The sequence below is a fragment of the Clostridium zeae genome, assembly GCF_017312485.1.
In the GTDB taxonomy this organism is placed as follows: Bacteria; Bacillota; Clostridia; order Clostridiales; family Clostridiaceae; genus Clostridium_AR; species Clostridium_AR zeae.
Map to the genome: position 1 here is coordinate 90,318 of NZ_BMBA01000008.1, position 110,249 is coordinate 200,566.

74 protein-coding genes, 1 tRNA gene, 1 rRNA gene and 2 riboswitches are annotated in these 110,249 nt (G+C 30.6%); of the genes, 7 read left to right on the forward strand and 69 right to left on the reverse strand.

The genetic code is table 11. The annotated features are described in order from the left end of the window. Window positions 1-38: 38 nt before the first annotated feature. The 15 genes from J3477_RS22415 to J3477_RS22485 form a co-directional block, all read right to left on the reverse strand. Window positions 39-593 carry an acyltransferase gene (locus J3477_RS22415; RefSeq protein ID WP_206872473.1) on the reverse strand — a complete coding sequence of 185 codons (555 nt, stop codon included), beginning with the start codon at window positions 591-593 and terminating at the stop codon, window positions 39-41. A 32-nt stretch (window positions 594-625) separates the two neighbouring features. Further along, window positions 626-1,717, reverse strand: coding sequence for a DegT/DnrJ/EryC1/StrS family aminotransferase (locus tag J3477_RS22420; RefSeq protein ID WP_206872474.1), 1,092 nt, complete (start codon window positions 1,715-1,717; stop codon window positions 626-628). Window positions 1,718-1,741: 24 nt separating this feature from the next. Further along, complete coding sequence (locus J3477_RS22425; protein ID WP_206872475.1) at window positions 1,742-2,983, reverse strand: flippase; 1,242 nt, start codon at window positions 2,981-2,983, stop codon at window positions 1,742-1,744. A 1-nt stretch (window position 2,984) separates the two neighbouring features. Continuing rightward, on the reverse strand, window positions 2,985-3,881 hold the full coding sequence (locus J3477_RS22430) for a glycosyltransferase (protein WP_206872476.1): 897 nt from the start codon (window positions 3,879-3,881) through the stop codon (window positions 2,985-2,987). Between the two features lie 134 nt (window positions 3,882-4,015). Next, window positions 4,016-5,197: a glycosyltransferase family 4 protein gene (locus tag J3477_RS22435; protein WP_206872477.1), complete on the reverse strand. Its 1,182-nt coding sequence runs from the start codon at window positions 5,195-5,197 to the stop codon at window positions 4,016-4,018. Between the two features lie 186 nt (window positions 5,198-5,383). Continuing rightward, on the reverse strand, window positions 5,384-6,682 hold the full coding sequence (locus J3477_RS22440; RefSeq protein WP_206872478.1) for an O-antigen ligase family protein: 1,299 nt from the start codon (window positions 6,680-6,682) through the stop codon (window positions 5,384-5,386). A gap of 561 nt (window positions 6,683-7,243) precedes the next feature. Then, on the reverse strand, window positions 7,244-9,265 hold the full coding sequence (locus J3477_RS22445) for a heparinase II/III domain-containing protein (protein WP_206872479.1): 2,022 nt from the start codon (window positions 9,263-9,265) through the stop codon (window positions 7,244-7,246). 175 nt (window positions 9,266-9,440) lie between these two features. After that, window positions 9,441-10,637, reverse strand: a complete 1,197-nt coding sequence (locus tag J3477_RS22450) for a glycosyltransferase family protein (protein WP_206872480.1) — start codon at window positions 10,635-10,637, stop codon at window positions 9,441-9,443. Window positions 10,638-10,643: 6 nt separating this feature from the next. Further along, window positions 10,644-11,984, reverse strand: coding sequence for a glycosyltransferase (locus tag J3477_RS22455; RefSeq protein WP_206872481.1), 1,341 nt, complete (start codon window positions 11,982-11,984; stop codon window positions 10,644-10,646). A gap of 18 nt (window positions 11,985-12,002) precedes the next feature. Beyond that, a complete protein-coding gene (cps2T, locus tag J3477_RS22460; RefSeq protein WP_206872482.1) occupies window positions 12,003-13,163 on the reverse strand; it encodes a beta 1-4 rhamnosyltransferase Cps2T in 1,161 nt (386 codons plus the stop codon). 14 nt (window positions 13,164-13,177) lie between these two features. Continuing rightward, window positions 13,178-14,548, reverse strand: a complete 1,371-nt coding sequence (locus tag J3477_RS22465) for a nucleotide sugar dehydrogenase (RefSeq protein ID WP_206872483.1) — start codon at window positions 14,546-14,548, stop codon at window positions 13,178-13,180. A gap of 5 nt (window positions 14,549-14,553) precedes the next feature. Continuing rightward, on the reverse strand, window positions 14,554-15,711 hold the full coding sequence (wecB, locus tag J3477_RS22470) for a non-hydrolyzing UDP-N-acetylglucosamine 2-epimerase (RefSeq protein ID WP_228731345.1): 1,158 nt from the start codon (window positions 15,709-15,711) through the stop codon (window positions 14,554-14,556). Window positions 15,712-15,723: 12 nt separating this feature from the next. Next, on the reverse strand, window positions 15,724-16,449 hold the full coding sequence (locus J3477_RS22475) for a sugar transferase (RefSeq protein WP_228731346.1): 726 nt from the start codon (window positions 16,447-16,449) through the stop codon (window positions 15,724-15,726). 737 nt (window positions 16,450-17,186) lie between these two features. Next, the gene (locus J3477_RS22480) at window positions 17,187-18,998 is read right to left on the reverse strand and encodes an O-antigen ligase family protein (protein WP_206872484.1); all 1,812 of its coding nucleotides are present in this window, start codon (window positions 18,996-18,998) and stop codon (window positions 17,187-17,189) included. Window positions 18,999-19,173: 175 nt separating this feature from the next. Further along, window positions 19,174-21,177 carry an LPXTG cell wall anchor domain-containing protein gene (locus J3477_RS22485; RefSeq protein WP_206872485.1) on the reverse strand — a complete coding sequence of 668 codons (2,004 nt, stop codon included), beginning with the start codon at window positions 21,175-21,177 and terminating at the stop codon, window positions 19,174-19,176. Between the two features lie 189 nt (window positions 21,178-21,366). On the opposite strand from J3477_RS22485, the gene J3477_RS22490 reads away from it, so the two are divergent. Beyond that, the gene (locus J3477_RS22490) at window positions 21,367-22,584 is read left to right on the forward strand and encodes an SH3 domain-containing protein (protein ID WP_206872486.1); all 1,218 of its coding nucleotides are present in this window, start codon (window positions 21,367-21,369) and stop codon (window positions 22,582-22,584) included. Between the two features lie 128 nt (window positions 22,585-22,712). Here the strand turns inward: J3477_RS22490 and J3477_RS22495 are convergent, their stop codons facing one another. From J3477_RS22495 to J3477_RS22580, 18 genes are all read right to left on the reverse strand, one after another. After that, a complete protein-coding gene (locus tag J3477_RS22495) occupies window positions 22,713-22,856 on the reverse strand; it encodes a hypothetical protein (protein WP_206872487.1) in 144 nt (47 codons plus the stop codon). An 83-nt stretch (window positions 22,857-22,939) separates the two neighbouring features. Then, complete coding sequence (locus J3477_RS22500) at window positions 22,940-24,226, reverse strand: CDC27 family protein (protein ID WP_206872488.1); 1,287 nt, start codon at window positions 24,224-24,226, stop codon at window positions 22,940-22,942. A gap of 367 nt (window positions 24,227-24,593) precedes the next feature. After that, window positions 24,594-25,205: a hypothetical protein gene (locus J3477_RS22505; RefSeq protein ID WP_206872489.1), complete on the reverse strand. Its 612-nt coding sequence runs from the start codon at window positions 25,203-25,205 to the stop codon at window positions 24,594-24,596. Window positions 25,206-25,546: 341 nt separating this feature from the next. Beyond that, window positions 25,547-30,460 carry an immunoglobulin-like domain-containing protein gene (locus tag J3477_RS22510; protein ID WP_206872490.1) on the reverse strand — a complete coding sequence of 1,638 codons (4,914 nt, stop codon included), beginning with the start codon at window positions 30,458-30,460 and terminating at the stop codon, window positions 25,547-25,549. A 300-nt stretch (window positions 30,461-30,760) separates the two neighbouring features. Then, a complete protein-coding gene (locus J3477_RS22515) occupies window positions 30,761-31,726 on the reverse strand; it encodes a Gfo/Idh/MocA family protein (protein WP_206872491.1) in 966 nt (321 codons plus the stop codon). Window positions 31,727-31,881: 155 nt separating this feature from the next. Continuing rightward, window positions 31,882-32,616, reverse strand: coding sequence for a Fic family protein (locus tag J3477_RS22520; protein ID WP_206872492.1), 735 nt, complete (start codon window positions 32,614-32,616; stop codon window positions 31,882-31,884). 176 nt (window positions 32,617-32,792) lie between these two features. Further along, window positions 32,793-33,836, reverse strand: coding sequence for a sensor histidine kinase (locus tag J3477_RS22525; protein ID WP_206872493.1), 1,044 nt, complete (start codon window positions 33,834-33,836; stop codon window positions 32,793-32,795). After that, window positions 33,833-34,507 (reverse strand): response regulator transcription factor, encoded by a 675-nt coding sequence (locus tag J3477_RS22530; RefSeq protein ID WP_206872494.1) that lies wholly within the window; start codon window positions 34,505-34,507, stop codon window positions 33,833-33,835. The genes J3477_RS22525 and J3477_RS22530 overlap by 4 nt, the downstream gene beginning before the upstream one ends. 488 nt (window positions 34,508-34,995) lie before the next feature. Further along, window positions 34,996-39,129: an LPXTG cell wall anchor domain-containing protein gene (locus J3477_RS22535; RefSeq protein ID WP_206872495.1), complete on the reverse strand. Its 4,134-nt coding sequence runs from the start codon at window positions 39,127-39,129 to the stop codon at window positions 34,996-34,998. A 134-nt stretch (window positions 39,130-39,263) separates the two neighbouring features. Further along, a riboswitch (cyclic di-GMP riboswitch) is annotated at window positions 39,264-39,347 on the reverse strand. 243 nt (window positions 39,348-39,590) lie between these two features. Beyond that, window positions 39,591-40,685 (reverse strand): radical SAM/SPASM domain-containing protein, encoded by a 1,095-nt coding sequence (locus J3477_RS22540; protein WP_206872496.1) that lies wholly within the window; start codon window positions 40,683-40,685, stop codon window positions 39,591-39,593. 363 nt (window positions 40,686-41,048) lie between these two features. After that, window positions 41,049-42,362 carry a response regulator gene (locus J3477_RS22545; RefSeq protein WP_206872497.1) on the reverse strand — a complete coding sequence of 438 codons (1,314 nt, stop codon included), beginning with the start codon at window positions 42,360-42,362 and terminating at the stop codon, window positions 41,049-41,051. A gap of 11 nt (window positions 42,363-42,373) precedes the next feature. Continuing rightward, on the reverse strand, window positions 42,374-45,454 hold the full coding sequence (locus J3477_RS22550; RefSeq protein ID WP_206872498.1) for a hybrid sensor histidine kinase/response regulator: 3,081 nt from the start codon (window positions 45,452-45,454) through the stop codon (window positions 42,374-42,376). 438 nt (window positions 45,455-45,892) lie between these two features. Beyond that, window positions 45,893-46,873: a GGDEF domain-containing response regulator gene (locus J3477_RS22555; RefSeq protein WP_206872499.1), complete on the reverse strand. Its 981-nt coding sequence runs from the start codon at window positions 46,871-46,873 to the stop codon at window positions 45,893-45,895. 82 nt (window positions 46,874-46,955) lie between these two features. After that, window positions 46,956-47,540 carry a chemotaxis protein CheB gene (locus J3477_RS22560; protein WP_206872500.1) on the reverse strand — a complete coding sequence of 195 codons (585 nt, stop codon included), beginning with the start codon at window positions 47,538-47,540 and terminating at the stop codon, window positions 46,956-46,958. A gap of 29 nt (window positions 47,541-47,569) precedes the next feature. Then, complete coding sequence (locus J3477_RS22565) at window positions 47,570-48,421, reverse strand: CheR family methyltransferase (protein WP_206872501.1); 852 nt, start codon at window positions 48,419-48,421, stop codon at window positions 47,570-47,572. Beyond that, complete coding sequence (locus tag J3477_RS22570; protein WP_206872502.1) at window positions 48,415-52,083, reverse strand: response regulator; 3,669 nt, start codon at window positions 52,081-52,083, stop codon at window positions 48,415-48,417. Before J3477_RS22570 ends, J3477_RS22565 begins: the two co-directional genes overlap by 7 nt. Before the next feature lie 273 nt (window positions 52,084-52,356). Then, window positions 52,357-53,163 carry a sugar-phosphatase gene (gene yidA / locus J3477_RS22575; protein ID WP_206872503.1) on the reverse strand — a complete coding sequence of 269 codons (807 nt, stop codon included), beginning with the start codon at window positions 53,161-53,163 and terminating at the stop codon, window positions 52,357-52,359. A 157-nt stretch (window positions 53,164-53,320) separates the two neighbouring features. After that, window positions 53,321-53,572 (reverse strand): hypothetical protein, encoded by a 252-nt coding sequence (locus J3477_RS22580; protein WP_206872504.1) that lies wholly within the window; start codon window positions 53,570-53,572, stop codon window positions 53,321-53,323. Between the two features lie 386 nt (window positions 53,573-53,958). Between J3477_RS22580 and J3477_RS22585 the strand changes: the two genes are divergently transcribed. Then, window positions 53,959-54,510 (forward strand): AAA family ATPase, encoded by a 552-nt coding sequence (locus J3477_RS22585; protein WP_206872505.1) that lies wholly within the window; start codon window positions 53,959-53,961, stop codon window positions 54,508-54,510. Window positions 54,511-54,602: 92 nt separating this feature from the next. Here J3477_RS22585 and J3477_RS22590 read toward each other — a convergent pair whose 3' ends face one another. From J3477_RS22590 to glcT, 12 genes are all read right to left on the reverse strand, one after another. Continuing rightward, window positions 54,603-56,219, reverse strand: a complete 1,617-nt coding sequence (locus J3477_RS22590) for a mannose/fructose/sorbose PTS transporter subunit IID (RefSeq protein ID WP_206872506.1) — start codon at window positions 56,217-56,219, stop codon at window positions 54,603-54,605. A 2-nt stretch (window positions 56,220-56,221) separates the two neighbouring features. Next, window positions 56,222-56,704, reverse strand: a complete 483-nt coding sequence (locus tag J3477_RS22595; protein ID WP_206872507.1) for a PTS sugar transporter subunit IIB — start codon at window positions 56,702-56,704, stop codon at window positions 56,222-56,224. Window positions 56,705-56,723: 19 nt separating this feature from the next. After that, window positions 56,724-57,125 carry a PTS sugar transporter subunit IIA gene (locus J3477_RS22600; RefSeq protein WP_206872508.1) on the reverse strand — a complete coding sequence of 134 codons (402 nt, stop codon included), beginning with the start codon at window positions 57,123-57,125 and terminating at the stop codon, window positions 56,724-56,726. 381 nt (window positions 57,126-57,506) lie between these two features. Next, window positions 57,507-57,947 (reverse strand): PTS sugar transporter subunit IIA domain-containing protein, encoded by a 441-nt coding sequence (locus J3477_RS22605; protein ID WP_206872509.1) that lies wholly within the window; start codon window positions 57,945-57,947, stop codon window positions 57,507-57,509. Window positions 57,948-57,949: 2 nt separating this feature from the next. After that, the gene (agaD, locus tag J3477_RS22610; RefSeq protein WP_206872510.1) at window positions 57,950-58,747 is read right to left on the reverse strand and encodes a PTS galactosamine transporter subunit IID; all 798 of its coding nucleotides are present in this window, start codon (window positions 58,745-58,747) and stop codon (window positions 57,950-57,952) included. Continuing rightward, window positions 58,737-59,537: a PTS galactosamine transporter subunit IIC gene (gene agaC, locus J3477_RS22615; RefSeq protein WP_206872511.1), complete on the reverse strand. Its 801-nt coding sequence runs from the start codon at window positions 59,535-59,537 to the stop codon at window positions 58,737-58,739. The genes agaD and agaC overlap by 11 nt, the downstream gene beginning before the upstream one ends. 14 nt (window positions 59,538-59,551) lie before the next feature. Further along, a complete protein-coding gene (gene agaB / locus J3477_RS22620; RefSeq protein ID WP_206872512.1) occupies window positions 59,552-60,019 on the reverse strand; it encodes a PTS galactosamine transporter subunit IIB in 468 nt (155 codons plus the stop codon). A gap of 181 nt (window positions 60,020-60,200) precedes the next feature. After that, the gene (locus tag J3477_RS22625) at window positions 60,201-62,951 is read right to left on the reverse strand and encodes a sigma-54-dependent transcriptional regulator (protein ID WP_206872513.1); all 2,751 of its coding nucleotides are present in this window, start codon (window positions 62,949-62,951) and stop codon (window positions 60,201-60,203) included. A 203-nt stretch (window positions 62,952-63,154) separates the two neighbouring features. Continuing rightward, complete coding sequence (locus J3477_RS22630; RefSeq protein ID WP_206872514.1) at window positions 63,155-64,750, reverse strand: peptide chain release factor 3; 1,596 nt, start codon at window positions 64,748-64,750, stop codon at window positions 63,155-63,157. A gap of 675 nt (window positions 64,751-65,425) precedes the next feature. Then, window positions 65,426-66,316 carry an IS1/IS1595 family N-terminal zinc-binding domain-containing protein gene (locus J3477_RS22635; protein WP_206872515.1) on the reverse strand — a complete coding sequence of 297 codons (891 nt, stop codon included), beginning with the start codon at window positions 66,314-66,316 and terminating at the stop codon, window positions 65,426-65,428. A gap of 552 nt (window positions 66,317-66,868) precedes the next feature. Further along, window positions 66,869-68,362: a PTS transporter subunit EIIC gene (locus tag J3477_RS22640; RefSeq protein ID WP_206872516.1), complete on the reverse strand. Its 1,494-nt coding sequence runs from the start codon at window positions 68,360-68,362 to the stop codon at window positions 66,869-66,871. A gap of 294 nt (window positions 68,363-68,656) precedes the next feature. Beyond that, window positions 68,657-69,502 (reverse strand): glucose PTS transporter transcription antiterminator GlcT, encoded by an 846-nt coding sequence (gene glcT, locus J3477_RS22645; RefSeq protein WP_206872517.1) that lies wholly within the window; start codon window positions 69,500-69,502, stop codon window positions 68,657-68,659. Window positions 69,503-69,848: 346 nt separating this feature from the next. Here glcT and J3477_RS22650 point away from each other — a divergent pair, with 346 nt between their 5' ends. Next, the gene (locus J3477_RS22650; protein WP_206872518.1) at window positions 69,849-70,877 is read left to right on the forward strand and encodes an acyltransferase family protein; all 1,029 of its coding nucleotides are present in this window, start codon (window positions 69,849-69,851) and stop codon (window positions 70,875-70,877) included. Window positions 70,878-70,988: 111 nt separating this feature from the next. Here J3477_RS22650 and J3477_RS22655 read toward each other — a convergent pair whose 3' ends face one another. The 7 genes from J3477_RS22655 to J3477_RS22685 form a co-directional block, all read right to left on the reverse strand. Continuing rightward, window positions 70,989-71,663 carry a hypothetical protein gene (locus J3477_RS22655; RefSeq protein ID WP_206872519.1) on the reverse strand — a complete coding sequence of 225 codons (675 nt, stop codon included), beginning with the start codon at window positions 71,661-71,663 and terminating at the stop codon, window positions 70,989-70,991. After that, window positions 71,660-74,161, reverse strand: coding sequence for a glutathionylspermidine synthase family protein (locus J3477_RS22660; RefSeq protein ID WP_206872520.1), 2,502 nt, complete (start codon window positions 74,159-74,161; stop codon window positions 71,660-71,662). The genes J3477_RS22655 and J3477_RS22660 overlap by 4 nt, the downstream gene beginning before the upstream one ends. A 125-nt stretch (window positions 74,162-74,286) precedes the next feature. Next, window positions 74,287-74,619, reverse strand: a complete 333-nt coding sequence (locus J3477_RS22665) for a hypothetical protein (RefSeq protein WP_206872521.1) — start codon at window positions 74,617-74,619, stop codon at window positions 74,287-74,289. Window positions 74,620-74,633: 14 nt separating this feature from the next. After that, window positions 74,634-75,260: a hypothetical protein gene (locus tag J3477_RS22670; RefSeq protein WP_206872522.1), complete on the reverse strand. Its 627-nt coding sequence runs from the start codon at window positions 75,258-75,260 to the stop codon at window positions 74,634-74,636. A gap of 14 nt (window positions 75,261-75,274) precedes the next feature. After that, window positions 75,275-75,478: a hypothetical protein gene (locus tag J3477_RS22675; RefSeq protein WP_206872523.1), complete on the reverse strand. Its 204-nt coding sequence runs from the start codon at window positions 75,476-75,478 to the stop codon at window positions 75,275-75,277. A gap of 333 nt (window positions 75,479-75,811) precedes the next feature. Then, a complete protein-coding gene (locus tag J3477_RS22680; RefSeq protein ID WP_206872524.1) occupies window positions 75,812-76,636 on the reverse strand; it encodes a Cof-type HAD-IIB family hydrolase in 825 nt (274 codons plus the stop codon). Window positions 76,637-76,941: 305 nt separating this feature from the next. Then, window positions 76,942-77,325: a desulfoferrodoxin gene (locus tag J3477_RS22685; protein ID WP_206872525.1), complete on the reverse strand. Its 384-nt coding sequence runs from the start codon at window positions 77,323-77,325 to the stop codon at window positions 76,942-76,944. Window positions 77,326-77,678: 353 nt separating this feature from the next. On the opposite strand from J3477_RS22685, the gene J3477_RS22690 reads away from it, so the two are divergent. Next, window positions 77,679-77,903, forward strand: coding sequence for a hypothetical protein (locus J3477_RS22690; RefSeq protein WP_206872526.1), 225 nt, complete (start codon window positions 77,679-77,681; stop codon window positions 77,901-77,903). Window positions 77,904-78,087: 184 nt separating this feature from the next. Here J3477_RS22690 and J3477_RS22695 read toward each other — a convergent pair whose 3' ends face one another. Next, on the reverse strand, window positions 78,088-86,625 hold the full coding sequence (locus tag J3477_RS22695) for a glycoside hydrolase family 94 protein (protein ID WP_206872527.1): 8,538 nt from the start codon (window positions 86,623-86,625) through the stop codon (window positions 78,088-78,090). Window positions 86,626-87,718: 1,093 nt separating this feature from the next. On the opposite strand from J3477_RS22695, the gene J3477_RS26175 reads away from it, so the two are divergent. From J3477_RS26175 to J3477_RS22710, 3 genes are all read left to right on the forward strand, one after another. Next, the gene (locus J3477_RS26175; protein WP_228731347.1) at window positions 87,719-88,681 is read left to right on the forward strand and encodes a lytic transglycosylase domain-containing protein; all 963 of its coding nucleotides are present in this window, start codon (window positions 87,719-87,721) and stop codon (window positions 88,679-88,681) included. Window positions 88,682-88,958: 277 nt separating this feature from the next. Then, the gene (locus J3477_RS22705) at window positions 88,959-89,432 is read left to right on the forward strand and encodes a hypothetical protein (protein ID WP_206872528.1); all 474 of its coding nucleotides are present in this window, start codon (window positions 88,959-88,961) and stop codon (window positions 89,430-89,432) included. Window positions 89,433-89,465: 33 nt separating this feature from the next. Next, window positions 89,466-90,338: a DUF8837 domain-containing protein gene (locus tag J3477_RS22710; protein ID WP_206872529.1), complete on the forward strand. Its 873-nt coding sequence runs from the start codon at window positions 89,466-89,468 to the stop codon at window positions 90,336-90,338. A 154-nt stretch (window positions 90,339-90,492) separates the two neighbouring features. On the opposite strand, the gene J3477_RS22715 is transcribed toward J3477_RS22710, so the two are convergent. From J3477_RS22715 to rrf, 16 genes are all read right to left on the reverse strand, one after another. Then, window positions 90,493-91,788, reverse strand: a complete 1,296-nt coding sequence (locus tag J3477_RS22715) for a M18 family aminopeptidase (protein WP_206872530.1) — start codon at window positions 91,786-91,788, stop codon at window positions 90,493-90,495. 575 nt (window positions 91,789-92,363) lie between these two features. Beyond that, window positions 92,364-94,139, reverse strand: coding sequence for an N-acetylmuramoyl-L-alanine amidase (locus J3477_RS22720; RefSeq protein ID WP_206872531.1), 1,776 nt, complete (start codon window positions 94,137-94,139; stop codon window positions 92,364-92,366). 255 nt (window positions 94,140-94,394) lie between these two features. Further along, window positions 94,395-96,224 carry an LTA synthase family protein gene (locus J3477_RS22725; RefSeq protein ID WP_371876613.1) on the reverse strand — a complete coding sequence of 610 codons (1,830 nt, stop codon included), beginning with the start codon at window positions 96,222-96,224 and terminating at the stop codon, window positions 94,395-94,397. Between the two features lie 767 nt (window positions 96,225-96,991). After that, a complete protein-coding gene (locus J3477_RS22730; protein ID WP_206872532.1) occupies window positions 96,992-97,714 on the reverse strand; it encodes an amino acid ABC transporter ATP-binding protein in 723 nt (240 codons plus the stop codon). Beyond that, window positions 97,701-98,360 carry an amino acid ABC transporter permease gene (locus J3477_RS22735; RefSeq protein ID WP_206872533.1) on the reverse strand — a complete coding sequence of 220 codons (660 nt, stop codon included), beginning with the start codon at window positions 98,358-98,360 and terminating at the stop codon, window positions 97,701-97,703. Before J3477_RS22735 ends, J3477_RS22730 begins: the two co-directional genes overlap by 14 nt. Before the next feature lie 148 nt (window positions 98,361-98,508). Next, entirely contained in the window at window positions 98,509-99,342 is an 834-nt protein-coding gene (locus tag J3477_RS22740; protein WP_206872534.1) for an ABC transporter substrate-binding protein, read from the reverse strand. A 346-nt stretch (window positions 99,343-99,688) separates the two neighbouring features. Continuing rightward, on the reverse strand, window positions 99,689-101,821 hold the full coding sequence (locus J3477_RS22745; protein ID WP_206872535.1) for a HelD family protein: 2,133 nt from the start codon (window positions 101,819-101,821) through the stop codon (window positions 99,689-99,691). 91 nt (window positions 101,822-101,912) lie between these two features. Next, window positions 101,913-103,901, reverse strand: coding sequence for an ATP-dependent zinc metalloprotease FtsH (gene ftsH, locus J3477_RS22750; protein ID WP_206872536.1), 1,989 nt, complete (start codon window positions 103,899-103,901; stop codon window positions 101,913-101,915). A gap of 124 nt (window positions 103,902-104,025) precedes the next feature. After that, window positions 104,026-104,559, reverse strand: a complete 534-nt coding sequence (gene lepB, locus J3477_RS22755; protein ID WP_371876614.1) for a signal peptidase I — start codon at window positions 104,557-104,559, stop codon at window positions 104,026-104,028. After that, on the reverse strand, window positions 104,546-104,782 hold the full coding sequence (locus J3477_RS22760; protein ID WP_206872537.1) for a DUF3006 domain-containing protein: 237 nt from the start codon (window positions 104,780-104,782) through the stop codon (window positions 104,546-104,548). The genes lepB and J3477_RS22760 overlap by 14 nt, the downstream gene beginning before the upstream one ends. 396 nt (window positions 104,783-105,178) lie before the next feature. Next, on the reverse strand, window positions 105,179-106,471 hold the full coding sequence (gene lysA / locus J3477_RS22765) for a diaminopimelate decarboxylase (protein ID WP_206872538.1): 1,293 nt from the start codon (window positions 106,469-106,471) through the stop codon (window positions 105,179-105,181). A gap of 393 nt (window positions 106,472-106,864) precedes the next feature. Next, window positions 106,865-107,067: riboswitch (Lysine riboswitch) on the reverse strand. A gap of 169 nt (window positions 107,068-107,236) precedes the next feature. Then, a complete protein-coding gene (locus J3477_RS22770; protein WP_183275724.1) occupies window positions 107,237-107,926 on the reverse strand; it encodes a beta/alpha barrel domain-containing protein in 690 nt (229 codons plus the stop codon). A gap of 251 nt (window positions 107,927-108,177) precedes the next feature. Next, window positions 108,178-108,669 (reverse strand): NAD(+) diphosphatase, encoded by a 492-nt coding sequence (locus J3477_RS22775; RefSeq protein WP_206872539.1) that lies wholly within the window; start codon window positions 108,667-108,669, stop codon window positions 108,178-108,180. Window positions 108,670-108,709: 40 nt separating this feature from the next. After that, window positions 108,710-109,417 carry a DNA/RNA nuclease SfsA gene (sfsA, locus tag J3477_RS22780; RefSeq protein ID WP_206872547.1) on the reverse strand — a complete coding sequence of 236 codons (708 nt, stop codon included), beginning with the start codon at window positions 109,415-109,417 and terminating at the stop codon, window positions 108,710-108,712. 513 nt (window positions 109,418-109,930) lie between these two features. Beyond that, window positions 109,931-110,005 (reverse strand) — tRNA-Glu (locus tag J3477_RS22785). A 6-nt stretch (window positions 110,006-110,011) separates the two neighbouring features. Further along, window positions 110,012-110,129: ribosomal RNA gene (gene rrf, locus J3477_RS22790) — 5S ribosomal RNA — on the reverse strand. Window positions 110,130-110,249 lie beyond the last annotated feature (120 nt).

A 110,249-nucleotide genomic window follows, 5' to 3' on the forward strand; every position in this document is an offset into this window, starting at 1 on the left:
AATATGACTCCGTTTTTAATTTGCTTTAAAAGTTTAAATCAATCTAAAAATTGTTTTTCTACTTTAAGTAAATTCTTGCTTCTATCTTTCAATCTTTTAGCAGGCGCACCTATATATACTCCCCACGGCTGCGTACTTTTATTAATTAGACTCATTGCTCCAAAAGAACAACCTTCTTCTATAACAACTCCCGGAAGAACTATACAACCAGCCCCTACAAGTGAATGTTTTCTTAATATTACTTTTTCATCCTGTATATTCTTGAACTGCATTGGAATTGTAGGATTAGTTAAATATTCACCACTATAATCATCTGTAACACTATATATTAAAGATCTAGCAGAAATCCCTACGAAATCTTCAACTTCTATTCCTTCTCTGCCAGCGTAAAGCGCCACATATGATGCTATGTGTACATAATTACCTATAGAGATATTACCTGTTAATATAGAAAAATCGTCGATTCTAACATTATCTCCAATTGATATTTTTTCAGGCGAATATATACTACATTTTCTGCTTATTAAAACATTGTTCCCTATTCTTGAAAAACCTATACCGTTCAACTCTTCTTTACTATAAAAGCTATTCATTTTAAACCTCCTTTTTAATACTTTTGCAAATGTTAATTACATTTGTCATTATCAACAACACTATTTACTATCTCTATTATCTTATCTAAAGTCTCCTTATCTATAGAATCGTAAAACGGTAAACATAATATTCTTTTAGCCAAACTATTAGATTTTTCAACCTTATAAGACTTTTTTATATAATTTAGTGTTTCCAATGATGGATAAAAATATCTTCTAGGATATATTTCTTTAAGATTTAGTTTTTTTCTAACCTCTAATAATTGATTTTCATCCTTAAACTCAACAGGAAAATATGAATAGTTCCATTGTATATTATCATTTATACGTTGGAATGTAAGATTTTTTGAAAGCCCTTCTCTATAATACTCATATACATTCTTCCTATTAAATTTAATGCTCTCAATCTCATCCAATATACAAAGTCCCATTGCTGCTTGGAATTCATTCATCTTTGTGTTTATACCTAATCCATCTATAACATCTGGTCCACTTATCCCGAAATTAATTAATAATCTTACCTTATTATACACTTCATCATCATTTATTATTAGCGCGCCGCCTTCTATTGTATGAAATATCTTTGTACTATGAAAACTTAAAGTTGATATATCGCCGAAATTTAATAAACTTTTATCTTTGTATCTAACATCAAAAGCATGTGCGGCATCATATATAACCTTAAGATTATTACTTTTCGCAATTTCATCAATTTTTTCTACGTCACATGCATTTCCAAAGACATGAACTGGAACTATAGCTGATGTTTTTGTAGTTATTTTTTCTTCAATCTTATTTGAATCCAAACAATAGCTATTAGGATCTATATCAACAAAAACTGGTTCAATTCCCTCCCATACAAGAGAACTGGTTGTAGCAACAAAAGTAAATGGAGTCGTTATAGCCTCTCCACTTAATCCAAGAGCTCTATATGCTATTTGTAGAGCCAAAGTCCCATTTGATACAAGAACAATATGTTTAACCCCCAAATATTCTTCTAATCTGCGCTCTAATTGTTGAGCGAACACCCCATTATTAGTAAGCCACCCACTATCAAGTATTTGATCGACGTATTTCTTGTATTTTTCCTTATTGGGAATGAAAGTTTTAGTAACATTAATCATATTATTGCCTCCTCATTAACTAAATTACGTTTGTTTTATGTTATCAACAAATTCTAACTTTCTATAATATAATGAAAACTGTATTGTATTTATAAATATACTTATTAGCGTTGAAATAGCAGCCCCAACACACAGAAATTTAGGAATTAAAATTAGATTTGACACTATATTTATTGTTGTTCCGATAGCATTCGCTGAAAGAACTTTTTTTTGAAGTCCATTTCCAATTAAACAAGTAGAAATGAATGAGTTTATAAATAGCAATGGAAATCCAAGGCAAAATACTTTTATTATTGCGCTGCTCTCTATATATTCACTTCCAAAAGCAACTTTTATAAAGATATCAGATATACTATATATAAATATAGAAACTACAATCCCAATCAATGTTATCACTCTTAATATTTTTTTACTCTGAACTTTACTTACTTGATTTTTACTGATTCTTGGCAAGATGACCATTGATATTATTGATGGTATCATTAATACTATATCAATTATCTTTTTAGCTGTATTATAATAAGCCGTTTCATTATTACCTGCAAGTTTATTTATCATTATGATATCTATTTGTATACTTAATATAAGTATTATGCCGTTTAAAAAGAATGGAAATGCTTCTCTGATTAGCCTTAAAACATTTTTTAATTTTACCTTAACAAATTTAACATTAAATTTAAATATCATTAGACCATAACTTACTAACATTATAAAAAGACTTGTTGCAAAATAAATTATAGCTACTCCATTTATTCCTTTTTTCAGGAATACAATTATAAAGACACTACCTATCAATAATAGAATAGCTCTCAGAATTTCAAAAAAAGCTACATATTTAATTTTCTGTCTTGATTGAAAAAAGCCATCACTTATCGTCCTAAAACTATCGAAAATTGTAGTAAAGTAAATCATTATTGATACAAAACTAAATGGATATATTTCTGTAATATTATTCACAATAAAAATACATATAGTTACTGTAGATATAAGCACAATTCTATTCATCATGTTTATACTAACAAACATATTTGTTTTTTTTACATGCTTTGATAACTGGACAACAATATATGTATCTGCTCCAAGACTAAAAAGAAGAGCTATTATACTTGTCTGAGATAGGTTGTAAGATATTATTCCGTAATCATTGCTTCCAAGATATCTTGCACAAATAGCTGTAAATATAAACATTAGCCCATATCTAGTAAATCTAGATATGGTCAAATATAAGCTATCTTTTAAAATTAACGCACGTTTTCTTTTTTCCATTCTATTTATATTTCCTTTTTATTAAATTAACAATAAACTTAACTTTATTCTTAAAAGCAACGCTATTGAATATATTTCTAAATAATCCTCTAGCAAACAAATTTGTTGCTATTCTTCTATCAACCTCATATAATGACAAAAAACTATAATAGTAAGCTTTTCTCTTGTTTATTCTTTCATTAAATTTATGGTCTGTGTAAGAATTAAAATCATCTAATATTGATATTAAGTCCTTATACCACCATACTTTATCGGAAGTTCTAGATAAACTTCCATTATGAATTCTATAAACTGCTGTTATTTCATCAAGCAAGCCAATTCTTCCATCTGCAGCTCTTAGTAAATGCATAGGATAATCCAGTATTTTATGTCTCCATAGCCACTCAGGATAACGCTTAATATCAGTATTTCTAAATAAACATGTTAGATGGAATATGAAATTTCCTTTCAATAAATCCTTAACATCATAATAATCTTTTTTTTCTTTTATAACTTGTTCATCATAGCGCCCATCTTCTTCATAGAAAAACTTAGTTTTAGTAAAGCACATGGTATATTCTCTATTACGCTCCAAAAAATCTAACTGTTTTTGTAGCTTATATTCATCTATCCAATAATCATCTCCCTCTAATATTGCAACATAATTTCCTGTGCACATCTCCAAGGTAGACTTGAAATTATTATTTGGTCCTACATTCTTTTCATGAAAATTCAATTTTATTGTATCACTATACCTATTATAGAATTCCATAATTATAGACCTAGTATTATCCAAGGATACATCATCACCTATAACAAGTTCTAATTCAAAATCCCCCTTCTGCGCAATCACACTTTCTATGGCTTTCCTTATATACCTTTCATGATTATATGTTATCATATGGACACTAATCTTCATAAAAAACTCCTATTAAATATATTCTGTAAATTATTTAATACTTCCTAATAACCTATTTGCTCCCAAAATAACTGAATTAACTAGAATTTTCATATTACATAAACAAATATCGATACTAATAATATTTTATCTCTCTATTTATTTACTATAGTAGTCATAACACGTTCCCATTCCTGTAATATATTGTCCACTAAAAAGTCACAAGATCTTTCTATAGAGCGACCAGAATAATGCAGTTTCAAACTATCATCTTCAATTATCTTAGCTATACTATTAGATAAATTCTCAACATCGCCAGACCTAACCAAAATACCATATTGATTATCTCCCAATAGTTCTTTTGCTGACGGTATATCAAATGATATAAGTGGCAATCCAACCTTCATAGCTTCCACCGGAGTTAAAGGGAACCCTTCCCATCTAGAAGAACATACATACGCACATGAACTTAAATAGTAACTCGTTACATCATTGGTAAAGCCAGTTATTTCTACTTTACCGCATAAATTCAAGCTAATAATCAGTTTATTTAGTTCATTTCGTTCCTCTCCATCTCCTACTATTATGAGCCTCACATCATCAAACCTACCAGCAATACTACTAAAAGCCTTTATTAGTAAATCAAATCCTTTACTTTTATCTAATCTTCCAACAGAAATTATTGTTCTTGTATTTAATTTTGCTACTTCACTAGATTCAATTGTAACTGGATTATAAATTTGAAATGTGTTTTTACTTAAATACTTATTATATAATTCTAAATCTTGTTTAGTTAAAACTATATTTCCATCTAAATTATTTAGAGTATATTTAAATAACTCTTTTTTATTATAAGCATACCTTCCTCTTACTGTAAAATAAGCTTCAAACATATTATGTTGCCAGCCAACTGTTTTAGATTTTAAATAAGGCGCAATTATACCTAAAAAAATAGTAAAATATGCATGACATCCAATTACGATATCATATTCTTGCTTATTTATAAATTCAATAAATTCTTCCTGTATATCCTTAGGATATAAAACTTCACTATTAAATCTTATCATTGAATCTTTATCAAATATATTAATATAGCTACTAATTGTTTCAATAATTTTTCTTCTAACCTTTTTTACAAAAGAATAATTCATTCTCTTGTATATAACTTCAACTTTTTCGTTATTTAAATTATAGAACCCATAATTTTTAGTTATATCAGTTCTAGTACAAATTATATTCACTTCATGGCTTTTTGATAATTCATTTGCCAATGTCGTTACTACCCTAGCAACTCCACCATGCATAAATACTGAATCTGTTAAAAAGCAAATTTTCATTAACATCACACCTTAATAAATAATTATAATAAACTTAACAAGTACATTAAATTAAGTTATATTTCAACTTCTTATATTTAACTAAAGAAATTCAATCAATATCTTAGATTGAATATATTAATTTACCCATATATACTATTTAAGCATCTACATGATATTTGATTCTATATTTATAATCACCAGAATTTATGTAACAATGTGCTGTGATTCAGATGCTATAATTCCGCAAACTATCCAATTTATAGGATTTGTAAAATACCCTCCACCAATTTGATAATAAATTATAAACATTAATAAAGGTAATTTAAGTAATATATTTTGTTTATTAATTCCTCTTAAAGTTAATACGTAGAAAGTAATTAAATATATTATTGCAAATACTCCTCCTTCTGTTATAAAATACATAAATGAATTTGCTATTACATCTTTAATCCCATAACTAGAATATATATACTGGAACATATCAGTATTTGAGTTCCCAAAACCTACTCCTATTAAATGAGAATTAACCAATGCATTTTTCATCGTAAGATATCCAATCTGTACTCTGTAGTTTACAGAGCCGTCATTACCTTGTATAACATCATTAATCCTACCCATAATAGTCTCACTTCTCAATATAATGGTTAATCCAATGCCAATAATTAAAGCGGATGCAACATAATATTTCACAAAATTTTTAGGATTCACTTTTTGATGAAAATTAACAACTAACATTAAAAAAATACTTCCAACTAATCCAACCAAACCATTCAATCCAGAAGATAAAGAAAGCTCATAACCTAAAATTAATATTAAAAACAAGTTTATTTTCTTATTTTTTTCGGCTAAGAAATAATATGATAGAAATATAAGTATAATACTTATATAAAATGCAAGTTCTGAAGGTTCCGTATAGAACAATCTCAATCTTGTTTGTGAATACATATTAACCAAATCATTTAATCTCCAAAACAATTCAGTTTTATATGTCAATGAAATAGGTAATAAAACTGTAAATAATAAAGAGGTATACATAATAATAGCTTTTATTTTTAAGTTGCCAAAGTTTTCTTTTACATATAGGAATCCTATAATACATAGATATATTTTTGAAACATTCACCAATAATCTAACGATATCAACGTTTTGTGTTGCAATTTGTATTATTGCCCACATAACTATTGGTGCAAAGTATTTAACACTCGTTTTTATAAAATTACGATCTTTAAAAATTGCTTGAATAACTTTAAATGCAGATAATATATAAATAAGATCTAAATTTGCTGAAATAACTTGTTTAAAAATATAAAATATTGAAAATATGCTCTCTTTTATATTAATGACCAAATCCTTTTTTATAAAACATAAATAATAAGTAATTAACATTAACGCTAAAGGAATAAGCAATGCAGCATAAACCCCTACTATATTAAAACAAAATAATATAATTGGAAAAACTCCAAATAACATAAATAATAAAAATACTGAAAAATACTGTTTCATTATTATCCACCTATACTTTACTGATTTTAATTATACATCATACGGTTAAATTTATTAAGTTCCTAATTAAATATCAATATAAATAGTGTTATATATACCATTTATAAATTCACCTAATTTTTATTATATATAACTCTAACCTAATTAGACTTCTTTTCGTATACTTTTAATTTTATTATAACTTTTAACAACAACTTCTACTGACGATTTTAATCAAAGTAACTACTACTTAATTACGAAACTCTTTATAATTTATAAATTTATATTCGAAATCTCCATATAGTATCATTTATCATTACTTCTCAGTATGTAATTTAAAAAATATTAAAACTATACTAATTCTGCATTTATTAAAATGTTTATATTGTTTTTCAACACTCTTTAAATATAATAATTGCCTCATTTAAAATAGTAATAATAAGCATATCTTCGTTTTCTTCTGCCAAAGAGCATCACAATATCACTTAAACATATAACAACTTTTCTTATTATATTAATATCTTGCGGTATTGTTTTTTCCATCATTACACCCAAACCTATATATCTTCAAATAAGATTCTTCTAATTCATTAACTTCCCATATCCATTTGAAAAACTACTATCATTAAAGTTCTGAAAAAATTCTACGTTCGCAAAATCTCTAATTATTAATTTATCATCTTCTATGATTAATTGTCTGAAAAATGTCTTATTTCTATATCCGCACACTGCTGACACCGTAGTATTACTTACTTCTATAAACCTACAACTGGTTTCACACCTAGTGCCAAACATATGAAAAAATATATTTTGCTCTTGCTCATCATATAAAGGTATCGGTATATTATGCTTAATAGACGATCTAAACTCATTCCTATTAGATTCACTTGATGTATATAAATAAGCTCCTGAATCATATAATATATCTTGACCTTCATATACAAACTCTATATTCAATTTATCATTATGAGAATGAGCCCCTAATCCTTCATATCCTACCGGCCCTGCAAATAAATATATCTTCCAATTTACTGATGATACAATTGCTAATCCGAAATCTTTATAATATTTTACTTCTCGATCGTCTTTACTTCCTAATTGAACATCAAAGACTCTCTCTTTTTTATATTCTAATTGCTTAATTATATCATCGTCTTCGTAAAAGCTATCTAAATAATTTTTAGTATATTTGGTTGGATTATTATGATTATATATAGATTTAACAAAAAAATATTCAACAGGAAACTCATTATATCTTATGTCAAAAAAAGCTGATGCTAAAGCACTAGTAGATTTATTATTTAACATATTTTCATCAAAAAATAATCTTAAGCTATATTCATAGTTTTCTAAGCTTTTATATCTATTCTTATATTTATTTTCATCTAAGAATTCACCTGTAGTCGTCAGTTTTATAAATCTTCCACTATCATTATCACCAATTTGTATAATTTTATCATTATCTTTAAGCATATCAATATTAAACTGTAACGCCTTATAAAGTTTGTCTAACAAATAATTTTTATCAATATTTTTAAAATCTTTTTCAATTTTAGGATTTAGCTCTAATAATCTTAGTATATACAATATAGTTACTGTCATAATTTCAAACGATAAATTATGGTATGCAGTTGAAGCTTCAAAGTTAGAACCATCAGAATTAAATTGAATATCGATTTGATTAATAAATTCTTTTATACCTAACTCTAAATATTTATTTAAAGCATATTCGTTAGATATGTATATTCCTCCTATAATTAGAGCAGCCAAATTTGCAAGATAATGGTTTCCAGGCACCCCCTTATTCTCCAGATTGTTATAAACAAAATCTAAGTGATTTACAACCTCTTGTGCTAATATCTCTTTAAAATTACTTTCTATAACATTACTTGAATCTAGTTGAGTAAAAATATCGTAAGCTATAAGTATGTTAACTATTCTTATTCCTACATCCATAGGACATACCCAGTTAACACCAAATGGTTTGGGATTAGTTGAAAAAAAATCTAAGGTTTGATTTTTAAATTCTTCTATTAAATCTTTACTAAGACTTCCATCTATCAATGAAAATATAGACATTTGAACTAAATGATGCATCCTAGAAAGCTCCCAAGGGAACTTTATTTCAGAACCAAAAGGCTTTCCAGGCTTAATCAGGTTTTTATGCAATTTTGTATTATATGTATAGCCTGATTTATAGTCTCTAGCCCAATTAATCATCTCGTATGACTTCTGAATTTTACTAGCCAACAACTTACTTTTTTTTCTCTTCTTAAAAATTATAGTACGTCTAATAATCTGATCTCTTTCCAAATTATTAAATTTATTTCTATATAAAATTCCATTTGATCCGAATGAATCAAACTTGTAAGATGCCTTTACCCATCCACTTCCAAGAAGATCAAACTCATGATTCATATATCTTTTCACTACATATTCTAATTCGCTACTTGATATGTTCTCGTCGGTGAATTTGCTAAGCATTTGCAAATTTATTATATTATTAATATTTGTATTATTATTTTGTATATTTTCTGTGTAGATATAATCTTTAATTATATCGTAGAGTTTGTGTAATTTATTTTTTATATTATCAAGCCTCATTTAATATCCCTTCTGAAGTTTTCACTCAATGTTATATAATATTCATCCGTTTAAATGTTCAATGTTATTCATATTAAGCATACTTGCAAAATTCAAATATCATCCGTATTAATTCTCTATTCATTAAAATCTAATACTTTATTACATAAATAAGTTTTGTTACTTCATTTAGTAATTAGGCCTCAATAAACTCGATAATCTTTTTAACTTGATTAGTTCTAGAGAACTCTTCCTTATTTTCATAATTATATTTACTAACTTCTAATTTTTTCAATCCACTTTCTATATCATTAATATCATGACCTACACAAATCCCAAATTTATTATCAACTAAGTTTATTAAAGGCTGATCATTAGTTACAGCTATTATCGGCTTTTCAGCTCCAATATAATCAAATGTTTTCCCTGGTATTGCGTATTCGCTTCCACTCTTATGTGTAAGTATTACTAAATAATCTGAAGAAATCATATACTCATTAGCTTTTTCACTACTTACCGTACCTAATATTCTTATTTCTAGTTCATTACATTCTATATTATTTATTATTTCATAAGTATCTGAATCTACAAACCCAATGAATTGTAGCACATATTTCTTTTCTGAATTCTTCTTTGCTTTCTTATCCAATGCAATTATAAATTCACGTACAGCTCTACCTTTGTAAAGTGATCCAATATGTGAGTAAACCACATAATTATCATCTTTATTTTTGTCTATTGTAACATCTATATTTTTAATATCATTGTAACCATTCATTATAGTTCTGATATTCTTATTTTCATCACAATACTTATTATATATTCCATCTGATAAAACTATAAGTTTATCTGATATACTAGTCATAACTCTTTCTGCTTTGAGAGCAATTCTATAATTATCACAAATAATTTTATTACTAATAATATCTCTTATCTCCGTTATTATCTCAACATTATTATTTTTGCATATGCTATCAATTATATAAATACCATATATATCAGGAACAGTTAATAATACTTTTTTTATATTTTCCTCTTTAATAATCTTATTAATTTGTTTTATTAATTTTCTATTCTTCCAAACAAAAACACATTTACTATACTTTACAACTTTCCAAGCAACTTTGATTTTACCTAACATCCATATATATAGTGGATTATGCTTATGTCCTCTACTTCCATTATTACTCGATAATTTTTCTAAACTTCTTTCAAATGTTTTAAAGTGTAATGTTCTACGTGAATATTTGGATTCATAATTATTAAAATTCATATTTGTAACTACACTTACATCAAATTTACTAGTAAGATGCTGTATTATTCCCTCATATCTCACTGATGCAATTACCGGTGATCCTTCTATATAGTCAGTTATATATAATAAACTATTCATTCGCTATCATCTTCCATCTTCATAATAATAATATAAATCTTTCACATGTTCTTTTATGTTTAGAACATTTAGTGAACTTACAATATTTGTATTGAAATCCTTAAGTTTAGATTTATCTTTTTGTAATTCAATTAATTTATCTGCAAACAATTGAATCTCTGGCTTCAATACCAATCCATACCTCTCATAATCTAACATATCCTTACTACCTACCATATCAGAAGATATAACTGGCACTCCATAACTCAATGCTTCTAATGTTATAAAACCAAATGTCTCATTCCATATACTCGGAACCACCAATACATCAGTATTTATAAATATCTCTTTTAATTGTTCATATCGATATCTTCCATGTAAGTGCGTATTATTAGGGACAACTGTTTTATCCACAGTAGTATCTCCATATACATTTAACTGTATATCGCTAGTTTCAATTCGCTTCATTACATCTATAATAAAGTTGAAGCCTTTGTATTTCTTAGTAGGTCCCAAATAAGTTATTTTTAAAGTTTTATCTTCATAATTTTTCAAAACCTTATTATCTTTTATATTACTATGGGTTATTGGTACTATTTCACCTTTTATATTTAAATACTTCATAAATATATTCTTAGTTACACTACTATTAAACAAAAAGAAATCTATATTAACATACATTTCTTCGTAATACTTTATTAATTCTATATAACATTCCTCATTTATATCACTTACTACATCGTCCACTTCTTTATCATTAGATTTTGATTTTACTTTCATCTTCTTAATCAAATCGATAAAACCTATATTTTTTAATTCTCTATATGGTTTAGATTGTAATATTAACATCTTGCCTTCACTTGAACCGCACATATTACATTTCAAACACTTCTCTATATTTCTTTCTTCGCAAGAGTTCCCTTCATAATCGAAAAAATTCACTTTAGTGCAAAGACCAAAGTAATCATGAGTTGTATATAACACTTTAATTCCTAACTCTTTACAAGCTAAAATAAATTCTTTATATAACCCCATAAATGTATGAATATGAACAACTTCTATCTTTAAATCTATAAGAAACTCTATAAAGATTTTTTTATCGCAACTCTTCATAAAAATCTCTGGTTTCCTTACACCATTTAACAATGGTACTGGAAGCGGATTAACTATTTCAAATACTCTAATATTTCCATATCGCTTATAAGGCTTAATACTAGTTTTTTTATTTAACACTTCTATAATTCCAGGAAATAATAAGAAAACATCATTACCTTCTTTTGATTGCTCACTCATTATATCAATTGAATATTTAGTTAATCCTCCTGTCCTGTATGGAGGTAATCCGAGAGTGTAATGTAATATTTTCATATTAATCATCATTTCTTTCTATAAATTTCTAAATATATTTTCATAATCATCCACAATCTTTTCCCAAGAATATGATGATTTTATTCTATCTTCAGATTTTCTATCCAATTCATCTATTTTTTCAATTTCTAATGAATCTAGACTATCTATAGTATTAGCTAGGTTCCCTTCATTTTTACTAAAATAAAGAGCTCCATCAGCTCCAACTTCCTTATTAAACACAACATCTAATAATAAATTCACTTTTGTGCTTGCTAAAGCTTCTAACAAAGACGGGTTAGTACCACCAACTTCATGTCCATGCAAGTATGCAAATGCATTCTCTCTTATCTTTTTTAATAATTCTTGATCATATACTGTTCCTACAAACTTTATTCTCTTGTCCTTCTTAAAATTTGTTTTCGCAAGTAACTGATCATAGTACTTATTGTCCTCATGATTAGTTATTATTACTAGCTCCTTGTCAGTTTTACTTAACATAAATTCTCTAATCATTAATTCATAATTATTTTCTGGTACGAAACGTCCAACTATCAAGTAGTAATTGTCTTTTTTTATTTTAAATTTGTTATACCAATCTAATAATTTTTCGTCATTATCTGATAACCTCGATTTTTCTATATCTGCCCCATATGCTATAAAAGTAGTTTTAGGATTATATTTACTATAGTCCTTCTTTATATATTCCTCTATGCCAATTGAATCACATATAAGCAAATCAGCATTTTTTACCATTAAATTTTCTGATAACTTCCAATACTTTTTTATATACCAGCTCCATTTACTTCTCTTCCACTCGTGTCCATCTGGATTTACAAATATCTTTATGCCTGCTTTTTCGAATTTTCCTTTTACTAAATTTAGATAAGGTCCAATTCTACACGCTAATATATAAATTACACAATCTTTTAATGCATTTGATTTAATATACTCGTAACACATATTAAGAGCTTTTATATCGTAAGTTATAGCTGATGCACTACCTATTTTTTTTATCTTAACATTAAAACATCTAGCTCTATTAAACTCAAATTCATTATCTTTTTCATATGATAAACAGGCCACATGATATTTTATATTATCGGCCTGTTTTTTTTCAGTAAGCTTATCAACAAAGGTTTCAAAACCACCATATCTCGCTGGTATTCCTTTTGAACCAATTATAAATACATTTCTCATAAAGTACCACCTATCTATATTCTCCAGTATTCAAAACCTGCTTCTATAGCTTTATTCTTATCTATTATAGCTTTTGTATCCATACATATTGGATTTTTACTCATAAATGATTTTAATTCCCTACACTCTAAGTTAAATTCATGCTGTTTTGCAAGTACCATAACTATATCGGCATCTTTAAGTGCCTCACCTTGTGAATCAACTTTAAAGCTATACTTAGTAGGAACTACTGGATCAAAAGCTCTAACCTCTGCACCCTTTTCAATAAGTATGTTACATATATCAATTGGTGGACTTATTCTATCATCATTTGAGTAATCCTTCATAGCAAGTCCAAGCACTGCTATTCTGCTACCCTTTAAACTTTTACCCATCTTACATAAAAGTTCTTCAGCCTTGCTTGCTACAAAGGCTGGAAGTTCAGCATTCTTAGCTCTAGCAAGCTTAAGTATCCCCATATCAATATCCATTTCTGCCGCCTTTGGTTGGATATAATGATATGCATTCGGTATACAATATCCACCAACTCCTGGACCTGGTGTTAATAAATTAACTCTTTTATGTGTGTTTGCAAGCTTAACTACTTCAAATATATCTATTCCTAAACCTTCTGTAAATCTAGCGAATTCCTGAGCCATAGCTATATTTACATCTCTTTGAACATTTTCAAAAACCTTTGAGGTTTCAACTGCTTTTATATTTGTAGCCGGTATAACTTCAGCTTTACAAACTACACTAAGGACTTCGATTGCTCTATTTAGACTAGCTTCATTTATTGCACCTACAATAGTAGGCATATTAGCAAATTCATCGAAAGCAAGTCCCTCAGCTATTCTCTCTGAAGCATAAGCTAGATAAAAATCTTCGCCAGCTTTCATACCTGACTTTTCTTCTAATATAGGTAGACATAAATCCTCTGTTGTACCTGGTATAACTGTGCTTCTTATTATTACTAAATCACCTTTTTTTAGATTGCTACCTATAGTTTCACATGCAGACTTAAGGTAATCTATAATATATTCACCTTCTTTTATAGGTATACCTACTGTAACAATTATATTGTTGCTATTTCTAACTGCTTCTCCACCATCTGTAGTAGCTTTATATCTTCCGTTGTTTAATTCTATATTTAAAACTTCTTTTATTGTTACATCATGAAACTTCTCAGTGTGATGAGTTATTCCCTCATTAGTCTGCTTAACTAGTATTTCATCAACATCGACACCTATTGTGTCACAACCTCTAAAAGCAAAGCTCAAAGTAAGAGGAAGTCCTACGAATCCTTGTCCAAACACGCACACTTTTTTGTTGATAGAATCCGTTGGAATATTTTCGTTAAATTGTTCCATAAATTCTTCTTTTATTTCTAATTCATTTACTGCCATATCACTTACTCCCCTTTGAATTCTTCTGATTTATATTTTCTTTTATTAAAATAATATAGAATATTATCTACTATTCTCTTTGAAGCCAAGCCATCACCATATGGATTTACCGCAGTGCTCATGCTTTTATAAAATTCTTCATTATACAGCAATTCTTCAGCATTTTCTAATACTACATTATAGTCTGTACCTACTAATTTCACTGTACCTGAATTTACTGCTTCAGGTCTTTCAGTAACATCTCTTAGTACTAATACCGGTTTACCGAGGTGAGGTGCCTCTTCTTGAAGACCACCTGAATCAGTCATTATCATATAGCTTTTATTCATAAGATTATGAGTTTCTTTAGTATCCAATGGAGGTAGTAGTTGTACTCTCTCTTCGTTCAACAAATGTTTTTCTACCACATCTTTTACAACAGGATTAAGATGAACTAAATAAACTAACTCAACATCTTTATTTCTCTTCACAATACTCTTTAGAGCTTTGCATATATTTTCTATTCCTTCGCCCCAATTTTCTCTCCTATGTGCTGTTACCATAATTACTTTTTTATCTTCAAAATCTATATTATTTAAAATATCATTTTCAAATTTATAGTTATCTTCCACAGTTTTATCCATTGCATCAATTACAGTATTGCCTGTTACAAATATATCTTTTTCTTCTATTCCTTCTCTCAAAAGATTCATTTTAGAACTCTCAGTTGGCGAGAAATGCATATCAGCCATAGCTCCTGTTAGCTTTCTATTCATTTCTTCCGGAAAAGGAAAATATTTATTAAAAGTTCTTAAACCAGCCTCAACATGCCCTATCTTCACTTGATTACAGAAAGCTGCATAGCTTGCAGCGAAAGTAGTTGTAGTATCCCCATGTACCAGTATTATATCTGGTTTTACTGATTTGATGAGATTGTCTAACCCTTCGATAACCTTAGTTGTTATACCAATAAGACTTTGCTTTTCCTTCATTATATCCAAGTCATAATCTGGTTCTATATTAAATAACTTTAATACTTGATCAAGCATTTCTCTATGCTGAGCTGTTACACACACTATGGACTCTATTTCTTCTCTCTTCTCTAACTCTTTTACAAGAGGAGCCATCTTAATTGCTTCTGGTCTTGTACCAAATACAGTTAGTACTTTTATTAGATTCCCCAATACAATATCCCCCTATCTAGCGTGCTCATCCCCTAAAAAAACTTTGAAGGTCTTAATTATTAATTTTATATCAACCAAAGTACTTCTTTCTCTTACATACTTAACATCTAGCTTCATCCAATCTAAAAAACCAATGTCACTTCTTCCTGAAGTTTGCCAATAACAAGTAAGCCCAGGCTTAACCTCAAGTCTTTCCAGCATCCATGCTTCAAGCTTTGCTACTTCCTTTGGAAGACTTGGTCTTGGTCCAACAATACTCATCTCACCCTTTAATATATTAACAAGTTGAGGAAGTTCATCTATGCTAGTTTTTCTTATAAATCTACCTATTTTAGTAACCCTAGGATCTTCTTTCATTTTAAACATAGGACCTCCGCCCATTTCATTATGTTTTTGAAGTATTTCCTTTAGCTCCTCTGCATTTACAACCATGGACCTAAATTTATACATCTTAAACAGCCCTCCATTAAGTCCTACCCTTTGTTGGGAAAAGAAAATCGGGCCTTTTGAGTCTAGTTTTATCAAAATTGAAGTTATTAAAAAAACAGGTGAAGCCACTATCAAACCAAGTAAAGCTCCTAGTATATCTAGAATTCTTTTTATTGTGTGATATACAATTCTCCTGTCGCCTTTGATAGCAAAATTATTATTAATTTCCTCTTTTACAACAATTTCTTCTTCCATAGCTAATTCTTCTTGAATTTCCGCACTAAATAATTCTTCACCTAGGCTAGACATTAATCCTTCCCCCTTACCATAAAATTTATAATGTTATATGTTTATTTAAAAACTCTATATAAAATTCATTAATTTTTCAATTTTATTAACTTTTTTGTAACGTTTTTATTATAATACCGCTTGATTAGCATGTCCAATTATAGCGTGCAAGACTTTTTCCCATTTTTTTCATTTATTATTGTTTTTTATTTAATTGAATTATAACACATACTAACACTTACATTCCACACTTAAATTAATGCATCTAAAACCATAATAATGCATATCACTAAATATACACCAATTATTACCAACATCTTTTTTTGTCGAAGTCCTTGTGATATATTACAATTTATTGTTTTATTTTCGTAATTTTGTACATATATTTGCATTCTGCATATCTCTATAATACATTTTAACATTATTAAATCAAATTATACAGACATTTACTCCCATTCTCTTTGATTTGCTTTACTTTTATATTAGATAAGTTGCTTGACTTCTCAATACATAATTCACACATTTTCACATAATATACATAAAAAAGTCGTTGAGGTGATCTTATTTAGCAAACTTTTTTTACACATATAGCTTCATTTGGTAGATAAATAGGCTTTTACTATATGACTGTAGATACTATTAAAATCATTTTAAATTACTAAGTTTTGCTGTCATTAAAATTTTATAATTCCTTCTATAATAAAAAAATGTATTACCATATCACAATTTGTCGTAATAGGGTAATACATCTATCATCTCTAATCTTTTATATCATTCTCTAAAGTCTCCTTAAAACTCTGCTTCAATTGATGCTTTATATATTTACTTATTGGGTTTAATTTTAAGTACGCTTCAGCATGCTTTTGTTTAATTCTTTCTATCTGCTTAGCAAAATTCTTACTGCTATTTTCCTCTAAATCACTTAGATAATTATAATAGGTTTTATAAACCTTTGGGCTATACTTCTCTACTGAGAGTATACTATTCCAAATACTAATAGCATCCTCATACTTTCCACGTTTTCCTTTAACATATGCCATATTCCATTTAAGATCTAGATCTTCCCCGTCATATCTAATTGCTGTTTCTAAATTTTTTTCCATTTCATTAAGAAGCTTTGAATCATAAATTTCAGAATATTGTTCCCTATAACTGTCACTCATAAGCTGATAATATCTACTATCTCTAAGTAGTACAGTTGAAATAACACTTCTTCCACTTTCATAATTGCTACTACTTATCATATAGTTTCCTAGCTTTAATGCACTTTCATTATATAGAAGGATTGTTAAAAATATAAGAATCCCACAGATTACCGCAGTAATGCTTTTTTTTCTTAAATAAAATTCTTTGTTATACTCTAGGACATCTGAAAGTGGCAACATATAAAGTGCAAATATACTTGAATAAGAAAAATCAAAATCTAATAAGCTGTGAAAAAATATTATAATTAATATGCTTATGTTTAAAGCATTTATAGCTTTGTTTTTATCATTAAAATTCTTACATCTTTTAATTGCAGCATAAAAGATCAAATATAAAAACGGAACAACCGCTAGTACTCCTATATCAAAAGCTATCTGTAGCACTGAATTATGCACATACTTTACACTATAATTGGCACTTTGAAAATAGTATTGTAGCTTACTAAAGGTATTAATTCCATGTCCAAAGGGTATATTTTCTATGGCTTTAATAGCATCTCCAAAGATTATCATTCTTTTCTGAATTGATCCATTGGTAAAAGCTAGATTTCTTATTCTTTCAATGCTATTACTGCTACCTGCAATTAATATAACTATAAACGCAGCAATAATTACAGCTAACCCAAAAAGTTTATTTCTGCTCTTGTATCCTTTATTAACACCTTTTGCTATTAACTCATATATGTATATTAATATTGGCGCAAGTAGTAGTCCTGCTATAGAAATAGTCGATATTAAACTATATAAGATAACTCCCATTAAAATATTTGCAACAGGCTTAACTTGTTTTTTACTTACTAAAATGACTGTACTATATATAACTAAACATAAAAATGTATTCCTTGACCCTGTAAAAAATATTGCAGTTATAAATATAATATCTATTGTTGTCTTATAAAAATCTTCTTTCCTTATATTGTTTATATGTATAAGAATCAAAAGGGATAATGCGAAGGTATTTGCATATCCAAACAAGCCAAAGACTCTTAGCTTTAAATACATCGTTTCATAAATAACTGATACCAAAGAAACAGCCGCCATTATATACACTGTATATTTCATAATGTCATCTTTTCTCTTATTTTCCTTCAAAGAACAGTAAATCACATAGTAAAATATAGGAGATAAATATAGACTTATTCCTCCTAAGGCTAAGAAGTTAAAATTGCTTACTAAGGAGATTACAGCTAAAAGAAATAAGATAACTAATGCAATTATTATATTTCTATTTAAAGCAACTTTTTTTACATATAACGCAATATATATGATTGCCACTAAGGGTAAAAGTACATTACCAACTTCAAATCCAATAACAGTGTACGGAATCAAAAATGGCAAAACAAAAATAAGTATATCTTTATTCAAACTACCTCCCCCTTCAGTTTAGATATCATATTATATCATCTTAAGTTTTATCGATAAAATTTAAGATGATTAAATAAGTTTTTAAGTACTATAATACTTAGTTTAAAGAATAAAAGAGATGGCTTAGCCACCTCTTTCATTATAAGTAATTCCCATCTATTTAACAACGTTAATATCATCTGTTAACTTTAATAATTTTTCTGTGTTTTAAAAATACAACACCTAACAACATGAGCATTGAACCTATTGTTACTATTGCAGTTGTTCCGAAACTTGAACCTGTCTTAGGTAGCACTTCAGTTGTATTGGTCGATTTTTCCGCTATTATAAACTTACTAAAATGAGGTGTCTTGAAAGTTATTTTGTTTCCATCTACCTTAGTTTCCATAAGTTCAAATTTCTTTGTTTCCTCATTATAATAGAATACAGCTAAATTATTCTTGTCTAAACCTTTTAACTCTTCATCACTTAAAGTCAACGTTATCTCTGCAGCTCCATTAGCAAACTTATGAACTGCTGTCTTCTTATCTCCATCAACTACTGTAAGGTCAAAACTATATAGTTTCTTTACAGCTTTTAATCCCTTAACTAAATCTGTGTTACTTTCAGCTGAAGTGCTTAAAACTAACTTAGCTGTGTCAGTAAGTAATGTTTTATCTACCACTGAAAATGGCAAGTTTAAAAGATAGTTTTGTCCCACTTTAACTTGAAGTGAGCCCATTCCTTCTTTTATAGCTTTTGTATCTGCTATTGTAACTTCTACCTTATTAGCATTAGATGTGTTTGCCACCTCAGCTAAATTTGCTCCATCTTTATCTAACTTATTAACTGCTATTGGTAAAACTCCATCTTTAACTGGACTTACAACTACTTCTTCTGTTGTTGTAGTAGTTGACCCATTTGGTTGTGTTGATGTGTTTTGACCGTTTGTTGTACTTCCATTGGAAGGATTATTTGAGTTAGATCCTGTGTTTCCAGTATTACTTGTACCGCCATTATCTTGTCCACTTCCAGTTGATGGTGTACTTGGAGTTGTTGGTGTACTTGGAGTTGTTGGAGTTTGTGGTTCAGTTGGTATGTTAATTACATAGGGATTTGTTTTATTATTTATGATTTTGTATATATATTTATTATCACTTCCACTTTCATCTTTACCTTTAATCAACCCTGTTGCTAAAAGATTATTGTCATCATACACATAAATATTATTCATATTAGAATCTACCTGATATTTCTTAACCCATTGACTATTTTCAAACTTATATACAAATCCGCCTTCTACTCTCCAAAAGTTGTTATAATAATCTTTAGTAAACTTATCATCTAAGATATCAAATAACTTTTCACCTTTAGTAAGTATGTTTCCATTTACATTCATTTTATAATAAAAATTATCTGATTGATCCTTCTTATTGCATAAATGCAAGTATATTTTATTATTAGAAACTAGTACATTTACTACGTTATAATTTTCTTTAGTTTGGTCATCAAGTTCATACTTTTTAAAACTTCCATCCTTATTTATCTTTTCTAAATAAACATCTGAATCTGATGGGTCAGTCACTTTAAATAAAAGCACATAATAATTATCACCATCAACCGTATCATTGTACCATTGAGTATTGTCTTCATATTCAACAACTTTATCATCTGGAGTAATTATGCCTTTTTTATAGTCTTCAGAGCCTATTGTTGAGTAATATCCCCATCCTCCATAATTCTTACTAGTAGCATAACTTGAAATACCTATCTTATATTTATTACCATACTTCTCGCTTATAATTTTCTCTTTTTCAAAAGTTTTATTTAACCCTGAAACCTTTCCTTGCTCCATATCAAATATATAATATTCATTTTTTTGATTTCCTTCATCAGTGGAATACTCAAATTCCTTATAGTTCCTTCTGATCCCAATATTTCCATCTAACTTTTTCTTCACTCCATTATCAAAATAACACTCTTCTGATTTACTCGTATTATCATTAAAAGTTTGCGTTATTTGCGTTGCTAATTTATCTTTATATAGATAGTTATATGATGTTTCTCCTTCATCATAATTTAAATATTTAGGTATATTTTCTTCTGCACTAACTCTCTTGTTAAGAACCCCTGTTGGAGATAACGTTAACATAGAAATACATACTACTGCTAAACTCATAATTTTTTTTACTTTATTCATATCTCTTCCCCCTAATAAACCATTTAAATCAATAGTATATTATATCCATAATTGTTACAATAGTCTAAGTCATAATTTTCTTAATCACCTACAAGTAAGCTTTTCCTACCGGTAATATACTATTTTAATATTTTTACCTTTTTGATAAACTATTTACAGCACTATAATTTCATAACAAGGAGTTTTTATATGAATAAGCTTTTAAAACATATTAGTAGCAATAGAAAAAAATCTATAATACTTGCAGCTTCTGGTGTTGTTTTATGCGTAGCTGTAGTAGGAGTGTTAATACATACTAATAATAAAAACAATAAAACTAAAGCTAACAACACTGTATTAACTGACGAAAAAAAGCTATCAACAACAGCAAAAGCTAATGAAGCTGATTCAAATAAAGATAAAACACAAACTGAAGCAGTTGTTGCAAAGCCAGAATCTCAATTTGTAGAGCAGAAGTTTACTGGTAAAACTACTGAGATAGTTAACTTTAGAGACAATCCAACTGAAACAGCTAATGTAATAAGTAAATTAAAACAGCGCACTATTGTTGACGTTTTAGGTAAGCAAGAGGATTGGTACAAGGTTAAATATGCTTCCAAAGAAGGCTGGGTAAATTCTAAATGCCTTAGCGAATATACCGCTGATGATAAAAAGGCCGACGAGGAAGCAGCAAAAAAACAACAAGAAGCTGAGGCGGCTGCAAAAAAAAGTGCGGAAGCTGCTAAGGCAGCATCTAATAGTACTGCTTCATCAAATAAACCTGCAACCACTACTAATCAACCCGCTGCTCCAACACCTGAGGTAAAAAAAGGTTTTAAATCTCCGCAGTTATCAAATAGCAGCCAGGTTATCTTAGTTACAACCAGTAGCATGAGTTCTAGCTATGCTAATATAAAGTTCTATCAAAAAAATGGCGAGGATTGGAACTTAAAGACTGAAACTAACGGAAGAGTAGGTACAAGTGGTCTAGCCTATATATCAAATAGAATGCAGTCTACTGATAAAACTCCTGCTGGGGTACTTGGTATATTAAGTGCCTTTGGAATAGCTGATAATCCAGGTTCTAAATATAGCTATACTAAGGTTACTGATGATATGTACTGGGACCTTAATAGTGGAAGTTCAACTTACAATAGACTTATACATAACAATCCAGGCGGCGATTTTGAGCATCTTGCAAGTTATCCTAATCAATACAAGTATGCACTAGTTACAGATTATAATGTTAATCAAACTGCCAACAAAGGTGGAGGAATATTTGTTCACACAAATGGCAGTGGCGGAACTGCTGGTTGTGTTTCTATGCCTGAGGCACAGATGAAAGATTTAATTACTTGGGTTGACCCAAGCCAAAATCCTAAGCTATTAATAATTCCAAGTAGTGATTTAAGTAAATACTGGTACTAAGATTAATGCTTACTTAATAATATAGATAATAAAAATTAATAAACATATATATTTACATATGCTGGTATACAAAAAGAAAAAGCTAGAAAGAGCATAAAGACTCTTTCTAGCTTTTTGATCAATTAAATTTAAAATGATACTTCTGGAACTTCTCCACTTTGAGTAGTAACAATGCCTCCATGCAATTTTGGAGAAGCATTCCCTAAAACAGGAACAGCAACTACTGCTACCAACATTACACTTAAAATAACCTTTGCAATTTTATTTCTCATTCCCAATCACCCCTTAAATATATATGTAACCATCATACCATATTATGGTTTATATTACATTATTTAATTGGCAAAAAATTAAATTATTTTCCAAGGAATGGTTCTAATTTATTTAAAAATTCAATGGATTTGCTACTATCCCCTTGTTTTACAGATACTTCCGCTAATTTATATAAGGCATAGCTTTTACCCTTTTCAATATCATATTGCTCTAAAGTATTTAAAAAGTTTTCCATAGCATGCTTTATCTTATCCAAATCATTTATAGCTTCATAAACTTTTACTAAATCTTTATAATTTTCTAAAAGCATATCAAATTGTTTATATTCCTCTGCAAGATCTATAGCTAATTCAAAAAGCATTATGCTTTCATCACAAAATCCCTGCTTAAAAAATACTTGCCCTTTAGTGTTTATTGTATTAGGTAATGTCTGCTTACTTACCTTGCTTTTTAACCTTTGAGCTTCGGTAACATATTTCAACCCTTGTTGAAAATCATTAACTTCGAGATAATATCTACTTATATTGTTATATAAAACAGCTAACAGCACTTCGTCTTCATCTTTGATTTCTTCACTTATATTAAAATACTCTTTAACCGCCTCTTCTTTTCTTCCTAAGTCATATAAGCTAACTGCTTTAGTAACCCTTGCTTGTATAATAATGCCTCTATTTATTTCATTATATTTGGGGTTAGTAAGTATGTTATCATCTATAGTCTTTATACACTTATCATACTGCTTAGTATGGTAATAAGATAATGATAAATTATTCATGGCCTTTAAAAGAGTTGTATCATCATTTTCTTGAGAAGCATAACTTATAGCCTGTTTATAATAAAATATTGCTTCCTCATATTCATTTACCTTAGCCTTACAAGACCCTATACTATTATAAATAACAACCTGTGACTTATCGTCTTTAAGTTCTTTATATTTACCAAGAGCATTGCTTAAACTCATGAATGCTTTAGTATATTCTTTTTCTTCAATATACTTATCACCATCTAATTTATATATTCTAGCCGATATATCATCTAATTTAAATTGTTTAGCTATTTTTATAAGCTCTTCAAGTTTTTTGTGATCATTTTCTTTATGTAACTCATCTTCACAGTAAAACCTTGCATCCTCGTCTGGTTGCCTCGAAAAATATTCATCATCTAAATCTAGGTTAACAGAAATTCTTTTTCCTATTTCATTAAACCTTTCAGCTAAAGCTTTTGAGCTTGCTTTGCTTACATTTCTTTTTCCACTCTCCATCATGCTTATGAAGGCTCTTGTCATATTGGCACCTTCAATCTCAGCTTGGTTAATTCTAAACTTTTTTCTCATAAGTCTTATTTTTTCACTAGGACTATAAAAATCCAACCCAATCACCCCTGCCCCTTTTATCACTTAATTTACAAAATTGCTTCTCTACTGAAACTTATTTTATACTTGTTCAAAAATCACACCCTTATACTTTTCAACACGCATAAACTAAAAGTTAAAGCTGAAACCTCATACATCTATAATTATAATACTTTTTAACAAAAAATCACTATAAAACATAAAATAATGTTAATAAATTGAAAGTTTTCTAGTTATATTCTTAATATGTTAAATTATTAATTATAATACTATTATTGACCACAAAAAGTGTTATCATAACCAACTTTCATTAACATAATTTATTTAAATTTGTAATTCCGGTTTTTATTTAGGTTATGTTTTAAAATATTGTTTATAACATCTCTTATTTATTAAAGAAATCTTTAATAAAGCCTAATCCATTTTTTAGATATTGGCTAAAATCTACTTTTATCTTTATTATATTGTCTTCAATCTTTGCATCTGAAATTTTAACATTTTGAAGTTTTACTGTTATCTTATTCTGAGCTTCATCTACTGACATGAATTGATTTTCATTTTTCTTCAATTCTTGCATAACCGTGCTGTTTGCTATTTTAATTTTTCCTATATGCGCATTTTCAAGCAACATAACAATATTGTTGTTTTCTGTCTTTAAACTAAACACCATTTTATATTGAGTATTAAGTGCACCTAAGAGCTGTACCTTCTTATAGAATATGATTTTCCCATCTACTATTTCTGCTCTAAAATCTTGAACATCACTATTTGTTGCGATAAGGCTGTTTAATTTATTTTCATCAATGTTTACATTTAAAATAAAGGTCTTAAGGTCTATATCCTTGTTTGTAAATAAATTAGTATTTGAAGAGTTTATCTTACTTGCATCAAAATATTGCACTTCTTTTTCAGGCTTTATAAGGAATATTCCCACCCCTATAAGCACAATTATAACTATTATTATTGTGGACCATGCAACTTTTGTTACTCGTTTCATAATGCATCCAACCTTTCTTATATTTCTCCTGTACTTACTTGTACTTTGCATTTAACAATGTTGTTTAAATAAAGTGGCTATACAGGAGATTCTATATAAATTATATACATTTATTACTTTATTTATTAATATCTTACCACATTGCCTCACTGTATAGTTTTTAATCTTCCAGAAACCAGTGATTAATTCTATGTTACGTGAAAAAAAGGAAGAACTGCTGTCAAAATTCTCATTTTAACAGCAGTTCTTCTTTTTAATATTCTAGATTTGTAAACAAGCTTTCCATATTATAAATCTATAATTTATACTACTCTAATTTACTTTAAAGCTTCTTAAAAATACTAGTTAGCTTTTTTATTTCTTCTTAGAGATACAAAGCCTAAAGCTGTTAACATTAAACCAGCTAGAGCTAACATTCCTCCATTGATTGGTGATCCAGTCTTAGGAAGATTGTCAGTTGTTGCAGGTGTTAATGCATTTGTTTCTACAACGAAGTAGTCTGAACAGTGATTTGTTTCATAAGCTACATAACCTTCGCTATCAACTTTTACAGTCTTAGCTACTATATCATAGTTATTTTTATCACTGTAGAATCTACCTACATCAACAGTCTTGTTTGCCCATTGCTTTCCTACATATACCTTTGCAGTTGCCTTACCTGGTAAGTATCCATCATAAGTATATGAGAAAGTAGCATACTCAACATCTTTTCCTGAATCAGCCTTAAGTTTCTTACCAATTCTAGTTATAAGCTCTGTTGAAGGCTCTTTTAAAGATAAATCTATCTTGTCCATACCTGCAAACTTATCTGCAGTTATGTCCTTACCATTAAAAGTCCAGCCTACTTTGTTTCCAGTAAAGTTTAAAGTAATATCTTTGCCATCAATTGCGCTAAAGAATCTAGTATCAACTACTGGCTTTTCTTCAATACCTACTTTTACTGACTTACCTTCATAGTTGGTATTCTTCTTTTCGATAGACATTATGAATAAATCTACTAGGTAATCTCTATTACCACCTATGTTAACTTCATTTTGTTTAGTTACAGTTTCTTTTTCCTTATCAGTTGGGTCGATAAGTTCACTTCCACTATTTAAGTCATAAAGTACAGGCACTGTTCCTTTTAACTTAATATTAAAATCTTTAGTATCGCTTATCTTTCCTTTAGAAATAGTAGCTGTAAGCTTAACATCTGTATCAAATAATGGTCTTGATAGTGTACCATCCTTAGAAACTACCCCTGCTGGGCTTGCTCCCCAAGTTATAGTTGTTCCATTTGCCCCTGAGCCTGCTAATACAAGTGGCTTAGTTACGCTGTTTGCATTATCTCCATCAGCATACTTAACCTGTAAGCTTTCCTTGTCTGCTGATACTGATTGTGTATCAGTTAATACCACTGTCTTATTGATAACACTGTCTTCTAAAGTCACTAACTTAAAGCCAACGACCTTGTTATTTGAATCTAATTCATAAACTGCAACATACTTGTTCTTAGTATAATCTCCAAGAGCTATATCATTTCCTGAAGTATATGGGTTAGTTACTAATGTTCCAGTTGGTGCTGTATCTCCTACATTTGGTACTGCTATTACGTCATCTAAAACCTTAACTGCTAGCTTGTTTCCTGAACCTACTGTTGCATTAATCTTAGTTGTTCCTGTAGTAGAACCTATAGTAGAAGTCGTAGTCACTTGTGGTGCAGTTCTGTTGATTTGATCATTTGTTAAAGTTACAGACTTGAAGCCAACTACTTTACCATTTGAATCTACTTCATATACTGCAATATATTTATTCTTTGTATAATCTCCAAGGTTTATATCTTTTCCTGAAGTATATGGATTAGTTACACCTTCACCTATTGGTGCTGCATCTCCTACATTTACTGAAGGTAACTGTGACTCTGAAACCTTTATTGCTAAGTGGTTTCCATTTCCTACTTCTGCATTGATCTTTGTCTCACCAGTGCTTGTTCCCTTTTGAGGAGTCACTACAACTTCTGGTGCAGTTCTGTTGATATCTTCATCAGTTAGAGCTACTAGCTTAAAGCCTACAACCTTGTTGTTAGCATCTAATTCGTAAACTGCTAGATATTTATTTTTAGTATAATCTCCTAAGTTAATGTCTGTACCTGATGTGTAAGGATTGGTTATTCCAAGTCCTAGTGGCATATTATCACCTTTGTTTGGTGTTTGTACTACCATTTCAGATACCATAACTGCTAAATGATTTCCTATACCTGGAGTTCCATTGATTTGAGTCTTTCCAAGGGTAGTTCCCTTTTCTGGTGCTACTACTATCTCAGGTGAAACTCTATTTATATCTTCATCAGTTAAAGTTATTAACTTAAAGCCTACAATTTTATTATTTGAATCTAATTCATAAATACCTAAGTATCTATTGCTTGCATAGTCTCCTAAATTAATATCTGCTCCTGAAGTATATGGATTAGTTATACCTAGTCCTAACTCCATTGAATCTCCTACATTTGGAGTACCTAGAGGAGCATTTGAAACCTTAACTGCTAAGTGATTACCTATTCCAGGTACTGCATCAACCTTAGTCTTACCGTTATTAGTTCCTTTTTCTGTAGTTGCTACAATAACTGGAGCTTCTCTGTTTATATCTTCATCAGCTAAGTTTACAAGCTTGAAGCCAACTACTTTATTATTTGTATCTAATTCATATACTGCAAGATATTTGTTCTTAGTAAAATCTCCAAGGTTAATATCTGTATTTGAAGTATATGGGTTAGTTACTCCTACTCCTGTTGGAGCATCATCACCAATATTTGGAGTTGCTACAGCTTTGTCTGAAATCATAACTGCTATGTGATTTCCAGCTTGAGGTGATGTTATAAGTCTGCTTTCTCCTGTAGCACTACCCTTTTCAGGATCTACTACTATTGCAGGTGCAGTTCTGTTTATTTCCTCACTTGTTAATTCTACAAGCTTAAAACCTACAACATTGTTATCTCCGTCTAACTCATATACACCTACATATTTGTTTTGAGTATAGTTTCCAAGAGCTAAATCAGCACCTGGAGTATATGGATTAATAACTCCTTGTCCTACTGGAGCTGGATCACCTATATTTGGTGTTGGTAATACTTCTGATGCAACTTTTACCGCTATATGATTTCCGTTACTTGGGGCTACATTAATCTTAGTATCTGCTATTGAAGTTCCTTTTTCTGCAGAAGCGTCAATTACTTTAGCAGTAGTGTTTACAACCTCTGAAGATAAAGTTATTAGCTTAAAGCCTACAACCTTATTGTTACCATCTAACTCGTACACGCCAAGATATTTGTTTACAGTATAATCTCCAATGTTAATATCTGTTCCGTTAACATATGGATTATATACTCCGCCACCTATTGGTGCCTCCTGTCCTTCAACTGGTGTTTCTATAAGTGAGTCAGAAACCTTAACTGCAATGTGATTTCCATTACCAGCTGTTGCATTAACCTTAGTTTCTTCACTATTAGTACCTTTTGATGCTGTTGCATCTACTGTACTTGGTATTCCATAAATTTGATTATCTTGTAAGTTTATAAGCTTAAAACCTACCACCTTGTTACTATCATCTAATTCATACACTGCTACATATCTGTTAACCTTGTAATCACCTAAGTTTACATTATCTTGAGAATTGTATGGGTTAGTTACCCCCGTTCCTGTTGGTGCAGCATCTCCCTTATTAGGTGTAGCTACTGGTTCGTCTGAAACTTTTACAGCTAAGTGATTTCCACTTCCTGCAGTTGCAGCTATTTTAGTATCTCCAACGGCTGTTCCTTTAGATGCTGTTGCATCTAAGCTTGCAGCTGGCTGTGATACTGGATCTGTTGGTCCTACTACTACTCCGCCTCCATCTACAGCTCCATTAAGGTTTATAATTCTTTCCTTAGTTGGAGAACCATAAAGGATTGAAACTTTACCTGCACTTGTTGGGTTTCCTGAAGGATTATAGGTTATGCTTATCTCTCCAGACTGCCCTGGACTTAAAGTACTTCCTACACCTGTCCTATTTACTGTAAAATCACCTGTAGTCTTAATATCAGAGATACTTATAGGATCTTCAGAAATATTAGTTATAGTTATCTTTTTAACTGTATTATTTGTACTAGCATCAAAGAATAAGCTACTATTTGATACCTTAAGGTCATATCCTTGAAGATGTCCTCCAAATACCTTAAGATATATCTTTCCATCTCTTTCATATAAGAATAAGATATCTCCATTAGTTGAGTTTATTGATGCATTAGCTACTGTTGTTTGTGCTACCTTAACTGGTGTACCAAAGTTTTCCCCTAGATCACCACTTACTGAGAAATATACATATGCACCATCTGAAAATCCTGTTACTACATTACCATACCAATCATCACTTAAGGATCTACCTTGTGATACCATGTTATTTCCCATATCTGGAGTTGTTGATACTCCTGTTGATAAATTAACTTTTACACCAAGATTACTTTGCCCTGCAATAAGTAAATAACTAGCATCTGCTGTTGCTGCTATACTTCCAACTGAGTAGTACACTTGATTTCCTGGCATATGTGGTGCACCAAAAGTTTGTCCATGATCTGTACTTATGTAATATGTAATACTTGGGTTGTCCTTTTGTACTATAACATTATGTGTAAATGGATCTACGTGAACATCTGAGAAAACATACTGTTCATTAAAATCATAATGAGAGAAAGTGCTTCCTCCATCTTCACTCTTATAAAAGTCTCGTCCACTTCTGTCAATGAAATATAAGTAATTTCCATCTGTAGTCATATGTACACTCATACCCATCGATGAACCTACATCAACTGCCTCTGAGAAGGTTGATGCATGGTCGGTACTTCTTGAAAGCTTAATCATACCGTTTTCCATCCATGTAACATATACTATACCAGAGGATGATACGGCAACTTCAGCTTCGTAATTTTGAGCATAAACACTTACACTCGGCTTAAAGCTAGCACCATTATCTGTACTCTTTGCTACTCTAATTCCTTCGTTACTTCTATATACTGCATAAATCGTTCCATCGGAAGCTACCGCAAGTTTTCTTGAAGTATTTCCGTTCTGTAGAGTTGGATTTGTTCCAACGTCACTGACCAACACTTCTCCGTATAGGCTGGTATCAGTATCTGCCTTAGCAATCAAAGATTTGTTTATTCCTGAAATCTGTACTACATCTACTAAAAGCATAGAGAGTACCACCAAAAATGTGACAAATCGTTTAGTTTTTTTGCTCTTCATGTTATCCCCCTTACCTTAAACTTAAATTTATTTTTCTATAAATAAACTTTATCAAAAACTTCTCACAAAATTCTCACAAGATTCTCGCAGAATGGAAAAAGTACTCACACAATTTAATTTTAACTGTGTGAGTACTTTTAAATAAACTTATAGATTTATTGGTTTTTCTTACTTAATAACACCTTCAAGCCCTGATTCTAAGCGTAAATTCTTAAAAAGTTATATTTTCCTCTAGTTAAAAAGTTCCCTTCTTAAAAAGTTATATTTTTCTCTAGTTAAATTTCATCCTCTTTTAAAAGGCTACTTAACTCCACACTGAGCTAAAACAGTGTCAAAGATTTCTGCGCAGTCTATAGTATCTTGAAGTGGTATTATATCACTCTCTATTTTATTATTCTTATATAACTCAACAAAATGATTGATCTGATATATAAAACCATCTTCAAAACTTTCCTCAAAAACCTCTACCAAATTATTTTGCCTATCATATATTTCACATCTTCTTGGTCCTAAAAAATCATAAACTACTATGTGTCCATCTGAACCATATATATGTGCATCTCTATTAGTTTCAGCAGTAAAGCCGCAGCTTAAGGAAGCTAAAACCCCACTATTAAACTTCATATTCATTACCACAAAATCATCAACACCTGACTTACTGATGGTACCTACACTGTTTATCACAGCAGGCTTTTCCTCTAATATACCTGTTGTAAACTCTATAGGGTACACCCCTACATCATATAGACTTCCACCTGCTAACTTCGGATTGTAAAGTCTATGTTCTGGATCAAAAGGAAAATTAAAAGCAAAGGAAGCGTTGATTAACTTAACATCCCCTATCTTTTTTTCTTTCACCCACTGCTTAACCTTTTGAGTAGTAGGAATACATCTTGACCACATTGCTTCCATCAAAAGCACATTGTTTTCTCTCGAAAGCTTTGCTAATTCCTCTGCATCCTTCTTGTTTGTAACCATTGGCTTTTCACATATTACAGGTTTATTGTTATTTAAACAAAGCTTCACCATATCAAAATGAAAATTATGAGTTTGTGCTATATAAATTACATCAACCTCTTCATCTTTGATTAAATCGATATACTTATCATAAGCTTTCTTTGCACCAAAGTTTTCTTTAAAAACTTCAGCTCGTCCCATATCTGAAGCTGCCACTGAATTTAGCACTACCCCTTGAGCTGTATTTAAAACCTTTGCAAACCTTGCAGCTATACCTCCAAGCCCTATAATACCAAACCTTACTTTCATATAATCCTCTCTCCTTCTCATTTAAATTTGACCATCAATTTATATATCTTTTAAATCCATGAAGCTTATTTTTTTATCTTAATAGTCCTTTGTTATCATCAGCTTTCCTTAAAGTTATGTTTAATAAAGTTATTGAAATTAATTTCAAAATACCATTAGTTCAGAATATATAAATAAAGCTCTAAGCTTTTATCTACTGCATTTTTAACTATAGTTATAAAATCACTTAAATCCCCTTCGGTACTAGCGCTTTCTAATGACTTCATATATTCATCTCTATTTTCAGTTTTTATAATACTTATTGGATAACCATTTCTCATTAATATTAAATTCATTAAAAGCCTTGCAGTTCTCCCGTTACCATCTATAAACGGATGAATATAAACATATCGAAAGTGAAATTCTGCAGCGAGCTCAACCGGATGTAGTGCAAGCTTATTTTTATTATACCAGTCCAATAATTCACCCATTTTTTCTTTAACTAAAAAATGCTCAACTGGTCTATGTTGGCTACCACTTATTAATACATTACTTTGTCTATATTCACCTGCATTTTTATTATCTATACTTTTTAAAATTATATAATGCAAGTCTTTTATAACTCTTTCAGAAATATCTATATTTTTACTTACTATATCATCTATATAGTCTATTGCTTCTTTGTGATTGATAACTTCTAGATGCTCCCTTAAGCTTTTTCCTTTACCTATAGTAAGACCATCTTCAAGGATTACCTTTGTTTCTGTTATTGTTAATGTATTGCCTTCTATCGCATTTGAATTATATGTTAGTTCAACATCAAAGTATTTTTTTAAGTTATTTAATTCTGCAATATTTAAAGGTCTTTTACTATCTAATAGCTTTTTCTTATCATCTATATCATTAAACATAATATCAACTCCTAAATAAAATTATTCCCACATTAAGCATAAATAATATATTAATTTAATTATTACATATTATAGTAAATAAAAAAATCGCTAAAGCTACCTTTTTAGCGATTTTTTACACATTTAATTCCCTAAAGCGTATGAGGAAAATCTGATAAACCAATAAATTTTGATTTTCATAAAGTAATCTTAAAAACAGTACCTTCACCAGCATTGCTTTCGAAGGTTATGTTACCATTGCATATCTCTACAATTCGTTTTACAATTGCAAGCCCTAGGCCATTTCCTTCAGATGCCCTGGAGGCGTCTCCTTGATAGAACTTTTCGTATATTCTACTCTTAGATTCTTCTGATATACCTATTCCATTATCCTTTATCATCACTATTATGTTCTGCTTATCTTTTTTAAGGGATATATCTATAAAGCCTTTATCATTTGAAAACTTTATAGCATTCCCAATGAGATTCACCCATACCTGCTGCATGAGCTCCTCATCTCCACTATACATAACTTTCTCTAAGCTTAAGTTTAGCTCTAAATTCTTCTTGCTCCATTGCTCTTCTAATAGCAAAAGAGTTTTTCTTATCTGCTCATCAAGAGAAAATGTTTTTGCTTCATTTTGAATTATTTGATTGTCTAGTCTTGAAAGTCTAAGCATATTAGAACATAAATTATTAAGTCTTTTAGTTTCTTCTATAATTATATCAGTGTATTCATCAAAGCTTTCTCTTGGTAAGTTTTTATCCTTTAAGACTTCTACAAACCCTTGAATTGAAGCTATTGGAGTCTTAAATTCATGGGACACACTGCTCATAAAATCTTTTCTTAAGTATTCCATACTTTTAAGTTCTTGTATCATCTTATTGAAATTATCTGCCAGAACACCTATCTCGTCATGACTTTTATAATCGATTTGTATATCAAAATTACCTCTTCCGATCTCCTTAGTACTCTCACTAAACTGCTTTATTGGCTTCACTATGCGTTTTGTCACAAAAAACACAGTAATAGAACCAACTAATACGCATATATGTAAAGTAATTATTAAAATAACATTTTGAGTTATATTTTGTCCATCGCTATAAAAGTTAATATCAAGCAATTTTAAAATACGGCTTATTGCTAAGGAAATAATCAGAGATAGAGCACATGAGAAACTTAATATTCCTATAAAAATCAAAGTAAACTTAGCTCTTATTGATTTTGATATTTTTTTCATATGTATTTTTCCACCTTATACCCTAATCCACGTATGGTTATGATTTTGAACTCCTCTAAATGATCAAACTTTTTGCGGAGCTTCTTAATATGACTATCCACAGTGCGTTCATCTATGTCTATATCCATCCCCCATATCTCATCCATAAGCTGCTGCCTAGTAAATATCTTATTAGGATAACTTAAAAGCTTGAACAATAGATAGAATTCTTTTTTAGGAAGTTCTACAATCTCCTCAGGTGTAGTTACCGTTAGATTGTCATAGTTTAAGCTTATATCTCCAAGTATTATCTTTCGCTCAGTAGATATCTTAGCTCTTCTTAAAAGTGCTGAAACCCTTAAAAGCATCTCATTCATATCTATAGGTTTTACCATATAGTCATCAGTTCCAACAATGAATCCTTTTTCCTTATCTTCAAAACTATCCTTAGCAGTAACCATAAGTATAGGTATATTAAAATCGGCATCTCTCAAGGTCTTGGTAAGCTCATAACCATCAAGCTTTGGCATCATAATATCACTTATTATAAGATCTATATGAACACTATCCATTATCTCTAAAGCTTTTTCTCCATCTTCAGCCTGATAAGCTTCATAACCAGCTTGCTCAAGCTTTACAGCCATTAACTTTCTTATATTTTTATTATCTTCCACTACAAGTATGCGAAACATATTCTTCCTCCATATATCCTTCAACTTTATATCATAAGCTTATATATTAAATCAAATAGAATAGATGAATCTATCTTTAATAATTTATTATTTAATTATATTATATCTACAGCTTGTGTCCTAGATGTGACTCATATCGATATAGTTTTTCTTTTAATATATCCACATTTAACATATCATTTATAAAATTGGCTATGTTTAAGAAGATTATTGAAATTAATTGGTTATACAGGAGACGCTATATGAGCGAGCAATTAGATTTAAATGATTTTGGCAGATGTAATGGCGTAAAAAAACTGTACTGTTCGAACGTAGTGAGTTTACAGTTTTAGCCATGGAATATGACAAAATCATATTAATTCTTTGCGTAAGCTCATTTAAGCGTCGGATGATTAACCAATTAATTTAGAAAAAAGGTGCCAATCAATTTATGTTGACTGGCACCCATAGGTATCATAATTAAACTTTACAGCAGTTTAATCTTATCTTTAATTATTTTTTCTTTTTCTTATCATAACAACCCCAAGAGTTATTACCACTAAACCAAGGAAAACTAAAATATTAGAATCTATTAATGCTCCAGTCTTTACAAGCTGCGTTACCGAATTATTGTTAGATGCTGGTGCATCGTTAGTATTCTTAACAACTGGTTTTAACTGATCTTTGACAGTAAAAGTCTTTACTTCAGAAGAACTTATATTTACTTGAAGTACCTCTGTATTTACAAGGTACCCTTCTGGCGCTTTAGTTTCTTTAATTGTATAAGCACCATAAACAACTTCTGAAAATCTTGCAATACCATTTTCATCTGTTAATACTTTTTGTACTTCTTTTCCCTGTTCATCAAAGAGAGTAAATTCTGCCCCTTTAAGAAGTTTGTCATCTTCTCCTAGCTTCTTAACCTCAATTGAACCTCTTATCTTTTTGTTCTCAATAGGTCCTACTTCATAGACTTTTCCATCCTCGGTTATATTTACCTTGTACTCGTCGTCTATCTTGTTATAACCTAATTTTGCTTTGGTTTCTTTCACTATATACTGACCATAAACTACATTATCAAACTCAGCAATACCATCTTTATCAGTAACCTTTGAAGCAACTAAATTTCCTCGCTCATCAAGTAGTGAAAATTCTGCACCCTCTAGAGCTTCTTTTTGTTCTCCAACTTTTATTACCTTTATTGATGCCCTAATTTTTTTATTTATTAGATTATCCGGTACTGGATTTATAGTTTTTCCGTCTTCAATTATCTCAGCTTTAATAGCTTGAGGATACAAGCTATATCCTTCTGGTGCCTTTGATTCAACTATATTATATAATCCATATTCTAAGTTTTTAAAAGATACTAATCCAGTGTCTGAGCTAGTAGAAACTCCTAAAGGTGTTTTTAGCTCTTTATCCAAAGCTGAATAAATCTTGAATTCCGCATCTTTTAATGGCTTATTATCTTCACCGAATTTATAGAATTCAATGTTACCTCTTATTTTTGAATCACTTACTACATATGGTGCAGCCTGAACAGTTATTCCCTCATCTCTCACGGATGCTGTAAGTACTTGAGAAGAAACTGTATATCCATTCGGAGCTTTTGTTTCTTTAATCTTATAATCACCATAATCAACATTTGAGAAAGTTATAAATCCGTTATCAACACTTAAGTCCTTTGCTACAGGACTTTCAAATTTTCCATCCTCTGCTTTATATAATGTATATTCTGCATCCTTTAACGGATCTCCATTTTCTCCAACTTTCTTAAATTCTATTGAGCCTCTGATTTTATCGTTCTCATAGATATAAGTTATATTTTTTTCATCAGTTGTATTTTTCACCTGAAACTTGTAAACCTCACTGCTTAACTTATAACCTACAGGCGCTGTTTTTTCTCTAACTGAGTAATCTATATCAAATTTCAAGTTATTAAATAGGGCTATACCATCATCTGTGGTTGGCTCTGAAGTTTTAATAACATTTTCATATTTATCAAGAAGTTCAAATACAGCCCCTTTAATAGGAGTACTAGTAACTTTGTCAGCTTTAATAACCTTTATGCTTCCACTTTCACCAATACTTCCTCCTCCAGCAACCTGAAATCTAACTGCAACAGGCTGTGAAGTTCCTCTATCAGTAGATCCACTACCAGTAAATGTAGCTGAGTTAGTAAATGGAGACTTAGTTTTATCTGTAACATTGGTTGTAAAAGATAACCTATAAGAATCCTTTACTGCTGCAGGAAAGTTAAAAGTAAATACTCTAGTATCCTTATCATACTTTACACTATTTTGATTAAGAGCTACTTCATCACTTTTTGTTAAGGTTCCATCTGAATTCACTATATTTTTATATAACTTCACAGATGTAGTATCCAGCTCCAACCCCTGCTGCAAGGTATCAACAACGGTTGCTGTATCTAGCGAAATCTGATTTGAATTTACGTCAATATTCCAATCAATAAACGAATTGCCATCTACATAACTGCTTGTCTTGTTTATTGTAGTATTCTTTATAGTGATTGTAGCTGGATCGCTTACATTTGGAGGTATTATGTCTCCTGATAAACTAGCAGTATTGCTTATCTGCTTATCTCCATTGGTATTAAATATACTTAAATCTATAACCTTAGTTTTAAGGGTTATAGTCTGTGTAGTATTTATAGTCCCTACAAAGTTGTAAGTAAAAGTCTTGCTAGCACTATCATAATTATAATTCGAGCTATTAGCTTGTACACCATTTATAGTTACTGAGCCATCTACAAATTCTTGCCCACTAGTAATTACATCAGTAACCTTTGCACTATTAATAGGCATTTTATTTTTATTTACCACTATTGTCCAAGTAGCTTCTCTAGTTGCATAGTTATAATTGGATCCGTCTTTCCTTATAACCTCACTATTTACATTTTGATTTGCAGTATCTTGAGAGGTTTCTATACCATCACCACTTATTGATGCAGTGTTACTATAGGACTTATTTGTTATATTTGCTGCAAATACCTTTGGATCTGTAACCTTAGTTTTAAAGGTTATAGTATAGGTACTGTTTATACTGCCATTAAAATTATATTTCAGTATACCTGTTTTAGTACTATCTCCTGAAACTGGAGTATAGCTAAAGCTGCCATTAGCGTTATTATCAATACCTGCAGAGTTATCAACATATTGCTGTCCAGTAGGTATATTGTCCGTTATTACTGCATTATTGATATTAATTTTGTTATTATCAACTATAATTTTCCAAGTAATTTCTGCAGTTTGAGCATTATAGCCTGCTGCTTGCTTATCAATTATATTACTTGGAACTCCAACCACTGCACTATCTGAGGCATTGCTTGGAATACCCACTCCTATAAAATCAACTTTATTTGTAAAATTCTTAGTTTTATTAGAGTTATATGTTGTTAAATCAACTATATCTGTAGAAAAGGTTATAGTATGCGGTTCATTTATATCCCCTTGGAAAATATATTGAAAGGTACTGCCTGAGTAATCATACTCACTGTCGCTTATATTTTTTCCATCAACCTTCACAGTTCCAGCGGTTAATGCTAACCCTGCAGGAATTGTATCTTTAACCAATGCATTAGTTAGGTGCTGTGCATTATTGTTGACTTTAATACTCCAATCTATTGTTTTAGTGGTTGAATTATAAGCACCACTTTTACTTATAAAATCCGTAGTAACAACAACTGATGCTACGTTTGATAAATCCTGTTTTCCATCATGGTTGAGCTTTGCTTGATTAGATTCTGTAGTTTTTGCACCTTCTGATTGAAAGACAGCAGGGTCTGTAACTTTAGTTTTAAAAACTATATTATAGCTTTGATTTATAGCACCTTGAAACTTATATGAAAGTGTCCCAGTTTTAGTCCTGTCAGCGCTATCATTAGCTAGATAACTAAATCCACTAGCACTACCATTATTATTGATAGTAGCAGAGTTATCAACGTATTGTTGTCCCAAAGGTATCTCATCCACCACCTCCACATCATTTAAAGTGAGCTTATCTGGGTTAGTTGTTATGGTCCATGTTACTTCATTCTTACTTGGATTATAACTTCCTGTTTTTGTTATATAAGTCTTAGGGGCCACAGGATCCTGATGAAAGTTCACATCTACCACCTTTGTAACACTTGCTCCAATATCAAAGATAATCTTTTCAGGATTTGTATTTCCAATCTGACTTTGATTAAAATAGCTGTCTACATAAAAATATCCACTTACATTTGAGTGAGTACTTGCATAGTCTGTAAAAGTGATTACAACATTACCTGAAGTATCAATATTTACCTTTGCCACAACCTCACTTGATCCAGCAGCAACTAAATCAAAATTAAGAGTTTTTATTATTTGTATCTGCTTTGGAATTTTCATTGTATAGGTGTCTCCAGCTTTAACTACTGCAGTATTAGGAATTGAAAACTTATAATTTATATGCACTTCCGAACTTTTACTCACATCACTTCCCAAGGGATTTCCACTTCCATCAGTTAATGTAAGATCAGTGATAAAAGGTACTGTGTTAGTTAGGTCTGCTGCGTTGACCATTAACGGCTGGAATCCTATTCCACAAACCTGAAAAATAATTGCCATAATTAGAGCAATTAAAGCTTTTCCCTTATTTCTCATTTCTCTCCTCCTTTTAATGAGCATTATTTGGTGATATATTTTTTTCACCAATTAGTTTCTGTAATCTTAAAATCAATAATTTATAAACTCTTTAATATTGATGCTAAAAAAAGTAAAAAAAATAGGCCTAACTAATTAAAGTTGGCCGGTTGCACTACTAGCTCGCTATATACAAAGTGCCCAGATTAAGTATATAGCTCAACGCTTCCATTTTATATAGATAATTAACTCATATATCCATATTAACTATCATTTATATTAATTTCGCAAGATATCCTATTTTTCATTTATAATACAAAAACTAATAATTAAATAATATCTATTATCAATACTTTTGTCAATATTTCTCTTTTATGTTAAAACCTCTGCCCAAAAGTGAGCAGAGGTCTCAAAATAACTATATTTATGCGGAGTTTTGAAAATAGATTTTAGATTAAAATGTTTCATATTTTTGGAACTGATTATAGGTTTCCTAATAATTTTCTCACTTCAGCTTCTTTTTCAAACAGCACACAGCCACCACTATGCTCTCCTGAAAGTATTTCATATTCCTTAAGCTTTTGGAATAGTGGAGATTTAAGAGCCTCTAATAAAGTACAATTTTTTAAATTCATATCTGAAAAAGGAGAAAATGGGCATGGTTCTGCTCCTCCGTTTGTATTTATGTGAAAGAAACCTCTACCTGCCGCAAGGCACCCACCTGTATACTTTTCATCTCCAGGGAAGGATAAGAAGATAGCATCTTCGTACATTTCTCTAAGCTTTTCCTGATCGGCTTCAAGAATATCACGCTCTTTATCTGTTGGCGCAATGTTCTTAGTAGCTTCTGTAACAGGAACATATTCTACGAAAACCATTGCTCTACAGCCCTTTTCATACAGTTTATCAAAAAATTCTTTACTTGAAACTGTATTTATATTTTCAGTAGTCACAGTAACCGATGCACCGTACAATATACCTTTTTTCTTTAAACTATCCATTACCTTCATTAAAGTATCGTAAGTTCCTTCACCACGTCTATCATCGGTCTGATTTCTATCTCCCTCTATACTTAGAATTGGTACAAGATTTCTATTCTTATCTAGGAGACTTATATAAGCTTCGTCAAGCATTGTACCATTTGTAAATATAGGGAACATTATTTCTTTTACTTTAGCAGCTTTTTCAACTACTTCTCTTCTCATAAGTGGTTCTCCACCAGCAAGCAATATAAATGGAATGCCTAAATCCTTTGCTTCCTCGAAAATTTCTCCCCATCTTTGCGCTGACATTTGATTTAATTCTAAACCTTCTCCACAAGCTTTATTTGCTCTAGCATAGCACCCCTTGCAGAACAAGTTACAAGTGCTAGTTATACTTGAAATTAAAAATGAAGGTATATCTTGTCCATTAGCTTCAAAGGTTTCCCTTTTCTTTTTTGCTTCCTTACTAGCTAGCATGTATTTTACCATGAACGCAGTTTCTCTTGGATTTTTAAAGGATGCCTTTATTATATTATTGATTATATTCTCTATTCCACCACTCATATATTCTGCTATGTTAAACTCACTATTCATATTCCCTAAAACCCCTTATTTTTATATTCTTTTATATATCAATAAATTTTATTGAAACTCTACTTATACCTATGTTTATAAATCATGACACGCTTTATATCTTTAGATTATGTTTAATATTACTGTTAAAGTTAAAGTGTTACTTCATCAATATATCTGAAAGGTAGCATCTTAATTCTAGAATAATTCTTAAAAATAGTGTTTGCTTGAAATTTATATATTTTTATTCCTCACATTTATTGTCATACTATTAGTCTATGTTTAAGAATATCGTTGAAATTAAGTTGTTATGCAGGAGATGCTTTATTATATATGCTTTATGTGTCCTAAATGTGACTCAGTATCTATTTAACTATTATCTATCTATGCATCTAAATCTTTCATAAGCCTTTTATAAAGTTCTACAGTGCTTTTACTTGGTTTTACGTCTAACTCATTTTCTAGTGTGTCCATTACATCTTTATAAAACTTGATAAGTCTTAACTTATCTCCTTTATAAAAATAGCATTTCATCATTAATTCATAAATTTCTTCATTATATGTATTTAGTCTTAACAATCTAGATAGATATTTTATTGCTATATCATACTGCTTCTTATCAATATAATAGTTTGAAAGCTTAATTGTCATATCTACATTTAAGTCATTAAGCTTTTGTACCTCATCAATACTCCATATATAGGCTTTATTTCCGTACAATTCTCCTTGATATAAATCAAGTATTCTTTCTACTATTCTTATGTTAGAATCATCTAAATTTTTATAATTTTTAAGTTTTCTAAAATCCCATAGATCACAATAAAAATTATCTAAGTTTAAAATATAACAGCCATTTTTATATTTGATAACTTCTTCTGTAAAGTTTGCTTTTTTTAAAGAGGTTTTCAATCTATATATTGTACTATGAAGATTATGTTCAGCTTTTTTCTCTGGAAAATCTGTCCACAGCATCTCACATAATCTCCATTTCTCAACAGGACGTCCTTCACTTAAGATAAGATATGCAAATAGCTCTTCAACCTTTACAGTTTCAAATTTAATTTGATTTAGTGCACTACTATCTTTTTCTTCAATAGACAATGTAAATTGCCCAAGGCACGTAACTTTGCATCTCTGATTTTTATTGACAAATATATCTTCCTCAGTAGTATGTTGTGTTCCTCGTTCGCTAGTGTTTTCTTTGGATAAATTCTTTTCTTTAATTTTATTTTCAGAAACAGTGTTAATTAATTTAACCTCCTGCCCTGCTTTAGTTTTATCATTACTATGTAAATTACCTTTATCTGCCTTTTTATTAATATCTTGAATTAATGGATATATAGTTATTATCCTATCTATGGTTTTGTTTATCTGTTCCTCTGTAACCGGCTTTAATATGTAATCTACCGCGTCGACCTTAAAGGCATCAAAAGCATATTCCTTATAAGCTGTAGAAAAAATAATTTGCATTTTGTAGTCTAGTTTTCCTAGTTCTTTTGCTAAGGCTATTCCATTCATTCCTGGCATCTCTACATCAACGAATGCAATATCAGGCTTAAGCTCATCTATGTGTGAGATTGCCTCCTTTGGATTTGAAAACTCCCCTATTACATCCACCTTGCCACTCTTTTGTATTATATATTTCATAAGGCTTAAAGTTGGAAGTTCATCATCAATAATAATAGCAGTTAATTTCATCTTTAGTCCCCCTACACCTTTGGCAACTTTATAATTACATTTGTGAATATTTGTTCTTCACTTTCTATAATAAATTCACTTCCCTTAATACTTTTCACTCTTCCATAAACATTTCTTATACCGACTCTCTGGTTGGAATTTCTACTTATTAATTGTTCTATCTTATCTTTTGATATTCCAACACCATTATCAGCTACGGTTATAACCACTTTTTCCTGTGATTCCTTTATGGATACTTGGATTTTCACACCAGTTTCTTTGTCATATATCCCATGCTTTATAGAGTTTTCTACTAATGGCTGTATTATCAGCGACGGTATCAGACAGCTTGTAAGCTTTTCATCAATATCGTACTCTACGGATATTTTATCTCCAAATCTAGCTTTTTCTATTGCTAAATATGCACCTACAAGATCTAATTCATTATATATAGTTGTGAGAAAAGAATCCTTATCTATATCAAAGACTGTTCTAAGATATTTGCTAAATTGTCCTATAAGATTTGCAGCCTTTTCTCCGTCTGTATAACAAAAGGACATTATTGTACTTAAAGCATTAAATAAAAAATGAGGTTTAATCTGAGCATTCAAAAATGCCATTTCGCTATTTACAGCCTCTCTAACTGATTTTTTCATATTAATTAAGGTTCTTATCCTAGCCTTTATCTCTTTATCATTAAATGGCTTGCTTATATAATCATTGGCTCCAGCTTCAAGTCCTAGTAGCAAATCATCACTTTTATGACTAGCAGTTGTTATTAATACAGGAAGTTCTATCAAGTTATACTCTTCTCTAAGCTGTTTACATACTCCTATACCTGATATCTTAGGCAGCATTGTTTCAATTATTACTATATCCACATCATTATCTCTCAGTTTTTCCATGGCTTCTTCCGCTGAAAGAGCTGTTAAAACATCATATCCTTCTGAGGCACATATATTTCCCAGCACATAAATACTCTCTATATCATCATCTACAATCAGAATAGTAAAATCTCTTCCTTCTTTTATATCAATATTTAAATTAACATCTAAAAAATCTTCATTTGATAAAGGCTTTGTTGCTGAAGCTCTATTGGACTTCTCCATTTCTATATACCTAGGAATATCAAGAACAAATCTGACCTTTCTTGATTGTTTATCTTCCTCCTTTGTTAAAGTCCCATTCATAACCTCAGCTAGTTGCTTAGATATTGAAAAATGTAGCTCTTCATGCTCCATACTTATGTTGTCGTGAAATATATTTTGAGTATTGCTCTTATTTACAACACTACCTTCATATTCAATATAGATATGTATTAAATGCCTTTCCGTAGTACTGCTTATTCTAATAGAACCTTGTTCCATATTATTTATAAAGCTTTCTATCAAGTTGTTTAGTATTTGTCTCATTCTATCTTCATCTGCATGTATAAAAACATTGTCTTCTACTTCATTTGTTAGCTCTATTCTATTTTTATCTATTAAATAGTTAAAAACATCCAATGCTATACTTACGCATATTTTAAGATCAACTTTTCCTAGTTCAAGTCTTAACCTTCCACTTTTTAGAATTATAAAATCCGATATATCTCCAACTAGTTTTGACATCCTTCTCGAAACCCTATTTATCAGTAAGATATCTCTTTTTTCTTTAGCTAATCTCATAACACTATCTCTTTGAAGCAATGAATGTGATATATTTGTTATCCCAAAGATAGGTGTCTTTAAATCATGAGATATTCTAGCCATAAATTCATCTGTAGCCTTTTCCGCTTTCATTAAATCTCTTGATAGCTGTGCTACATTTTCATAGGCTAAGGTAAATCTATAAGCTAATAATGTAGCCGTAAATATTATAAATCCTAGAAAGGAAATCCCTAGAACTATATAACTTCCAAAAATTCCGTTGTCATATACTACAGTAATAATAGGAAATACGAAAAGACAAATCATTGCTGCAGAAAACATTATAGATCCTTTTTTATCTAAAGTTCCATAGTCCTTTTTATATATGCATATGATAGAGTTTATAAGTACTAATATTATAACTACTTGATTAAAGGCTAAAAACCAAAATTTTATTGATGAATATATACTATAAGGTGCCACTAATATTAAAATTAAATATGGAACCACAACTATGTAAATTATCTTATTAAATTTATTATTTAGATACGCTTCATTTATACTTCTAACAAATAAACTAAAAGGAATCACTACTACTATGGAAACAAAGTATTGGATTCTATAAACAATATATCCTAAACTGTTATATAGAAGCTGCGAGAGAATTCTTTCACCATTAGCCAATACACAAATAGCTAATGAAATAAAAAATATTCCGCTATATAAAAAACTTCTATTCACTAGTTTTTCTCCCATCTTATATATGGTTAAGTGATATACTCCAAACAAAACAAGTATCACTGTAGCTGATATATCTAATCCATTTTTAATATCTCCTATACTATCTACTTGGCTACCTTCACCAAATATTATACTATTTGCTATACCTCCTACTGAAGAATCATAGTTTGCTACTTGTATTATAAGTTCTATATCAAAATCACTGTTAGCTCCATAATTTCTCGATTTCTCTTTTTTACTGTCGTTATAAAAATATATATTATACGGGCTATTATTACCTTTATATTTATTTACGTCTAATGAGCTCTCCCCTTTTTGTCCTAAAAGTTTTCCATTTATATAAACTTTACTGGCCATCTTTATATTCTCTATATTTATACCGAGTAAGTTATCTCTTTCACTTGTTTTAATTAACAATCTATATGTAGCAACCCCTTTAGTTATTACTTTATCGTTTTTCCTCCATAGAAATGGTACTTCTATATAATTCTGACGTTCTTTTATCTTATCACCATTGATTTGGAAATCTACTGGAGTTAGGAGTTCATTTGGGTATAACTGCCACTGTCCATCAAGTTTTATAGCGCCGTCTTTATTAAAGTTCCAGTTTGATAGATCAATCTTACCTCCTACAGCTTGAGGTCTCTCTGTTGAATTAATATGTGAATTAATAGCTATAACTGATATTATAAAAACAATTATTATAACTAGAATTTTAAAATTATTTTTCGTTAACTTAATCATAACTTCTCCTAACCCTTTTCTTACTTTGTACATCTTAGAATGTGAGCTATTTAAATGTTTTATTCTTCAATTATAACACTTAAAATGAAGCTTTATTTAATATAAAAAATGATTATTTCTTCCCTATATAGTGCTTTAAACCCAGGTAAAAATATTAAGTTTATCAATAGAGGAATTAGTGGAAACCGAGTTAAGGATTTAAAGGCTAGATGGAATCTTTAATCAAGCTGCTACATTTAAGCCTATGAATTTCTGGGCAAATGATGGAGTTCATCCAACTCAAGCTGGTCATGGCTTGATTACAAAAGAGTGGTTAAAAATAGTAGAAGCTCTTTAATAATCACTAAACTAGTTTATTTATGTGATTATAAATAACTAATACGGTAAATATGCAAAAAAAACACGCCGAAGAAGGTGGCTTCAGCGTGCTTTTATTCATTAATAACTTACTTGATTTCTACCATTTTTCTTAGCTCTATATAAAGCCTTGTCCGCATTTTCTATAAAGCTATCCATTGAATAGTCTTCAGCAAAAACTATTTCGCTAACCCCTAAGCTTAGGGTAACAAATTGTGATACCGATGAGTATTCATGCTTAAGCTCCAATTCCTTTAGATCCTCTATTATGTTCTCTGCTATTACTTTAGCCTGCTCTGCTGTTGTTTCAGGCAATATTACTGCAAACTCTTCTCCACCATATCTTGCAGCAAAATCAAGTGGTCTCTTCACTGAGGATATAATGGAATTTGCTACTTGAATAAGGCAATCATCTCCCTTTAGATGACCATAATTATCATTATATGCCTTAAAAAAATCTATGTCAGCCATTATTAATGAAGCCGGCTTTTTAGAACGTTCACTGTTTCTCAAGGTCATGCTCAAATAATTATCAAAAGCTCTCCTATTTGGTACACCAGTAAGTCCATCAGTGGTAGATAAATTTTGCAGCTTATGATTATCTTGCTGAAGTTTTGTGAGTTCCTTTATCTTTAACTCTAAAAGCTTTGTCTGATCTTCATATAGTCTTTTTTGATTATAAAGTTCTAAGAATACATTTACCTTACTTTGAAGTATTACAGGTTCAATTGGTTTAAATAAATAGTCCACCGCTCCTTTTTCGTAGCCTGCAAATATACAACTAGGTTCTTTGCTTATTGCAGTAACAAAAATTATAGGTACGTATCGAGTCTTAGAGTTCCCCCTCATAAGCTCTGCAGTTTCAAAACCATCCATGTTTGGCATCTGAACATCTAGGAGCACCAGTGCAAAATCATAATCAAACATTAAACTTAAGGCTTCATTTCCAGAGGTTGCTTTAATAATATTGCAGTCCATATGCTCCAATAGACTTTCTAAAACCAGTAAATTATCATACCTATCATCAACTATTAATATATTCATTTTATCGCTGCTACTCATTTTCATCTCCCCAATATAATCGACTGCGCTTATAATTTACAACTTTTAAAACATATATAATTTAAAAATAATTTCACTTTTATCAGTACTCATTATATCTATTTATAGTAGTTAATTCAATCAATTTTTCGACAATTTTCCCTAAAGGAATTACATAATCTGCCTTCAAGGTTTTTGAAGCAATTTGAGGCATCAGACTTACCGCAGCAGTACTTGGATCTTCTATTATAGCAATTCCCCCATACTGCTTTATGGTTTTTAACCCCCTGCTACCATCACCATTTGCTCCAGTCAATATGACTCCTATAAGCTTATGCTTAAAGCAATCGCTGGCAGTTTCAAAAAGTACATCAATAGATGGTCTTGAATAGTTTTCTTTAGCTTCCACTGTCAGTGATAAAGTTTCATCTTTCTCAATCAAAAGATGATAATTTGGCGGAGCTATATATATACATCCTGAAGTAAGTTTTTCCTTTTCCTCTGCTTCCTTTACCTTAAGCATGCATATACTATTAAAATATTTAATTAAATAGCCATCGGATTCAGGGCTCAAATGCTGCACTATTACTATAGGAACAGGAAAGTCACTGTTTATAGTTTTTAATATAGTTGCTATAGCTTCAATTCCACCAGCTGATGCCCCAATAACTACACATTTAAACTTCATAATAATTCTCCAGCTTTAATTAAATTTTATCAATCATTCCCATACTTCTTTCTATATATTCTTTCCGAATAATCGAACTCCTTAAACTTATCTATGTTATTTGAGTTTTTAATGCTTTCTCTTGAACCTAAGCAAAGAAATCCTCCATTGCATAAACTATCTGAAAATAAATCTAACACCTTATCCTGTAATTCCCCATTAAAATATATAAGAACATTACGGCATATAACAACATTCACTTCAGCGAAGATTCCATCAGTTACTAGGTTATGATCGGCAAAAGTTATCTTTTTCTTAAGTGCTTGATCCATTATCACAGAATTATATTTTGCTGTGTAATAATCAGAAAAAGAGTTTTTTCCTCCAGACTTCTGATAGTTGTAAGTGTATTTCTTAATATCATCCACAGAATATATACCTTCTTTAGCTTTTTTTAAAACTTCGTTATTAAAATCTGTGGCATAAATTTGTGTCTGTTCATACAAGCCTTCCTCTTTCAATAAAATCGCCATTGAATAAACTTCTTCTCCAGAAGAACACCCAGCATGCCATATCTTAACAAATGGATATGTTTTCAAAATAGGTACTACTTTCTCTCTAAACTCATTATAGAAACTTGGATCACGAAACATTTCAGTAACATTTATAGAAAGATCTCCTAGTACTTTATGAAAAAAGCTTTTGTCATATAAGATTTTATACTGCATAGAGGATATGCTTTCTAAGTTCTCTTCAAGCATCCTCTTAAGAATTCTTCTTTTAATGTGTGCTCTAGAATAATCTCTAAAGTCATATCCATATTTTAAATATATACCTTCAAGTAAAAGTGAAATTTCTATATCTTCATTTTCTTGTTTATATGTGTCTAGATTTTCTAACATTTATATAACCACACCCTTAAAAGTGAAATAAGTTTATCCATATCTATCGGCTTGGTTAAGTAATCATCAGCACCAGCTTCTATACATTTTTGTCTGTCATCCTTCATTGCCTTAGCCGTTATAGCTATTATAGGTATTCTTCGATTTTTTTCCATGTCTCTCAGCTCTCGCATAGCATCATATCCATCCATCTCCGGCATCATTACATCCATTAAGACTAAATCGATATCCTGATGTTGCTCAAACCTTTGAATAGCTTCCTTACCATTTCGTCCAACAATTACTTTCATACCATTGTTTTCTAAAATATTTGAAAGAGCAAATACATTTCTCATATCATCATCTACAATAAGAATTTTCTTATCTTTTAAACAATCCTCTTTATCAAAATCTAGAACTTTCGATTCAATATCTCTATTCTTATTATTATTGTCCAAGCTGTGTATAAACAAGCTAGCCTCATCTACCAATCGTTCAACAGAATAACTTCCTTTTATAATAATACTATCTGCATATTTATTAAGATTTTCTGCATCTTCTTCTGCAATCTTTTTGCTAGTATATATTATTATAGGTATAGTTATGGCGTTATCATTTCTTAACCTAGTTAATAGCTCTAAAGCGCTCATATCTTTAAGCTGCAGATCTAGAATCAAGCAATCAAACCTATGAGTTTCCAAAAGACTTTCCACTTCTAATCCATTACTTGAAATATGACATTTGCAGCCTGTTCCATCTAAGATGTCAACTATTGCAGCAGCTTCATCATCATATTCATTAGCTATAAGTACCTTGCTACCTTGTTTCAAGTTTTCTTTTTCAATCTTACTAAATACCATATTAAGCTCATTGGTACCCACAGGTTTTTTCAAATAACCAATCAAGTTATTCATGTCCTTACGCTGCTTGATATCTTCTCTACCAGATATTATGTGAACCGGAATGTCTTTAGTGACAACATTGTCTTGAAGCATCTCTAAAATCTTCCATCCATTTATATCTGGAAGTCCTATATCTAGTAATATGGCTTGTGGTCTATGCTTAATAGCTTTCTCTATTCCTTCTTGTCCATTGTATGCTGCTCTTACCACATAACCTTTTTCAATAATTAGCTCAGATAGAACGCTTACAAATTGTTCGTTATCTTCAATTATCAGTATTGAATTTTCATCATATGCTAATATATCTTTATATTGATTATTTGTTATAGCCTCTTCTTTAGGTAAATCTATCAAATCATTTTTTGCAACCTCCTCCAATGAAGATTGTCTTAAAATACCCGTGTTCATATTATGATCGCTAACATCTACTGAATCCAAACTATTATAATAATCCACAGGCATAATCAATTTGAAATTACTTCCTCGTCCAATTTCACTTTCTAGGGTAATTGCTCCACCAAGAAGTTGAGCCAGCTGTCTAGAAATTGATAGCCCCAGCCCTGTTCCTCCATACTTTCTACTAGTACTTCCGTCTGCTTGTTTAAAGGCTTCAAAAATTATATCTTGCTTATCTTTTGGTATGCCTATACCCGTATCAGATATAGATATATTTATATACTTATGTTTTTCCTCTTTAGGAACCTGATTTTCTTGATGAACCTTACTTCCTTCTAAGTCACTAGAAGAACTTATATTTATAATAACTTCTCCTTCACTAGTAAACTTGAAAGCATTTGATAATAGATTATTCACTATCTGCTTAAGTCTTTGTTCATCTGTGTTTATGAATTCAGGCAATTGCTTGCCAAATTGTATGTCAAACTTAACTTGTTTTTCATTTGCTATTGGAGCAAAGGATCTCTGTAATTGCTCTGCAAAATCTTGTATATATACTTTTTCAATAGAAACATCTAACTTTCCCGCTTCTACTTTTGATATATCTAAAATATCATTAATAATGTTTAACAGATCCTTACCAGATGAATTAATTGTCTTCGCATATTCAAGTTGTTTCTCAGTGAGTGGCTCATTCAGCTTTTTCTCTCCAAGCAATTTAGATAAAACTAATATACTATTTAATGGAGTTCTAAGCTCATGAGACATATTAGCTAGAAATTCTGATTTGTACTTGTTTGCTAGCTCAAGTTCATCAGCTTTTTCTTGAATATCAAGTTTAGCTTTTTCTAAAACTTTATTTTTAGTTGTTATATTTTTCTTTTGTTCCTCTAGTATTTGTGTTTTCTCTTCTAATTCTTCATTTATCATTCTCAGTTCTTCTTGTTGAACCTGCAAGCTTTCCTCTGATGCTTTTAATGCTTTTGTCTGTAAGCTTAGTTCCGTATTATTTTGTCTTAACTCTTCCTGTTGCGCTTGTAATTCTTCTGACTGAATCAAGGTCTTGTTTAATAATTCCTTCATCTTAATCTGTGCTTTTACTGAATTTATACTCATCGCCACATTTGAGCTTATTTGATTAACAAACTGCTGCTTTAATTCGCTTAATTCACCAAATACACCAAGCTCTATTATCGCTTCAACCTTACCTTCATAAATACAAGGAACTACCAATATATTATTAGGCGATACCTCTCCTAATCCTGAAGTTATTTTCATGTAATCTTTTGGCACATCTCTCATTATTATTGAATGTTTTTCTAAAGCTACTTGTCCTACAATTCCTTCTCCAGGTCTAAATTCATTTATTGTTTTTTCATTTTCCCTATAACAATAACTTCCCAGTCTTTTAAACACTTCATCTTCATCTTTCAAATAAAGTGCACCAATTTGAGCATTAATATATTTGGAGACATGCTTAATTATATCTGTAGATAAATCCTCAATATCTTGTTTTCCTCTAATATGTTCATTTAGTTCTGCTTTTCCTACCTTTAACCAAGTTTCATTTTTATTTCCGTCTATTAATTCCTTAAGCTTAGTCATAAATTTATTAAAGTTTTTAGACATATCCCCTAATTCATCATTTGAATCCGTATTCAATCTAACTTCTAGATCCACATCACCTTCAGCTATTTCCCTAAAAGTATTAGTAACAATTCTCACAGGATTAACAACCATTCTAATTACTAAGGCTGCTATAATAAATGCTAGTATTGTTGCAAATCCTCCACCTGAAGTCATAATATATTGGGTTTGCCTTTCCATTATCTTTAAGGCATTATCTCTCTCCCCTAAGGTCTGATATTCATCCTGATTAATATCATTTAGAGCTGCTCGTATAGTGTCCATCTTTTGTTTACCAACTCCAGATTGAACAGTTTTGATTAAATCAGATATTTGAGATGTTCCCGCAGAAACATTTTCTCTGACAGCTATTATATCTTTATCTTCCCATTCAGCCCATTCCTTATAGTATTTATCGACCATCGCAAGCCTTATAAGTTGATCTGGGCTATCTTTAGATAATTCTTGCATTTTTTTATAGTGCTCTTGATAATCAGCTTTTCCCTTATTAAAAGGTTCTAAAAAAGTTTTATCACCAGTTATCACATAACCTCTTGCACCAGTCTCCATGTTAATCAAACTTATAAGTATAGCATCAGATTCACTGATTACTTTATAACTATGAACACTCCAATCCACAGCTTGCGATTCTTTTCGAAAATTTATATATGCATATGCTATTACCATAATCATAATCAGGGTTACAATTCCAAACCCTAAAAACAATTTTTGCCCTATTTTAAATTTTTTTAATAGCAAAATATTCTCCTTTCATATACAAAGACTTATTATAATTTTTTTATTATTCCTTATTATACTTATGATATCTAAAATCAATAATAATGTAAAAGGATATTTGAAGTTATATAGGAATTCTTATATGTTGTAGGAAAATCAATCCTTATTCCCCTTATACTTCAATAATATTTACATTCAAGGGTGATTACTATGTAGTAAAAAAGGTCGCTAAAATTTTCTATACAGAAAAAAAAATTGACCAACTATAAAACAAGTTGATCAATTCTTTCCTATTTAGCAAGCTAATATAAATTTTTCTATAACCTCAGCTACACCATCATCTTCATTAGTTGATGTTACATAGTTCGCAATTTGCTTTACTTCATCAAAAGCATTTCCCATAGCAACACCAAGTCCTGCAAACTCTATCATATGTAAGTCATTACCGGCATCCCCTACACAAATAACCTCTTCTTGTCTAATACCAAGGTAATCTGCAAGAGCTTTAACACCTTCACCCTTATTGCTTTTTTTGTTTAAGAACTCTAAAAAGTAAGGAGCACTTCTAACCACTGTATACTTGTCATAAACTTCCTTTGGTAACTTTTCTATAGCTGCTTGTAGTATTTCTGGTTCATCAATCATCATTATTTTTGATATATCTGCATCACTATCTACTTTATCAAAGTCAACTTCTGATACATCAATACCATTTATAGTTCCTTCTACTTCTGTGTATTTGCTCATCTTAGGAGTTATACATCCAGTTTTATCAAAAGCATGTATATTTACACCTAATTCTTTGCTTAGTCCATAAAGGTATGCTATATCTGTACCTTTTAATATGTTCTTTGATATTACTTCCTTAGTTAGTGTATTTTGAATTAATGCGCCATTAAAGCTTAACACATAATCATCTTCATCAATTAAATTTAAGGCCTCTAAGTATCTAGTTATACCTTCTATAGGTCTTCCAGAAGCAAGTACAACTTTTACGCCTCTTTTTTTAGCTCTTGCTATCGCTCTTTTAGTTATATCAGAAACCGTCTTATCTTCTTTTAGTAAAGTACCATCCATATCTATTGCAATTAGTTTGTACATATATACTCAACTCCCGTAAAATTATTACGAGTACATTATAGCACTGATGCACCTATTACTTTTAAATGGAAATATACTTCTATATGAGAACATCTTTATTTTGAAACGATTTCACTAGTTTTTTTGTATGTTATAATATATTGAGTTTTCTAATAATTCACTCTGCAAAAACCTTTACTCTCTTCGACTTCTTATATCCCTTAATAAAAAATATTCCATATAGCAGTAGCAAAAATCCTATCACTATTATTGCTATGCTCACTTCAAACTTTTGTTTTGCAAACGCATCATAGCTAACGCTACTGTTGTATCTAGTTAAAAGCGTTAATGCAATTCCTACCCCCATATTTATTACAGAATATAGAATAAAAGCAAATTTATATTGTCTAGGCATTTTTACCTTTTTCATATTATCCTCCTATAGATATTACTCCATCATGTACTTCTTATACTTTTAATAAATTATATTATTGAACACTTAACTTATTCACACTTTTATGTTATTTTTTACCTATAATAATTATTGCCTTATTCTTTACATTCCTATACTTACTTCAAAATAAATATTCAATGCAAATTTACAAATTTACATGTAAATTCCCAACATTACACCCTTCAGATTTTTTTCAAAACCTCCTCTTGGTTCCGAACTTGCTATCGGTATATTTTTAAATCATTGAATGTTACACCTACATATAATTGAAAGTCATGTCTAAAACTGCTATAATAACTTTGTTTTCACAAAAATATAAATTCCAGATTTGAGTTGGAAATTATTTATTCGGGGGTTTAATGATGCCAATTAGAATTGCAATTCTAGGTGGTCCTAGGTGTGGAAAAACCACATTAATACAACAACTGTATGTAGATTTGAAAATTAAAGGCTTAAATGTAGGCGCTGCAAGTGAATACAGTACTGAATACCTTAGAGAAAAAGGCATGATAGAATCTATCGCTGAACAATATGGTATTTATTTAGGACAGAAAAACATAGAAAATTCATTAAGTAGTTTTAATTATGCTGTAACCGATTATGCTACTTTTGTACCATATATATATGGTCGTTTTATGTTAGGAGATAAAAAAAGAACTTCAAAAGATAAAGAAATCTTAAAAGACCTTTATGCCCTTGCACTTAGAGATTTGGACAAGTATGATCATATTTTCTTTGTACCAAGAGAATTTGGATATACTAAAGATGGCGTAAGATGGCAAGATGAAACTGCTGCCGAAGGCATTGATTCTGCAATAAAGCATTTTTTAGATTCGGAAAATGTTAATTATCAAGTTATTGAAGGTAATACAAAAGAAAGATGTGAAAAGATTTTAGATATATTAGGTGTTTAAAGATGTACCATTTCAATTTGAAAATATGAATTTTATTATGAAGTGGTAAATGCATAAAGCAAAAAGCTTGTACTTATAAGTACAAGCTTTTTTTATATACCAAGTATCCCAAATGCATATCCAGCAATTCCAAATATCATTAATCCTATCATGCAAATTAGAGGTGATACCCTTTTATGAAGTAACCAATAAACTAAAAATATTAATAATAACGATAGTAGATTAGGCATTATATTATCTAATTGTTGTTGTACGGTAAACGCTACAGTAGTGTTATCTTTATTTAAGGTATAGAGAACCAAAGGGGCTTTTATAATAGTCCACTTTGCTACAAGTCCACCTATTACAGTGTAGGTTAGTACAGCCATTATATTTTTGAGTTTTGGCACCGTCCCTTTTAATCTATTGATTATATTAATACCTTCCCTATAAGCAATCATTAATCCATTATACCTAATTATTATTCTCACCAAATTTATAGCTATAAAAAATATCAGTGGTCCTGCCACATTTCCGCTAAGAGCTATGCCAGCACATATTGCTGCTATCACTGGTCTTATTATCCCCCATATTATTGGATCTCCAACTCCTGCCATCGGGCCCATTAACGCAATCTTAACTTGAACAATTCCCGCTTCATCTAATGCACCATCGTTTATCATGGTTTCTTCTACAGCTGCATTTGCACCAAGTATTATATTTGAAAGAAACGGTTGACAGTTAAAGTATTCCAAATGAACTTTTACTGCGGCTTGCAGTTCATTCTTGTCTTTGTACAGCTTTTTCAGTACAGGCATCATGCAGTAACAATAACATAGATTTTGAAGTCTCTCATAGTTCCAAGATAACTGATAGAATTGAGTTCTCCAAAACACTTTTCTCAAATCTGATTTAGATAATTGTATTTTTACTGAATTAGGAACAATTTTAGCAGTGTTGTCAGCTTTCTTGGTCCTACTCCTGTTATTCACCTTATCTATCATGTTTGAAATTTGTAAATACACAAGAGCTAAGCTTATTCCCATCAAGGTCAGCCCAACAAGAGTCATGTCAGAAAAAGTCATAACCAAAAATCCTATGAGAAAAAAAGATATCATTTCTTTCATATTGAGAATTTTTAGTATCATTGCATATCCAACCACCACTAAGAAACCAGTGGACACTTGAAGCCCTTTTGTAATTATATCTGGTATATGAGCAAGTATCGTATGTATTATATTAGCATCTGCAAAAAAAGCAACTAAAACTGCTGGTATCGCCATTCTTAGAGAACTAGGAATAATCGTAAGAAAATGAGCTGTTGTTACTCTCCAAAGCTCACCCTTCTCTACCCCTCGTTCTGCCCAGTGCATTATTGCTACATCAACAACACCTTTTTGCAAAATAAAAAGTAATTGACCTAGTACAGATAATGGTATAGCTATACCTATAGCTACTCCAATCTGCTGCTTGCCGAGTACTGATAATATAACTGCAACAATTGAAGATAAAGCTGCATCTGGAGGAGTCGCCACTCCTATAGTCATCCATCCAAGAGCAATAAGCTCCATTTGAGCTCCTATCATAACTCCAGTTTTTAAATCACCTAATGCAATACCTATAAGAGTTGCTGCAATTATTGGTCTATGCGTCTGAAACTCTTCTGAGGCTGAACCAATACCTGATATAGAAGCAAATAAAAATATAAGTAAGGCTTGCGCTAACGACATTATTACCTTCTCCTTGCATTCAGAGTGTCAATAAAATCTACCTTTCTATCTGTAGGTAAGATTCTTATCTCTACCTCTACATTATAATTAGCAATTTTTTTTAATACCTCTATCTCCTCATTGTCTAGATAAAAAGTTGTACTTATCTTCTCTTTATCCTTTTTAAATGACATTCCTCCAATGTTTAAACTATCTATCTTTCCTCCACCTTCTATGAACTCTAGTATCTCAAAAGGATTTCCAAAAACCATAATTACATCTTCATATTCACATTCCTCTTGATATATTTCTAAAGCTTCTTTTGTGCTACAAAAAATTATTTTTATATCTTCAGGAACGGATATTTCTATGAAGGTCTTTCTTATATCATTATTTGCAACTTCTTCATTTACAACTATTATCTCTGTTATATTTTCATAAGTACACCAATTGTTAATCAACTGTCCATGTACCAATCTATCATCAAGCCTTACTATCTTTAGCAATATACCGCTCCTCTCATAATCACTTTTGTTTATTATTGTACCGTTCTCTTATATTTATTACTCCATTTTGTCCAAAGTGTTCTGCAAGATTTGATATCTTCTCTAAATCTTGCATCATATAAGGTATTATCTCCAAAATCATTGGCATGTTCATACCTGTGACCACATTTACATTATCTCTATCCATAAATAAGCAAGCTGCATTATATGGTGTCCCACCTAGTAGGTCTACAAGTATTAAGACTTCTTCCACATCAAGCTCTTTAATTGTTTGCTCTATTTTTTGCCTAAGACTATCTATGCTTTTATTTATTTCAAGACAAATAGTCTTTATCTTCTCTTGCTTACCATATATCATTTCAATTGAATTTATTAGTGCTTCTGCGTAGCTACCATGTGAAATTGCTATTATGCCAACCATTTAATACACCTCTAGATATATTTTGTTTCAACGCTTACTGAATCACTTCATTAATAAAGCTTAGATCTTCAGGTTTTCTTCTCAAACCACAGCGTATTTTTGAAGACGCTTCTCTGACTAAAGTGTTCCGTCTTTAATTACTTCTTATATATTACCACACCTGCAGCAACTTTGTTAACTATTCCTGAATCATCTATTAAATCTAGCTTTGAACCTTTTCCTATTGAATTTAGTATGGCAAAACTTTAAAAAGGAGCATTGAAACAACCTTCCTATGAAGTTATATCTTCTAAAAAAGACTATCTCAAAATTCACTCTTAAATTTGAGATAGTCCTGACATACAAATATTTTTAGTTTGCTGTTTATTACTTCATCGAATATTATATGCCATCTTCCATTGAGTTGTCTGAAACACTTACGACTGCTGGCTTAGCTTTTTCAAATCTTACTGCAGTTTCTTTAGTACAGCTAACAATATTGTTTGCTAACTCTTTTATATCCATCGTGTCTTTTAATAGTATAGATTCAAGAATTGCTCCTAAATTACAGCCTGCTGTAACCTCCATGTTCTCACCTTCCACAGAAAGTTCTACACAGGTTTTAAATGGTGTACCACCAAGAATATCACAAACGAATAAAGTTTGAGCTACCTCACTACTTTCTAGTATTTTTATTAGCTTAGCCTTTAGACTTATATCCGAATCCTCTTCTAAAAAATCTACAAATTCAACTCCACTATTATTACCAGCTAATAACTTTAAGGAACTTCCTATACCAGTGCCATAATTTCCATGTCCAACTATTATCACTAAGGTTTTCATTATTATAATACCCCCAATAGTGATAGCAATATTGCTGCTACGAAAGTGATTAATATAAGTATAGTTGGATTAACATTTTTCTTCTTTAAGAAATAGAACATAAGTAATGTATAGCATAGAGGTAATAAGTTAGGTAATACTTTATCTACAAAATCAGTCTGAAGAGAAATAGCATGATCACCACTTATAGTTATCTTAGGAAGTAATTGAATGTGAACATATGAAGCTATTAATCCTCCTATAACAGTTACACCTAAAGTTGTAGCTGCCTTAGAAATTGCCTTGGAATTATCTTTTAACACAGTTATAGCCTTTACTCCAAGGTTATATCCTGCACTTGTCCAGATTATACGAGATAAGAATACTCCAACATAAACCACAAAGAATATTATTGGTCCAAGTATGCTTCCTTCACTTGCAAAGGATGCACTTATCCCAGCAACTATTGGTAGAAGTGTAAACCATAAAAGCGCATCTCCTATACCAGCAAGAGGTCCAAAAAGTGCTACCTTTAAACCTTTAATAAGGCTTCTATCTTCACTATTTTCTTCAAGTGATAAAACTAATCCCATAAGAAAACCTACAAGTGTTGGGTTTGTATTTATGAATTCTAAATTATCTTTCATCGACTGTGATATTTTTTCTTTATCACCATTGTGTACCTTCTTTAAGAATGGTAGCAAAGCACAAGTCCATCCACCACCTTGCATTCTTTCATAATTAAAGCTAGCTTGAAGTAAAACTGATCTAAAGGCAAGCTTTCTAAGGTCTTTTTTAGTTAACTTATTATTAGATTCCATCTTCGTAATCTCCTTCTCCTGCATTGTTATATGCTACATTTACAACTTCAGGCTTATTCTTATCATTTATATATCCATAAATAGCTAGTGCAGCACCTACTAAAGCTACTGGTAATAAATTTGTGAATTGTACAAATGAAGCTAATAAAAATCCAATTATCAAGAATGGTACATATTCGATCTTAAGCATAACTCTTAAAAGTAATCCAAATCCAACTGCTGGCAATATTCCTCCTGCTATCTCAAAGCCATGTTTAAGCCATGTAGGCATGTTTTCTACTAAAGTTCTCATAGGCTCTTGAGCTATATAAGTACAAAGGAATACTATAACACCATAAGTTACTCCAACTATTAAAGTTGTGATAAGGTTAAGTCTTGTAAATGCTTTTATATCTGCTTCTTCAGCATACTTATCAGCTTTACTCATAAATACTGAGAATGTTGAGTAATAGAAAAGAATAACATATTGCATCAAGAAACTAAATGGAAGCGCCAATCCTATTGTAGCTTTTACATCAGCCCCAGTGGTATATGCTATAACTGTTGTCATTATACCAGCAAGGATTGGGTTTGGCGGTTGAGTTCCACCTACTGGAGTAAGTCCTGCAAAAGCTAATTCTGTAAGTCCTCCAGCTATTAATCCTGTTCTTACATCACCTAAAATAATTCCTGTTAATGTACATACTATTATTGGTCTAAAAATATAAAGTCCTTCTAACCAAAAATCAAATCCTACTATAATTGCCATAACCGCAAGAAGAATACCTTGTAATAACGTTATACTATGCATTATAATTCCTCCTATTATTCAATATTTGTTTTTATATCTCCAGGTGTATCTTGAGCAAATACCTTAACACCTTTTGATTTGATATATCTTAAGTCTTCTAAATCTTTATCATCTACATAAACCTTTTTAGTAATGGATCTTTTTCCTTCTGAAAAGTGCATATTTCCAACATTTAATTCCTTTATAGGCACTCCTCCTTCAACTAGCTTTCTTGCAACTTCTGGATTCTTACAAACTATAAAAATCTTTTGACTTGGTGAGGCCTTATGTATTATGTCTATTGTTTTTTGTATTGTAAAAAATCTAATTCCTACACCTGATGATTCTGCTGTCATTGACATAAGTTGTTGCTGTACAGTATCAGTAGCTGCATTATCATCAACGACTACAAGCAAATTTGCACCTAAAGATGTTGTCCATGTAACCCCTACTTGCCCATGAACTAATCTATTATCGATTCTTGTCATTAATATATTTGGCATTTTTGAATCCTCCCTTAATCTTTATGCAATATATAAAAGCAAGACCCATGCCAAGTAGTGTACATATCACTATTTGACATGGGTCATAAATCGAGAATTATTATATTCTGCTTTGATTAAAGGTTTAAAATCACCTTTTTGCTTATATTTATATTGCTTTATGATATCATCATAAAAATTTCTATATATCAAAACCTTTAACTTTATTCTTTATACTATCATATATAAAACCTATTTCCGAGATTGGAATCTCAACTCTATAAAACTGTTCTATGACACTAAAAGCTTTTTTTGTCAATTTTATAAAGTGTACATGACACTTCTCGAATTCCTCTGGATTTCTATAATTCATGATAGGATCTTTTATAACTAATCTTTCAATCATGCAGCTGATGTGTATATATAAACCTATCTTTAAATCATTCTCTAATTTAAAACCTAAGCTTCTTTCTAAAGCTGTCAGCGCATCTTCTACTTGATCTACTATCTTGTCAGGGTTTAGTATAGTGAGATAATTTAAAACATTTTCTAGAGTAAAGAGTTTTACGGCCTCTTTATTTATCTTTTCAATTATATTTTTATCAACTATTCCTTTTAAAGTACTAGTTAAGATTGAATCTGCCTTCTTCATTATAAGATTTTCTAAGGACACAAACGGAACATCTTCTATATCAGGATTATTAGTGCCTATTATTAGCTTTACATTGTATTGCTTAAATATAAAATCCTCTCTACCATTGGATTTTAAGCTTTCATAGTCATAGGCTACAATCTTTACTTCATCTTCATTAAAACAACTGTTTAACAAATCTTTAATCTTACTTGCAGTTCCAATACCTGTAATGCAAGTAGTTATTATAACATCTGTTTTCTTTTTAGTTGATTCTATATAGTTAAAAGTACTCACATTTTTTGCAGTAGTTTCTTCAGCTATTTGCTTTAATGGCTGCAATTGAAGTATTCTACTACCAACATCTAAAGCCAGTTTAGTAGAAACATTATCTATTATAGCTATATCTCCATATATTTCTTTCTCAAGTAAAATGTATATAGTTTCTAAAGACCCCATATCAACAAGTATGAGAAGCCCCTTAGAAGTATCAATTGTCTTTATATATTCTAACAACTTAGCGCTTATATCAAGTGGAGAGCTCTCAATTGGCATATCAAAAGGTTCAAAAATGTATTTGCCAAAAAGTCTATTAGCCACTCCTGCAATACTACTGGCAGTAGAGTATCCGTGAGCGATTATAACAGCATTTATATTACTTTGAGTGGATTTATTCAAGGATTTTATATAAATAAGAATATATAGTTCAGCTATTTTATCTATCTCTAAGTCTAGATTTTTCTCAACATCTTTAACAAGCTTCAAAGCAAGCTTATATTCCTTAGGAAACCTCTTGTTCACCTCTTCTAAAATTAAAGAGATGTTTTCATCATCATAAGATACATTGGATTCTATAAAATGAGTTATAAGTTGAGCAATTATCTCCGAACTGTTAACTAAATAATCTATACCATAGTTTAAATTCATAAAAGACAGTGTAGTCTCTACATTTTTTTCTATAGCCTTAAATATCACACTTCTTGAACTTTTGTACCTCTCACTAAAAACTATATGATCTATAAGCTCATTAAATATTTTGATACCATCTTCTAAAAACTGATCAGATGCTACGGTCGCATTAGCGAATCCTTGAGCGATTTCAATCACCTGCTTTGTAAATTCAAAGGCTCTATCTGAGCTTACTAAAAAATAATCGTTTTCCTTTTCCTCTAAACAACTAATAAACATGTCTTTTATATTTAACTCATTTATGAGCATCTCATCATCTTGTGCAATTATATCCTTAGGAAGATTATTTATCTTTATCTTTAATACCTTTGATTTCTTTTCGTTTTGACTGTTCAATGCACTTGCACAGCTTAGCTTTACAGCATTTATTAATTTTCCTAAGTTTCCGTAAGTATCAGCATTTATCAATATGTTTACAACTTGATTATTAACCACTATATCCTTGTTTATGTTTAAAGCCTCTCTTTTATAAAAGGTATTTATCAATTCAAGCTTTTCTTTTAACGGTCTTTCCTTAAAGCTTGGAATTTTAACAATCAGTGGAATTCTTCTCAAAAAGGTTTGAAGGAATTTATTTTCCGGATTTTCAGTAGTAGCAAAGATCATCCTTACATTAGCTTGCCTTTTCTTTTCTGTCTCTCCCAATCTTCTAAAAATACCTTTGTCTAGGAATAGAAATAACTTTTCCTGACCTTCCGGAGGCAATCTATGAATCTCATCTAAAAATAAATATCCTCCATTTGCCTTTTCAATAAGTCCAATTCTGTCATTATCAGCTCCTGTATAGGCACCTTTAGCAGCACCAAAAAGTATTGCAGAAAATAACTCTGGATTATTTGCATACTCTGCACAATTAAACACTTCAAACGGTGCATCTTGATTTATATAACTACTATTCTTAGCGTAATCGTATACCTTTTGTGCTAAAAAACTCTTTCCAACTCCTGAACTTCCTATAAGTAAGAAAGGTAATCCATTCGGAGGATATGACACTGCAGACTTACACTGCTGCACAACATCTTTTAAGCTTCCACCAGCCCCTATAATTTCTCTAAAACTATCCGAATCATTTGTAAATGATGAACTGCTCTCTTCCTTTAGATATTGAAAAACTAATTTAAACTTATCTTTGTTTTCTTCATATACATCCTTGCTCATAAAATATACTGGTCTCTTATTTATCTTTATAGCTTCATCATCTCTTGAAAGCTCATTTAAAATATGACTTGCCTGATTTCTCTGAAGCCCTAGCATATTTGATATTGTGAGTGCATCTACTCCGTATTCCTTACTACCATCTATATTAAGAGAAAGCTCCTTAAGCTTCAGTATAACTTTTTCTTTATTAGTCATTGATCTTCCCCCATCTATCTTCGTATCATTCATAGCCCCATTTCTATCTGTTTAATTGGATTTTAACACTCAATCAGTATTTTATGCAATGATATATATGGCATTTTACTAATCTTACATTAAACTTTAGAGTTTATATTTTCTATACAGTAAAAAACACTGCAGCTCTTATTAAAGAACCACAGTGCTCTATTACTTTTATATTATTCTTCTGTCTTACCTATATCAGAAAGTACTAGACCTTTATTATGATCAAGAGCCCAGCTTATACCCCAATCATTTTGGAATATAAGTAGATTTCTATCTCTAAAATCTTTAACCTTCTTAGTATCTGAAGTTAAGTTTAGCTTATCAACATCTATATCTTCATTTTCAATCCATCTTACATATCTATAAGAAGATCTATCCATCTTAATATCAACATTGTATTCATTCTTTAATCTGTATTCAAGAACTTCAAATTGAAGTACACCTACAACCCCAACTATGATTTCTTCCATACCAACATAGAATTCCTTAAACACCTGAATAGCCCCTTCTTGAGCTATCTGAGTTACACCTTTGACAAATTGTTTTCTCTTCATTGTGTCAACTGGCCTTACTCTTGCAAAATGCTCTGGAGCAAAGGTTGGTATACCTTCAAACTTAAACTTTGAATTATTAGCGCATAAAGTATCTCCAATAGCAAATATACCTGGATCAAATACACCTATTATATCTCCAGCATATGCTTCCTCAACAATTTCTCTCTCTTGAGCTAAAAATTGTTGTGGTTGTGCTAGCTTTAGCTTTTTACCACCTTGAACATGGTTTACTTCCATTCCTTTTTCAAACTTTCCTGAACATATTCTCATAAAGGCTATTCTATCTCTATGAGCTTTATTCATGTTTGCTTGAATCTTAAATACAAAGGCTGAAAATCCCTCTTTGAAAGGATCTATTTCACCTTGGTTTGACTTTCTTGGAAGTGGTGAAGATGTAAGCTTTAAGAAATCTCTTAAGAATGGTTCCACACCGAAGTTAGTAAGTGCTGAACCAAAGAACACTGGTGATAACTCTCCGCTTCTTACCTTTTCTATATCAAAATCATCTCCTGCTATATCTAATAGTTCTACATCTTCCATAAGTTTATTATGTAAGGCTTCTCCTAAAAGATCGTTAAATACAGGATCTGAAATATCTCCTTCTACTGAACTTACTGCTGTCTGTCCATGGTTTCCACCATTAAACACTTCAATAGAATTCTTATTTCTTTCGTATACTCCCTTAAAATCTTTTCCTGAACCTATAGGCCAGTTCATAGGATATGACTTTATTCCAAGTTCTCTTTCTATATCCTCTAATAATGTAAATGGATCTTGAGCTTCTCTATCCATCTTATTTATAAATGTAAATATAGGAATCCCTCTTAACGAACAAACATGAAAAAGCTTTCTTGTTTGATCTTCTACTCCCTTTGCTGCATCAATTACCATTACTGCACTGTCTGCTGCCATAAGGGTTCTATAAGTATCTTCTGAGAAGTCTTGATGTCCAGGTGTATCTAATATATTAATGCAATATCCATCATAGTTAAACTGCATAACTGATGATGTAACTGATATACCTCTTTGTTTTTCTATTTCCATCCAGTCAGAAACAGCATGTTTAGATGCTTTTCTAGCCTTTACTGATCCAGCAAGTCTTATAGCACCTCCGTATAATAGAAGCTTTTCTGTAAGTGTAGTTTTACCTGCATCTGGGTGGGAAATTATAGCGAAGGTACGTCTTTTCTCTATTTCTTCAACAAAATCTGCCACAGCTAATCCTCCTTTATTAATGAACAACATAAACCATTTGATTTATGAAAATATCACGTTTTTAAGTTTTCTTTGTTACAGTAGGCATATAATTAAATTAAAATTATATATCTCTATTACTACTAATAAACCTTCATTATTATTATAAAATTTAGTTATGTTTAATAACTTTATATAAACATCATAAATTCAATAATAATCTTAATCATAGCATAAATTTATATTATACCATAAATACTTATTACATTGGTCCACTCTCCAAAAAAGGCCTAGCTAAAATAGCAAAGACCTCTATTTAAATTACATTATGTCCATACATATATATTTAACTCAAAACAAGCTAATTATAGCAATTTACAAGGAATTTTTCAATAATATATCAACATATATTATGAAATCACCTTGTTATATCTATTTCTCTTATAAAAATATATATTATATGAGTTTTATTTAATCTTCTACATCTATTAATTATGTAAAATATTCTTAACTTCCTCAATCATTTAGTAGATTAGAAAATAGTTGCTCTCTTATTTTCTTATAAAAAGCAAACCGCTATTTTCCATAACCTTATGCTTATAGTCTATTTTTTCTATATACAGTTATTTATCAATTAAATGTTGGTAAATCTTTATACATATCGATGGACAACCCTATGATTAATTTTATATTTCTTTAAAAAGGTGATTTCATAATTCTTATTTCTTCAGTTTTTGTAAATCTATTTCCTTCAAATAGTCGATCATATATCAAATCCATATAATCTAGCACCTTATCTAAGTTCATGATTATGAAAAAACTAAGGTATCTTTGAAGATACTTCGAGGCAACCCCATGAAAGATTGATAGCCATTTTTTCAAATTTGGCCAAATATATTTTATTCTATACTCAGTCTCTACCTTAATTGATTTATTTTTATTATGTCTCATCGCCACTGATTTAATATATCTGTCCCCGTATGGAGCAATGTATGATTTCTTTTCTATTTTGGAATAGATTTTTTCATTGAAAGCAATTTTATTCCATTGATGCTTAAATATCGGTTTTACAAACATAGAGTCTTCTTGTCCTTTTGCACCAATAACCCAAATGTTTTCTCTTGGAGTTGATGAAGCAATTATTTCTGCATCTCTACACCCTTTGAAGTTTTCTTTTATAATAACTTTTCCCACATGTACAACTCCTGATAAAATATCTGGAGTTGAGTCTATACTCAAGGCTTGAAGTATTTTATGCCTCCAATAAAAAGCTGTCCCAATACTTATATTTAGCTTTTCTGCACAAAATTTTAAAGTTTTATTTTCGGTCATTAATTCAGTAAACTTCAGCCAAGTTCTAGTATTCTTCTTTGAATAACTCCACAATGAATTAGTTGTACGTGAAAAAGTTTTTTCACACACTTTGCATTTATATCTTTGAATTCCATTATAAAAACCATATTTAATATGCCGAGTTGATCCACAAATTGGGCAAGATTCTACAACTCTATCTTTATAAAAATCTCTTCTTAGAACATCATTAGTATGCAGATCAAATTTTTTCAATTCAACGTCGTGTTGTAGCAAAAGGAACACCTCTCTAAGAAAATTTAATAATTAAGCTATCCTCTTAATGCTTGCCACATATTATTTTTTTAATCATTACCAACATTTATCTAACAAATATCTTTATACACGAAAACTTGATTGGGTATACATTCTTCAGTGATTTTTTAAGCAGCAGCTTTTTCTGAACATAAATTTAAGAAATTCTTGCAGGATAATAAATTTTGTTTTATTACTGTGGTTATAGGAAAGCACCGTTTTGATTTTAAAGCTATTTTTAAAGCTCATATGGTGCTATTAAGATACCTTTAAAATATAAATTTTATAACCAAGTAATTTATCTATATAGCTTAAAAAATTATAAGATACAGAGATAATAAATCTAAAGAACTATTTCCTTCTATCACATTTTATTCATTAAATTTAAATAAGCCATACCACCGAATTTACACTCAGTGATATGGCCCTATTTCCTTCAAATGTTAGTCAAAACTTTAACGTCATATTCTATTATTTTCTCAATTAGTTATTTACTTACTTAATTGAGTTCAATACTTATTGATTTAATAGAAATTACTTATTCATTAATTTCTTTATTTGTGAAACAAGTGGATCTGCTAATGTACCAACAACAACTTGAACATTATTTTCACCAAGTCTTGATATACCTGATGCACCTGATTGTTTTAAAGTCTTTTCATCTAATTTTGATGTATCTTTTAAAGTTAATCTTATTCTAGTTACACAAGCATCGATAGATTCTACGTTATTCTTTCCACCTATTGCAGCTAATATAACTTCTGCTTTATCAGATAATTTACTACTCTTTGAAGTACCAGCTTTAGTATTAACTGCAACTTCTTCATCATCTTCTCTACCTGGAGTCTTAACGTCAAACTTCTTAATGTAGAATAAGAATATGAAGTAGTAAATAACAGCAAAGACAATACCTACTAACGCAATACCTATTGGGTTACGTGTATTAGACTTACTGAAGTTTAAAGCATAATCTATAAAACCTGCTGAGAAACCAAAACCTAATTTCATGTTTAATGCATAAGTTACAGCTCCTGCTACACCAGTTAATACAGCATGTATAGCATATAGAGGAGGTGCTAAGAACATAAATAAGAATTCAATTGGTTCTGTGATACCAGTTAAGAAGGAAGTTAATGCTATACCTAAAAGCATACCTGTAACTTCTTTTTTCTTTTCTTTTTTAGCTGCAGTAATCATAGCTAAACAAGCAGCTGGTAATGCAAACATCATTATTGGGAAGAACCCAGTCATGAATGCACCTGAGTTTGGATCTCCTGCAAAGTATCTAGTTAAATCTCCTCTAACTACTTCTCCTGCTGCATTTGTAAATGTACCAAATGTAAACCAGAATATTGAGTTCATTACATGATGTAATCCAAATGGAATTAATAATCTGTTTAGTAGACCAAATCCAAAAGTTCCCGCTGGTCCTGAACTTGCTACAAAATTACCAAATTGATCTAAATAGTATTGGATTCCAGGCCATATATATCCCGCTGCAACACCTAATACAATCATAAAGAAAGAGGTGACTATAGGTACAAATCTCTTACCACCAAAGAATCCAAGGAATTGAGGTAATTGAATATCTTTAAATTTGTTATATAAAAGACCTGCAGTTATACCGGCTATGAAACCAGCGAAAACTCCCATATTTACAGTTGGATCTATAGCAGATGCAACTTTTTGTAATACTAGGAAACCTACTGCTGCTGATAATGCTGAAACTCCGTTGTTTTCTTCAGCAAGTCCTATAGCTATACCAATTGCAAATAACAATCCTAGGATTGATATTGGTGTAGCTGTTGGTCCTTTACCAAGATATAATGTACCAAAAATAGCATCTCCAGCTTGTGCAATTATTGGAATACCATTTTTAGCCAAGTAAGCATTTCCTGTCCATCCCCAAACATCGCTTTGACCTAATCTAAGCAATATTGCTGCAGCTGGCATTACTGCAACTGGTGTCATGAGGGCTTTACCTATTTTTTGAAGGAAAGCTAAGGTTTTGTTAGTTTCTTTACTCATTTTTCAACACTCCTATTACTATTAATTTTGTAAAGAAAAAATAGTTAATTAATAAATAAAATTAGATAATTGCTATGACTTCCTTTCTGGCGATTAATTCTCTTATAATAGTTATATGTTATTACATAAGTATTTATTAAAACAAAAAAAGCCGAAAAGGGAAAACTCCCTTTTCAGCTAATGCCCTAACTTAGGTAACACGCCGAAAGAAATAAATCAATCAAGCTATTCATCTTTACAAAACTTATTATATATCATATTAATAAATATTGCAACGTTTTCAATGAAATTTTATTATAAATTTTTTAATCTTTCTATATGAATGGCAAGATACGCCACTTCATCTATGGTGACTTCTGCTTCTAACTGATCTTCTATTACCTTTGCAGCTTCTTTTGCAAGCTTATATGATTGCTTATAACGTCTTTTTATTGTGTCTTTAAGTTCATTCTTAATAGTTTTATTCGCCACAATTCTCTCACAAGCAAATCTTACATGAGTTATAAATCTTGCGTAGTCTAGTGACTTTCTATCAATTTTTAAATTAAGCTCTTCTTCTATAAATTCTATAATTGAATTGTTTATAAAGCTGTACTTCATAGTGTTTGACAACTTACCATTCTTCCTTGCAGAATGTATATGTAGTGCTATAAATCCAACTTCTCCATCTGGAATGTTAACACCTAATTCTTTTTCAAGTCTTAAAGAAGCTTGCTTTGCAAGTTCGAATTCTAAATTATATAAAGTTTGGATTTCACTAATAAAAGGATTTTGTATTTCTTCACTATTTTTTAATCTCTTTACTGCAAAATCTATATGATCAATAAGTCCAACATGAATGTTTTCACTTAATTCTTCTCCTAATTTATCTGATATATCTCTTATGATTTCTTCACAAAGCGCTACGAAAGATTCATCATTTCTATTTACTATTTCTTTAAAATTGCTTTTGTTCTTTTCATCTTCTATTGTAAATATCTTTTCTACCAGAGTCTCACTTGAAATAATATCTCCTAATTTTTTATTAAACCCTATTCCTTTTGCAAATAATATCTTTTCACTCTCATTATTTGTTGCTAAAACAATGTTGTTGTTAAAGGCTTTTATTACAGACCAGTCACAGTTAAGTTTTTTAACCATACTTATCACCTCTACAATATTGTAACACCTAGTTTTATTTTTTCTAGTACCTTCTAATTATTTTGTATATTTATTATGAAAATTTATCATTCTATAATTAACTAGCTATTTTTTTGATAATTATTATTTTCATATTAAGGGAAATACTTGTTTAAAAAATGTGTTGTGTTTTTATTGTCCATATCTCTATCACATAAAGTGTCACACACTTTCCCACAATGATAAACTTTTTTTTAAAGATATCTGAAAACTAAAGATTGCCCTTTTTTTTGTGCTAAAATAGTTTTTGTTAAAAGAATGTTTAAAAAATTCTTAGATAATATTTATAGAAACAGGGGGATTCATTATGGGAAACTCTAAAAGAGTGGATTATTTAGATATTGCAAAAGGTATCCTAATTATTACTGTTATTCTATGTCATAGCGATTTTCCTTTCGCTCAATATATGTATTGGTTTCATATGCCTGCGTTCTTTATAATAAGCGGTCTTTTATATAAGAATAAGTTAAGTATAAAATCACAAGCTACAAAGTTTTTTATTCCTTATATAGCATTTTCAATAGTTGATATGGCGCTGACTTTTATGACTAATCCTCAGGATTTTTCACTGCCAAATATAGTTTACTATAGTTATGAGCATATATATGCTGGTAAAATGATGCCTGGTGTATTTTGGTTTATTCCTTGCTTATTCCTTACTAAAGTATTATTCCATTATGGAAAGAAATTATTATCAAACCAAGCTTTAATAATGCTATTAATCGGACTATATGTTGCTGGTCATGCATTTGTTCTAGCTACAGTACCTGAAAATGTAGTAGACATAACAAAAGCTAACTATATACCTTGGAATTTAGATGTACTAATGATTACATTACCATACTATGCAATTGGGTATTATGCGAAAGATCTATTAAAATTTGTTAATAACAAGATTACTTTAATAATAAGCGGAGTACTTGCAATCAGCTATTTAAAATTAAATACTGATCTTCAAATTTATTATTATATGAATATAAAATACTCTGAGTTTAGATATTACTTTTTAGATTTATTAGTACCAATAACCTTTACAGTATTTATACTTTCTATAAGTTATCATTTAACTCAACTAAAACACCTAAGCTCTGTTGCAAGTTTCTTTAAATTTGCTGGTTCTAATTCATTAATAATAATGTATTTGCATATTCCACTAAATCATTATTTTGAAACACTATTTAATTATAATTACGTAATTTTCACCCTAATAGGTTTATTAATCCCATTAGGTTTAGCAATATTGATAAATAAAAATGAATTTTGTAAATTCATTTTTAAAGGAGCAAGTCCATCATCATCATCATCAAAGAGTCACTCTGTGAGATTTGCTCATTAAATCTCCAAGTTGTTTTAATCTTAAAACAACAAAAAAACAGTAGAAAACTTCTTAATGTAGTTTTCTACTGTTTTTTATTATTATTCAAAATTTATATTTAATATTTTTAAATTACTCAAAAGTTTTTAGGGCTCCTTTAGGTACGTGAAGCTTGTAGTAAAATGCATTTACATCTTTTCCTGAGAACTTTCCTGATGTAGATCTGTAAGTTCGTTTGAATACCTCAACATATCCTTTATCTAGATTATCTTCTTCAGATACACTGCACTGCAATGAACTAACTTCCATATCATAAGATTTTTCACTTTGTTTTTCTACTTCAAATCTATAATAATTCTCTCCATCTGAGCTAAAGGTGCCTGCATAATAGTCATCTGATTTTACAAGGTCGTATTTGCTATCTAACTTTTCATTATAAGCACTAGCTTCGCTTATACCTAAGTATTCAAAGTACGCTTTACCTTTATACATATTATCATCTGAACTATTGCTGCTTACTATGAAGATTATAAATACTGCTATTATTGCAACACCGCTAAATAATCCTAAAAGAACTCTAGCTAAAGTCAATGATTTTTTATCTTCATCATTTAAGTAGGTATACTTTTTATTCATAGATGGATTCTTAACTTTTTTATTAGTTTTTATCAATGAAGGGTTATACATTTTTTCTTTTTCTTTAGAAACAGATTTATTATTAAACCTTGCGTCCCTAAGCTTGGAAGGATTTCTAGGAACTGTATTTAAGTTTTTATTTATGGCTGGTTTTTTATCATCTTCACTCATTTAACCACTTCTCCTTCCATTGCATATAAAGGTGAATACATGCATATGTTATTTGTTATCTTAGAGCCTACTCTAGTATACGCTCCCGCAAAGGTTTCACCAACTATATAAGTACCAATTATCGGATATAAATTTTCCTTCCAAGAACTTAAATTGGACTTTACTGTAAACTTATGAGTAGCTCCTCTTATAGTTTCCTGAAATATGCAATCATAATCAGGTAATTGGTCCAATTCATATGATAGTCTTACCTTGTCTCCTTCTCTTCCAAGCAATGGTTTTACAACATAATCACCATTTAAAGTTGTGGGGTCAAAGGTTGTATATGGAATATACTTTTTTATAAGCTTCCTATCTTCTTCATCGTAAAAATCGTACTTTAATAATTCATAAATTGCACTGAAAAAGCCTTTACTTTGAGGTATTATGGACCAGGTTGGGTTAATAGAAAATATGCTTTTATTTATTAGCTTGCCTATAGCTTCAACTTCATATTGTGGTTCAAAGAACCAGTCTAATGGATAGAACCTATAAAAACAATCTATTTTATTTCCATACAAATAACACTGTTCATCTTTCACTTCAATATCATATATACTGCCTATAAACAGCTTTACGCTAGTATCTTTATTTTCTTTAATATATTCACCCTTAACAGCATCATATATACTATTTATAGTATACCAATCCTCATAATAGGTCGCTGATACTATAGCAACTGTACTTACATTTTTCTTTCTTCTTGCATCTTCTAATATCTTATAAAACTGGTCTTTAATCAATGATGCTAATATATCATTGATTCTATTAATTTTAAGGCTTTTATCACGTATTATCCTATCATAATAAAGCTGATCCACTACAAGACTCTCATATACACCAGCTGGTGTTTCTGCATTAAGTTCTAGCACCTTAAAGTTCCCGTATTTATCTAAGATCCAATCCATTCTTCCAATGAATATGAGTTCATCTGTAAATTCTCTTTTAATAGTTTCTTCTATATTTTGTATTCCAAGTATATCTCCGTATAAGTCTAGATTATTATATATTAGCTTCGTGGTTTTCTTAAAAATAGCTGCTAATTTCTCAGTAGCATCCTTTAATTCTTCAAGCTTCTCATTTTCTATTATAATGATTTCTTTACTAAGATACTCATAATTCTTAGCATAAATTCCTGTAAATCCATGTTTTAAAATAACTTCCTTTTTCAAATCTTCCATGTCAATATTAGGATTTATTATCCTTAATTGAGGTGATTTATTTATACTTACTGAACTTATCCAGGTACTTTCTTCTTCAGTAAGATAATCATCATTCCATCTTATACAACTACCTATAAAATCATGGCCACTTAAGAATATACCATAGTTAGCAAATGCCTCAACATCATAGCTAAATCTCTCATCATAATAAGGTGCTGTCTCCATCTCTATTTCACAGAATTCTTGAAGTATAAATGTTTTATACTGCATTTGTTCTTCAACGTATTTTATACTTTCCTTCCACTCAGCTTCATTATGAAGAATTCCTATGAATACATCTATGCTATATCTTCCAAACACCGGCTTTACAACATACTTATCCTTATCACAAATAGCTTTATAAAAATTTTCTTTACTTAAAATCTCCGTTTTAGGTAGCACTGAAGTTATTATGTTAATTTCTAATTCAGTAAGCCTTGGATCTTTATCCTCTGCTAGTGCCCATAAGTATGCATATAAGCTTTTACACTGAGCTATTATTACCCTCGGATCATTTAATATTAAGAACTTATTATTGTCATGAAGCCTTAAGATATGTTCGAAGTCCCTTACTTCATATAGGAATTCTGTAGGATATAATCTTATCATTATATCGATTTGTTTATTGAAGGCATAAACCTTATCCCCTATTACATTGAAATTATCTGGTCCTGCCAAGATAAAGAAATGGTTGCTATCTTCAAGAAGATCTTTTATATACATTGCTAGATGGGTTTCTTCATATCTAGAAGGTGCAGTCAAAAATGCAATATTTAGCTCTTTTTTATCTGGAATTTCTTCAGAGCAAATCCTTCTGAATACATTACATAAATCTTTATCAAAATTATAACCAAATGCGCCTTCAAATGTTGAATTAAAGCTACATTCTCTCTGTGCACAAGGTTTATCGTAGTTAAGCTCACTATAAAAAATCCCATCTTCTTTTCTAAATCCGTCATATCTAACCCACAAGGTTTCAGGCATTTTTCTTTTTATAGCTATTATCTCATCTTTATACTTGAAATCAGGTATATATGGTTTTACATCTTTAAAATCCTTATTTACTCCATTAAGAATTCTTTCTATAAGAGAGTTTAGGATTTCACTGCTTTGCTTAAAACTATTAGCTAAAGCTTCACTCATAAGCGCTGGTTCATCAGCAAATACATCATTTTTTCTTGTTGTATGGACCATATCATATTTAAACATCATCATGTCACTAAGGCTTTTATATCCATCATAATGACTTTTCAGCATAAGAATCACTCTTTCATTTTTATATGGATGTACCACTTCGTGATTAAGTTTATATTTTAAAATTCTCTCACCAGAACCCGTGAGAGTTTTAAAAATAGATTTCGGTTCGAAGTGTTACATCTTTATTAACTTGAGGAACTTGTCATCCTATCATTTTTGTACCCATAAAGACCTTTTCCATCTTGCCATGCCTTCCAGCTATCAGAAGAAAACTTTGTTGCCTTTCCTCTAAGTAGTATAGGCACATTTGAAGGAAATATTATTGCAGTAGAACCAGTACCATGATAAGCATCATCGTTCTCAAATTGATCTACGGTTTCCTGTTCTTCATCTTCTGAAATTCCATTATTAGAGTTTGCTTTAACAATCAACTTTCCTTCACTGTACAAAGGACTTGCTAAGCTTACTGCAGTTGCAACAGACAATGCTAAAGCCCTTTTTTTCCACTTGTCATCCATTTACTATATCTCCCTTAAAACTCTAGAATTTCTTCAACATCCAAATCACTTTTTCTTAAATATTCTAGATAATACTTTACATCCTCTTTTACATAACCCTCAGACATATATACAATATTTTTTATCCCAAGTGCTTCTAACATATCTGTAGGAGGCAATTCTTCCTCAGTTATTTCATATTGATTATTGAACTTCATATAATCACAGATATAGTCTTCCTTATATCTGCCCTTGTCCAATACGAAACAATATGCTTTTGGTTTTATAGTCTCTAGCCTATCACTATATAACAATAATCTCTGAGCCATATCCTCATCCCCAACGATCCCGAAAGTGTGGAAGATATGATTAAACGATAAAATTGGCTTTACTTTTACTTCGTTATTTAATAGTAGCGCTAAGTCTAAAGCTAAGTTTGCTTCAAAATCAATAATATACAAGCTATCAACCTTAAATTCATGTTTTAATTTGTTGAATTTATCTATACTATCACTACTAAGCGAAATAGTCTCATCTAATGAAAAATCAGTATAATTTTTCATGGTAGCAAAAGGGGTTACTTTGAAGTAACATTGAAATTCTTCTAACCCCTTTTGCCAATTATCATACACTTTGTAAATATCTATTTCAGTTCGTCGCATTTTTATCTCCTGCTTTAATATCCAGCACTTTGCCCTGCTTTATAAGTCACTGCAAAAACTCTAGTAAGATTTACGATATGAGTATATCCACTGGTATCTTGAAGAGTAAGATAATCTCCATTTTGCTTAACATCTTTTATTTCCACTGTAACGTCTGGTGTTTCACTATTGTAAGAATCTATTGAATTATAAATATAACATTGAGTTATTCCATACATTTTCTTCACCTCTAAACTTAAAATTTAATATATAGTTGAACTACTTCATACTTAAATTTATATTTTCAAATTCTCCTCTCAGAACCCAAAGGAGTTTTGAAAATAGCTTCCAGATTGAAGTATTTCATCTTTATCTATTTTATAACAATTAGAAAACTTATTAAATACCACTAATATAAATTTTACCTTAAGATTAATTATTTGTAATAAGAGTATAAAAAAGTAGTTAGTGTATCTATATAGCATCTTCTGCATAAATACTATATTATATACAGATAAAGAAAAAAGAGCTGATTCGAAAATCTTCACAGCTCTTTCATAATCAACACTGCATTACAGCACAAACTTTTCTATAGCTTTTGCTACTCCTGAATTTACATTTGTATCTGTAACGTAATCCGCTTCTTTTTTAATGTCATCAGATGCATTTCCCATAGCGATACCAAGACCTGCATATCTTATCATTGACAAATCATTTTCGCTATCTCCTATGCATATTATCTCTTCTTGCTTTATATCAAGCATTTCTGCCAAATTCTTTACTGCGTTTCCCTTTGATGTACCAGCGTTCATTACCTCAAAGTTGTTAGTCCATGAACTTACTACTTCAAGATCTTTATATTGCTTCAATTCTGCTTTAGCTTTCATCAGTCTATCTATATCTATTTCTTCAACACATATGGCTTTAAGAATCCCACCTTCATGTCTCTTAAAAGCTTCTTTAAAATCTGTTCCTTCATCGAATTTTATTCTGCTTTCTTCTGGTAATTCCTTATTATTAACCTTATAACCATGACTCTCACCTACGACGATTTCTGATATTAAGGTATCATGAGTATTGAAATATGTTAAAAGATTATACTTTTTTATAACATTATAGATTCTTTCTAATTGATCATCATTAAGTGAAGATTGGTATATAACTTCTTCTCTATCTTTTTCTCTAACATATGCGCCATTTGATGCAACTATTGGCACCTTTATACCAATTAAATCCGCATAATATTTTGCTGATGTAAATAATCTTCCAGTGGTTATAGCAATCTTTATTCCTTTATTATAAGCCTGCAATACAGCTTTTCTATTCTCTTCACTTATTGTACTTGGACTACTTAAAAGTGTACCATCCATATCTAGGCATATTAATTTATATTTCATCCGTAGTTCATCCTCTCCTATTTATTACTATATAGATGTATCAATTTATATATATTTATTATAACAAATATTCTACATTCTTACCCAAACCTATAAGTTAATTTTAATGTTAAGTTTTGTTTATAAAGCTTACAAAGAGTTCCTATAGAGAATTTATACTTGTTAGAAAATCATACGCCTATTCTGTAAGCATGTATAAATTAGTAGTTGAGCTAGGAACTCTATATATAATTTTCAATGGCAATAATGAAAACCACAAAAAAGGAAGCCTGTTCTGCTTCCTTTAAAAGTGATATTATTATTTTTTATAGTTCTACTTTCCATAATCCATGTAGATTACAGTATTCTCTAACTGCTACTACTTTTTCATCACCAGTGTTAAAATAAGCTTCTGGCTTGTCTCCAGCTTTTAATGTACTTCTTAATACTTTTGACTCAGTGATAACTTCTATCCACTGTATTAAGTGTTCTTCTGTCATTGGATGTGCTACTTCTCCAACCTTAACTAATACTCCACCTTCAACAGCTTCTACTACTGGAACATGTTTTTCTTTTGCTCCATCAGTTGTATTTTCTTTCTTAAGAGTCATTGGCTTTCCACAGCAAACCAATGTTCCACCAGCTTGATTTACTACCTCAACTATGTTACCACACACTTCACATTTGTATACTTGATTTACTTCTGTCATATAATTCTCCTCCTACTCATTATGTGATGGACTTTACTTTAACTCCAATTAATATATATATTTATTACATTTATTATAAATGCACACTTCTACTTAAATTTATATTTTAAAATTTTCTAGGCAAAACCTAGAGGAGTTTTAAAGATATCCTTCAGATAGAAGTGACACATCTTTAATTGGACAATTTAAAAATTACATCCTAAATCTGGACTAATTAAATATATATTCCTATTAATATTATAGATTTCATGGAGTTTTTTTACAATATAAAATTAACACAATTTGAAATACTATATATAAAATACTTCATATTATCGAAGTAGTACATATTCAAAACTAAAGGAGTGATATTTATGACAAACAACAGTAAAGCTGCCAATAAAAACAAAATTTATTTACCTAATGATAGGGATTGGTATTCGCCTGATGAACATGACTTAATTTCTCTTTCTAAAACCGGAAAAACCTATACTACATTACCTAATCCTAAGACAGACCCTATTGTATCAAACAATATTTCAAATGTGGAGTTTGATTATACTGACCAATCCTTATATGAATATCAAGGCTTAGATTAAAGAAATGTGTTGTTAAACCCCACTATTAAATTAAATGGTCAGTCATCCGATGCTTTAATTCTAATAGCTCGCTCATATAGTATTTCTAGCCTAACCATTTAATTTAAACAATACTCTTAACATATACTAAAAGAAAATGCATGTTCTAAATCATTAACTATGATTTTTGAACATGCATTTTTATTTATATATGCACCTCTACTTCATGATTTCCTTCCATGTATGGAATAATATCTTCTTTGAGTACTTTTCCATCTAAAATAATTGTTTTTGATGGCTTTTTATCACTAGTATTAGTAGCTTTATTAATATCTTGTGTTACTACTATGTGATAATGCATATCGTCTTTATTATACTCTATCTCATATTGTTTCCAATTACCTGGTATAGAAGGTTCTATCTTGAAGCCTTTGTCGTAACTTTTATTAAAGCCTAATATATACTCAACCGCTGCCTTATACATCCAACCTGAAGCACCTGTGTACCAGCTCCAACCGCCTCTACCTCCATGTGGTTCTTGAAGATACACATCCGCAGCCATTACATATGGTTCTACCTTATAGGTTTTACTTGATAATTCTGAGGAACTATGATTAATTGGATTTATCATATTGAAATATTGCCATGCCTTATTGCCCATTCCTAGCTTCGCCATAGCTACAATAACCCAAACTGCAGCATGAGTGTACTGCCCTCCATTTTCCCTTACTCCAGGAACATATCCTTTGATATATCCTGGTTCTAATTTTGAGTTGTTAAATGGTGGATTTAGCAGAAGTATGATGCCCTTATCTTCTTTTACTAGATTATTTTCAATAGCATCCATTGCTTCTTTAACTCTTTCTGGTTTTCCACCACCAGTTATTGCAGCCCAGCTTTGTGATAAAGAGTCAATTCTACATTCATCATTTTCCTTAGAACCTAATGGAGTTCCATCATCAAAGTATGCTCTTCTGTACCAACCGCCATCCCAAGCATTCTTTTCAAGATTTTCTAGGATGAAGTTTCTGCTGTCGGTAAAGTTTTTAGTATTCTCTTTGTCATTCATACGACTAGTTACTTCAGTGAAATCTCCTAGTATTTCATATAAGAACCATCCAAGCCATACACTTTCACCTTTTCCTTCATTACCTACAGTGCTCATTCCATCATTCCAGTCACCACTACCCATTAAAGGTATGTTGTGCTCTCCATATTTTAATGCATGTTTTATTGCTCTTATGCAGTGCTCATAGACTGTTCCATTTGACCTTGTTTCATGTCTATCTGAATATCTCTCATCTTCTCCATCTTTAAGTGGTTCATCATATAAGAAAGGAGCGTCTTCTTCTAAAATACTATAGTCACCAGTGGATTTTAAGTATTTTGCCACAACATAAGGTAACCATAATAAGTCATCACTAAATCTTGTTCTTATACCACTGTTTACCACAGGATGCCACCAATGTTGGACATCCCCTTCCTCATATTGTCTAGAGGCACTTCTAAGGATTTGGTTTCTAGTAATTGATTGATCTAGTACTCCTAAAGACAATGAATCTTGAAGCTGATCTCTGTACCCATAAGCTCCACCAGATTGATAGAAGGCTGTTCTTGACCAGTATCTACAACTCATTGTTTGATACATCAACCATCCATTTACCATGTAATCCATTGATTTATCTGGAGTCTTTATTTTAACTGTTCCTAAGAAACCTTTCCAGTAATCTTTAACCTTAGCAAAAGTATCATCTACAGATTTTAGGTTACTATATTTATTTATAACATTTCCTATAGCTTCTACACTCTCTTCTGCTCCAAACATTAATATTAGGGTTTTCTTTTCTTTTGGCTTTATTGTAATCTTAGTTTGAGCACCTAGACATGGATCTAAGCCTCCTCCTACTGTATTTGATAATTTCTCCAGTCTTAAAGCTGCAGGATATCCAAGTCCTTCATTTCTCCCTAAAAACTCAACTCTATCGCCAGTAAAGCTCTCTTCATCTCCTCCATAAAACTTAAGATAGCTCTTATAGTTACCGAAGTTTGCAGAGTATGGATTATTAGCCCATATGAATCTACCTTTCTTATCTTTACTGTTTTCTTTTTCATTCATATCACCAATATAAGTTGATACATATTGAGCTGATTGTTGAGGAACAACACCTAATACTAGCTGTGCATAATAATATAATGATATTGTTCTTTCTTTCTCTCCACTATTTTCAAGTTCTATCTTCAATATTTTTATATTATCTTCCATAGAACAAAACATAGTTGTCTTTCCACTTATATTATGGTAGTCATGGCTAAATTTAGAGTAACCAAAACCATGTTCTACTACATATTCTCCTGTATCTCTTAATGGTTTAGGTGTTATGCTCCATATCTCTTCATTTATATCATCTCTTAAATATAAACATTCAGTTGCGGTATCCATAACCCAGTCGTTGTTCCAAGGAGTAATCTTGTTTTCTCTGGAGTTTCCAATCCAAGTATAAGCAGATCCACTTTCAGAAACATGGAATCCAAAGTCTCCATTTGATATTACATTTATCCATGGTGCTGGTGTATCTCTATGGTCATTTAATACAACTACATATTCACTGCCATCCTTCTTAAAGCCACCATAACCGTTAAAGAACTCTAAATCATCTATATTATATTTATAGTTTATACTTCCTTCATAACTACTAAATCCGTTATACTTAATATCTTTTTCATTTTTATCTTTATCTTTATCTGAATTAGTACTTTCTCGAAGTATAGTCTCTCTCCTAGGTATGTCATATCCTTGGAGCTCCTTGTGCCTTAGAATTACATCATCTCTAACCTTTTTATCCTTAGCTTCCCATTGCTTCATCTGGTTTAGCAAAGTACCTCTATCAGAGCTAATTACAAGCTTTGCTATACCCAATAAGAAATCTCTCATTTCATCACCTAAGGTGCTTTTACTGTGTAGGTATATTCCACCTGGTTTGTTCCAGTAATCTCTTGATTGGGATGTATTAACTTGTTCTATTATATTTTTTTGTACAGGCAGATCATAAGAAGTTTCTTCATCATTGTATATTAGTAAATCTGATTTAAGACCTTTGCTTCTCCAATAGTAATGCATGTTAATCACTTGTCTAAGAAGATCCATATCTGCTTCTTCTTTTATCACAAGCATTAGTACAGGAAGATCTCCAGAAATTCCATAAGGCCATAAGTCTCTCTGATGTTTACTTAATGCCTTTATATATTTTTCATTTTCTCTTCTCCAAGTAGTTAAAAATAATATATTTGAGGCTAATGATTGGAATAGGTTAGCTTGAAATGATTTTATACCTAGATATTTCATCTCTAAAGCTACCTGCTGAGTTGCACCTATAAAAGCTCTTTCACTTGAACTATTATCGGTGTACTTACTTGCAATCTTCATAACCTCTTCTCTACTATCACCTGCAATAGTAACATATGATACTGATACCTTTTGCTTTGGAGGTACCTTTACCATAACCCTCATAGATATAATAGGATCCAGTATTATACCTACACTATTATTTAATGCAGTGTCGTTATCCATAGCCTTTGGAGCTCTTAAATTTCGATTTCTTCCTATAAAGTCTGCTCTGGCAGTATCATAGGATATTGCTCCTACGATGTCACCATCACTTACCACCTTTTGAACTAGATGATGTTGTTTTTGACCTTTTGCTCTTGGTCTTCTTTTAGCTATGATACATCTATTATCTTCATCATACTCTGTTGTAATAAATAGATTTGAGAAAGTTGGATGAACCACGTCAGCACTGAACGGTGCTAAAGTAACTTCCATATAACTTGTTATCTCAATGTTTCTCACACTCTCAGAATTATTCTTTAAAGTAATTTTTCTAACTTCTGCATCATATTGTGAAGACACGCATACTTCCATGGAGCTTTCAATATTTCCAACACTTCTTTTAAAGAGAGCCTTATCTAAGGTAAACTGAACTACCTCTTCATCCCCAGCCACCCTGCATGGTTCAAATGAAGGGCTCCAGTATTCATTAGAGTTCAAATTCTTTATGTAGAATAACACTCCTCCACCTTCATCTGTAGTATCTGACTTCCACCTATTTACAGTCATTTCACCTTTTTTACTTAGCCCACTTCCACTATTAGTTATAATTGTAGAGTATGAACCATTAGATAGAAGAAGAACCTCTGGATTTTCTGTAGCTGATGAGTACTCTCTTACTATAAGAGGTTCTTGTTCAACCTTAATCTCTGGTAAGTCAAACTGTTGCTTTCTGGTAAATATTTCATGATAGCCTTGTTTTTCTTGAAGCAATAATTCAAAAGCTTTTACTTGAGGAAGCTTATGAAATCTTTGTTGAAGTATGTTTTCATTTACAAAGTTATTAAGTGACATCAAACTCATGCCTTGATGATGTACCATAAAACATTTAACTGGAGATTCTTGTTTTCCCCTGGTAACTCTTTCTTCAGTAAAATCTATAGCTTCATAAAAACCATATTTTCCTATCATACCTTTATTTATCAAGGCATTCATATTTTCTATTGAAGATAACGGTGCAAAACTTAATGCCATTACTGTTGAATAAGGTGACACTACCAACTCATCCACCAAGCCTCTTTTTAGTCCTATTCCTGGTACACCAAATGCTTTATATTGATAGTTCATCGCTACATCAAAATGATAAAACGCTGACTCTGATATTCCCCAAGGAATACCTCTCTTATTTGCATAGATTTTTTGAGCTTCTATTACAGAGTTATATGTTAAGTCCCATAGAGTTCCTTCATAATTTTTCATTATTAAGGCTGGCATAAAGTACTCAAACATTGTTCCACTCCAAGAAACTAAGCTCTTTATACCAAAAGCTGTGGTTATTGCTCTACCTAGCTTAAACCAATGTTCGTACTCTACATCACCTTTTGCTATTGCTATAAAAGATGCAGCCCTTGCTTCGGATGCCAATAAGTCATAGCAGTTATCACCTAAAGTATTATTCTCCATATCATATCCAATTGAGAATATCTTTCTATGACTATTATATAAAACCTTAAAATCTGTTTCAGAAGCCATCACATCTAGTCTTCCTATTAGATTGTTTATCTTTGCTATTAAAGCTGCAACTGGACTAGTTTTAATCTGTATTTCCTTATTATTTGGCTGTGATTTTCTGGCCAAACTATTATTTAGAGCTGCTTCAAGATTGGTAACAGGAACCTTTAACAATATATTTCCTAATTCATTCAATCTATCATCGTCGTCATTTTCTTCATTGCAGGATTCTATTATCTCTCCTAACTCAGCCAGCTTCATTACAGCTTCTTTTTTCAGCTTTGTTATCCAATATAACTCTTTTTGTTTATTTTCTAATTCTATATTTAAACACTTATCTATTATATCTTTCAGTGTCTCCATATAATTTTTCAAACTCATATCTTCACTGTTTATTGTATCTTTTTCTAATTTAAATACGCCGTTATCTTTAATCTCTTCTTCAATGATACTCATGGTATCTATCAATGAACTTCTTTGATTATCTGATATAAGTGGTTTCTTTAAATATTCGCTTAAAGCTTCTTCTATAACCCACAAGTATCCTACTAAATTTCCGCTATCAACAGTAGAAACATATCTAGGCCATAAAGGAGTCTTTGTTCTTGTATCATACCAGTTTAAAAAATGGCCATGATATTTATCTAATTTATCCATACTATTAAGAATTTTTTCTATTCTATCTGCTGTATCAAATAGCGTAATATACCCCATATCTCTTGCAACTATATTTGACATTAGTCCCATTGACATATTTGTTGGCGAGGTTCTAAAAGCCACTCCATTGTTAGGATCTTCTTGAAAATTATCTGGAGCTAAATAGTTGTTTTCTTCATTTACAAAATCCTCATAGTAAGCCCATGTTCTTCTGCTTAAAGTTCTTATAAGCAACTTATCCTTTTCTGGTATTTCATTGAAAGTAGTTGTGGCGTTTCTATCTTCCTTACTTATTAAATAAGCTATTAGAGGACTAACAATCCATAAAATAGATATCAATAGATTCGTGCTTCCTAAAGATATTGATTTATTAAAAGTTGCTATCAAATACAATACACCTATAAATGATGATAGCCACATATACTTAAAATAACTGTATAAATCTTTACTACATGCAGCCTCAGCATCAGCTGAAGTTTGCCACTGAAGCATATTTCTCTTAGATATAGTGGATCTATATATAGTTCTGATTATGGCATCTATCATTATTACACATTGATTTGGCAAGAAGGTTATTGTTAAAAGTACTTGCTTTAGACTTCGCAATATATCTTTTTTCTTATATTTAGGCGTAATCACCATGTCTGTAAAGGCAAATGCTACAAGTGATATTACCCCTAGAAGAGTGAATATATCCCAAAGCATTCCATTTTTTAATACAATTACAGTAATGAAAAGACTTATTACAATCCATGGTGCTACTAAACTTCTTCTTAAGTTATCAAATATCTGCCACCTAGATAATAACTTTAACTTCTTATTAAATAACCAAGGTAGTATCTGCCAATCTCCTCTAACCCATCTATGAGATCTCATACAGCTAGCTTTATAAGAAGCTGGATATCCATCTACTACATTTACATCAGTTAGAAGTGCACATCTTGTATATGAACCTTCCAATAAATCATGACTTAAAACTCTATTTTCAGGTATTTCATCTTTTAAGATATTATAAAATGTATCAATATTTATAATACCCTTTCCTGTGAATATACCTTCCTTAAATAAATCCTGATAAGAATCTGATGCTGCGCTAGAGTATACATCTATTCCTCCATCACCAGCAAATATTTGAGTGAATATAGTTTTTTCTGAAGCCTCTATCTTCATATCTACCTTAGGCTGCATTATTCCATATCCTCTTATCACTCTGCCTTCATTGTTTACAATAGGTGAGTTTAAAATATGAGCCATTGCACCAACTAATTTTTTTCCTGCGCCCATTGGTAATACAGTATCTGCGTCTAATGTTATTAAGTATTTAGCTTTTTTAAGTTCATCTATATTGCCACTAATAACATTATAGGTAGTTTCTCTGTCATTTCTTAGGATAGCCATAAATTCCATGAGCTTTCCTCTTTTTCTCTCCCAACCCATCCAAATATTATCTCTATCATTAAACACCCTTTTTCTGTTAAAGAAGAAGAAATGTTCTGGCTTCCCTTTAAAATATTTTTCATTTAATAACTTTGCTGCTTCTTTTCCAATATAATTTATGTCCTTATCTGTTTCTTCTTCCTCATTTTTAGAATCAGCTAGATCTCCTAATAATGCAAAATAAAAATTATCATCTTTATTTGCTATATAATAAACCTCTAAAGAATCCATCAGTTCTTTTACTTTGTGGCTGCTGCTAAATATAGCAGGTATAACAACTAAGGTTTTATAATCCTCAGGTATACCTTTTTCAAAATCAAGCTTCGGTAAGAAATCCGGCTTATAAAGTTTAGTTATACTCCAATTCATAAACCCAACAACAACCTCAGATATAGGCAATAATACAATTAAAGCACCAGTAACTAGTTCTCCCATCGACATATAAGGATCAAAAGCATATGCCAAAGATACAACTATTATTTCGCATAATATTATTAAACATATTTGATATAATATAAAATTTCCTGGTGCTACCGCTTTCTTACTTCTAAACTTACCAATACTCTTTTCTAAATCTTTTTCTCCTTGCTCAAGTAAATAATAACCTACATGAGCTTTGTATCTCTCATCATCAAAAGACTTAGCAATCTCACATAATTTCAGAGCCTCTTCTACTACCTTCCATTCTTCTTTTGATGTAGCTCTACTTATCTCTTCAACTCTATGTCTATAGAAATCCTTAGAATCAAAATCCATATTACTATATGTTCCTTCAGGATCTTCACTCAAGAGTTTTTCTATTCGTGATACACTATCGAAAACATATTTCCAACTAATAGCATCTATAGTTCTAAGTGAGGTTATATAATTTCCCATAGAAAGCTGAAGCTTATTTTCTCTTATAAATTCTCCTGTAATTGCATCTTCAAAATTTTCTTCTTTTGTTATCTTCTTTTCTAAAACTTTATAAAGTTCATCATTATCTATGGAGTTATCTCGTAAAACTCTAAATAATTTTTCACCCATTTCAATTGAGAACTTCTGGTCATTCTTGCCTATTTCTTCAACCATATCTGCTAAACTATCATTATTACTGCTATCTATTATTCTATAAGCTAATTCTTCTCCGCTTTGTTTTTCTTTTTGGATATATGCTAGCTTATCAGTAACTGTTGCTATTCCTTCTATCAACGCAACCCTTAACATCAAAGGAAAAGCCCATAGCTCTCCTAAAGTTATATACTCTTTATCATCGCAGCCTTTTAGGAAATTTATTGTGTCGTGTTCCTCTACTTTTCCGTCATTAGACTTAAGAAGATCTTTAGCTAGAACATATACTTTAGGGCAAGACTCTTCTCCACTGATCAAAGGAAGATTTTCAAAATATCCCCATGGCATATTTATCTTAATAGTCTTATACTCTTTTTCTATAACATAAATATTGTCTAAAAGCCATTCTGCAGCTCCAACTATATCCTTATTCTCTTTTACTTGCTGATTAATATATTGATAGTTTTCTAAAATTCTACTATAACTCTCTTTTAGAGAATACATTATTCTCCTTCTGCAGTTAACTGAATCAAGTATCTTCATAAGTTTTTTCCTTCCCTCTCTATAGTGTACATTTTATTTTTTCCAAATGTAGCAGAATTATAGTGATTGTCCATGAAAAAATTTAAAATTTCATGAATTTAACCTAATATATCAATTTATATAGCAGGATTTTTAATAGCTTTTATTGGTTCTGTGACTTTTTAACAAGTATATCTGTACAAAAAAATCGTTAAAAATTTAAAATTATGTAAAAAATGTTGTTTTACAAATAAAATGCCTAATATACTAAAATAACTTATTATTTATCAAATTTAAACAAAAAATAACAAATTTTATTATTTTGTAACACCAAACCCGTTGACATTCGTACAATTTTCTAATAATATATAATTAAATTCATAATTAGTACATTTTTCTAATTATGCTAATTATAAACTTAATCAATACTATAATGGTTCATTTTTACTTAAATAGTAAAAGCAAGAACTAAGGTATCTTTAATTTCTTTAAAATTTCTTATATTAATTTTTCTCTAGCAGCAGCTTTATAATATGAAGTTTTTTCCCTAAATTTTTGTGTCCTTTTAGGATAAATTTCTCTATTAGTTTTGAGTTAGTTCTATTTTACTTATATAATTTTCATCGTAAATATCCATTGAATTAGGGAGTACTCCCCAATCACATCAAATTAATGAAACTAAAACTTGATGCCCATATACTGTTTTACCTTTAAAATGAGAATTATTAAAAGAATATTTTTTCAATAGTATTTTTATCCTTTGACGAGATAGTATCATCTCTAATAAAGCTCTATTACATATATCTCAATTATAAAAAAACAAAGCACATATAAAATTTTTTTAAAAAACTGTAATCATAAAAAACAATTCTTGATGTAGCTGAAATTTGAAATGTTTTTTTATGATTACAGTTTAGATAGACAAGCTATAGTTGCATTAAATCTATAATTAAATTCTACATCAAAAAAGGTAAGCCTTTTTGATATAGCTTGAAAACCATAGTAAAATATGAATTTTCAAGTTTCCACAAATTTTACTAAAAAAAGGGGGAAAGACTTTTAAAAAACATATCAACATATTTAATGCCGCAAAAATAAGGAGGATATATTAAAAATGAGTAAAAATTCATTTATTAAAAAAGCTATGTTTATTTCAGCAATGTTAGTATCAGGGTTAGCTCTTAGTGTAGCCCATTCAGTAAAAGCGTCAGCAGCAACTTTGTATAGTCTTCAATCGAGAGCAAATTATAACTATGTTTGTGCTGATAATTATGGAAATAATCCATTAGTTGCTAATAGAACTTCAGCAAGTGCTTGGGAGCAATATCAAGTAATAAATAATTCTGATGGAACAATTTCTTTTCAATCAATGGCTAACTACAAATATGTATGTGCAGATTTAAATCAAGGCGCAAATCTTATAGCAAGAAGTACAAGCATACAACAATGGGAAAAATTTAAAAAGGTTAATTTAGCCGATGGAACTATTGCACTTCAGGCAATGGCAAATAATCAATTTGTATCTACAGATTTAAACAACGGTGGTGTTTTAGTTGCAAATAAGGGCGCAGTAGGTGGTGCATGGGAAGCTTACAGCCTTATAGCTACTGGTTCAACATCATCAGTGTCCAAGCCTTCTGAAGTTCCTAGTAATATATGGGGATATGCAATGAATGCTGATAACAGATTTGGTAAAAATGGAGATTTTGCTTTATTGATATGTGCTATGATCAAACAAGAAAGTTCCTTTGGAGCAGGTTTAACTGGTGTATCTGCTGGTGATGGTTTAATGCAAGTAGAGCCAAATACTAGAAACGCTTATTCAAGTGAATTCCAATCAACCTATGGACATTATTATGATAACAACAACGCTCAAGATCAAGTATATATGGGTTCAATGATTGTAAATGATATGATTAACCTAGCTGGTGGTAATATATATAAGGGCTTAGAATATTACAACGGAGGACAAAACTGGTATCCAGGAGCTACAGATTCATACGGTCGTCCAATTCTAGCAGATCAATATGCAAACACAGTATATGGCACATACAAGAGCTATGGTGGATTGCACTAATTAACGACAATATTAAATTTAAAATGCCAATTTTTAAAGCATCATTTTTAGATGGACATCAATTTGTCTAACACAATGAATAAATACATAGATGAAAATATATAGAAAGGAGTTGGAGATAGTTAATAGTAAGCGTTTTTTTCTAGTTCTATTTTGTTATCTTTGTGTTCTTTTTTTGATTATCTTCTTCTACCTTTCATCTAATAATTCTACCAAAATATCGGTTAACAATACTCTCTCAAAAAATCACAATTCATTAAAAGGTGAACTTTCCTTAATGGAAGCTTATCAATTGGCACTTAAAGATGCTAAAGCATGGAGCAAAAATGCGCAATTAGTAATTGTGACAAGTGTAGATGACGATGAAAAAGAATTAGCAGGAAATACTGGTATACGTAGAAAATGGAATCTTTTATTTGCTGACGTCTCTAAAGGTGAAACTCTACTATTATCAATCAGTGATGGTTCCATAACAAAATCTTCGATAAATAAAGAAAAAATTATTGAAAATAATCTTATTAATCCCGATTTCATGAAAATTGATTCAAAAGATGTTATAGAAAAGGCAAAAAAAGAATTTCAATTAAAACCAGGTATCACTTGGGCAAATGGTTATCATTTTTCTATTATGAACAATGGAAATCAAACCTTTATAACAGTCACTGGTCTCAGTGGAGATAATCAATTTACTCAAATTTTTTATGATATTAAAACCGGAAATCGTATCAGTTATAAGATTCAGCCAAAATAAGATCTTAAAAATAAAAAAGGGATGTGTAAAAAAATGATTAAAAATTCATTTATTAAAAAAGCTATGTTTATTTCAGCAATGTTAGTATCAGGGTTAGTTCTCAGTGTAGCCCATTCAGTAAAGGCGTCAGCAGAAACTTTGTATAGCCTTCAATCGAGAGCAAATTATAACTATGTTTGTGCTGATAATTATGGAAATAATCCATTAGTCGCTAATAGAACTTCAACAAGTGCTTGGGAACAATATCAAGTAATAAATAATGCTGATGGAACAATTTCTTTTCAATCAATGGCTAACTACAAATATGTATGTGCAGATTTAAATCAAGGTGCAAATCTTATAGCAAGAAGTACAAGCATACAACAATGGGAAAAATTTAAAAAGGTTAATTTAGCCGATGGAACTATTGCACTTCAGGCAATGGCAAATAATCAATTTGTATCTACAGATTTAAACAACGGTGGTATTTTAGTTGCAAATAAGAGCGCTGTAGGTGGTGCATGGGAAGCTTACAGCCTTATAGCTACTGGTAACACTAGCGGACAAAGCGGACAAACATACACTAATCAAGATTTCACAGCATATACTTCACCAGTAGGTGGTATTACAGCTTCTGGTGTTTCTCCAACTCCATATGTTACTTGCGCAGTACATCCTTCTGATAGATTTAATGGAAATTCAGCTCCAATTTTCCCATTTGGATCAATAATTACTACAGCTAATTCAATTTATCTTCCTGGTTATGGAAACAAAAGTACTTTTATAGTACAAGATAAAGGTGATTTAAATTTTGCAAAATCTCAATATTGGGTTGATATATTCTTTGGATTTGAAAATAATCCTAATACTGTTCCAAATGCTATAAACTTTGGAAATCAAACTTTTAGTTATACTGTAAGTAAATAATTGTAAGACATAATTTTCAAATAAAATTATATACTACAAACTAATTTATATGAAGGAGTGTTGTAAAACTAGTTAAAAAAATAGTTTGCTTCACTCCTTTTTATATCAAAATCAAAATGGTTGTAAAAACAGGTCTACAAACGAGTAAAAATATCTATAATCTATAGAACTCTTCAAAGGATTTTATACAATAGTAATGATCTTGTACTCCACCTAATTCCCTAACAGAGTGCATAGCGAGTATTGGTGTTCCCATATCAACAGATCTTATATGAAGATGAGTTGAAGATATTGGTCCTATTGTTGATCCACCTCTTAGGTCCGATCTATTAACAAATCTTTGGACAGGTACTCCAGCTTTCTTGCATATCTCTTCATAAACTACTGAAGAGTTTGAATCAGAGGTATAGCTTTGAGAAGCTGCTATTTTTATAACTGGTCCTCCATTTATAACTGGTCTAAGCACTGGGTCATGCTTTTCTCCATTGTTAGGATGAACTGCATGAGCTAAGTCTGCAGAAATTAAGAAAGATTTTGCAAGTGCTCTAAAATAGTGTTCTCTATCTCCTCCTAGACATAGCACTATTCTTTCTAAGATATGAGCAAGTAACTCCGAGTCTGCCCCTTGCTTAGTTTCACTTCCTACTTCTTCATTATCAAAGCAAGCCATAACATTTGTAGCTGCAGATACTTGAGTATTTATTATAGCCTTTATCCCAGCATGAACCATAGCTAAGTCATCAAGTCTAGATGAAGATATAAACTCGTTATTTAATCCCATTATGCAGCCTTTTTCAAACTCATATAGAAATAGATCAAAATCTAATATATCTTCAATATCTATCTTTAATTCTTCTGCTATAGTATTAATCAAATACTTACCACTTTCAAGTTTTTCATTTATCATAGACAATAAAGGCAATGTATCCTTTTGTCTATTTAGCTTAACCCCATCATTAACCTCCCTATTCATATGAATAGCTAAGTTTGGTATTACAAGTATTGGTCTATTGATATTTACAAGTCTCGTTTCTGGAAATAACGGATTTTTTCCTTTTAGAGTTACTCTACCAGCTAATGATAGCGGTCTATCAAACCAGGTATTTAGTATAGGCCCACCATAGACTTCAGTATTTAACTTTATATATTTGTTTTCTGCTGTAATCTCTGGATTAGGTTTTACTCTAAAAGTAGGAGAATCTGTATGTGCACCTATTATCTTAAAGCCATGCTCTTCTATTCTTCCGGTTCCAACTTTGAATGCTATAAGTGCAGAATCATTTTTAGTAACAAAATATTTTCCTTCTTTTTTCAGCTTCCAACTTTCTTCTTCTTTAAGTTCCTTAAAGCCGTTTTTACTCAATTCCAACTTTACATTTTCAACAGCATGGAAAGCCGTTGGGCTTTCATATAAAAAGTCTATAAGTTCTTTTGCTAACTGTATCTCCATAATTCACCTCTATAATTTCATAATTTAATATCACTGTTTACTATTATCATACTTATCTTTATATATTATATTTAATATTTCCTATATTATCAAATTATTGAATGTATTTAAAAAATCCGCTATATCTAAATAACGGATTTTGGGTTATTGTCTATGTTTAATGATATTGTTTAAATTAAGTGGTTATGCAGGAGATGCTATATGAGCGAGCTATTAGAATTAAATGATTTTTTCAGATGGAATGGCTCTAAAAAATCGCTAATTGTCCTTTACTAGTGATTTTTTTACGCATCTGCCTTTTCTGAACGTATGTGAAGAAATTCTGGCAGGCGATATATTTTTACTTTTTACTTTTTAATCATATAGCATTTTTATTTTATTAAATTTAAGATATAAAATATTTATAGGATACATGGATTTTTAAAAAGTAAAAATGTACTGTTCGAACGTAGTGAGTTTACATTTTTAGCCATGGAATATGAGAAAATCATATTAATTCTTTGCGTAAGCTCATTAAAGCATTGGATTCATGACCACTTAATTTAAACACAACGCTTTAACAGCGCCTTGTTATTTTATATCTTTATATAATCTGCTTTAACGTATCCTTGCTTAGTTCCTGTATTAGTAGTGAATTCTATCTGACACCACCCATTATTCTGAGATATAACCTTAACACTGGCATTATTAAGTAAGTACCCTATAACAAGTGTATTAGTTGCAGCTCCCTGTCTTACATTAAGATTTGTAGAAACATTAATCACAGTAGCTGGTTTAAGGTTTGTGGTAGTTTGTCCCGAATTCGTTCCTGCACTAGAGCTACTTTGAGTGCTAGTTATTTGTATGTAATTTTTTGATACATAACCTTCCTTATCTCCGCTTATGACTTGGTACCAATCTCCCTGTTGAGACTTTATCTGAACCTCTGTGCCATTGCGTAAGTAAGCAACAGCCGAATAATTAGTACCAGCACCTTTTCTCATAGTCAAAGATGTGGATATATTAATAACTTTCCCCTTTTGAACAGTAGTTGTATTATTAGTTTGCCCACTAGATGGTGATGTTGGAGTAGTTGATGTTCCTCCTGTTGATGTTGTTGGTGTAGATGGTGTTGTTGTTCCATTACCAGGTATTGTGGTCGGTGGAGTTTCTATTATAGAAATATATTGCTTACTCACAAATCCAGTTTTATTACTATCAAAGGTTATGTTATACCATCCATTTTGCTCATAGTTAATCTTCACTTCAGTATTATTCTTTAGATAAGCTAAAACAGTTGATGATGCTGATGCTGCCGATCTAACATTTAAATTGGTTGAAATATTGGTAACCTTTCCTTTCTTCTCAGTGGTACCTTGCTGACTATTTCCAGATGTTTGTCCACTATTAGAAGATCCAGTTGAACCGCTATTGTTACTTCCAGATTGAGTATTACCATTAGTAGTAGTTAAGGATCCTTGAGTAATCAATACATAATTTTTACTTACATATCCATATTGCTTTAATCCATCTTTAGTGAAATCTATCTTATACCAACCATTCTCTTCTTCATATATATTTACAGCTTGACCCTTTAAAAGACTTCCTATTACTGTGGAAGTTCCATTAGCTTTTTCTCTTATATTTAATGAATTAGAGACATTAACTAAGCTTCCTTTAGCTTTAGGCTCTGCAGTAGCTGGAACACTACCATTGCTTGTCTGTTGTCCTGCAATAACTGATTTGAAATATGTCCAAAGTTCTGGTCTGTCTTTAATCATCATTTTAGGACATATCTTGCCTGAAACATCATAATGTCTTACAACATTTTCAGCAGGTATGTTATATTTTTGCATAAGATACTTAGTAAGTGCTATTCCATTTTGTAAGGTTTTATCAAAATTATTATCTGGATTTACGCATAACTCTATAGCTATAGTATCTGAATTATTTATTATTGGATTATACCTATCTCCACAGTGCCATCCTCTCCAATTATCCTCAAGACACTGGATTATGTTGCTTTGATCTACAGTATAATGAGCGGATGCCTCTGCTTCTGGATGATTAGCAAAATAATTTCTGTTAGCCATTGCATTAGCACCAAGCTGTCTATTATCTGTATCATGAATAACTATATATTTAGGTAATATATTTACACCTTTTGTGTAATTTATGTTTATTAGCTGCTTATTTACCTTTATTCCATTTAGCACTGGCGTATTAGAATTTACAGCAGTATTTTGCTGTTCTGAACTTGTGGCAGTATCTTTACTCTGTTCTTCACCGAAAGCTTGTACAGCTCCTTCTGTAACTACCATTGAAGTAATAGTTGATGATATTATAAGTGCGGTTAATAACTTTTTCTTCATATGATTTACCCCTCAAAATTAATCGAAACTTATCAAATAAATTTCATTAAATCACTTAATATACCTTTATTATAGCACCGTATAACAAATTTTGCTTGATTTTAACTTATTTTTCATACATTTTATTTGCAATTTTGCTATAAAGTTTTATCAAAACTATTAATATACTTGTTTTTTGTTGAAAATATATGGAAAAATATACAAAAGGTGCTTTGTTATGTAAACCCATACCAAAGCACCTTTTATATTATTAATTTATTTGCTATTTAAATATTTTCCTCTAATGAACATGTCACTAATTTGAAGGGAATCCTCTAGATGTTTCTTTTCCTTTTCATCTTTAGGTGTTCCAATAATCTGACCATAATTTAATATGGTTGCATCCCTGTTAGTATTTACCAATACCCTTCCCATAGTACTACTATCAAACTTATTTCTATCTATACCTATTAAATATGAAATAGTCGGTAAAAAGTCTATCTGTCCGCCTGCCTTTGAAATCTTTTCACCTTTTGAGTCTTTACTATATACTATGAATGGAATTCCTTTATCATCTTTTTGCCACCAGTCTCCCTCTAACTTGACTTGTTTAAGTTGTGCAGGGTAAAACTTATGAACACCTGTATGATCTCCATATATAACTACTATAGAATCCTTTAGTATTCCTTCTTGATCTAGTTTATTGATAAAGTTACCTATTTGTTCATCGGTATATCTTACACTTTGAAAATATGCTCCTAGTATAGTTTTGTCAAATTCTTGTGGTAAATTTAACATTTTATACTGTTCTGGCATATCAAAAGGTCCATGACTTGTGAGAGTAACCATAAATGAATAAAATGGTTTTGGCATAGTCTTCAACTTATCAGCAACTTGACTTAAATATGATCTATCTGACAATCCAAGCCCTATAACTTCATCCACATTAAACTTACTTATATCCCATATATTATCAAAGCCTAATGATCCTCTATGCACTTCAGTCCAGTTCCAGTTTCCAGCTACTTCAGGATGAGTAGATACTGTATTATACCCCTTTTCTTTCACTAAGTTAGGTAAAGTAGTAAAAGGAGTATATGGATTATTAAAGAAAGTTGCTCCCTGTCTTATAGGCAATATCGATGTGTTTACCATAAGATCTGCATCTGAACTAGTACCGTTATTATTTTGTTCGTGTATATTATTAAAATACAAGCTGTTATTTATAAGTCTATTTAAGTTTGGAGTTATTTCCTGTCCGTAAACTTTTTGCCCAATAACAAAGTTTTCTAAGGACTCTACCTGTACAAATATTAAGTTCTTACCATTAAATTTTCCTTTGTACTCATTGTCAGGTAAGTTTTCTTTATTATCTTCAAACCATTGAGTTATTTTCTCAGTATCATCACTAGAAAGCTTAACAGCATTTTTTTCATAAATTGTTTTATAAATATCATATCCATGATAACCTAGTGGACTCATATCTGACATTGTTTGAAATGGTGCCCATGCAATCTTGAAAAGCATCTTTTCACCTTTTGTACCATCAATAACATCTATATAATAATAGGATGAAACTAATGTTACTATTGAAAAAGCAAAAGTAGCTGCAAACGCAAATATATATCTTTCCTCAGATTTTATCTTATTCTTGAACTTAACTACTAACGCTGCAATAAATATGAAATCTATAAAATATAATATATCAACTGCTGCAGGCAAGAATAGATTCTTTTTTACAGGATTAAATAATGAAGGATATAAAATATGCCTAATAGATAAAAAGGTTCCATTGGCCCTATAGTACCATATATCAGCTAGTAACAGTATGCTAACTAATAAATCAAGTATTATAAGATATCTAAGTCTACCTTTAGATTTAAATAAAAAACTTATACTAATCACCAACACTATACAAGCTATATGTGCCCATATTGGTGGTGGAGTGAAGTACATCTTGTGAAAATCCAAAGAAGACGAATTTGGAGTTCTAAGCATTGCTAAGAAAACCATAGATTTTAACATAAGTATAACTCCGAAGATTACTGGAATTATCATTTCTTTTTTAAGTCTTTTAGCTTTCATTAAAAAACTTTTCTCACCCATCAAATCACCTCATATGTATATCATTTTCATTGAACAACTTCTGAAAACTTATTTTTACAGGTGAACCACTTCATTATAAAATTATTCTTTCAAATTAAAGTGATACATCTTTATCTCGTTGCCATGAATTATTATATATTATTTAAATATTATATACTATAAAAATATGAAATTGTTTCAATTTATTAATATTTGAGACTTTGTTAAGTATGCTGCTTAAATTAATTGATTATTCATCCGATTCTTTAATGAGCTTACGCAAAGAATTAATATGATTTTGTCATATTATCTATCTAAATCTAGTTTTAATATACATACAAGAACACTATTCACAATTGTGAATAGTGTTCTAATTGGGGTTGGTATATAAAAACAGTATAGGGTTTAAATCAGCATTATTTTATAACACTTGCTTATAAATTGATCAGATAAATAAACAAGTTTTACAAATTAATAATCAATCTAAAAACCTATATTTGGGTTGGCAAATTAAATCTAACCTAAAATCAAAAATCTATGTGCGCCTTACTAAACTTTCATATAAAGCTCTTTAAAGATAATAAATTTCAAACTTCTATTTTACGATGCACTTATATCTTTCAATCGTATTTAATAACTTATGCCCATAGATTTAGAAATCTCAAATTAAATATCTTTTCTAAATAGTTTCATTAACACCTTGTAATCTTTATATTTTTATGTGTTTCAAATCCTCTCCTTTAATTTCAAGAGAGAATTTGAAAACACTTAATTATATACACTAAATTTTAAAGTACCTTTGATAAGAAATCTTGTGTTCTTGCATTTTGAGGATTATCAAATATTTCTTCTGGTGTACCTTGTTCTACTATAACTCCACCATCCATGAATAATATTCTGTCTCCAACTTCCTTTGCAAATCCCATTTCGTGAGTTACAACTACCATTGTCATTCCTTCAGAAGCAAGACCTTTCATAACACTAAGAACTTCTCCTACCATTTCAGGGTCTAAAGCTGAAGTAGGTTCATCAAACAACATAACATCTGGCTCCATTGCTAATGCTCTTGCTATTGCAATTCTTTGCTTTTGTCCACCGGATAAGGATGCTGGATATGCACTTGCTTTATCTCTAAGACCAACCTTATCTAAAAGCTTAAAGGCTACTTCATCAGCCTGTGCTTTATTAAGCCCCTTTACTTTAATAGGTGCAAGAGTTATGTTTTCTAAAACTGTTTTGTGTGGGAATAAGTTAAACTGTTGGAATACCATCCCCATCTTTTCTCTTATCTTATTGATATTAACGTTCTTACCAGTTATATTATTTCCTTCAAATACTATTTCACCATCTGTTGGTTCTTCAAGTAGGTTTAAGCATCTTAAAAATGTACTTTTACCTGAACCACTTGGTCCTATAACAACAACCACTTCTCCTTTTTGAATATGGTCAGTTATTCCCTTTAAAACTTCATTTTTTCCAAAATATTTGTGCAAATTATTAACGTATATCACTTGCCCCTAGCCTCCTTTCGAATGCTCCTACTAATTTAGATAATGTAAATGTCATTACAAAATAAATACCTGCTGCAATTATAAGTGGAGTAAAAGGTTCAAAAGTGTTTCCTCTTACTGTGTCAGCCTTATACATAAGTTCTGCTATTCCTATAACAGATACTATTGATGATTCTTTTATTATTGTAACAAATTCATTACCTAAAGCTGGTAGAATATTCTTTAAAGCTTGAGGTATTATTATATATCTCATTGTAGCACCTTGAGTAAGTCCTAAACTTCTAGATGCTTCTGTTTGTCCTTTATCAACTGCATTTATACCTGCTCTGATTATTTCTGCAACATATGCACCGCTATTTATAGATAGAGTTATTACACCTGACATAATTCCTGAAAGATGTATTCCTATATAATCTAATCCATAGAATATGATGTACAATTGAACTAGTATTGGAGTACCTCTTATAATTTCTATATAAGCTGATCCAATAAATTTTAAAACTTTATTTTTTGAAAGCTTCATAAGACTTAAAAAAAGCCCTATTATTGTACCAAAAATCACTGTGAAAAATGCTAAAATTATTGTTAATTCTGCTCCCTGTATATAGAAGCCATGGTACTTATTCCAAATATCTGTAAAACCCAACCCAATTACCTCCTAATAATACGAAATATAGCAGGCACCCCTACCTACTATACTTCATTAATATCTTTACATAGCCCCAATTTTAACTTCTAGCCCCATTATTACTGCTTATTGATCAAAGTACTAAAATCAAATCTTTTTTCACAAATTATTCTACTGAATTACTTGCATCTATTACTAATTGATCTATCTTATTATCTTTCTTTAATTCATCTAAAGTTTCGTTTATTAGCTTTAATAAATCATCTGAACCCTTAGCAACAGCTATTGCTGATCCTTGTTCTGATGGATCTAAGTTGAATTTAGCATCACTTATTGCTAAATCACTATTCTTTTCTACATAAAGCTTAGCAACTGGACCTTCAACGATAGCAGCTTCAACTTTCTTATTCTTTAAGTTAAGTATTACATCAGGAATTTTTCCTACAGATTGAAGCTTTGAATCCTTTATTTGATCCTTTCCTAAACCTTCTTGTACTGAACCCTTTTGAACTCCTATAGTCTTTCCTGCTAGAGAATCTAAAGATGTGTATTTAGCCTTGTCTTCAGCTCTAACTACAACATATTGAGTCGCTGTATAATATATGTTTGAAAAATCCACACTTTGCTTTCTTTCATCAGTTGGATTCATACCTGCAATTACTAAATCAGCCTTATTTGTTTTTAAAGCTGCTATTAACCCATCAAATTTCATATCGCTTATTTCTAGCTCGACACCAAGTTTTTTAGCTATAGATTTTGCTATTTCAATATCAAAACCTACTATTGTATCCTTACCATCAACTGATTTGTGGAACTCATATGGAGGATAGTCTGCACTTGTAGCTAATACAAGCTTACCTGATTTTTTAATTTTATCTACAACGCTAGTAGTTCCAGTAGCTCCTGTAGAATCATTTTTCTTTGTACAACCAACCACGCTAAATGCCATTATCCCAACCAAGGCAGTAGCTAAAACTGTTTTTAATATACCTTTTTTCATTTTAAGACCCCTTTCTATAATTAAACATAATATAGTTTACCATTTAGAAATAAATATTATTCCCTTGAACTGAGTATAATTATACATTATATTTTCATTTTTATGCAAGTATTTTTTAATAATTTTTTAACATTTATAAATATGCAAATATTACATCGTTTAAATAATGCATAAAACAAATAAATCCGTTGATATTTCTTGATTATTCAATCTATTTACTTTGATATTACAATTATCTTTTATTAAGCATATTTAAAATAAAAAGTGCATAAAATGCTTATTTCAAACATTTTATGCACTAATATATTACTAATCTATCTATATAATTATAAATATTTATTTATAATTATAACTTAATATTTATATCTTTCAGCATATGCAAAGCTCTAGTACTCATTATATACTTTATTAAATCCTCATCTTTATCTTTTTCATAGCTAAAATCTACTATGATAACTCCATCAAATTCTAATCCCTTCGCAAAGTAGGATGGAATAATAACAGTTCCTCCATTATAGATTACATCTTCACTATGGAACTTCATAAGAGGAGCAAATTCTCGAACTTTTGGGTATATTTTATTCATATCCTCAGAGTTTCTTGTTATAATTGCAATGCTTTCTAGTCCTTCATCCTTAAAATCTTCTATAGACATAAGTATTTCGTCTATTAAATCTTCTTCAGAAGCTATTTCAACTGATTTTACTTCTTTTCCTTGTCTTACTAGTGGAATGACTTTTTCTTCCTTTAGGAACTTATTAGCATAATTCATTATCTCCATAGTAGATCTATAGCTTATATTTAGGTCATAATGTTCAACATCATCTTCTGGATAAATGTCTTTAATGCTTAGCATAGCTGCTTCTTGATCAGTATCTACTAATCTTTGATTTGTATCTCCAACAATAGTCATGCTCTTACAGCCTGTTAGTTCCTTAATAGCTTTAAATTGTAATTCACTATAATCTTGTGCCTCATCTATAACTATATGTCTAATATCAGATTTAGCTTTCTTACCATCAAGTTTTATCATTAGATATAGTATAGGTGCTAAGTCATCTGATGTGAGCTTTTTATATCCATTAAATTTATTATAGATATTTAATATAGATTCATTATCTATCCATTCTTCTAGTTCTGCTCTAGAATTCATAAGCTCTCTTACTATCTCTCTTATTTTTATTCTTCTATTAAATTCAATATTATTTTCTTCTATCAATAAATCATCTGGATTTAGACTCTTTTTATATTCTTCTGTTTCTTTATTTAATTGCCAAATCTTTTCATCACGTTTATCTTTTATTTTAGATATGATAACCCTTTTTATTTTTTGACTTCTTCTAAATATAGGCATATATAAATAATCTTTTTCGAACATACTCTTTATTTCTTCTACACCTAATATCTCTTCTCCAAAATAATTAACAGGCTTCATTTTAAAATAACCTTGCTCTACATCCTGTACAAGCTCATCTAACTTGCTAATAAACACTTTGGATTTCTTGAGTTTAATATCTTCAATGAATTCTTTGTCTCCAGACAGTACCTTTTCCATGTATTTAGGAAATTCCATAATCTCTTCATTTAAAGAAATTTGGTTTATAATAAAATTAGTTATAGTGTCTTGCTTGACACCGACTTCTCCAAGGCTAGGAAGTACTGTAGATATATATTCCATAAATATATAATTAGGTCCTAATATTAAAACCCTATCCCCAAGTTGTTTTCTGTTATTATATAAAAGATAGGCTACTCTATGAAGAGCTATAGTAGTTTTTCCACTACCCGCTACACCATTTACAACTACAGTTTTCTCTCTAGGTCTTCTTATGATTGTATCTTGTTCTCCTTGAATAGTCATTATTACATCTTTAAGCTTTTCACTTGAGTTAGAACTTAAAACCATCTGTAATATATCATCTTTAACATCGACTTCTGAGTCAAACATACCTTGAAGTTTTCCCTTTTTTATAATAAACTGTCTTCTTTCCTTTATATCTGCCTTTATATCTCCAACAGGTGAATTGTATGCAGCTGTACCTAAGCTTCCGTGATAAAAAAGTGCTGCTACAGGAGCTCTCCAGTCTACAATTATTGGCTCATATCTACCTTCTTGTGTAACTCCAAATCTTCCAATATATAGACTTTCTAATAGATCCTCAGCTTCAGTAAAACCTACTTTTCCGAAGTACGGATTTTCCTTTAATATAGTAAGTTCTTTTAACTTTCTATCTATGGTCTTAAACGCCTCTTCTTTAACAAATCTTTCATGATCAAAGTATTCAGTAACCTTATCTTCATCATCTCTGTATTCTTCAATTACATTTTTTCTGTAGTCTATTATATATTCAGATATGTATTTGCGCTTTTCTAGGTAATTTAAAATTTCATCATTTACTATTTTTAAGGTTTCACTTAACTTTTCTTCCTCAAATAGTAGTTGTAATTCTTTCTCCCTGCTTGAGTTATTATCTTCCATTCAAATCACCTTTCCCTTAAATTAATGAAGAAAAAGTTCCCCTTTGGAAACTTTTTCTCTATCTTAAAATAAACTTATCAATATATAGATATTAAGATTGAACAGTGCCCTCACTGCCATCAACCATTAATTCTGAAGTAACTTCCTTTATACTAGATTCTAAAACTAGATCTGAATACACAGGAACATCGTTCTTTTTGTTCCTTCTTTCTTTTTCTAGCTTTTCAAACTCTTTTTTCTCAGCTTCCTTTTTTTCTCTTTCTACCTTTAACTCTGGGTATTTATCATATACAAATATCATAAATTCTTCTCCAGATAAAGTTTCTTTCTCTAAAAGATCATTTGAAATATCATTTAATAAATCTCTATTATTTCTTAATATCTCTCTTGCTTTTTCATGACTGTTTTTGATAATTTGTAAAGTTTCTTCATCAATTTGTGCTGCAGTTTCAGCAGAACAATTCTGAACTGGTCTTCCATCTAGATATCTATTACTAACAGATTCTAATGCCATCATATCAAACTTATCAGTCATACCATATATAGTAACCATACTTCTAGCTGATTGTGTAGCTCTTTCAATATCATTTGAAGCTCCTGTAGATATAATATTAAATTCAATCTCCTCTGCAGCTCTTCCACCAAGCATAACTGTGATTTCATCTATCATCTCATCTTTAGAAACCAAATATTTTTCTTCTTCTGGAAGCTGCATAGTATAGCCTAATGCTCCCATTGTTCTTGGAACTATTGTAATCTTGTGTACTGGATCAGTATTCTTTAGTAAAGCTGCTACAAGTGCATGCCCTACTTCATGGAAAGCAACAACTCTTTTTTCTTTAGGTGAAAGAATTCTATCCTTCTTTTCCTTACCTGCTATTATTACTTCCACTGCTTCTTCTAAATCCTTTTGAAGTACAAATTTTCTATTATTTTTAACTGCACTAAGTGCAGCTTCATTAACTATATTTGCAAGATCAGCCCCTACTGCTCCTGGAGTACTCTTTGCTACTGACTCCATATCTACATTATCACTCATCTTAACATCTTTTGCATGAACTTTTAATATTGAAATTCTACCTTTTAGGTCTGGTCTATCAACTATAACTCTTCTATCAAACCTTCCTGGTCTTAATAAAGCCTTATCAAGTATTTCTGGTCTATTAGTAGCTCCTAGAATTACTACACCTTTAGAAGAATCAAATCCATCCATTTCAGCTAGTAATTGATTTAAAGTTTGTTCTCTTTCATCATTACCTTGGATAGCTCCATCTCTGCTCTTACCAATTGCATCAATTTCATCTATGAATATTATGCAAGGAGCTTTTTCTTCAGCCTGTCTAAATAGATCTCTTACCCTTGAAGCACCCATACCAACAAAAAGCTCTACAAAATCTGATCCAGACATTGAAAAGAATGGAACCTTGGCTTCTCCAGCTACTGCTTTTGCAAGTAGAGTTTTACCTGTTCCTGGAGGTCCTACTAAAAGAGCTCCTTTAGGTAATTTTGCTCCTATCTCTTGATATTTTTTAGGGTCATGTAGAAAATCTACAATTTCTTTCAGTGATTCTTTTGCTTCTTCTTGACCAGCAACATCTGCAAAAGTTTTACCAGTCTCATCTTCAGCATAAAGCTTAGCAGTGTTCTTGCCAAAAGACATCACTCCGCCACCCATCTTCTTATCCATCTTACCAAACATTAATCTGCCTATTATAAAGAAGAATATTATAGGTGCAATCCAATATAGTATTAAATCTGCTATTGGAAATGCATCTGGGAGCTTTCCTTGATATTTTGCGCCTGAATCTTGTAAGCTTTTAACAAGATCCTTGTCTCCCAAGTTCACTGTATATAATGTTTTACCATAATCGCTGCTTTGTTTATTTGGTATTATCGTCAACTTTTGACTTGTAATAGTTACAGTATCTACCTTTTTATCTTTTAACATACTTTGAAATTCATCATATGTAATGTTCTCTGTCATCATCTCAGTCTTAGTATAATTAAAAGCAAATAATAGGCCCAAAGCTATTATTCCATATATAATAGCATATTGCCATTTTTTATTATTCTTAAACATATTTGCACCTCTTTTCATTTGTCGTATTATATATCTATCCTTTTATAATTTAACTTATATTCTTAAACTTTTTTAGAAACTAGCAAAGCATTAAAAATTGTTTTAAGTTTAAAATTATCCAAAACTACTTAAGCAACCCAATTCTATCAAAAGGAAAAACTCTAATTCTTGCTTTTCCTTGTATATCCTTAGCATCAATATATGGATTGTTCCAATATCTTGCATCTGCAGAATTAGCTCTATTGTCACCTAACATCAAATACTTTCCTTCAGGAATCTTAAAACTTCCTGTTTTACTATCTGGATTTTTTACATAATCCTCTTGAAGGTATTTACCATCAATATAAACATCTCCATTATCTTTTATCTCTACAGTTTCTCCAGGTAACCCAACTACTCTTTTTATAAGTAAGTCTTTAAGTTCATTTGAATAAAAAACCAATATATCTCCTCTTTTTATATTTTGAGGATTATAAACTTTGGTCACAAACATCTGATCACCTTTTTTTATAGTTGGATACATTGATTCTGTTGGAACCGAAACTTTGTATAAAAGAAATTTATTAATAAGCATGGCAAGCAATATAGCTGCACCAATAGGTACTACCCAATCTAATAAAAATTTGACCATAGGATTTCTATTACTACTTTTCTCCATCATTCCACATACCTTTCATTAAGTCTTCTACAATTGATTTCCTTTTATTTGTTAAATCTCTGTCTATATAATAGATCGAATCTTTCTTAACCAATACATCGCCTTCTTTAGGTACTCCTTCAATATTATTGACATTAATCTTAAAAATTTCTTCATTTACCTCACAAATGACGATATTGTCTTCTATTCTATCTATTATTATATAATCTTTAGATAATTTCATATTATCTCCTCTATAGATGAACCACTTTATAATTTATATTTTCTTATTGAAATGATTTATCTCTGTTCAAAAATACACCTTATATAAGTATATCATAATAAAAATTTTTTTCTATTGTAGATAGATAATTTAAAGGTTATTTTTCCACTTGTTGTAAATACATTGTATAAAATTTAATTGGGTGAATTATATGATATACCTTTTCTCCCTTTATGTAAATAGTTTGGCTTTAAAATTAATAAATAGGCTACACATTCTTCTTTTTTTACTTTCCTTTACAGTAAAAATAACAGAGTGTCGATATTTTCAACACTCTGTGCAATTCTTCATTTATCAATTTATAAATGCAAGTTTCTCAAGAAACCTCGATTTTAAATTAAGTTTCATGATTTAATTCTATATTTCGTTACTAATTACATCTGCATAAGTCTCTCTCTTACAAACAAGCCTATCTTCTCCATCTTTTATCATAACAACAGCTGCTTTAGGAGCTTTATTATAATTATTAGCCATAGAGTAACCATAGGCACCTGTTGACATTATAGCCAATAAGTCACCAGTTTCAACCTTTGGTAATTTTATATTATTTATTAATATATCTCCAGATTCGCAACACTTTCCAGCCACAGTTACGTCTTCCAACTCATCAGAGTTAACCTTATTTGCTACTATTGATTCATATTCAGCATTATATAATGCCGGTCTAATATTATCAGTCATTCCACCATCTACCGATATATACTTTCTTATTGAAGGTACTTCTTTAATTGACCCAACTTTATATAATGTAATTCCTGCATTTCCAACTATAGATCTTCCTGGTTCTATGGTAAGTATAGGCATATCAAGACCTAATGCTTTGCAAACTTGGTCAGCCTTACTTAATATTGCAGCACAATATTCGTTTGCTGATTTTGGCTTATCATCAGAATTATAATAAATTCCGAAACCACCACCAAGATCTAGCTCTTTTATAAGATATCCTGTAGCGTTATATATATCCTTAATAATTGTTAACATTATCTCAGTTGCATCTTCATATGGAGTTATATCAAATATCTGAGATCCTATATGGCAATGTAACCCTGAAAGTTCTACATTTGATAAAGCTAAAACTTTATTAACAACATTTAATACATTATCTCCTATATATGCAAAGCCAAACTTTGAGTCTAGCTGACCTGTCTTTATATATTCATGAGTATGAGCTTCTATACCTGGAGTTATTCTTAAATAAATTCGTTGTTTTTTATTATGCTTTTTGGCAATTTTGTCGATAAGTTCTATCTCCATTTCATTATCTGCTACAAAAGTGCCTACACCAAGATCGATTCCTAGTTCAATTTCGTCAATTGTCTTGTTATTTCCATGGAAATATACTTTTTCCAACGGGAATCCAGATTTATATGCTGTAAAAAGCTCTCCACCTGACACAACATCTAAATATAGATTTTCATCTTGTATAATCCTGCACATTGCAAGTGTCAAGAACGCCTTTCCAGCATATGCAACTCTATTATTTCTATCTTCACATTTTAGCCCCTTGTAATATTCTCTACAATTTTGTCTAATAAGATTTTCATCAAAAACATATAATGGTGTAGAGTATTTTTCTGCAAGTTCTGTAGCTCTAACCCCACTAATTGACAATACATTTTCATCAACATTCATACTTCCAAACAATTTCATCAACATTACCTCCCCAATATTAACAAACAAAATATCTTTTTACTCTTTACTTTAGCACCGTTTAAGTACCACTCTTAAATTAAGATATTCCTGAACATCAAATAATGTAATCAAGCATATCTAAAATTAGCAAAAAACTTCAGATTTTCTGATACTTAATCTTATATTTGTCTTTTTTTATTCTTTCACTTATATCTACATTTAAGCCGTATACACATATTTATCTACAACTTTATCTTCGATATAACTTTCTAAAGAATAAAAAACGCCACAGAAAACATCTGTGACGGGTAGAATTCGCTTTAAGGTGAAATTGCAGAAATGAATTTTTATCTTATGACATAATTCTAAAATATTTCAAAAAATACTTGAAAATATTTTATGCAATTCTTAATTCCTTGTAGCTCTCCACTTTAACAATTCAAAGATAACCCTATAATTATCTTTCTTTAAAGTGACAGTTATATACATATTATATATATAACCAGAAAAAAGCTTCGCCAAGCTATCTTCTTCGGCTATTTTTCCTTTCTTTATTTATCTACACTCGCCAGCTCCAAATAAATACTTTTAAAAACAGCACCTCTACCCTAGGTTTCGTTTAATATGTTGAATCCAATAATACCTTAATATTATTAACGACTCGACATTATTCAATTTTATTTGTAATTTAACTATTATCATATCATATTAAAATAAATATGCAATACAAAATAAAAATAATTAATATAGAATAGATTTTTCATTGAAGTGCTTCATCTTTATCTACTCTTTATCACTTCTGTATTTGACCATAAGTTCACTAAATATCTCACCAGAACTTGGAGGTGTATATGTTATAGCGTTTGCTCCTGCAATTATAGTTTCTTTTATGCTTTCGGTAGTAGGTCCACCTGTAGCTATAATAGGGAAGTCTGGAAACTTCTTTCTTACATTACGCACTATCTCTGCTGTATTCTTTCCACCTGAGACATTTAATATGTTAGCTCCTGCTTCTATTCTACCTTCAAAATCATCGTTTTCGGACACAACAGTTACAATTATTGGTATATCCACTGTATTTCTCAACTTACTTACAATTTCATTTGAAGTAGGTGCATTTACTACAACTCCCATTGCACCTTTAAACTCTGCATCCAATGCAAGATTTATAACCCTCATTCCCTGAGTTATACCTCCTCCTACTCCACAAAAAACTGGAACGTCTGCAGCAAGCATTAAAGCTTCTGTAATAATAGGCTGAGGAGTAAATGGATATACCGCAATTATTGCATCAGCATTAGTGTTTTTTATTATTGCAACATCAGTAGTAAATACTAGTGATTTTATTCTTTTACCAAATATCTTTATTCCACTTGCATCTCTTATAACTGCAGGCATTTCTATTAAGTGATTTCTTAGAGCTCCTTTAATCTCAGGTACATATTTTGGCTCTTTATTTGTATTTCCTATCATTTAAATATCCCCCTTTCCCTTTTAAAAAAATATATAATTAATAAATTCTAAATATCAAAGAAATTAATCAAAAACTCTTTTATAATTAAAATATATATACAAACGAATTTTGCCTTATTACAATTTCCTAAAGAATAAAATAATTTGAAAATTAACTATATTTTAATACAACAAATTTCTCTTGTCATTTTTTTTATATTAATTTTTCTTTAATTCATATGACAATATTATTCAAAATATAACAAATATAATTATTTTAATTCATTAAGTATCTTCTTAACTACAGTTTTTCCTATCTTATCTTCAGTCATTTCACTTATTGCATCTTCAATATTGCTCCAATCAAGCCATTCCACTTCCGAAGACTTTACAATTTCTCCTGATTTGTAGTGTGCTATATATGTAAGCATAAGTAGATCTTTGCCTTTAACATAATCACTGCCTAAATATTTTATGTTATCTACTATTAATCCCGTCTCTTCTTTTACCTCTCTATAAACAGCATCTTCTGCCTTTTCATCTGGGCTGATATAACCTGAAACAAGTACTTTTGAATTTTTATATATATAGCTTTGCTTAAGTAATAATATCTTATTCTCTTTTATAATGGCAACAACAATACAAGGCTTTGGCACATCAAAAAACATCATATCATCCTCTGAACAATATGGTACTCCCCCCTCATCCCAACTATGTCTTTCTTCAAGCTTTTTCCCACAAAGTGGACAATATACGAATTTCATGTCATTCCCCCTAAAATTACCTTACAATATATCCTATATACTATAATATCACTTGAACTTCCCTTTTCAAAGTTATGCTGTTTGGAGTAACCTCTGAACAATATGCAAAGACATCAACCCCATTTTTAGCTGCATATCTTAATGCCTCACCAAATTCAGGATCTGTTTCATCATGAGGCGTAAATGCTTTTATATCATCTAGTTGTATCAGGAACATAACTCCCGCACCTTTTCCTTGTTTTTTAACCTCTACAAGTTCCAACAAATGCTTTCTACCTCTTTCAGTAGGTGCGTCTGGAAAGCTAGCAACTCCATTTTTCTCCAAAGTCACCCCTTTAACTTCCAAATAATACTCAGAGCCAATATCATCACTAAGTTTGAAATCAAACCTACTATTTCCAAAAGTTTTTTCTCTCATTATTATATTATATTTATCTAAAGAAGGAATCATTTTATTTATTAACGCCTCTTCCACTACCTTATTTGGGATATGAGAGTCTATACTTATGAGATTTTCCTCTTTGTATGCAGCTATTAGATCATATTGTGTTTTTCTTTCTGGTGAATCCTCTTTTCTAAGTATAACCTTTGTACCTGGTATCAAGATTTCTTTGCATCGCCCTGTATTGGGTACATGAGTCATTATTTCCTTATTATCCAGCATTACATATCCTTGAAATCTATTAGGTCTTTTAACAAATATCGCTTCTACTACAGGCTTTTCTATTAGCACATTAATCACCTTCATAATATATTTGAAATAGTTATCCACATTATTCACATATATTGTCCACATAATATGTTTGTAATGTTGATATTTAACCGTAAAATTTATATTCTTTACTATTATTATTGCTTTTATGTAAGTTTTTGTAGGTTTATATACTATTTTGTTGTAGCATATTCATTAAGTTGAGTATGCTAAATCTTAATTACTAACCTAATTATATTATTTTTTTATAGTATATAGCAATAAATATTAACTTTCGCACTACTTATCCACATTTATTCACAGGTTTGTATACAAAAATGTGGACAACTAATATAAAAATCAACTTTTTTGTGAATAAGTCAATCCTTTTCTTTTAAACAACTTTTTTCTACATTATTTTCTTAAAAAACACTAATTTTTGTAGACAAAAATAAGGAATTACCCTTATGAGTAACTCCTTATATATTCATTTATAGGCCTAAGCCTTATTACGTTCTACACATATATAAACTCGATATACTCCGGAAGTAAATCGAGTTATATAGGTTATGGTGACTCCTAGGGGAATCGAACCCCTGTTACCACCGTGAAAGGGTGGTGTCTTGACCGCTTGACCAAGGAGCCATGAGAACCTAGCGACCACCTACTCTCCCACACAGTCGCCCATGCAGTACCATCAGCCGTCTAAGTCTTAACCGTCGTGTTCGGAATGGGTACGGGTGTAACCCTTAGACGCATCATCACTAGATATTGAAAGATTATTCTTTCAAAATTGCACTTAAGTTTACTTTGTAATAATTTGTATTGGTCAAGCCCTCGACCTATTAGTATCGGTCAGCTGAACATGTTACCATGCTTACACCTCCGA

Coding starts and splice junctions, on each gene's coding strand:
- agaC (WP_206872511.1), bottom strand. CDS start 59,537: ATGCATAGTATAACGTTATTACAAGGTATTCTTCTTGCGGTTATGGCA.
- J3477_RS22650 (WP_206872518.1), top strand. CDS start 69,849: ATGGGAAACTCTAAAAGAGTGGATTATTTAGATATTGCAAAAGGTATC.
- J3477_RS22640 (WP_206872516.1), bottom strand. CDS start 68,362: ATGAGTAAAGAAACTAACAAAACCTTAGCTTTCCTTCAAAAAATAGGT.
- J3477_RS22590 (WP_206872506.1), bottom strand. CDS start 56,219: ATGTCGTTAGCGCAAGCCTTACTTATATTTTTATTTGCTTCTATATCA.
- J3477_RS22555 (WP_206872499.1), bottom strand. CDS start 46,873: ATGAGTAGCAGCGATAAAATGAATATATTAATAGTTGATGATAGGTAT.
- J3477_RS22515 (WP_206872491.1), bottom strand. CDS start 31,726: ATGAAAGTAAGGTTTGGTATTATAGGGCTTGGAGGTATAGCTGCAAGG.
- J3477_RS22455 (WP_206872481.1), bottom strand. CDS start 11,984: ATGAAAATATTACATTACACTCTCGGATTACCTCCATACAGGACAGGA.
- yidA (WP_206872503.1), bottom strand. CDS start 53,163: ATGTACAAACTAATTGCAATAGATATGGATGGTACTTTACTAAAAGAA.
- J3477_RS22655 (WP_206872519.1), bottom strand. CDS start 71,663: ATGAGTGAAGATGATAAAAAACCAGCCATAAATAAAAACTTAAATACA.
- J3477_RS22545 (WP_206872497.1), bottom strand. CDS start 42,362: ATGAAATTAACTGCTATTATTATTGATGATGAACTTCCAACTTTAAGC.
- J3477_RS22475 (WP_228731346.1), bottom strand. CDS start 16,449: ATGTCTAGCCTAGGTGAAGAATTATTTAGTGCGGAAATTCAAGAAGAA.
- J3477_RS22690 (WP_206872526.1), top strand. CDS start 77,679: ATGACAAACAACAGTAAAGCTGCCAATAAAAACAAAATTTATTTACCT.
- ftsH (WP_206872536.1), bottom strand. CDS start 103,901: ATGTTTAAGAATAATAAAAAATGGCAATATGCTATTATATATGGAATA.
- cps2T (WP_206872482.1), bottom strand. CDS start 13,163: ATGAGAAATGTATTTATAATTGGTTCAAAAGGAATACCAGCGAGATAT.
- agaD (WP_206872510.1), bottom strand. CDS start 58,747: ATGGAATCTAATAATAAGTTAACTAAAAAAGACCTTAGAAAGCTTGCC.
- J3477_RS22685 (WP_206872525.1), bottom strand. CDS start 77,325: ATGACAGAAGTAAATCAAGTATACAAATGTGAAGTGTGTGGTAACATA.
- lepB (WP_371876614.1), bottom strand. CDS start 104,559: ATGGAGAAAAGTAGTAATAGAAATCCTATGGTCAAATTTTTATTAGAT.
- J3477_RS22485 (WP_206872485.1), bottom strand. CDS start 21,177: ATGAATAAAGTAAAAAAAATTATGAGTTTAGCAGTAGTATGTATTTCT.
- J3477_RS22745 (WP_206872535.1), bottom strand. CDS start 101,821: ATGGAAGATAATAACTCAAGCAGGGAGAAAGAATTACAACTACTATTT.
- J3477_RS22740 (WP_206872534.1), bottom strand. CDS start 99,342: ATGAAAAAAGGTATATTAAAAACAGTTTTAGCTACTGCCTTGGTTGGG.
- J3477_RS22585 (WP_206872505.1), top strand. CDS start 53,959: ATGCCAATTAGAATTGCAATTCTAGGTGGTCCTAGGTGTGGAAAAACC.
- J3477_RS22770 (WP_183275724.1), bottom strand. CDS start 107,926: ATGATAGGAAATACAAATAAAGAGCCAAAATATGTACCTGAGATTAAA.
- J3477_RS26175 (WP_228731347.1), top strand. CDS start 87,719: ATGAGTAAAAATTCATTTATTAAAAAAGCTATGTTTATTTCAGCAATG.
- J3477_RS22440 (WP_206872478.1), bottom strand. CDS start 6,682: ATGAAACAGTATTTTTCAGTATTTTTATTATTTATGTTATTTGGAGTT.
- J3477_RS22530 (WP_206872494.1), bottom strand. CDS start 34,507: ATGTTTCGCATACTTGTAGTGGAAGATAATAAAAATATAAGAAAGTTA.
- J3477_RS22450 (WP_206872480.1), bottom strand. CDS start 10,637: ATGAATAGTTTATTATATATAACTGACTATATAGAAGGATCACCGGTA.
- J3477_RS22675 (WP_206872523.1), bottom strand. CDS start 75,478: ATGTATGGAATAACTCAATGTTATATTTATAATTCAATAGATTCTTAC.
- J3477_RS22660 (WP_206872520.1), bottom strand. CDS start 74,161: ATGCTGAAAAGTCATTATGATGGATATAAAAGCCTTAGTGACATGATG.
- J3477_RS22550 (WP_206872498.1), bottom strand. CDS start 45,454: ATGATTAAGTTAACGAAAAATAATTTTAAAATTCTAGTTATAATAATT.
- lysA (WP_206872538.1), bottom strand. CDS start 106,471: ATGAAATTGTTTGGAAGTATGAATGTTGATGAAAATGTATTGTCAATT.
- J3477_RS22775 (WP_206872539.1), bottom strand. CDS start 108,669: ATGAAATTCGTATATTGTCCACTTTGTGGGAAAAAGCTTGAAGAAAGA.
- J3477_RS22445 (WP_206872479.1), bottom strand. CDS start 9,265: ATGAGGCTTGATAATATAAAAAATAAATTACACAAACTCTACGATATA.
- J3477_RS22605 (WP_206872509.1), bottom strand. CDS start 57,947: ATGAAAACCTTAGTGATAATAGTTGGACATGGAAATTATGGCACTGGT.
- J3477_RS22520 (WP_206872492.1), bottom strand. CDS start 32,616: ATGTTTAATGATATAGATGATAAGAAAAAGCTATTAGATAGTAAAAGA.
- J3477_RS22425 (WP_206872475.1), bottom strand. CDS start 2,983: ATGGAAAAAAGAAAACGTGCGTTAATTTTAAAAGATAGCTTATATTTG.
- J3477_RS22430 (WP_206872476.1), bottom strand. CDS start 3,881: ATGAAGATTAGTGTCCATATGATAACATATAATCATGAAAGGTATATA.
- sfsA (WP_206872547.1), bottom strand. CDS start 109,417: ATGAAGGTGATTAATGTGCTAATAGAAAAGCCTGTAGTAGAAGCGATA.
- J3477_RS22465 (WP_206872483.1), bottom strand. CDS start 14,548: ATGGCAGTAAATGAATTAGAAATAAAAGAAGAATTTATGGAACAATTT.
- J3477_RS22565 (WP_206872501.1), bottom strand. CDS start 48,421: ATGTTAGAAAATCTAGACACATATAAACAAGAAAATGAAGATATAGAA.
- J3477_RS22760 (WP_206872537.1), bottom strand. CDS start 104,782: ATGAAATTATCTAAAGATTATATAATAATAGATAGAATAGAAGACAAT.
- J3477_RS22490 (WP_206872486.1), top strand. CDS start 21,367: ATGAATAAGCTTTTAAAACATATTAGTAGCAATAGAAAAAAATCTATA.
- J3477_RS22415 (WP_206872473.1), bottom strand. CDS start 593: ATGAATAGCTTTTATAGTAAAGAAGAGTTGAACGGTATAGGTTTTTCA.
- J3477_RS22560 (WP_206872500.1), bottom strand. CDS start 47,540: ATGAAGTTTAAATGTGTAGTTATTGGGGCATCAGCTGGTGGAATTGAA.
- glcT (WP_206872517.1), bottom strand. CDS start 69,502: ATGGTTAAAAAACTTAACTGTGACTGGTCTGTAATAAAAGCCTTTAAC.
- J3477_RS22420 (WP_206872474.1), bottom strand. CDS start 1,717: ATGATTAATGTTACTAAAACTTTCATTCCCAATAAGGAAAAATACAAG.
- J3477_RS22495 (WP_206872487.1), bottom strand. CDS start 22,856: ATGAGAAATAAAATTGCAAAGGTTATTTTAAGTGTAATGTTGGTAGCA.
- J3477_RS22715 (WP_206872530.1), bottom strand. CDS start 91,788: ATGGAGATACAGTTAGCAAAAGAACTTATAGACTTTTTATATGAAAGC.
- J3477_RS22680 (WP_206872524.1), bottom strand. CDS start 76,636: ATGAAATATAAATTAATATGCCTAGATATGGATGGTACACTTTTAAGT.
- J3477_RS22525 (WP_206872493.1), bottom strand. CDS start 33,836: ATGAAAAAAATATCAAAATCAATAAGAGCTAAGTTTACTTTGATTTTT.
- J3477_RS22540 (WP_206872496.1), bottom strand. CDS start 40,685: ATGAATAGTGAGTTTAACATAGCAGAATATATGAGTGGTGGAATAGAG.
- J3477_RS22710 (WP_206872529.1), top strand. CDS start 89,466: ATGATTAAAAATTCATTTATTAAAAAAGCTATGTTTATTTCAGCAATG.
- J3477_RS22625 (WP_206872513.1), bottom strand. CDS start 62,951: ATGACTAATAAAGAAAAAGTTATACTGAAGCTTAAGGAGCTTTCTCTT.
- J3477_RS22720 (WP_206872531.1), bottom strand. CDS start 94,139: ATGAAGAAAAAGTTATTAACCGCACTTATAATATCATCAACTATTACT.
- J3477_RS22670 (WP_206872522.1), bottom strand. CDS start 75,260: ATGCGACGAACTGAAATAGATATTTACAAAGTGTATGATAATTGGCAA.
- J3477_RS22505 (WP_206872489.1), bottom strand. CDS start 25,205: ATGAAACGAGTAACAAAAGTTGCATGGTCCACAATAATAATAGTTATA.
- agaB (WP_206872512.1), bottom strand. CDS start 60,019: ATGCCAAATATATTAATGACAAGAATCGATAATAGATTAGTTCATGGG.
- J3477_RS22600 (WP_206872508.1), bottom strand. CDS start 57,125: ATGGTTGGCATAATAGCAATTTCACATGGTAGCTACGCAGAAGCACTA.
- J3477_RS22535 (WP_206872495.1), bottom strand. CDS start 39,129: ATGAGAAATAAGGGAAAAGCTTTAATTGCTCTAATTATGGCAATTATT.
- J3477_RS22665 (WP_206872521.1), bottom strand. CDS start 74,619: ATGGATGACAAGTGGAAAAAAAGGGCTTTAGCATTGTCTGTTGCAACT.
- J3477_RS22705 (WP_206872528.1), top strand. CDS start 88,959: ATGGAAGCTTATCAATTGGCACTTAAAGATGCTAAAGCATGGAGCAAA.
- J3477_RS22725 (WP_371876613.1), bottom strand. CDS start 96,224: ATGGGTGAGAAAAGTTTTTTAATGAAAGCTAAAAGACTTAAAAAAGAA.
- J3477_RS22695 (WP_206872527.1), bottom strand. CDS start 86,625: ATGAAGATACTTGATTCAGTTAACTGCAGAAGGAGAATAATGTATTCT.
- J3477_RS22435 (WP_206872477.1), bottom strand. CDS start 5,197: ATGAAAATTTGCTTTTTAACAGATTCAGTATTTATGCATGGTGGAGTT.
- J3477_RS22510 (WP_206872490.1), bottom strand. CDS start 30,460: ATGAAGAGCAAAAAAACTAAACGATTTGTCACATTTTTGGTGGTACTC.
- J3477_RS22580 (WP_206872504.1), bottom strand. CDS start 53,572: ATGAAAAAGGTAAAAATGCCTAGACAATATAAATTTGCTTTTATTCTA.